This is a genomic window from Serpentinicella alkaliphila (genome assembly GCF_018141405.1).
Taxonomy (GTDB): domain Bacteria; phylum Bacillota; class Clostridia; order Peptostreptococcales; family Natronincolaceae; genus Serpentinicella; species Serpentinicella alkaliphila.
Genome location: NZ_CP058648.1, coordinates 130343 through 245685, shown reverse-complemented (window position 1 = coordinate 245685; position 115343 = coordinate 130343). Strand labels below are relative to the sequence as shown.

Genomic DNA, 115343 nt, shown 5'->3' with positions numbered 1-115343 from the left:
TATAGTTTCATTGTGAGATAAAAACCCCTCGCTTTTTCTTGGATTATAAAGAAAAGGTGAGGGACTTATCTACAATAGCATTTTTGTTTTTGCTTTAAGATTATATTTGTCAAAAGAATATGTGGAATAGACCCTTCTATGAGACGCTCGTTTATATTTAAGGTTAAGACTATTATATAATTCTTACAACAGTACCTATAGGGACAATATTATATAATTCTATTACATTGTGATTATGCATTCGAATACATCCTTTGGATGCTGCCTGGCCAATGGAAGCTGGATTGTTTGTACCGTGTATACCGTAGTGTGGAATGCTAAGCCCCATCCAACGAGAACCAAAGGGACCTCCTGGATTTAAGGCTTTATTTTTAATAGTATAGGTTCCAGTGGGTGTAGGGGTTGATGGTTTGCCAACTGCAACAGGGTATGTTTTGTGAATCTTGTTATTTAAATAAAGTGTTAGTAATCTTTTGTTTATATCAACTGAAATTCTATAGATATTATTTAGTATCCAATAGTCTGGGCTATAGTATAAATAGGTATACATTGTTAGGTCCCCCCTTAGAATAATATTGTATAGTACATAATATTACTATTAGTAATATTGTGATAGTTAGTTCTCTTATTTCATTTCATTATTTACATAAAAAAAGCTACTAGAATTTTCTAGTAGCTTCATTACTTTATGTAAAAATTAATCAAAGGCTTTATATGCCTGACTTTTAGCACCACATATTGGGCATTTATCCGGTAATCCATCTGTAGTAGTGTGACCACAAATTTCACAAACATATATTGTTGCTACATCCATATCCTTACCTTCTCTTGCAGTGTCTTGTGCTTTTTTAAATAGAGTAGCATGTACCTTTTCAGCTTCTAAAGCGTAGTGAAAAGTTCTTTCTGCTCCTTTTTCTTTTTGGTAACGTGCAGTTTCTAAATATACTGGATACATTTGTTCTATCTCATGTAATTCCCCATCTATTCCTCCCTGTAAATTTTCTACAGTGTTACCTATGCCGAAAATCGCTCCTGCAGGTACGGTGAAATCCCCTTTTTGGTCTTTGAGTACTTTGAAATGATTATCTGCATGAGCATACTCTGCATAGGCAATAGCTCTAAAAAGTCTCCCTATATTTGGCATTTTTTCTTTATCAGCTACGTCTGCCCAAATTAAATAACGCATATGGGCCATACTTTCTCCACCGTAGGCAGAGCGTAAAAAGTCTGCAGTCATTGCATTGTTTACACTCATAAATATTCCTCCTCAAAATATATTTCATAGAGATTATAAACAAATACTGGAAAACTTATTCTATTAATACACAAAAAAATGAGTATCCTGAGCACATTGTGCTCAGGATATAGGAGAACTATCTTTGGTAAGGGCTATTTTGACTATTTTTCATATTGTTTTTTACATTTTGTATTTCAGCAGAATTTACAGAACTTGAACTATTTAATCCCATACCATTTGAAAATGAAGAGTTAGAATAGTTGTTACTAGTATTCATGTTTTGTCTAACATTTTGTAGTTCTCCTTGATTTACAGAACTAGAGTTTGACAAATTAAACTGAGAGGTATTCATATTGTTATAACTGTTCGATAAACTATTGTTACTCATGTTTTCTCTCACTTTTTGTATCTCACCTTGTTTCGAAGAAGTAGAGTTACTTAGGTTTATTGAACTAAAGTCATTAGTATATTTCATTGAATTACCTCCATTAATTTTATTTGTAAGATTGAATCTTACTTTAATATTATCTGTTTTTTTAGAGTTATTATAATTTGTAAAATAATAATAAAATAGAAAATATTATTACTTTTAATCAACTATAATTTAATTTTTTCGAGAATATTTTTTAGAAATATAAAAAACACACCGAATCTAAATTGATGTGCTTTAATATAAAAGAACTTATGTATTCATATTTTAAAAGGGTTCTCTAATAATTATAGACCAACCTTTTCCTTTATATGAGTTATAACCTTGTGTGTGTGCAAAACCATATAGACTTTGAACACCAAGTTTGTTGCTTTCAATTTTATATCCTAAAGGCTCACCATTCATTGCTCGTTTTGCAGTTTCTAAAAACTTCAAATCTTCCTTTAAAATTAAAGATTTGTTATTTGAGGCAATTACGATTCCATTACTATTTATCAAATATATATCTGCATTTGAGCTAATTTTTGCTTTGTCAATTATATCGTAAATATAGTTCCAGTTAAAACGAGTAGATAAAACCCCGATCGTTCTTCCTGCGTCGTTTTTAATTGACGTAGAATAAGAAATAGTGTAATCATTTACATTATCTGAGTAATACATATCAGTAACATTTACATTGTTCTCTTGTAAAACCTTTTTAAACCAGGATTTTGTTGATACATCTTTGTTTACTAAGTTTTTATTTTTGGCTACAGCAATAATAGTACCTTCCGCATCTGAAAGTATAATATCATGATATACTTCATATATACGCCAAATTTCTGTTAATAAGGATGAAGCTTTATCAATTGATTCCTTAGTTTTATTTTCGATCGCTGCTTTAAAGGGTTCGAATGTTGACCAAGCCTGTACATCACAATTTCTTTCAAATAGATTTCTTTCAATCTTATCAATAGTATCAAAGCATAAGTCTATTGTACGTACCGCGATAACTTCGTTTGCCTTGTTTTGAATATTTTCTACTAAAGATTTATTTTGGTTGTTTGATACAGTACTTCTTTCAGCGAGTTTTTTTATTTCATCAGCTACTACTGAAAAGCCTCTTCCCATCTCTCCAGCTCTAGCTGCTTCAATAGCAGAATTTAAAGCAAGTAATTTTGTTTGAGATGCTATTTGTTCAATGCTTTCTATAACACTTTTCATCTCGTTGTTTGCTTGCTTAAGTTCTCTAATTAGAATTGATGCATTAATTTCATTTTTTTCGACATTTTTCATAAGCATTCACCCCCGTGTTATTCAATATTATATCAAATTCAGAATTTTGAAACAATACATATATGAACGTTTTATTGACTTTAAGCTCTATTATTTGTATATATCCAGATTAGTTACTATTAAACATATTTATACATAAAATGGAAATAAATAAATAAAAATTAGTTTTATTAACAAAGGTGAATTGTAATGAATTGGTAAAAGTTATATACTGGTATAAAGGATGTTACTAAGGGGGGCGAACTATGGAAGTTTTAATTCGAAGTAATGGACTGTTTGACAAAATTACTGAGTATATTAAACATAATGAGAGTGTTGCAGAAATTTTAATTTATGGATTTCTTGATAAAGCCTTACTAAAAAAACTTAATGAATTTTTTACAGATGAAAATAGAAATGTTTCATATAAGTTTATTATTCCTAAAATACAATATTATAAGTCCTCATTGATATATATGAATCAAAGTAAAATGGATAAGAGTTGTGAAGTAAGAATTAATCCGAAGTGTAACACTCAATTCATTATTATAGATAATCTTTTTTTAATAGTATCCGGCATAAAGAATAAGGAGGAGTGTTTCTCAGACAATTTAGTAATAATTAGTTATGATGATAAAGAGGCTTTAGATGTTTTAAAGCAAACTTATACGCAAGATTGGGAGTCGAGTTATAGCATTCATTTATAACACCTTAGAAGGGATGATAAAATGCAAATTATTATTGTTGGTGCTGGTAAATTAGGATATAAGCTAGCGGAATCCTTATCAAACGTAAATAACAATGTTATTATTATTGATAATGATGAATCGGCTTTAGAACGGGTGAATAACAATCTGGACGTTTTGAGTATAAAGGCAAATGGGGTGCAGTTATCGGTTTTAGAACAATTTAATATTAAAAATACCGATTTAGTTATTGCAGTTACAGATAGTGATGAAACAAATATGCTAATATGTACTATGGCGAAAAGAATGGGAGCGAAAAGAGTTATAGCCCGTATTAGAAATCCTGAATATTCGACTCAAATTGAATTTGTTAAAGAAGAAATGAAAATAGATTACGTTGCGAATCCGGATTTAGAAACAGCTAAGGAAATATTTAAATACTTACTAAAGGGCCAGGCATTACATATGGAAGAGTTTGCGAAAGGTAAAGTGAGTATGACAGATTTTAAAGCTTATTGCTATGAAGGCTTTGCCGGAAAAAAACTTAAGGAAATTAAAATGCCAGAGTCTCTATTAATTGTGGCGTTACAAAGGGATGGTGAGGTTATTATACCTCATGGGGAGACAGAGTTATCAAATCAGGATACTGTTTATGTAATAGGAAAAAAAGAAAGTATAAATACATTATTAAAAACTATGGATAAACCAACAGAGCATAAAAAGGCAAAAAAGGTTCTAATTCTTGGTGGTGGTAAAGCAGGGTTTTATTTAGCAAAAAAATTAACTAATCATGGTGTAACAGTTAAGATTGTTGAGCGAGATAAAGAAAGATGTAAGTATTTAGTAGAACAACTAAAAAATACATTGGTTATTCATGGTGATGGTACTGATGTTAACCTATTGACTGAGGAAAATATTACAGATATGGATGCCTTGGTTACATTGACAGGTTTTGATGAAGAAAATTTGCTACTAGCCTTATTAAGTAAGAGGTATGGTTTAAACAAGGTTATAGCGAAAGTAAGCAGACCTAACTATATACCAATAATAGAGAGATTAGGTATAGACGTAGCTATTAATCCCGTATTAATTACTGCTAGTGAGATTTTAAGATTCATCCAAGGTGGAAAAGTTATATCGATATCATTATTGCTAGGAGGACAAGCTGAAGTATTAGAATTAATCGCTAATGAAAGTTCAAATATTGTTGGTAAACCACTAAGTGATGTTGGTTTACCTCAAGGAATAATTATTGGGGCTGTTGTCCATAGGGGAGTAGTTACAATACCAAGCGGCAAGACTATAATATATCCAGGAGACAGAATGATTGTGTTTTGCTTGGAATCTGAAATTTCACATATAGAGAAGTATTTTTATAAGGTTAAAGGAGGACTATTACATGAATTATGGAGTAGTTATAAAGGTACTGGGAAATCTACTTCTATTTAAAGCAATAGCATTTGTTCTTCCTTTATATATAGCGATATTGGATAAAAGTCATGATAGATTAGCTTTTATATATTCCATATTAATAGTACTGGCTGTAGGAATTCCTATGTCGAGATTTCCGAAAAAGAATAATAGAATTAGAGCAAAAGATGCTTTGACCATAGTAACTTTTGGTTGGATTTTGGTATCTGTTTTTGGATCTATTCCATTTATCTTATCAGGGAGCATACCTTCTTTTATAGATGCTTTTTTTGAAACTGTATCAGGCTTGACAACAACAGGAGCAACAATAATAGATGATATAGAAGTGCTGCCGAGAGGAATCCTGTTTTGGAGGTCTTTTACCCATTGGTTAGGTGGGATGGGTATTCTAGTTTTAACACTAGCTATTTTTCCTACTATAGGGGTGGGTGGTTTTCAGATTTTTAAGGCTGAGAGTCCTGGACCAATTTCGGATAAACTGGTTCCAAGAGTTAAAGATACAGCAACTATTTTGTACACAGCATATTTGGGAATAACTATATTACAAGTAGTATTATTGTATTTTGGAGGAATGTCCTTATATGAGTCTTTAATCCACACCTTTGGAACTGTAGGAACCGGTGGATTCTCTACTAGAAATGCGAGCGTGGGGGCTTTTAACAGTAGTTATATAACTTATGTTATTGCGATATTTATGATTGCTTCAGGTGTTAATTTTGGGTTATATTATGAACTATATAAGGGTAGATGGAGAAAAGTAGTTGTAAACTCAGAATTTAAGTTATATATAGCTATTGTGCTAATTAGTATATTGTTAATAACTATTAACATGAGTGGTTCCATCTACAATTCATTTAGTGAAACCTTTGAGCATTCCTTATTTCAAGTAGCGTCAATTACGACAACTACAGGGTACACAACGGCAAATTATGATGAATGGACTAATTTTAGTAAAGGGATTTTATTCTTTTTAATGTTTGTTGGTGGTAGCGCAGGCTCTACAGCAGGGTCTATAAAAGTAATACGTTTGCTTATACTAGTAAAATTAGTAAAAAGAGAAACCTTAAAGTTACTCCATCCGAAGGCATATATTCCTGTAACTTTAAATGATAAGATGATAACGTCTGATGTAATTGCAAGTGTAATTAGTTTCTTCTTTTTATATTTAGTTATCTTTGCTGTTGGAACTTTAGTAATATCTTTAGAAGATATTGGTTTAATTAGTTCGATGAGTGCTGTAGCTGCAACCCTAGGAAATATTGGGCCTGGATTTGGTTTTGTCGGGCCTACTCACACATATAGCCAATTTACTGGAGCGAGCAAGATGTTTTTTTCACTTCTAATGTTGTTTGGTAGGTTAGAATTATTCACAATGATTATCTTTTTAGTTCCGGGCTTTTGGAAAGATTAATTAAAATTATCATTAACATCTTAAGTTATAACTTAGGGTGTTTTTTTATGACTAAAACTAATCCGTATCTTAGAATAGAAATACGAGTTATTGTTCGTAAAAAAACGATATAATGATTTATGGTTTTAAATTAACAGATTAGTTTTGTCAATTACTATAAAAAAGAAAAAGAGAAATATTAGAAATAATACAAACTATTATTTAAAATATTTTACTATTATTCGTTGACAAACGAATAAATTCTGATATAATTATTTGTAACATAAATTTAACTAAATATTCTAACAATTAAAATAAATTAGTAAACATTAAAATTATTTATAAATACGTACTATAAAAATAGTTCGAGATGCATAATCCATTTATATAATGGATTAATTTTCTCTTAGGAATAGTAAAGAAAGGGTGGAGACCATGAAAGAGTTAGGGTTACCGGTAAAACAGGGTTTATACGATCCGCAATTTGAACACGATGCTTGTGGGATTGGATTTATGGCTAATATAAAGGGGATAAAATCACACGATGTAGTTGATCAAGCTATTAAAATATTAATTAATATGACCCATCGAGGTGGTTGTGGAGCTGAGGAGCAAACCGGAGACGGAGCAGGAATCCTTATACAGGTACCCCATAAATTTTTAACTAAGGTATGTCATGTGGAGAAAATTGACTTGCCTAATGAAGGAGAATATGCTGTAGGCATGGTTTTTTTATCTCCTAACGAAAAAATTCGACAGCAAAGCGAGAAATTATTAAAAGAAATTATTGAAGATGAGGGTCAAGTTTTTTTAGGTTGGAGAACGCTACCAACGAATCCAAGTAGTTTGGGGGATTCGGCTAAGGCGAGTATGCCTCTAATTAAACAAATGTTTATTAAAAAAAGCGCAGAAATTCAAGATGAAAAAAGCTTTGAAAGAAAGCTTTATGTAATAAGAAAAAGAGCAGAAAAATTAATAAGAAATGGAAAAGCCCCTGTTGATAAATGTTTTTATATCGCAAGTTTATCCCCAAAGACTATTGTCTACAAAGGGATGTTAACACCTGAGCAGGTTAAGGACTTTTATTTAGACTTAAATGATGCTGATATGGAGTCGGCTATAGCATTAGTGCATTCGAGATTCAGTACTAATACATTCCCAAGTTGGGAAAGAGCACATCCTAATAGATACATTATTCATAACGGAGAAATTAATACGATTAGAGGAAATGTTAACTGGATGCATGCTAGAGAAGCAAATCTAAAATCTGATTTATTTGGAGAAGATTTAAATAAAGTATTTCCTATTGTAAATCAAGATGGTAGTGATTCAGCTATGCTAGATAACTGTGTTGAATTCTTGACCCTTGGTGGTCGTTCTCTACCTCATTCTATGATGATGACAGTACCTGAGCCATGGTCAAAACATGAAAGTATGAGTGACACAAAAAGAGCATTTTATGAATATCATAGCTGTTTAATGGAACCATGGGATGGACCTGCGGCAATTGGTTTTACTGATGGTACTGTTGTAGGTGCTATACTAGATAGAAATGGTCTAAGACCTGCGAGATACTATATTACTAAGGATGACATGGTAGTACTTGCATCTGAGGTTGGAGTGTTAGAAATTGCTCCGGAGAGGATAAAGGAAAAGGGTCGATTAAAGCCAGGTAGAATGTTTTTAGTTGACACAAAAGAAGGACGTATTATTTTAGATGAAGAAATTAAGGAGAAGGTTGCTAGTCAACATCCATATAGAGAATGGTTAGATCAAAACCTATTATCTTTAGATGATTTAGGTAAACAAGAAAGTGTTAAGTATGGGGTTGAAAACCTATTACAATATCAGAAATCCTTTGGATATACCTTTGAGGATTTACGAATTATTTTAGGACCTATGGCTGAAAATGGAGAAGAGGCAATTGGCTCGATGGGAACAGATACTCCATTGGCTGTATTATCTGATAGACCTCAATCTCTATTTAATTATTTTAGACAGTTATTTGCTCAAGTAACAAATCCGCCGATTGATGCATTGAGAGAAGAGATAATTACATCCACGGAGACTGTACTTGGCTCAGAGGCGAATTTACTTGATACAAAACCTGAAAATTGTTTTCAAATTAAACTTAAAACTCCAATTATTGTAGAGGAAGAGTTAGAGAAGATTCGTAATATTAATAAAGAAGGATTTAAAGCTCTTACTTTACCTATTAAATATAAAGTAAATGAAGGTTCCTTGGGACTAGAAAAGGCTCTAGATAACTTGTTTGAAAAAGTAAGTGATGCAATTAAAGAAGGATATAATATTTTTGTATTATCTGATAGAGGAATTGATAAGGAATACGCAGCAATACCTTCATTACTAGCGGTATCTGGATTGCATCATCACTTAATTCGTGAAGGGTCAAGAGCTAGTGTAGCCTTAGTCTTAGAGTCTGGAGAGCCTAGAGAAGTACATCATTTCTCATTGCTAATTGGATATGGAGTAAGTGCGGTTTGTCCGTACTTGGCAATCGAAACAATAAGAGATTGTGTTGATAAAAACATTGTAACGGGCGTGAGTACAGAGAAAGCTGTTTACAACTATGTTAAGGCAGCGACTAAAGGTGTAGTAAAAGTATTATCGAAAATGGGTATTTCAACATTCCAAAGCTACCAAGGTTCCCAAATATTCGAGGCTTTAGGATTAAAGAAAGAGTTAGTAGATAAATACTTTACATGGACACCTACTAGAATAGAAGGTATTGGTATTGAGGAGCTATCTTTAGAGACTCGTAAAAAGCATGAAAATGCCTTTGTAGATAATTCCGTATCTGATGTTTTAGAAGCCGGCGGAAATTATCAATGGCGTAAAGATGGGGAATACCATCAATATAATCCAGAAACTATATATAAATTACAATATGCTACCAGAACAGGTAATTATGAGCTATATAAAGAGTATAGTGAACTTTTAAATGACCAAACCCAGAGACTCTGTACATTGAGAGGTCTCCTTGAAATTAAAAAAGATAGGGAACCTATCCCTTTAGATGAGGTAGAGTCAGTAGAATCAATTTGTAAGAGATTCAAAACAGGTGCTATGTCTTATGGTTCGATCAGTCAAGAGGCACATGAGACTTTAGCAATTGCTATGAATCGAATTGGTGGTAAAAGTAACACTGGAGAAGGTGGCGAAGATCCGGATAGATTCTTGTTAGATGAAAATGGAGACTCCCGTTCAAGTGCTATAAAACAGGTGGCATCAGGAAGATTTGGTGTTACTAGTGAATATTTAGTAAATGCTAAAGAAATACAGATAAAAATGGCTCAAGGTGCTAAACCGGGAGAAGGTGGGCAATTACCAGGGTTAAAAGTATATCCATGGATTGCAAAGGCGAGATATTCTACACCGGGAGTAGGACTAATTTCTCCGCCACCACATCATGATATTTATTCTATAGAGGATTTAGCCCAACTAATCTTTGACTTAAAAAATGCTAACTGTGATGCAAATATTAGTGTTAAACTAGTTTCTGAAGTTGGAGTTGGTACTGTAGCCGCTGGGGTAGCAAAGGGTAGAGCTGATGTAATATTAATAAGTGGCTGTGATGGGGGTACAGGTGCATCCCCAAGAACAAGTATTCAATATGCGGGATTACCATGGGAATTAGGCTTAGCTGAAGCTCATCAAACTCTTATGTTAAATGGATTAAGAAATAGAGTTAGACTTGAAACTGACGGAAAGTTAATGACAGGAAGAGACGTAGTTGTAGCAGCTTTACTAGGGGCAGAGGAGTTTGGATTTGCAACAGCCCCACTCGTAGTTTTGGGATGTGTAATGATGAGAGTATGCCATAAGGATACTTGTGCTACTGGAATAGCTACACAAAACCCTGAACTTAGAAAAAGGTTTTGTGGCAAGCCTGAATATGTTGAGAATTTCATGAAGTTCATTGCACAGGATGTACGAGAGTGGATGGCTGGGCTTGGTTTTAGAACTATTGACGAGATGGTTGGTAGAGTAGATAGATTGGAAACTAAGAGTGCAATTGATCATTGGAAAGCTAAAGGGGTTGATTTCTCAAGTATCCTTTACAATCCTCCTGCTACAACGGAAAGACATTGTACAACTAAACAAAATCATGAAATCGAGAAGACTTTAGACTATAGACTATTGTTAGGATTAAGTAAACCTGCATTAGAATATAGAATGCCTGTTGAAGAAGAGGTAAAGATACAAAATACTGATAGAGCTACTGGGACTATATTAGGAAGTGAAATTACAAAAAGATATGGATCAAAAGGTTTGCCAGAAAATACAATAACATTCAACTTTAAGGGTTCAGCGGGTCAAAGCTTTGGTGCTTTTGTTCCAAGTGGTATGACGATGATCCTAGAAGGTGATGCAAATGATTATATCGGAAAAGGATTATCAGGGGGTAAAATAATAGTTTGTCCACCTAAATCTGCAACTTTTGCAGCAGAGGATAATGTAATCATAGGAAACGTAGCTTTTTATGGTGCTACTTCTGGAGAGGCATATATTAGAGGGGCTGCGGGTGAACGTTTCTGTGTAAGAAATAGTGGTGTAAAAGCAGTAGTTGAGTCTGTTGGAGATCATGGTTGTGAATATATGACAGGTGGCCGAGTAGTTGTACTGGGATCAACGGGTAGAAACTTTGCGGCTGGGATGTCAGGTGGTATTGCATATATCTTTGATGAAAAAGGTAACTTTGAATCCCGTTGTAATAAAGATATGGTAGATTTAGAAAAAATCGTAGATGATAAAGAATTTTACGAAGTTAAAAAAATGATTATGCGTCACATGTCATATACAGGTAGCGAAAAGGCAACTTATATAATTAAAAATTGGGAAACTTTAAGACATAAATTTGTAAGAGTAATTCCGAGAGACTATAAACGTATGCTTGAGTTATTTGAACAATCTAGTATTTCTGGAATTAGCAAGGGAGAAGCTTTAATGATAGCTTTTGATAAAAACAATAAAAAATTAGCTAGAGTAAGTGGGAATTAATAAGGAGGAGATTAGTTTATGGGAAAATCTACAGGTTTTTTAGAATATAGCAGAGAACTTCCTGCGGATCGTACTCCTTGTGAACGAATAAAGGATTGGCAGGAATTTCATCAATCTTTTCCGGAGGAAAAGTTACAAACTCAGGCGGCAAGATGTATGGATTGTGGTGTGCCATTCTGTCATGCTGGGGTATCTATGAATGGTGTAATGTCAGGCTGTCCTTTGAATAATTTAATTCCTGAATGGAATGATCTAGTTTATCGAGGACTATGGTATGAAGCATATAAAAGATTAGAGGAAACAAATTATTTTCCAGAATTCACAAGCAAAGTTTGCCCTGCACTCTGTGAAGGGTCATGTACACTGGGGCTGAATGACCCACCAGTTACTATAAAGAGTATAGAATGTCATATCATTGATAAGGCATTCGAAAATGGGTGGGTTAAGCCCCAACCCCCAAAAAAGAGGACTGATAAACGAGTGGCCGTAGTAGGCTCAGGCCCTTCTGGTTTAACTTGTGCATCATATTTAAATAAACTAGGCCATAGGGTTACTGTCTTTGAAAGAGCAGATCGAGCTGGTGGATTATTAATGTATGGTATTCCAAATATGAAGCTAGACAAAAAGACTGTTGAAAGAAGAATTGACATTTTAGAAGCAGAGGGCTTAACCTTTTTAACAAATACCGAAGTAGGTAAAGACTATGATGTAGAACAACTTAGTAAGGATTTTGATGCAATAGTATTATGTTGTGGAGCAACAAAGCCTAGGGATTTAGTTTGTGAAGGTAGGGAGAGTAAGGGCGTTCATTTTGCAATGGACTTTCTAACTGCTAGTACTAAAACAGTCTTAGATCCTAAAAATGTTACATTAGAGCTCAGTGCAAAAGATAAGGATGTTATTGTTATTGGTGGTGGAGATACAGGTACTGACTGTATAGCTACATCAATACGCCAAGGCTGTAAAAGTGTAACTCAATTAGAAATTATGCCAAAGGCAGATGTTTATAGAAGCGTTCATAATCCGTGGCCAGAATGGCCTAAAGTATTTAAAACTGACTATGGACAGGAAGAAGTTATAGAGGTTTACGGGGAGGATTCTAGACAGTACTCTACTTTGACTAAAAAGATTATTTCTGATAATAATGGCAATGTTAAAGAGGTGCACACTATTAAAGTAACCTGGGAACAAAGTGAAAAAGGATTTGCATTAAAGGAGATTCCTGGTACGGAAAAGGTGTGGCCAGCTCAGCTGGTTATATTAGCCATGGGATTTGTGGGGCCAGAAGAAAACTTAGTTGAAAAGTTTAAAATAGAAGAGTCATTAAAATATAACAATAAGCCTAGTCGTGGAAAATTTAGTACGAATAATCCTAAGGTATTTGTTGCAGGGGATATGCGTAGAGGCCAAAGCTTAGTAGTGACTGCAATGAAAGAAGGTATATCCGTAGCTAAAGAATGTGATAGATATTTAATGAGAGCAGATATGAAAAATTAAAGATTATTTTATAAGGGGGTAATTGTTATAGAGCAATTACTCTCTTTTTTTATCGAGACAATATGATATAATTTTACAATGCGTTAAAATATATAACAAAATAGAACTAATTCATTTAATGGTATATAATTAAAAGGAGCAGTTATTTTATAAGAGTAGCAAATACTGTATTGAGATTGTTTTAAAACATATATAATGCTGTGATCTTTTAAATACTATAAGTAAAGGATTTTAATAAGAAAGAGGGGGCCATTTTGGTGATTGTAATTAGTGGAATGATAGGTATAGGAAAAACTTCAGTTTCTGAGTTGTTAGCTAAAGAGTTAAATTCAAAGGCGTTTTTTGAGAATGTAGACAATAATCCGATTCTACCTCTTTTTTATACTGCAAGTCCTGAGGAAATACAAGCAAAACGTTACCCGTTTTTACTTCAATTACATTTTCTACATACTCGTTTTGAGGCGATTAAGCAAGCATATAAGGAAGACGACAATGTATTAGACAGAAGTATATATGAAGATTGGTACTTTGCAAAGGTTAATCATAATCTAGGCAGAATTAATGATTTAGAAATGGATATATATGAAAAGCTGCTATCTTCAATGATGTCAGAAATAGATGGGTTACCCTATAAAAAGGCCCCTGACTTAAACGTATATTTGAAAGCAGGTTTTGATACAGTAATGCATAGAATTAGCTTGCGTGGTAGGGATTTTGAACAGGATGAGTCTTTGATAGAATACTATCGAACATTATGGGAAGGTTATGATGATTGGCTTAAAAATCATTATAGGGCAAGTGACACTATAATTGTTGATATGGACAAGACTGATATTGTAAATAGTGAAGAGGATGCAAAAAAAGTAGTTTCCTTAATCAAGTCAAAATTGCAAGAAATTAGAAGGAGTAAAGAGATGATGGAAATACAATTTGACACAGACGATATTTCTGTATAATATTTAAATAGACATTGAAGAGTAAAAAAACAGGTGCCACTCCCAATGGCACCTGTCAATGATTATATCTGTTGAGTTAAGGATATGTTTTTCGGCTGAAAGTCTGCATAACTTTCAATTCCGTGCTCTTCAATGTCTAAACCATTAATTTCTTCTTCTGCGTGAACTCTTAAACCAACCGTAGCCTTAATTGTTTTAAATAGGATAAAGGTTGTTGTTAAAGTCCAAGCTGCTACTGCAAATACACCTATTGCTTGAACGATTAATAAATCAAATCCACCACCGTATAATAACCCACCGTCTACTGCAAATACTCCAACTAATAATGTCCCTGTTGCCCCACAAACTCCATGAACTCCTATTGCTCCAACCGGATCATCTATTTTAAGAACTTTATCAATAAATTCTATGGCATATACTATTACAACCCCAGCTATTGCTCCAATACATACTGCTCCTACAGGGCTTACTGCATGAGTTCCTGCTGTTATTGCTACTAAACCAGCTAAGGCACCGTTTAGAGTCATACTAACATCAGGTTTTTTGTATCTAATCCAAGTTATAATCATTGTTACTGTCGCTGCCATTGCTGCTGAAAGGTTTGTAGTAACAAAGATGTGAGATATGTCTACACTTGCCATTCCTGATAAAGTTGAACCAGGGTTAAATCCGAACCAACCAAACCAAAGTATGAATACCCCAAGAGCACCTAAAGTTAAACTATGACCAGGTATTGCTTGAGACTTTCCGTCGGACGAATATTTACCAATTCTAGGCCCAAGAATCCATGCGCCCATTAGAGCAGACCATCCACCTAAGGAGTGAACAACAGTTGATCCTGCAAAATCCATAAATCCTAGTTCGCTTAGCCAGCCACCACCCCAAGTCCAATGTCCTACTACAGGGTAAATAATTAAAGTTATAAAGAAACTATAGATTAAATAAGAGCTAAACTTAGTTCTTTCTGCCATCGCACCGGAAACGATAGTTGCTGCAGTAGCTGCGAAAACTGTTTGGAAGATTAAAAATGCTTCTTTTGGTACAGTTAATCCTAGATGTTCAAAAGTACCTGTTGAAAATAAATCTAAACTACCTATAAATCCACCTGCACTTACGCCAAACATAATACTAAACCCTACAACCCAATATATTAATGAACCAATGGCGAAGTCCATTAAGTTTTTCATAATAATATTCCCTGCATTCTTTGCTCGCGTAAAACCTGTTTCAACCATACAGAATCCTGCTTGCATGAAGAATACTAAAGCCGCACATAATACCACCCAAAGGGTATCTATAGCTGTAATCATTTCTAAATTTGTTTCCATAATAAAACCTCCTTTTTCAATATAAGTTAAATGTATAAAGACTATATTGCATTACCAGCTTCTTCTTGAGTACGAATACGAATAACCCTATCTATTGGATAGATAAATATTTTACCATCACCAATATGCCCAGTGTTACAAACCTTAGTCGTTTCAGAAACGATCGGTTCAATTAGTGACTCTGGAACGACAACCTCTACTTTGATCTTAGGTAAAAGATCTACACTATATTCTGTGCCCCTGTATACCTCTGTTCTTCCTTTTTGATTTCCATAACCTAATACCTGTGTTACTGTCATACCACTAACGTTGATTTTGTTTAAAGCTTCCTTTAATAATTCGAATTTGTTTTGGCGAGTGATAATTTCAATCTTCACTATTTTTTCCATATGAACACCTCCCTCAGAATTTAAATCGTTAAGAATATTACAAACATTATAACTTTATAATTTGAATAATGTTCGTGTTTTAATTTGTATTCATTATATTACGATAATTATATAATGTCAACAGTAAATTTTCAGAAAATTTAAAACTTATTCTGAAATGTGCCTGAAACCTTGAAATAATAATAAAAAAACAATGTAAGTAAATAAAATATATATATTGCATAGGTCTACTCAGTTTTTATAAAACCGAACTTTTTGTCGTTTTTGTATTAAAATATATAGATATAAGAATAATAAAGAAAAAAGACAATAAAGGTAGTATAATAAGTAGTATAGGCAAATAGATAAAGGGGAAGTGAAGAGATGAAGGCAGAAATAATAGCAATAGGTACAGAAATTATACTTGGAGATATTATTAATTCTAATGGACAATACATAGCTAAAAAATTAGCGGAATTAGGAATATCTACATTTTATCAAACTGCTGTAGGTGATAATGCAGGTAGGATAAAAGAGGTTTTAGAGATTGCAATAAATAGGTCGGATATTGTTATTACAACCGGTGGGCTAGGACCAACTAAAGATGATCTATCGAAGGAGATAGTAGCTGAATATTTTAATAGGGAACTAATACTAAATAATGATGCCTTAGAAAAGGTAAAAGCATTCTTTAAAAATATAAATAGAGATATGCCCCAATCAAATATAAAACAGGCGATGTTACCTATAGGTTCTATTATCGTTAATAATGATAATGGAACGGCTCCTGGATGTATAATTGAGGAAGGAGATAAGGTAGTTATATTGTTACCTGGGCCACCTAAGGAATTAAAGGGCATGTTTGAAACTACAGTATTTCCTTATTTGACTAAATATAGCGATGGTATTATTAAATCTAAGACATTAAAAGTCAATGGTTTAGGTGAAAGTCAGATGGAAGAAATGGTTCAAGATATTATTGAGGAGCAAAGTAATCCAACAATTGCTCCCTACGCAAAAGAAGGAGAGGTTACCCTAAGAATTACAGCTAAAGGTGCAACAAGTGCTGATGCATTAAATTTAATCAAACCTGTGGAAAATAAAGTTAGAGAAAGACTAGGTACTTACATATATGGAGAAGATGAGAGTACTATCGAAGACTCTGTAATAAAGCTATTATCTGAAAATAATTTGACTATATCTATAGCTGAATCCTGTACTGGAGGTTTATTTTCCGCTAGATTAGTAAACTGTCCAGGGGCTTCTTCAGTTTTTATGGAGGGTCTTGTAACATATAGCAATGAATCTAAAGTAAAAAGGTTAAATGTAAGTGAGGATACAATAAATAAATATGGGGCTGTTAGTGAAGAAACTGCTAAGGAAATGGCTGTAAAAGTAGCTAAACTGGCTAATACGAATATCGGGTTGTCTGTAACAGGTATTGCAGGACCTGAAGGAGGAACTGACGAGAAGCCTGTTGGTTTGGTTTATCTAGGACTATATATTGAAGGGAATGTAAAATCTAAAAGGCTTATGCTTTGGGGGGATAGACAAAAGATTCGTAATTTAACCACTTTGTTTGGATTAGGATGGCTTAGAAGAGAAGTATTAAGAAACTTTAAACAAATATAATTTATAACAAAACAAAGTAGTAGCTAGGCTGACTACTTTGTTTTTGTTATTGGTCTTAAAATAGCTCCCCCTATTCTTAGGAAATCGTACTTCGAGTTAAAAAGCCTTTCTCCAAGCTTGCCTTCAAGTCCAGAAACAAATAAATCAAGCTTTTTATTATCTAGTAATTCTATACCACGCCTTAAAGCTAAGGAGTTTTTATAACTTTCTCTTAATTTATGAGTTAGTTGTTCATAATTACCTTTTCCGCATATATCCAGTGCAGCGTATATGCCAGTTAATATGGAAGCGAATTGTCCAAAACCTAAAAAAGGCATAACAGAGCCGAAGCAGTTTCCAACGAAAAAAGTGTTGCCAATTCTAGGAGTATTACAAAGGCCTATTATATAATTTTTTACTTTAAATTGATCTGTTATTCTTAAATCTTGCTCTAAAGATGTACATACTTCCTTATAGAAATTTTCCCATAATTGATCTTCATTAATATTTTTAATACCATTGTAATCAGGATAGCCTATAACAATTTGAGCCTCTTTTTCTGATAACGGGATCAAATAACCATACCCTTTTGGAGCTAGTTTGTTATTTAACCATGCACAAACGGAGTATTTATCAAAGTCGCCCTCTATTGTTGCCCCTCTTAGGGAGACTGTTAAGCTTTCATTGAAAACCTGAATTTTTGAAGTGTAAGCTGCATCTCCAGTTGCTATAATTACATGGGTATATTCTTGAAGTAATTCCTCATAAGTGTGCTTAGAGTTAAAAATAATTTTACTCTTCAATTGTCTTGAAAACTGATTCTCTAAGGAATCACTATCACGTCCTCTGAGAGAAATAAAACCCAAATTTCCTTGAATTTTAGATTTTTCATTTTCAGAATAGATATGTAGGTTTTTTATATTACTTACAGGATGAATTATGATACCATAATTTTCTGTAAAAAAGGAGATAACATCAGTTACTGGTTTTGTTAAAATAGAAAGAAATATTTCTAAATTAACGAATCTGTCTCCAACTACTTCTCTCTTTTCAAATATAGTAGGTATTATTCCATTTTGTTCTAAGGTTATTGCGCAAGCCAATCCAGATAGACCAGCACCCATTATTGCTACTTTAATAAGAAACACCATCCTTTTGAGTTTTTTGAGTTATACTCTAAGCACGACTAGTATATATCTTTTGACATATATTGTATTTATGTCAATATGGCATTTATGGCATCACTCCCACTTATTACTTCTATGTATAGTGAGTATAGTAGTGTATCATAGTTATGAGCCTTTTAAGGTAATATTGAAGGGGGGTAGTAAGCTATAAAGGATAAAAAATTAAAATCAATACTAGCACTATTGCTAGTAGGGTTATTTATTTTCCCATATACGGCATCTGCGGCTCAAGTACATCGTGTTGCACCAGGTGAAAGTTTATTTATGATTGCTCAAAGGCATGGAGTAACAGTAAACGCCATACTGACTCAAAATAAATATTTGAGAAATCATAACACTATTTTTCCAAAACAAGTTTTAATTATTCCACAGACTCATAATAATGGAATTTACATTGTTCAGCCAGGGGATACATTATTTAAAATCTCCGAAAAACTAGGAGTTACAGTAGAAGCAATTGCCTCAGAAAATCAAATAACTAATATAAACAACCTGTTTGTTGGGCAATCATTAAAGGTACCAACAAATACTAGTCAAACAAATACAACCGTAACAAATAACACTTATACTGTTAAGGCAGGGGATTCATTATTTAAGATATCCCAACAGTTAGGCGTATCTATGGAAGCTATAGCTAAAGAAAATCAATTATCAAATTGGAATAATATTTTTGTAGGACAGAATCTAAAAATCCCAAATAATGATACTAATCAAACTCAAACAGTAAGCGATGAGTATGTTGTTAAACCAGGGGATACGCTTTTTAAGATTTCTCAAGATTTGGCTGTGCCAATGAACGATTTAGTAAAAGAGAATAACATTACTAATGTAAATCTACTCTTTGTTGGCCAAGTGTTAAATATACCAAATAAAGTAGTTTCACAGCCACCATCAAGCCCACAGCATAGTGTTTCACAACTAGCTAGAATGTATCCAGACACACTATTTATGAAAGGTACTGGTAATGGAAATAAAATTGCCTTAACCTTTGACGATGGACCTAATCCAACATACACTCCACAGCTATTGGATGTTTTAAAAAGACATAATGTTCCAGCAACTTTTTTTGTAATGGGTAGTAGGGTTGAAAGACACCCAGCAATTGCGCAACGTATAGTGAATGAAGGTCATGTGATAGCAAATCATACTTGGATTCATCCAAACTTAAGGAATGTATCACAAAGCCAACTAGTAACTGAAATGACTGAAACAGAAAATATTATTCAAAAAGTTACTGGGGTTAGAACTGCTTTAATGCGCCCCCCATATGGTGGAATAAATCAACAGGCTTTAGAGGGTTTAAGGGACTTAAATTATAAGGTTATTCATTGGTCAATTGATTCTGTAGATTGGCGAGACCAAGAGGTTGATACTATATTAATAAACTCCCTATCACCTATCCTTGGTAATGACATAATACTTTTCCATGACGCTGGTGGAGATGAGCAAACAAGAGGTGCTACTGTAGAAGGGATAGAAGAAATTATAATAACCTTAAGATCACAAGGTTATGAATTTGTAACAGTAGATAATTTACTAGGTGTAAAGGCATATAGATAAATAAAAAACTCTAATTTCAATTGAAGTTAGAGTTTTGTTTTTAGGAGAAAGTCCTGAAATTAAAATGGAAAAAAATAACACATATACTATTTGTGGTGTTATAATAATGAATGTATTAATAATTGATAAGGGAGGATTTATGTGAAACCTAAAACCCGCTCTAAGATTCGAATAGCTTTAGGCAAGACATATTATACCATAAAAAGATATGGTGAATGGTATTTCGGAAAAATTAAATATGCTAAAACACTATTAAATTATAAACTTGATTATACGGTTTTTAGTCATAAAACTCCATTGTTTAGAAGCTTAAAAGATGTTGATATGTGGTATCAATATAATAAAGTTAAAAATCTAAAAATAGCAATAAAAAATATAAATGGAATAGTACTATACCCAGGGGAGACATTTTCATATTGGAAATTGATTGGTAAACCAACTAAAAATAAAGGCTATGTTGATGGAATGGTTTTATTTTATGGATCATTTAAGCCAGGGATTGGTGGTGGTTTATGCCAACTTTCAAATTTAATTTATTGGCTTTCTTTACATACACCCCTCGAGGTTGTGGAAAGACACCGTCATAGTTATGATGTTTTTCCTGATTCCAAAAGAAGTCAACCCTTTGGGAGTGGGGCAACATGTGCATACAACTATTTAGATTTAAAAATATATAATAATACTGATCAGCCATACCAATTAAATGTATATTTAACAGATGAATATTTAGTAGGTGAGTGGACTACTATAGAAAAACCAATGTATACCTATGAAGTATACGAGAAAGAACATAAAATAACATTAGAATATTGGGGGGGATATGTAAGGCATAATACAATATATAGGAAAATATATAATGTAGATGGTCATCTTGTAAAAGATGAATATATAACTGAAAACCATGGGATTATGATGTATCAACCTTTTCTTACAACTAGCCCTGAATAATAGTATGGAGTGATAACACATGGATAAATTAAAGTCCTTTGAGCCATTAATCAATAAAGAGAGTAAGGTTTTAATTCTTGGTTCAATGCCAGGGGTAATGTCTTTGGATAAGCAGCAATACTATGGTAATCCAAGAAATCATTTTTGGAAAATAATTTATAGTTTGTTTAATGAGATAGAGGATGAACATTACGAACAGAAAAAGGCTTTTTTAATGAAAAAAGGGATTGCCCTTTGGGATGTAATTAACACCTGTTTTAGAGAAGGTAGCTTAGATTCAAATATAAAGAAGGAAGAAGTAAATGAAGTAGAAAGTTTATTAGAGTACTATCCAAACATTAGATTTATTGGATTTAATGGCACTAAAGCATATAGTACACTTAAAAAGCATATAGGTATACAGTTTTTGAATAAGGTAGAATACAAGCAGTTACCTTCGACTAGTCCAATACCCGGACGTAATATAAAAAGCTTCGATGATAAACTTCATGAATGGAGTATAATTTTAAATTACTTGTAAGAGAAACGCAAGTTAAAGGGAGGATTCTATGACTGACATTTCATTTATAGTATGGCTACAGCAATATTCAAATAGTTTTTTAGATAGTTTTTTTACTCTGGTAACTAAAATAGGTAATCCTGAGTATTACATGATTGTAGTTCCGTTATTTTATTGGTGTATTAATAAAAGAGATGCATTTAGATTTGCGATGTTCTTTTTATTTTCAATGTATATTAATTCAGCACTAAAGGCAATAACTTTTGTAGCTAGACCATCCGGTGAAGAAATTAGAATTCTTTATAATGAGTCTACTTATGGTTCTTCATCATTTCCTAGCGGTCACACCCAAGGGTCAGCCTCATTTTGGGGATATATGACTTTATATTTTAAAAATAGATTATTTACTATATGTGCATTAGCAATTATTATATTAGTTGGGGTATCAAGAATGTACTTGGGATTGCATTATCCTATGGACGTTATTGGGGGGCTAGTAATATCAATTTTACTATTAATTATATTTAATCTAAGCTACGATCTTATAGTAATAAGATTAAACAAACTCCAGCGGAGTACAAAAATGCTACTTTCTATTTTTTTACCTTTGATCTTACTGTCTATACCCGCCCATGACAAAGGATTGCTAATTGGTTTCTTTATAGGATTACTAATTGGTTATCAATTAGAAAATGAGTATGTAAAATTTAAAAATACAACAACTATTTTAAAGCAGGTTATAAAGTTTGTTATAGGAATGATAGGTTTTGTTGGATTTAGAATAGCTTTAAAACAGTTGTTTATAACCCTAGGCATAAGTGAGCTTACTATTTTGGGCAGTGATGTTTTGAGATACTGTATTATCGGATTATGGGCATCGCTATTTGCTCCATTTTTATTTGTAAGGTTAGGGCTAGCTGAAGTAGAAAGAGAGAAAGTAAAAGTTATTTAAAACTAATAAAATTTAATTTGAATTTTTTAAATCTACTAACGCTTATTGTTTCTATACATTTTAATATTCGCATACCCATTTTTAATACCCTGAGCATATATATTGAATCCATTTGCTGCTAATCCAATTATAATACCCTCTAGAATGCCTAACTTTATATTGTGTGGGTTAGTATATATTACTCCGGCTAATATGCCTAAACTTAACTTGAAGAGTGGCTCGAATCTGTCGTATTTATGATCGAAAACTCTTTTTAAAGTACTTGAAATACCAATAATTATTGAAATCAGAATAGGTATATTATATTCAATCATAGTAATACCCCCAAATTTTCATTATAGTATACACTATGTAATAATTCGTTTAAGGTTACTTATATATGAATAAAGCAAAATAAGGTGGGATTAAGTTTGAAAAAATTAATTGCATTATGTTTAATTACTCTATTTTTAATAGCTGGTTGTAAAACTAAGAATATATCATCACAAGAGATTGATAAAGAATATATTAAAAAGTTCATTAAAATTGAGATGACAAAAGATGATGTTAAAGAAATACTTGGTGAAGATTTTGCGGTAGTCCTAAGTAGTATGGACGATACAGAAGTATGGAGATATGATTTCAAAAAATCATGGGATTATGAGTTTCACCAAGAATATGATTTTGCAGATATAGAAGGGATTTTAAATAACTTATTATACGGCCATTTTTTTATTTCCTGGGACGAGGAAGAAAAAGTAGAAAGCTTCACATATTTATATTTAAATGAGAAAGAGGGAAAAATATATCAATTTAGTAACTTTCAAAATGGTTATATAAAAGATATTCCGATTACATAAGTTTAAAATTGCATATAGCTTAAATTGGGAGGAAAATATAATGAATAGGAGAATATTAAGCATTGTTATAGTTGTTATAATTATAGCTATTGCATATAAATTTCTTAGTAATGTTAAACAGGAGAGTAACCACATGATAACTGCTAAACAAGTGCAAGAAAAATTAAATAAGAATGAAAACTTTACCCTATTAGATGTAAGAACTAAAGAAGAGTATGAGCAGGGCAGAATTCCAGGAAGTGTATTACTTCCGCTAGATGAGTTAGAAAAAAAATCAGACCAATTACTAGCGGATAAAAACGAGGAAATAATAATTTATTGTAGAAGTGGTGCTAGAAGTGATACAGCTAGAAAACTTTTAGTAGATAAGGGATATAAAAAGGTTTATGATTTAGGTGGAATAATTGACTGGCCATATGAGATTGAGAAATAATCATATTTTTTATTTATTATTTACGTAAATATGAAAAAGTAATAGAATAGAGATAGACTATAGAAAAGGGGACCTGTAAATTGGCACTAGTAAAGCTATTAGCTATCTTTATTTTAATTATTGTATTGTTACGCTTTAAGATACATTTAAGCTATTCTATGATTATATCTTCTGTTATCTTAGGATTGATGTTTAGGCTAGATTTTTTTAGTATAGGTAGAATTTTTGTGACAACATCCTACGAAAGTACAACAATTAGAACTGCTGGGATTTTAACTTTGATTATGGTTTTAGAGAATATAATGAGAAATAGAAATATGCTTAGTAAAATAGTAATCTCTCTAAAGAGTTTAATAGGTGATTATAGAGTCATTATGCCTATTTTACCAGCCTTTATGGGGTTACTACCTTCAGCCGGTGGAGCCTTGTTCTCTGCTCCTTTAGTAGAGGATACTTGTGAAGATGATTCTATTTCACCTGAAAGAAAAAGTGCTATAAATTATTGGTATAGGCATATTTGGGAATGTGTGCTACCATTATATCCAGCAGTAATCATAACTACAGAAGTTTTAGGGGTACATTTAATTGATTTTATTAAGGTACTGTACTCATTTTCTATTGTAGCTGTAGTTACTGGTATACCCTTTATTACCTTAGGATTAAAGAAACCTGTAAAGACTAGTAAATCTAAAAACTTTAAAATGACTAATCATTTAATACAATTATGCATTGGTATTTCGCCAATAGTTTCTATTTTGCTCTTATTTTTTGTATTTGATATTGATTTAGTATATGGTTTGTTTATCGTAATTGTTGCTCTGTGGTTAGTATATAAATATAGCTGGGAACAAATCAAAAGTTCTTTAAAAGAATCGGTCTCATTAAAAATAATTTTGTTAGTATTAGGTGTAATGTTGTTTAAAAATATGTTAGAAGTTACTAATATAGTAACGGAGCTTCCTTTTGTCTTCGAAAGACTAGGAATACCACCTGTTTGGGTTGTAATACTGTTGCCATTTCTGGTTGGATTTTTAACAGGTATGTCCCAGGCATATGCCGCCATAACCTTTCCTATACTAGTAGGATTAAATGGTGATATAAATTTAAGACTGATGGCCCTAGGGTTTATTAGCGGATATGGGGGAATAATGATATCCCCAATGCATTTTTGCTTGGTTTTAACAGTAGACTATTTTAAAGCTAGGCTGGAAAAGGTTATCGCTATGGTACTTATACCTGTAGCAATTATGATTGGTTGGGGTTATTTACTTTATGTGCTTTAATCTTTGAATTTTTATATTGAGTCTCCTTGTGGGGCTCTTTTTGTTGCTTTTTTAAATGAAAATATTTCAACTATGTATAATTTATATTTCTTAATATAATATAATAATGCTGATAAATTCAATTATTAAGGGGTATTTAAAGTATGGATAAATATGATAAATTATTTAGAGTAATTATTCCGATATTATATTTACTATCAATAGGGTTAAGTTATTATCTTCATTGGAAAACTTTTAAAATGTATAAAGACTGGGAAAAGGAACTAAGAGAAAAAGTAGAATCTGATTATGAAAAACTAAAGCAAGAAGGTAGAGATTTATATTATTTAAATCTTACTTATTCAGAGTTAAATAAGGAGTATGTATCCTTAATAGAAGAAAGGGATAGTTACAATTTAGGTTTCTCTAAATTTTCTAAGAAGGAAAAAAAGATGTATAGAAAGTATTTAGACGAAAAAGAAACTAGGATATATGAAAAAGCAGATATAATGATTGTGTCTCCTATTGAGGCAGAAATTAGATTAATAGAAGAGATAGTAAGGTAGATAAATATAAAGAGGCTATTCTTTTTTCAAAGATCAGCCTCTCTAAATAATTATTCTTCTGGAACAAAGGCTTTATAAATTACTTGTATAGCCTTTTCAAAATCTTCATTTTCAATTCCAACTATTATATTAATTTCACTAGCACCTTGATCTATCATTCGTATATTCACATTAGCTTCGTAAAGTGCAGAAAATATTGTTGCTGCTATACCAGGACGATAAGCCATTCCGTGGCCAACTGTTGCGACTAAAGCCATATTTGGATGTACTTCTAGTAAATCAGGACAGCATTGATTTCTAATTTCCTTTACTAAAGTTTCAAGTTTGCCATTTTGTAATTGTTGATCATCAACTACAACAGAAACAGAATCAATTCCTGAAGGTATATGTTCGAAACTTACTCTGTGCTCTTCAAAAATTGATAATAGCTTTCTTACATATCCAATTTGCGCATTCATTTGATTTTTTTCAATGGCAATCACAGTAAAATCTTTTTTACCTGCTATACCAGTTATAGGTATTTTTTCAATATTAACTTCTGCATGTTTTAATATTAAAGTACCAGGGTCCGTTGGTATATTTGTATTTCTTATATTTATAGGAATACCTGCTTCTAAAACAGGGAAGATTGTTTCTTCATGAAGTACTTTTGCTCCCATATAGGATAATTCACGTAATTCCCTATATGTAATTTTATCTATAGGTTTTGGATTGTTAACAACCCCAGGATCCGCAATTAATAGTCCAGAAACATCAGTCCAATTTTCATAGACTTCAGCTTTAATAGCTCTAGCTACTACTGCCCCAGAAATATCTGAACCTCCCCTAGAAAATATTTTTACTTCTCCATTAGGAAGAGCCCCGTAAAATCCAGGAATAACAGCAAAAGGAGTATTTGATAATCTTTGCCTCATAACTTCTTTAGTTTTATCTAAATCCAGTCTTCCTTCTTCATTAAAGAAAATTATATCCTTTGCATCAATAAATTGAAAATTAATAAGCTCACTTAAAATTATTCCGTTAAGATACTCACCTCTACTTGCAACATAGTCTAAAGTTGTGCCTTTAACTATAGTAGTATATATTTCATTAAAATGAGGCGTAAGGTCTAAACCTAATTTTAAATCATTAACAATTTCTTCATATCGATTACAAATTATATCGAAAGTAGGTTTGAAATCCAAACCTTCACTATATAATTGATGACATTTGTATAGCATATCAGTAACTTTTGTATCTGAGGAGTATCTTTTACCAGGTGCGGAAGGCACTACGTATTGTCTTGATTCATCACTGAGTATAATTTCTTTTACTTTTTTAAATTGTTCGGCACTCGCTAAGGAAGTTCCGCCGAACTTAGATACTTTAATTGACATAGTAAACCCCCTATTTATAAATAATATTATAATTATAAGGTAATTGAACTAATAAAGTCAATATATTATGAATATTTATTCAGTGGGTTATCAGGAGAAATAATCCTGGTAGTTAAATAATACTTTTAGAACACTTCTACAGTAAATAAAATGTACATATAATTTTAATAAGGAAAAAATGAGTAAACTAATAAGTATTTGGGGGGATTTTTTTGCACCAAAAAGATATTAAAGCGGTAACTATATTTGAGAACCAGTTTTGGTTACAGGTTTTAGGTGACCATGCTAGATTTATTTTTGATTCCCTTGCTCCCAGTGAAATTCAGTATATTCAAAGAGCTCAATACTTTATTACTATATTTGACAGTTTATTAAACGAGTCCAGAAAACCTTTAACTGACGAGCAACTTAAGGTATTAACAAATCAAGCCTATTACTATGCCCAAGAAATAAGGGCTTTTAAGCTTGATATTATTAAAATACATCTTATCGGAGACATAAAGATTCAACTACCACCAACTTTTTTAAATCATATGGTAAATGAGGTAGAAGAATATATTCGTGTTTTAAGTTACTTACTTATGAATCAAATACCACCAAACCACCCAATTTATTTACATCTCCTCTGGTTATTAGATGCTGCTGGGCATGCAAGTGCAATATCTGGAGACTTAGATATGGTTGAAAAGCAGTTAATTAAAAAAAGCGAGAAATTTATGGAGAACTTTGAAGATTTCTATATTAAATCAGTGGAAATGGCTGGATATATGAGAACGTGTTTAGACAGATATCCTGCTCTAGACCGATTTAATAATCAAGTAGAGCTGGAAATTACATTGTTTAAAAAGTTCTTAAAGGAACTAGAAGGGCTGGAAATTTGTAATAAGGTGTTAGGTACGTTATTTCCTTTACTATTAGACCATATGTATAGAGAAGAATGCTACTATTTAATAAAGTTAGCAGAAAGCTCAAATGTTACAATGCCTGATTGTGATCCTACAAAACCAAGATCTGAATAGAAAAATAAATTGAAGCACACTTACGGTGCTTCAATTTATTTTTATAAGTTTTAAAAATTTATCTAAAATTAGATTGTACTCATCCTTATTATTACTATATGACTCAACATGACCTGAATTCGGAGCAATATAAAGCTCTTTTAATCCATTTTTTTTATTAAACAAATCTATTGTCATTTCTGTTGGCACATACTTATCGAGAGCGCCATGAATAAATAACATAGGTGTTTTTATTTTACTAATTTCATTAATTGGGGAGACTTGTTCGAAAAATACTCCCGTAACAACTTTGTTTATTAAATTACAAATATTAATTATAGGAAACTTTGGGAGCATGTAATCTTCCCAAGATCTAATTACCAGCTCGGATTTCAAATCAGAATAGGGGCAATCAACAACATAAAAAGCTGCTACATCCTCTAATGCTGCATATTGAATTACTGTGGCAGCCCCCATGGATTCTCCGTGAATACCAATTAATGCATCAGGTCCATACCTACCTTTCACCCAGTCTACGCAGGCTTTTAAATCATATTTTTCATAGTAGCCATAAGTAGTTGTTTTACCGCCACTTTTCCCATGATTTCTATGGTCGTATACAAGGACATTAAATCCCTTAATATAGTAAAGAGGCAAATATTTGATGCTACTGTACAGATTTAAAGATATTCCATGACAAATTATAACTGTTTTGTTTGAATTATTATTAAAGAATAAACCAAAAAGAGAGTAATTAAAAGGTGACTTAATAATAACTTCTTCTTTTTCAATAGAATTAAAATCCTCTTCATTAATTCTTCCTAGCTTTATTTCTCTTGCAAGTCCTTTATGATGGTCTATAGTTTTAGGATATATAATTATTGATGAAAAATATAAAGAAATAACTAATAGTATTAATAATATGGAGAAAATGATAATCAAGTTAACTACCTCCGACGTAATAAACGAAAATTAAAAAACAAAAATGACAGGAGTTCTATTAAAATAGTATAGCATATATATATTTTTAATTTGTGGCAAAAAAATACAAAAATTATGATATATTGACGATTAAAGAAAAAAACTGGGACTAAATGACTAATGATTTATTGTTTATATAATATTATTTCCGGGTATTGAATAAGTACTAGAAGCAATAAATATACGGGATAATTAATTAATTTTAACCAGAACAAGAGTTCTAAGAGTTGTATGGTATTCTATAACAAATGAGAAAGGATACGTACATATGAAAAAGAAGAAGGCGTGTTTAAATCTGCAATTAGAACAATTAAGAGAAGAATTGAATCAATTAATTGAATTAAATAATGGAATAATAACTAAACAAGTTGTAGAACTTAGTCAGAAACTTGATATCATAATAGTAGAAGCCATGAGAAATAGAATGTGTAAAAAATCCTCTAATTTTTAGATTAGAGGATTTTTTTTATTATTCAGCAGCTGGTGGTGTAAATGTTCTTTGGGCTAATTCAGCATCTAGTAAAAATAAAGCAGCATCATTGTTTCCTATTCTTTTTACCTTGTTTAATAATGCATTAAACATTGATTCTTCTTCTACTTGCTCATCAATGAACCAGTTTAAGAAGCTAACACAGGCATAGTTTTTTTCTTGAACTGCAATATCCATTAGAAGATTAATTCTGCTAGTTACAAACTTTTCATGATTTAACGCGAAAGAAAAAACCTCTTCTAATGAGCTAAATTCATTTTTAGGATCTTCAAATCCTTGGATTTCAAGACGGCTACCTGCATCATTAATAAAATTAAAAAATTTCATAGCGTGGAATCTTTCCTCATCTGCTTGTACTTTGAAAAAGTTAGCAAATCCGTCTAAATCTTGATCTAAACAGTATCCAGCCATTGCTAAGTAATAATTCGCTGAAGCAAATTCATACTTCATTTGATCATTAAACTCTTTAAGTAATTTTTCTGATAACATTAAAAAACCTCCTTTAATTTATGTAAATTAAAACCTAATACTATGGTATAATGAAGAAATACTCATGTCAACCAATTATATCCATTAATTATGTTGAAATTTGTTTTGTACTTATGGCATAATACTAGTATTATAATTAATATGTCGAATATTTATTTAGTTTTAAGGAGGTAGTATTTTTGAGATATGAAGGTGCAGTATATAGACCACCAAGTGAAGCGTATAGCTTAATTATACAAGCAACGATAGGATGTTCACATAATAAATGTACATTCTGTAATATGTATAAAGAAAAAAGGTTTAGAATGAGAAGTTTAACAGAAATTATTGAAGATTTAGAAATGGCTAGAAAATCATACAGACATATTAAAAGAATTTTTTTAGCTGATGGTGATGCATTGGCATTAAAAACTGAATATCTAAAGCAAATACTTATAAAAATTAGGGAGTTATTTCCTGAGTGTGAAAGAGTAGGTATTTACAGTGCACCTAAGGATATTTTAAGAAAAACTAAAGAGGAACTAAAGGAGCTTCATGAGCTTGGCTTAGGTATAGCTTATTTAGGTATTGAATCTGGAAGTGAACAAATATTAAAAACCATAAATAAAGGCGTTACTTCAGAGCAAATGATAGAAGCAGGAAAAAAAATGGTGGAATCAGGTATTAAACTTTCAGTAACTATAATTTCTGGTTTAGGTGGCCAAGAGCTTTGGGAAGAGCATGCGATTGAATCTGCAAGGGTAGTTAATGAAATAAATCCTCATTACTTAGGTTTATTAACACTTATGGTAGAGCCTGAGGTTGAAATGTATCAGGACATTAGAAGTGGTAAATTAAAGTTATTAACTCCAGAACAAGTAATGCTAGAAACTCAGTTGTTAATTGAAAAGCTTAATGTTAAGGGTTGTGTTTTTAGAAGTAACCATGCCTCAAACTACATTCCGTTAGAGGGAACTTTACCACAGGATAAAGAGCGTTTGTTAAACCAAATTAAAGGTGCTCTTCAAAGAGGTGGATTTAAATCTGACTACCATAGAAGATTGTAATGAAAAAATTGCTATTGACAGAATATTGTTTTTAATTTAATATATTTTATAATTAAAAGAAAATAAAGACTGTGAAGAGAAGAGTATGGATGGAAAGTAGTTTTAGCGAGTTGACGATGGTGAGAGGTCAATACGAAGTCTATCTTGAAGAACATCTCGGAGTTCCTAACCGAAATATTACAGTAGGCTTAGGCGGATTCAAACCGTTATTAATTGAACAGTATCGAGACATTTTTCTGTACTGGATGAGTGAGTATTTTACTAAACAAGGTGGTACCGCGGAAGTTAACCTTTCGCCCTTACATATGGGGCGAAGGGTTTTTTTAATTTGGAAAAAATTGCATATTTTATAATATAGGAGGAAAATATTAAATGGAGACTTTAATAATACCAAAAGACTATAAGTCGAAGCTATCTATTAAGGAAACAGAGATTGCTATTAAAAGAATTAAGGATTTTTTTGAAAGACAATTAGCAGAATCATTAAACCTAACTAGGGTATCTGCGCCACTATTTGTTATGCCTGAAACGGGAATGAATGATAACTTAAACGGTGTTGAAAGGCCTGTTGCTTTTGAAGTTAAAGGAGTAAATAATAAAGAGGTTGAGATTGTACACTCTTTAGCTAAGTGGAAGAGAATGGCCTTGTTTCGCTATGGTTTTGAGGCTGGTGAAGGATTATATACAGACATGGATGCAATAAGAAGAGATGAAGACCTAGATAATATTCATTCAATTTATGTGGATCAATGGGACTGGGAAAAAATAATTACAAAAGAAGATAGAAACGAAGAAACATTAAAGGATATAGTAAATAGAATCTATAAAGTTTTTTTAGTAACTGAGGCTTATATGGACTCTCTTTACGATGGATATGAAAAATTTCTACCGAAGGATATTTTCTTTATAACTACTCAAGAGCTTGAGGACTTATATCCAAATCTTACATCTAAAGAACGTGAAAATGCGATAGCTAAGGAAAAAGGTGCAGTATTTATAATGAAAATCGGAGGTAAATTAAACTCTGGTGAAAAACACGATGGTAGAGCTCCAGATTATGATGATTGGACATTAAACGGTGATATTATTCTTTGGTTCCCAGTATTAGATATGGCATTGGAATTATCATCTATGGGTATTCGTGTCGATGAAGATGCTTTAGAAAAACAGTTAAAAGAAGCTAATTGTGAAGATAGAATGAATTTATTATTTCATCAATTAATTTTAGATAAGAAGCTGCCTTATACAGTTGGTGGCGGAATAGGACAATCAAGGATTTGTATGTTTTTCTTAAGAAAGGCTCATATTGGAGAAGTTCAATCCTCTATTTGGCCAGAAGAAATGATACAAAGATGTGAAGAAGCTAATATATTTTTATTATAATAAAAATGAGAAAGGACATTTAATGACCTTTCTCATTTTTGTCAATTTTAAAGGGTTTTTAAAAATCATTGGAGAATAAAATAGACATAATAAATAACGAAATTTAATTATAACTAAGGAGGTAATTTATTTGGATCAGAAAATTAAATCGCTAGAATTTATGTCAACAGATAGAAAAATTGCATACGCAAAAATATTAGCTCTAATGCTATCTTTAAATTTAATTGAGGATAAAGTAATCGCCTTTTATAGATTGCTAAGTCAAATTAGATTGAATACAGAAAGACGTATGATACTACTAAACTATATTAATAATCCAAAGGATGAGATGGCAAATCTCTGTATGGATATATTAAAGGACTTAAGTGAACAAGAGAAAAATATAGTTAGATTTTCTTTAATGAAGGATTTAGTGATTCTTACTAGAGCAGGAGAGGTAGCTTCCTTAGGAGAAAAGAAGCTATTTAACAAAATCAAAGAATTATTTTTAGTACCAGATGAGTATATTGGATATTTTGAAGAGGAATATGAGCAGGATCAAATGTTTTTAAATGGTAACTTAGAGGATACGGATATTTTAAGATGTGCACAGGAGCAAATAGCCCTGACATCTTCTATAGGAATTCCAGCAACCTATTTATATTATAAAGGATACTTAAAGGAAGTGTTATATTATAAAAAAAGTAGTGATATTATGCTAAGGCTACAGAGGATGGGTTTAATAAAAAGAAAACGAAAGAAAGTTAAATTAACGGATTTAGTAATAGCAGTATCCTTAGGTGTTTTATCTTATGGTGTAGCAAATTTAATGATCAATAAAAAAATAGATACAGAAAATGAGTTAAATGAAATGATTTTTGACCGAGCACAGAAGTTACATAATAGGGCCATTTCATATTTAACTAGGGATATAGAGTATATAAAAAGCCATTTGGATTCTGCAAAGGACAGTGAAGAAAAATTACTTACTAATGTGAGTTTGTTAGAAAAGTCGTTAGATAAGTTTAAGAATTCTAAAGTAGTACTACTTTAATGGTAGGTGATATTATTGATTTCGTGTAAAAGATATAAAGCCTTTTTAGCTATATTTTCACTGCTCATTATATTCCAGTTGTTTGTAGGATGCACCTATGGGTATAAAGAATCTCAAGTCCCTATTATGGAAGAAGAAATTGTTGAACTTGAACCTGTATATGTTAGTATATCTGCCGTAGGGGATGTGATGATGCACAATCCACAGATAAAAGCATATTATCAAAATGACAACTATGACTTTACACATAATTTTGGAAAAATAGCACCCTATATTAGACAGTCACATATATCTATAGCAAATTTAGAGACAACATTTGGTGGAAAAGCCCGAGGTTATTCGGGTTATCCGATGTTTAATTCTCCAGATGAACTTGCAGACGCCTTAGTTTGGGCTGGATTTAATGTCATATCTACAGTTAATAATCATACAATGGATACAGGGATAAAAGGTTTACACAGAACTTTAGAAGTTTTGGATTCCAAAGAATTATCTGTAGTAGGTACAAAAAGTAAAGTTGAAGAAGACAGCTTTACTATTAAGGACGTAAACGGAATCAAAGTGGGGATTACAGCATACACCTATGAAACTCCTAGATTTGGTACGTTTAAGACTCTAAATGGTATAAAGGTTCCAAAGGAGGCTGAGGATCTTATAGATAGCTTTTCATATGAATTCTTTGAGGAAGACTTATTAAAGATTAAAGATAGAATTGATTTAATGAGAGATAAGGGGGCGGAAATTATTGTTTTCTGTGTACACTGGGGACAGGAGTACCAAAGGACACCAAATAGTTATCAAACCCAAATGGCCAAAAAATTATCAGACTATGGTGTAAATGTCATATTTGGGAGCCACCCCCACGTTTTGCAGCCAATAGAAATTATTGAGTCAGAAGAAAGCCAAACAAAGACATTGGTTGCATATTCACTAGGTAACTTTATATCTAATCAACGTTTCGAGACTGTAAATAATCGTTATACTGAAGATGGTATGATTTTAACAGTTGAGTTTAAAAAAGATTTAAATAATAACGAAATATCTTTAAATAATGTAATGTATATGCCTACCTGGGTACACCGCTACAGAGAAGCTGGGAGACTTAGATATGAGGTTTTACCCGTTTTAGAATTTATAGACAGTGAGGAGAATAATTCCTTTAACCTCCCTAAAGAAACTCTATGGAGAATTAAAAATTCTAAAGACAATACATTGGAATTAGTGGACTTGGATGGAGAGTACATAAGAGAACAGCAGATTATTAGGCAGGCGAACTGATAAAAGTTTTGAGAAAAAAAGGAAAAAAATGATTTGTGTTGAAATAGTAAATAGTGGTATTTTAAAAAGTTGTCTTTGTATTAAATAATTTACTTAAATATGGCTGATTTTTTAAACGATAGGGGGAAACAAAGGTGAAAATAGGTATACCACAAAGTTTATTATATGCATACTATTTTCCTTTCTGGAAGACTTATTTTGAAGAATTGGGACATGAAGTTGTAGTAACACCAATGACTACTAAAGGGATTATAGATAGAGGGGTTAAGGCATCGGTGCCTGAAATTTGTGTACCAATTAAGATATATCTAGGGCATGTAATAACATTATTAGAAGAAGTTGACTATATATTTGTACCTAGGTTCGTATCTATTAGAAAAGGGCAGTTTTTTTGCCCTAAATTTATGGGTTTACCGGATATGGTTCGATACACATTTAAAGGTATTGAAGAAAAATTGATATCACCAATGATAAAAACAAATAGTGATAACATTGGGAATACATTTAGTGATTATAAGTTCATGGAAAAAATGTTTGGTATTTCAAGTCAAAAAAATATAAAGGCATTAGAGAAGGCAAATGAAGTATGGTTAAGATTTAGAGAATATTCTAAAAAGGGATATACGATAACTGAGGCTATGAAAATAGTATTGGATGGTTACGGTGAAAGTAGCTTTAGCACTAATTCAGACTCTAATAGTTCTGTTACAATTGGTCTTATCGGATATGTCTATAATATTTATGACTCCTTCATAAGTATGGATATACTTAATCGTCTAAGAGAAATGGGAGTAAAAGTAAAAACCTTTGAAATGCTTGAGGAAGATAGTTTAGAAAAAGAACTACAACGAATGAATAATAAAACAATGTTTTGGACCTTTAGTGATAAACTATTAGCTGCGGGATATTCTTTCTATAATAATCCTGAGGTAGATGGACTAATCCATGTTACGGCCTTTGGTTGTGGGCCTGATTCAATGCTTGGAAAGCTACTAGATATGGATACTGTTGAATACAATAAACCATTTATGACAGTCCGTGTAGATGAACATACTGGAGAAAATCATCTACAAACTAGAATTGAGGCTTTTATAGATATGCTTAAAAGAAGAAAAATGAATATGAAGAGAGGTGCCTGAATTATGAAGGTGTCTTTTCCTTATATGGGAACAACAGTTATTTATAAAAAGCTTTTAGAGCAACTAGGGCATGATGTTATAATGCCCCCTATTCCAAGTCAAAAAACAATAAATCTTGGTGTTAAATATAGTCCGGAATTTGCTTGCTTTCCACTAAAAGTTATTATGGGAAGCTACATGGAGGCTATCGAAAAAGGAGCAGAGGTTATTATAACTTCTGGTGGGCATGGCCCATGTAGAGCAGGATTTTATGAACAGGTCCATAGTAGAATATTAAAGCAAGAGGGACATAATGTTGAATTCATTGTTTTTAACTCGATGTTTAGGGATTTTAAAAATTTCTATAAAAATCTAATGAGGATTAAAGCTGATAATTCTTGGATAAAGGTTGCTAAATCACTTATGCTTGTATACGATATGATGAAAAAGCTTGATGTACTAGAAAAAGAAGTTCAAGTAATACGTGCATATGAGATTAAAAAAGGTGAAACTACAAGAATTTGGGAGAATATTCAAAGAATATTTGATCAAGCAAATAATAAAAAACAAATAAGAGAAGCCTTTGAAAAGGGTAAGGAACTTCTTTCTAAAGTTAGAAAGCATGATGTTAAGCCTCAAAATAGATTAAGAGTTGGTATTGTTGGAGAAATATACGTTGTTATGGAGCCTTCCATTAATATGAAGATGGAAGAATTGCTTGGGTCATTAGGTGTTGAGGTTGAGCGATCCCAATATTTATCCCAGTGGGTAGATTATAATGTATTACCTGATTTTATGAATTATACCCATGAAAAAGAAGTACTCAAAAAAGGAGAAAAGTACTTACCTATAGAAATAGGAGGACACGCTAAACAAACCTTAGGACAAATTGTTGATTTTAGTAAGCGAGGTTTTGATGGAGTTGTTCATTTGATGCCCTTTGGTTGTTTACCAGAGTTGGTCTCTCAAAGTATTATTCCTAGAATAACTGAGGATTTAGGAATTCCCGTATTAACCTTATCAATTGATGAGCAAACAGGTGTTGCAAATAATCTTACAAGAGTTGAAGCTTTTTTAGATTTAATTCGAGGAAAACATTCAAAAAAAATATCATAAGGGGATGAAATAAATGCAAGAGGTGTATTTAGGGATCGATGTTGGGTCTGTAAGTACTAACATTGTGGCGATTAACAGGAGTGGAGAGGTTTTATACAGTAAATATATAAGAACAAATGGGCAACCCTTAGATTCAGTGAAAAATGGATTAAAGGAATTAAACAGTGAAATTGGTAATGAAATAGTAGTAAAGGGTATTGGAACAACTGGGAGTGGAAGACAGTTAATAGGGGTTATGGTTGGGGCTGACGTAGTAAAAAATGAAATTACTGCCCATGCTACAGCGACTATTCATGAGGTCCCTAATGTTAAAACAATTTTTGAGATAGGCGGCCAAGATTCAAAAATTATTATTATAGAAGATCAAATGGTCGTTGATTTTGCAATGAATACAGTATGCGCTGCTGGGACGGGTTCATTTTTAGATCATCAGTCTGAGCGGTTAGGAATACCTATTGAAGAATTCGGGGATATGGCATTAACAGCCCAGAGGGATGTCCGTATAGCTGGAAGATGTACTGTTTTTGCAGAATCTGACATGATTGCAAAGCAACAATTTGGATTCTCAAAAGCGGAAATAATCAAAGGCTTAAGTGAAGCCTTAGTTCGTAATTACATTAATAACTTAGGTAGGGGAAAGAAAATTGAGCCACCATTTGTATTTCAAGGTGGTGTAGCTGCTAATAAAGGCATAAGAAGTGCTTTTGAAAAAGAAATTAATAATGAAGTTATTATACCGAAACATTTTAATATAATGGGGGCAATTGGAGCAGCCCTTTTAGCTATGGATCATATGATTGAGACTGGGGAACAGACTAAATTTAGAGGGTTCCAAGCAGCCGATTTTGAATTTGTACCTTCTACATTTAATTGCGAAGACTGCTCAAATGGTTGTGAAGTAATTAAGGTTGAGTTAAATAAAGAAGTTGTGGCTATGTGGGGCGATAGGTGTAGTAAATGGACAAATAGTCTATAATGAAAACGGCTAGAAATAGTCGTTTTTTGTTTTTAGGTTTATTTAAAAAACAAAAAAGGCTCCTGGAATAACCAGTGCCTTAATATTACCCAGTATGTACTACTGTGGTCAAAGATTCTATATTTAAACAGATGCTACGTATTTTTCAAGTCGTTCTAAGAGTTCAACATATTTATTTTCAGTTTCATCACTTTTTAATCTATCTTTACTTTTTTCGAAGTCTTCATCTACTGTTTTTTTAGCTTCTTCATTAAGATTACTTTCTGCAAAAGTGAAAATAGCATTATCTTCTTTATCGATATGACGGTAAAGTAAATCTGTGTAGCATATAGCATTTGAAATTATATCTATTTTTGCATCTTCATCACCATTTTTTGATTTTTCTAAAGATTCCTCTAGGGTTTTGATAAATAATCTGCCTAAATCATGTTCCGCTAGCATTCCGAATATGGGACCTTGTTGAATTGTAGGACCAAGCTCTGTCGACATAGAAGCAAAGTAAATGTCCTCTTCTTTACCATGATGAAATTTGTCAGCATAGTTTCTAATGAAGTCAATTGCATCATAGAAGCCCTCATAATATACTTCCTGATTAAAAAACACCTGACGACATAATTTTCTTACAACTACTAACATGCGTTTAATATTTTTATGTTCTGCTACTAAAACATCTGTTGCTTTCATTAATACCCCTCCTAAATTTATGTATGATTTATTTAGTATTAGTATAAACTCATAGTTAGGTTTTAAGCAGTGATATTCGTCAAAAAAAGTATAAATATTTAAATAAATTTTGTTTTTTCAAAACATAATATATAATTAAGTTAATAGTAAATATTAAAAACAGTTCATTACTGTTTAAAGGGTGTGAAAAGATGAGAGTTGGAGGTTATGCAAATAGTTGTGGAATAACCTTTTATAATAAAGTATTTAAGGTAAGCTCATGCTTAAAAAATGGTGTAGTGCTAGATGACATAAAGTGGATTTTTCCTACTAAATGGTTTGTAAAGCTAGAGCGAGTACCTTTTTTAGGTGGACTGGTTGTATTGTATTATCAATGGAAAATATTTAGTACAAGAACTAAATTTATATATACATTTTTAATATTACTTATGATATTGGATGAGATTATGAAGTTTGCTTATATAATCCCTAACTATTATAATTATCTATTTGGTATCACCGCTTTAGGTATTATTCTTAATTTAAAGATAATTATGCGTATTTTTAGATTTCATGGAGCTGAACATAAGGTTATTAACTGTTATAGTGAGCATGGCTATATTAATTATGAATTAGTAAAAAAGGCATCTAGGTTTAATAAACGATGTGGATCAAATTTAGTTTTAATATTTTTGTTGTTATATTTAATTATGTGTGCCATAGGCCATGATTCCTTAATAGCCATTTTGTTTATAATGCTACTTAGTATACAAATAATGAAAGTTATAAATAAAAAAGATACTTCCTTTGATAAATATATAAACTTACTTCAATATATAACAGTTCAGGAGCCAAAGGATGAAGAAATCTACTTAGCCACCAATGCTTTTAATAAGTTAATTAAAGCTACTTATATATATGAAGTTGAATGTTATAGAAAAGATAACAAGGACAAGCTAAGTACAATATAATAGAATTTTTACGATATTTTTTTGGAACATCTTTTTGAGTTGTTCATAATATGGAGTAAGAGTGAATTCTATTAAAATTGTATATAGGGGGTTTAAATTATGAGTGAAGCAGCTAGAAATGATTTGTTAAGCAACTTTTTTGGTGGAATCGGTAAAGGAAATAATAGTTGGCTTATCTGCCTAGTTCTTATCCTGTGCTTAAGTGGTGGTTCAGGTTGTGGAATTGGTGGAATATTTGGAGACCAAAATCTAATTCTAATTTTAATTGTATTCTTAGTTTTATTCGGATCTGGCGGATTCTTTAGATTCTAATTAACTAATAGGAAGAGGGACTGTCATTTTGACAGTCTTTTTATTTATGAAAATTATAACAATTTTATCAAAAACTAGCTTCAGTGTATTATATTACAATGATTAAAATGAATTACTCAACACATAATATAAGTGTAGTCAACAGGCTACAAAATTACAAAGGAAGGAGTGACGAAAAGTGCCAAGCAATAATAACTCTGGAAGTGGAAGAAATTCAATCGTAGTTCCTGCAGCTCGTCAAGCTCTAAACCAAATGAAAACTGAAATCGCTAGTGAATTAGGTTTATCAAATTATGAGCAAATCGACAAAGGAAATTTAACAGCAAGACAAAATGGTTACGTTGGTGGATATATGACTAAGAGATTAGTTGAGCAAGCTGAAAGAAGCATGGGTGGACAACAATAATTTAAAACACAAACAATAAAAGCGAAGCGAATTGCTTCGCTTTTATTTGTCTATAATTATAAAGGTTAAGCATATGTAAATCTTTTATTATTGCAAAAGAAAATGTCTTAGAGTAAACTAGTTATGTAGCATAATTATTATGCTCTTAGAATGAGGTGAATTATTTTGAGAATTAAAAACAATAAACTATTAAAAAAGATGGACTTTTATTTAATATTAGATATATTAGTCATATGCTTAATAGGAGTGCTTGTCGTTGCTAGTGCAACACATACTCACCCACTAGGTAGTGCTGGTTTTATTAGGACGCAGATTGCATCTATAATTATTGGCTTTGTTGCAATAGTATTTATTTTATTATTTGACTATAATATATTATCCAAATTTTATTTACCAATATATATTTTTAGTAATGCACTATTAGTTGGAGTTTTGGTTTTTGGTCGTGGGGCTGATGAATGGGGAGCAAATCGTTGGATTAAAATTGGTGGATTTCAGTTCCAACCCGCAGACTTTGTGAAAATTGGTATTATTATATGTCTAGCTAAAATACTAAGTGAGAATAAAAATACTGTTAACAAACCTAAGACCCTGTTGCAAATAATAGGCTTTCTTATTGTTCCAATGGCTTTAATAGCTGTCCAGCCTGACTTGGGAACAACAATGGCTTTTGCAGTTTTTGGATTTGGTATGCTATTTATAGCAGGTTTAAAATATAAATATATTATAATAACAGGAGTAGCTGGTATTTTAAGTTTTCCGTTAATGTGGTTAGGTGTTTTAAAGGATTATCAAAAGGAGAGAATACTAACCTTTATAAATCCAGAACTAGACCCTACTGGAAAAGGATATCAAATTATACAGTCTAAGCTTGCTGTAGGCTCTGGTAAGCTATTTGGTAGAGGGTTATTTCAGGGTACTCAGAACAGACTTGGCTTCCTTCCTGAAAGGCATAATGATTTTATCTTTTCTGTTATGGCAGAGGAGCTAGGTTTTTTAGGGGTGTCTACGCTGGTTGTATTATATTTTATACTACTTTATAAATGCGCAAAAATTGCTAGGGATGCCAAAGATGATTTTGGGGCTTTCTTAGCAACAGGTGTTACTTTTATGTTAGCATTTCATATCTTTGCTAATATTGCTATGACTATTGGTTTAATGCCGGTAACTGGTAAACCATTGCCATTTGTAAGCTATGGTGGTACATTCATGCTTTCAAATATGATGGCAATTGGATTAGTTCTCAACGTAAATATGAGAAGAGACAAAATTAACTTCTAAAAATATATAAAGGTGGTGGTGAAAATGGACTCAAGTCCCGATAGGTATTTAAAAAGAAATTGGTACATTTTTATAGGGAGAGAGTTTTTTTCATCACCAATATGTAAAAACTCTCTTTACTAAGAGTATGAGAGGGTGATTTGATGCTACACAAAATATTAGAACTAATCGAGGCTAAAAAATTTGCTGCATTAAAAGAAGAGCTTAAGGAAATGAGAGCTGTAGATATTGCAGAAATATTTGAAGAATTAGATGTAAAGTATTGCATTATTATATTTAGATTATTACCAAAGGATTTTGCAGCAGATGTTTTTGCATATCTATCTTCCCAGCAAAGAAAGGATATCGTTGCTGCTATACATGAAAAGCATTTAAATGATATTATTGATGAATTATATTTTGATGATATGATAGACTTTCTTGAGGAAATGCCTGCTAATGTAGTTAAAAGAATTTTATTAACTGCTTCCGATGAAGAAAGAAAATTAATTAATCAGTTTCTAAATTACCCAGAAAACTCTGCGGGTAGCTTGATGACAATTGAATATGTAGACTTAAAAAAGGAAATGACTATTAAACAGGCACTAGATCACATAAAGAAAACCGGGGTAGATAAGGAAACTATATACACTAGTTATGTTTTAGATGAGAAGAGAAAATTAGAAGGAATTATATCATTAAGAAAGCTAGTTTTATTAGATGAAAATTTGTTAATTTCAGATGTTATGAACGATGATTTTATCACAACTACTACGTTTGCAGATCAAGAGGAAGTAGTTGTATTATTTAAAAAGTATGACTTATTAACGGTACCAGTAGTAGATAAAGAGGGAAGATTAGTAGGAATTATTACAATTGACGATATCGTTGATGTTATTGATCAAGAAAACACTGAAGACTTCCAAAAAATGGCTGCAATGACGCCTATGGATGAGGAGTATTTAAATAGTAGTGTATTTTCATTGGCTAGAAGAAGGATTGTATGGCTTTTAATATTAATGATTACTGCAACTTTTACTGAAATGATTATTGGTAGGTATGAAGAGATACTAACAGCAGTAGCTGTCTTAGCTGCATCCATACCGATGCTTATGGATACTGCAGGTAATGCTGGTTCTCAGTCTTCAACCCTTATAATAAGGGGTATTGCTCTTGGGGAAGTTCAACTTACAGATTATTTGAAAGTATTCTTTAAAGAATTTAGAGTTAGTTTAATTGTTGGTGCTTCCTTGGCAATAGTAAATATAACTCGTATGCTTGTACTTGGTAATCCATTGAATGTATCATTTACTGTTTCGATTACCTTACTATTAACCATAATGATGGCCAAGATGGTTGGAGGTACCCTTCCAATTATTGCAAAAAAATTAAAATTAGACCCTGCAATTATGGCAGGTCCACTAATTACTACAATAGTGGATGTAATGGCTTTACTTGTATATTTCAATATTGCTGGTGCATTAATAGGTTTTTAGTATTATATAATCTACGTGTTACACGTAGATTTTCTACTTTTTTGGGATAAAATTTATCCTTTTGATAAAAATAATGTTAATTGAAATTAATTTCTAAGGAGGATAAAAATGAGTAGAACTAAAAATATTTCTATTTTTCTTATAACTATAATACTATTCTCTGTTTTTGGCTATATGGGAGCAGAGCTAGTACATGGACAAACTCTTTCTTGGGGGTCCCAGGGAGAGGATGTTACGCTTATGCAAACTAGACTTAGAAATTGGGGCTTCTATGATGGACCGATCAGTGGTATTTTTGGTCAACAAACCTATGATGCGGTTGTTAGATTTCAAAGGGCAAATGGATTAGCTGCAGATGGTATTGTGGGCCCTCAGACTAGGGTAGCAATTGGATTACCAACTCGTACAGGTGGCACAACTACACCTGCCAGTAGAGGTGTATCACGAAGTGATGATGTCCATTTACTAGCTAGAACTATCCACTCTGAGTCAAGAGGGGAACCCTATGAAGGACAAGTTGCAGTGGGAGCTGTTATATTAAACAGGGTTAGAAGTCCTCAGTTTCCAAATACACTAGCAGGGGTAGTTTATCAACCATGTGCCTTTGAACCAGTTAAAAACGGTGCTATAAATCAAGAACCAGGAGAAAGTGCATATAGGGCTGCAAGAGATGCTTTAAATGGATGGGATCCGACTGGAGGAGCATTATACTTCTGGAATCCTGCAACAGCAACAAGTCCATGGATATGGACAAGAAGAATTACATTGAGAATCGGCCGTCACGTATTTGGAGTGTAAAGGAGTGAGTAAATAATGAACTGGAGAAGATATACACTACCTATAGCCCTAGGACTTGCTTTACTAGTATCCATTGGCTGGGGAGCACATCAGTATAATCAAAAAATTGACTATCATACATATTTAGATTTACAATTTCAAAGACAATTTTATGAGTTAATAGGGCATGTTAAAAATGCTCAAGTTGATTTGGCTAAGGCAATGGTTGCGGGATCAACTACTGATACAGCCAAGTATTTGAATGACACAGTTTACCAAAGCTATATGGCGCAAAATAAATTGACCCAGCTTCCATTAGACCATTTAGCCATTAGGAGAGTTGAAAAGTTTTTAAGTCAATTGGGTGATTACTCCACTGCAATGGTGAATAAAAGTTTAGATGGCGTTGTTTTAACTGATGATGAAATGGGAACTTTAACAGATCTACATAGTTATGTAAATCTATTAGCTCAAGAGCTTATTGTACTTCAACAACAAATTGTAAAAGATGGTGTAAACTTTGGGGATCTAAGAAGAAATGCGAATAGAAATTTACAAGCTTTAAATAAAAGAATGGAAACTTTTAATGGATTAATAAATATGGAAGAGAGAATGCAGGAATATCCTGAGTTAATTTATGACGGACCATTTTCTGAACATATGACAGATAGAAAATCTAGGCTTACTGGAAAGGAGATTGATGAAAAGCAAGCAATAGATGTTCTTCGTAATACAATAAAAGAAGATTTGACTAATATAGAAATAGCAGGTGATGTACAAAACACAGTATTTACTGGTTATTATATCAGAGCGCAAAAACCAGGAAATAGAAATGGTGATAATATTTCTGCTGTTGTTACTAGACAAGGTGGAAAACTATTATGGTATATTAACCCTAGAATAATAAATCAGAGTCGTCTAGATAAAGATGAAGCAATTGAAATAGCTCAACAGTTTTTAAACGATACAGGCTATGAACATATGGTACCAACATATACTATTGCATATGAGGGACAAATACTTATAAACTTTGCATATAAGCAGGATAATGTTATTGTATATCCAGATTTAATAAAAGTTAAGGTTGCTTTAGATAACGGAGAAATAATCGGATATGAAGCTCATGGTTTTTTAATGAGTCACCATGAAAGAGATATACCAGACCCAGAAATATCTGAAGAACAAGCAATGGAAAGATTATCTAGTGCTGTTGAAGTAGAAAATGTTAGACTAGTAATAATTCCTACTGCCGGTGATCATGAATTACTTTGCTATGAATTTAGGGTTACCTTTGGTGAAGATAGATTCCTGATTTACATTGATGCAAAAACAGGGGATGAGAGAAAAATACTTTTAATGGTAGAACAGGAAGATGGAACATTAGTAATTTAGAATAAATAATAAAAATAAAAATCTACTTCCTATGAGTAGGTTTTTATTTTTACCTCTGATTTTAGTACTTGAAGGTTAAACAGTGATTTTGTACAATAGAAAGAAATACTTTTGAGGGGAAATGAGAATATGAAATTTGTTACATATATTCATAATGGTATTGAAGAGATAGGGGTATTAAATTCTGAAGAGAATATTGTACTTAATTTAAACCAAGTATTAGGATTCGGTTCTTTTACAACAATGAATGAATTTATTAGTATTTGTAATGATGAGTTGATAAATAAAATTCATAATATTATTCATAGTGATAATATAGAAGGAATTAGTACAGATAGTGTAAAGCTTTGTGCACCAATAACGGTACCAATAAGAAGTGTTATTTGTTTAGGGCTAAATTATCATGCTCATGTTATTGAGCTTAAGGATAGTCTAGGAAATGAAAGAAAGGTACCAGATTACCCTGTATATTTTAGTAAAGTGGCTAATCGAATTATTGGGTCCAATGAATATATAAATAGCCATAAGGAAATTACCGATGAAGTAGATTACGAGGTGGAGCTTGCAGTAATAATAGGAAAAGAAGGTATTAATATTGAAAAAGATAAGGTAGAGGAGTACATTTTTGGTTACTCAATTTTAAACGATATAACAGCTAGAGATTTACAAAAAAAACATACACAGTGGACTAGAGGAAAGGGCTTAGATACTTTTACTGCTATGGGGCCTGCAATTGTACATAAAAGTCAACTACCATTGCCATTGAGCTTAGATTTATATTCTAAGGTAAATGGAGAAATGAGACAGAATTCAAATACTAAATATATGATGTTTGATATTCCTTATATTATAAGTGATATTTCTAAAGGCTTAACATTAAAACCTGGAGATATTATAGCTACTGGTACTCCAGCTGGGGTGGGCAAGGGTTTTAATCCACCTAAATTATTAAAAATCGGGGATATAGTGGAATGTCATATAGATAAAATTGGTACTTTGATTAATATTGTTAAATAAATTCTTTTTAAAATTAATATGGGCTTAACAAAATATGTAAAAAAATCCTCTATAATATAAGATAATACCTTAGATGGGGTGATTTCTATGGAAATATTCATTGGTGATATATCAAAACCAATACGTACTCTATTCATTAGTAGTATTGGTAAGGATGCAAATGAGCTGTTTGAAATGAATAAAAATCTAGAAGGTATAGTTACAATAGACAAGGACTTTAAACCTCAAGGATTAATTACACGTACACAATTTTATCAAAAATTAGGAACAAGATATGGATATGACCTTTACATGCAGCGTCCAATCAATCTACTAATGGATGAGCAACCTTTAATTGTAGACAACTTTAAGTCAATTTTAGAGGTAAGTAATTTGGCAATGAGTAGAAAACAGGAAAAGCTTTATGATTATATAATTGTTACAAGAGATGATATATATTCAGGTGTTGTTAGTATTAAAGATTTATTATTAAAAATTACTGAAATACAAGTATCAATTGCTAGGTTTGAAAATCCTCTTACGGGACTACCGGGTAATATAGTTATAAAGGAAAAGCTTACGGAAATATTAAAAAGCGAAGAGTTTTCTGTACTTTATTTTGATTTGGATAATTTTAAGGCATTTAACGATGTTTATGGATTTAAAGACGGCGATGAGGTTATTCGTAATACAGCACATTTAATAACCTCTGCTATACAAAAGATTGGAAATGGAAATGCCTTTGCAGGCCATATAGGTGGAGATGATTTTATTTCAATTTTAAAATGCCATGAAGTTGATTCTATATGTATGGATATAATCGAACAGTTCCATGCTATAATAAATATATTTTACAAGGAAGAACATCTAAAAAGTGGATATATAATTTCAAAAAACCGAAAGGGAACAAAACAAAAGTTTCCACTGCTATCTTTATCAATAGCAGTGGTTACAAATAAATCTAAAGAGTTTTATTCTGTTGATGAAATTATTAAAGAAGCTGTGACTACTAAGGAAAAATGCAAATCCATAATCGGAAGCTGCTACTGTATAGATGGCATTTTTTAATGTTTAGTGTAATATTTATTATAGCCTATGAAATTAGGCTTTTTTGGATGTATCTAACTTTTTAGATAGCACTATCGTAAAATTCCTTTGGATTTGGCCCATATTTGTTATCGTCTGGTTCACTATCCATAATATCTAATATAAATATCCAAATAATGCCTATTATAGGGATTAATAGAACTAATAGCATCCATCCACTTTTACCTACATCATGAAGCCTTCTAATAGATACCGCAAGACTTGGAAGAAATAATATAATGCTGTATAAAGCTATTATTGGTCCAAACTTATCCATAGGGGTACCAAACAAATTAAAATCTACTATAGATAGGGCTAAACGTATTAAAGCATCGATTAATACAAACATCCAATACTCTTTTCTTCTTGCTCTTCCTTCGAAATCGGAATATTTTTTTAGAACCTCAAAATACCAATACATCCACTTCCCTCCTCCTAATAAATATATTCAACAATCACTTATAAAAAACCTCTACATATTCTATGTCAATAACAATTTAAAGTGTCAATGGTTAATGTCTAAAATAGTTGTTTTTTTGTAGAAAAACTGTTTCCCAAAATACACTTTTAGAATAAGTATATAGAAAGGGATTTTTGTTGGGAGGAATAGCCATGAGTTTTGTTGAGAAATTTTCAGAAGCAGTTTCAGAATCTGTAAAGATGATTTCAAGCAAGTCATCAAATATGGTAGAGATAAGTAAAATGAATTTAAGTATACGTAAAAGAGAAAAAGAAATCGAAAGCCTATTTATGGAAATTGGTGAATTCATTTATAATCAGATGAGAGGCAGGGGAAATATATCTATTGAAGATATACAAGGATTACTAAATAGAATAGACTATTTAAAGAATGATGTAGACACTTTAGAGAAACTCGTATTTAAAATGCAAGATTTTCGAACCTGTGATTATTGTAAAGAAGTATTTGAGAGAGATGTTTCCTATTGTCCTATATGTGGAAAGTATATAAAAAATAATTAAATTTATTAAAAAATTTAGGACCTGTGAGAATTGTCACATACCTATATATGTTTTCACAGTATAATTAACTTAAGATAAATAGATAAGGAGAGTGCTTATTATGGCAATTAGAAAAATAATCGAAATAGATGAAAATAAATGTGACGGATGTGGACTTTGCGTACCAGGATGTGAAGAGGGTGCTATTCAAATTATTGAAGGAAAAGCTAAACTAGTAAGTGATATTTATTGTGACGGGTTAGGTGCCTGCTTAGGTCACTGCCCACAAGGAGCATTAAATATTGTTGAAAGGGAAGCAGATGAATTTGATGAAGTAGCTGTTGAGAAATTATTAGCTAGTCAGGGTAAAACATTTAAACCACAGCATGAGACTCAAAAAAATACTCCACAAGTACCTCATACACCACATCATCACGGACATGGTTGTCCAGGTAGTAGAATGATGAATTTTAATGAGGAACCAAAAAATACAGAAAAAGTATCTATAGGTTCAGAGGATATTGAAGTAAGTATTAAACCTCAATTAAGACAATGGCCTGTGCAGTTAAACTTGGTGCCAGTAAACGCACCTTATTTCGAAAATGCCGATCTATTAGTTACGGCAGACTGTGTGCCTTTTGCATATCCAAATTACCATATAGATTTATTAAAAGGAAAAGCGCTGGCAATTGGTTGTCCAAAGCTTGATGATGTAAATCACTATATTGAAAAGCTAACACAAATAATAAAAAACAATAATTTAAAATCTATTACAGTAGCATATATGGAAGTGCCATGTTGTATGGGAATTGTAATGGCAGTTGATCAAGCTGTAGCAAATGCCAAATCAGATGTAAAGGTTAACAAAGTAAAAATAGGGATAAAAGGTCAAAGAATAGGATAATATTATAGTAAAACCCTTAATATATATTAAGGGTTTTATTTTATAGATAAAAACAAATTTGGATGATATAATTTTAATATAATATTGCTAATTTGTAGAAGTAGGTGAGTATTGTGGAAAATACTTTAAATGAGTCACCAATAGGGGTCTTTGACTCTGGACTTGGTGGAATCAGTGTTTTAGCCCAGTTAGTTGCATGTATGCCTGAAGAAAAGTACATATATTATGGTGATTCAGCTAATGCCCCCTATGGTGTTAGAAGTACAGATGAGGTAAAGGACTTAACTTTTAAAGTAGTTGATAACTTAATAAAATATAATATTAAGGCCCTAGTTGTGGCCTGTAATACTGCAACAAGTGCTGCAATAAATGAATTAAGAAATTTGTACGATATTCCAATAATTGGTATGGAGCCTGCGTTAAAGCCTGCGGTTGAAAAATATCAGTCTAAGGATATTATTGTTATGGCAACACCAGTTACCCTAAGAGAAAAAAAGTTCAATAATTTAATACAACAGTTTAATAGACCAGAAAACATAATTAAACTTCCTTGTCCAGGATTAGTAGAATTGATAGAAGCTAGTGGTGGGCAAAGCGAGGAGATTAAAAATTATTTAAAAAATCAATTTGCACCCTTTAATTTAGCTAATGTAGGTGCAATAGTATTGGGCTGTACTCATTATATATTCATAAAGGATTCGATACGGGAATTAGTAGGAGATAGTATTGAGTTAATAGATGGAAATAGAGGTACAACAAACCACCTATATAAATTATTAGAGGAACAACATAGTAAGAATAAAGCTAAAGTGAATACAGAGATAAAAATTGTGAACTCAAGCAAAGATTTAAGAATGCTAGACTTAAGTAAGGAACTATTAGAGAAGCAGCTAAATCTTTTAGGTTGGAGCGGGTCAATAAAATATGTATAAAAAAAACTGACTTCTGATGTGGATATTGTAGCTATAACATAAACAGACTATTACTAAATATATTAGGAGGTAAAAACAGTTTGGAAAAATAGCATTAAATAGTATTAAAACACAATAAAAAGTATTTTATTCATCTTTAAATATGCTATTATTAGATATAAGGAGATGATTTTATGTCTGATAAAATAATGACTCAGAAAGAAGCTTGTGAATATTTAAATGTTTCAAGAACCACAATTCTTAGGTGGGAAGATTAGGGTGTTTTTAGCCCTATAAGAACAGCTGGAAAACATAGAAGATATAAAATAGAAGACTTGGATAGGATGTTAAATAAGAAATACACACATCATACGCTTAAGAATTGCTTAATATATGCTAGAGTTTCAACAAAAAAACAGCAAGAATCAGGAAATCTAGACAGGCAAATAAACAGGTTGATGGAGTATGCAGTATTAAATAAATTCCACATATCAAACATTTATAAAGAAGTAGCTAGTGGAATTAATGAAAACAGGAAAGAATTAATAAAGTTACTTGAAGATATTAAAAGTTCAGAAATTAATTATTTAATAATAGAGTATAAAGATAGACTTGCGAGACTTGGTTATAGATATATATAAGAATATTGCAAATCTCACAGTGTCGAGGTGTTGTTATGATTCATGCAGAAGCAACTTTATATCCACTAAAGACATCAAATGCAAGTCAAGTAATAAATAGATCAATTGATGCTTTAAAGCAAGAAAAAATAGAATATTCCGTTGGACCAATGGCTACACATATTCATGGTAATGAAGATGATGTATGGAATAGTCTGAAAAATCTATTTGATCAACCTAAACAATCAGGTGGGGAAGTAAGCTTAGTGGTTACTATTACTAATGCAGCAGATTAATTATATAATTATAAATTAGAAGATGTCTACTATAGGCATCTTTTTTAGATGTTAAATCATTTTTTTGTAACCTATGAATAAGAGAGAATTACGATGTTAGGCGAAGAATATTAATAAAAAGTTTAGTTTTTGTGCCTATAGTCTTATTGTAAAAATGGGGTATATTATTGTATTATATACAATATATAGTATTGAGTAATAAATTGAACACACAATAGGGGGAAGATTATGGGAGTTACTAAGGTACAGAAAAGAAATGGGGAAATAGTAGAGTTTAATGCCATGAAAATTAAGGATGCTATTTTTGCTGCTGCTAAATCTGTTGGTGGAACAGATGAAATGAGAGCTGTAAAGCTATCTAAAATAGTAGTTGATATCATTAGTGAAAGCTACAGTGCAAGTATCCCATCAGTAGAGGATATACAAGATATAGTAGAGAAGGTTTTAATAGAAGAAGGTCATGCTAAAACAGCTAAGGCGTACATATTATATAGACAAAAGCACGAAGAGATAAGAGAAATAAAGAATTTATTTATGGATGCAGAAAAAATGATAGAGGAATATGTTAGTTTAGAGGATTGGCGTGTAAATGAAAATGCAAATATGGGCTTTTCCTTACAAGGGCTAAACAATCATATAGTTGAAAGCATTACATCAAAATATTGGTTAAATAAAATATATAATAAGAATTTAAGAGACGCCCATATAAGAGGGGATTTACATATACACGATTTAGGGCTTTTAGCACCGTACTGTTGTGGATGGGATTTAGAAGCATTTTTAAGAAGTGGATTTAAAGGGGCAAAGGGAAAGATAGAATCAAAGCCACCTAAACATTTCGAATCTGCCTTAGGCCAACTAGTAAACCTATTATATACACTTCAGGGTGAGTCTGCTGGAGCACAGGCTGTTTCAAGTATTGATACATATTTAGCACCGTTTATTTACTATGATGGATTAACTTATGAACAGGTTAAAAAGGCATTACAAAGATTTGTATTTAATTTAAATGTTCCAACGAGAGTTGGATTCCAAACGCCGTTTACAAATATAACTTTAGATATAACTCCACATCAACTGCTTAAAAATGTCCCAGCAATAATTGGTGGTAAACATATGGATAAGACTTATGGAGAGTTCCAAAAGGAAATGGATTTATTTAATATGGCATTTTGTGAAGTTATGATGGAGGGTGACGGGGCAGGTAGAGCATTTAGCTTCCCAATACCAACAGTAAATATTACTGATGATTTCCCATGGCAATCAGATGTTGTAAATTCAGTAATGGAAATGACAAGAAAATTCGGTACTCCATACTTTGCAAACTTCTTGAATTCTGATTTATCTCCAGAGGATATAAGAAGTATGTGTTGTAGACTACGTCTTGATAATAGAGAGCTTCGTAAAAGAGGTGGAGGACTATTTGGGGCTAATCCGCTAACTGGTTCTATTAACGTTGTTACTTTAAATATGCCTAGAATAGGATATATCTCTAATTCAGTAGAGGAATTTAAAAAGAGAGTTAGAGAGCTTATGGAGCTAGCAAAGGAAATTTGTGAAGCTAAAAGAGAAGTATTAGAAAGATATATGGATGTAGGGCTATACCCTTACTCTCGTTTTTATTTACAGGATGTAAAGGATGCTACAGGAGAATACTTTAAAAATCATTTCTCTACAATTGGACTTAATGGTATGAATGAGGCGTGTCTTAACCTATTAGGGCAAGATATTACAACTGAGGAAGGTAATGCTTTCGCAGTTGAAATAATGGAGTTTATGAATAGAGTAATACAAATTTTCCAAGAAGAGACAGGAAGTCTTTGGAATTTAGAGGCATCACCGGCAGAAGGTACTGCATATAGATTTGCTAGGTTAGATAAAAAAATGTATCCAAAAATTATTGCCCAGGGAACAGATGAGCCATATTATACAAATTCAACTCAGCTTCCAGTTGGCCATACAGAGGATATATTTGAAGCTATAGCTCTTCAAGAGAACCTTCAAACCTTATACACGGGTGGAACTGTACTTCACGGATTTATAGGTGAAGAAATAGATAGTGTAGAGACTTGCAAAATGTTAATTAAAAATGTAATGAAAAACAGTAAAATACCATACGTAACAATTACTCCTACATTCTCTATTTGCGTAGATCATGGATATATAAAAGGTGAGCAATTTAGTTGTCCTACATGTGGAAAAGAAACAGAAGTATGGACTAGAGTAGTAGGATTCCATAGACCTGTTCAATCCTGGAATAGAGGTAAAAGAGAAGAATTTAAAGATAGAAAGGAATTTTCTGCTCAAAAGAGCCTAAGTCATCTAGAAAACTTAGAAAACCATGAAGAAGCAGCTATATAATTAAAGTTAGGTGGATTATATGAATATACTTGGACAACAAAAATCATCCTTTATTGATTACCCAAATAAAATTTCAACTGTATATTTTACAGGTGGATGCAATTTTAAATGTCCATACTGTCATAATAAGGATCTTGTTAATAGTATAGGAACAAAGTTTTCTGAAGATGAAATATTTTCATTCTTACTAAAAAGAAAAAAGTTTATAGACGCTGTTTGTATTTCCGGTGGAGAACCAACTTTACAGAAAGACCTATATAAATTCATATCTAAGCTAAAGAGTGAAGGATTCTTTGTAAAGCTAGATACAAATGGATATAGTCCTGATATACTAGAATCTTTAATTAAAGATGAAATGCTTGATTACATTGCTATGGATATAAAGGGGCCTTTATATGCATATGAAAAAATAGCAGGGGTCAAGATAGATGTAAATTTAATTAAAAAAAGTATAGATATCATTAAAGGTTCTAATATTGATTATGAGTTTAGAACAACTATATGTAGAGAGCTTATTACTATAAAGGATATAGTAGATATTGCAAATATGCTAAAGGGTAGTAAAAGCTATTTTCTACAAAACTTTAGGGATGGTGACACAGTTTTATATGGTAAGAACTGTTTAACACCATATGATAAAGAAGAGCTAGAAGAGTTAGAAGCTATATTGAAGGATTATTTTGAATTGTTTCGTATTAAATAAATATAATTTTGAGAGTAATAATTTTGATAGTACTTTAAAGAATTAGGTATATGTCTTAACATGTCCTAATTCTTTTTTATAATTATCTATAATAAAAGGATATAGGAGAGTATTGTAGAAATAACTAATATAAAAAGTATATTATTATAGGGAGGAATTTAAAATGCAATTTATGATAACTGGTTACGATGGTACAGATGAGAACGCTCTTGACAGGAGACTAGCAGTTAGGGAAGAGCATTTAAAACTAGCAAAAGAGATGTTTCAACAGAAAAAATGCCTATATGGTGGTGCTATTCTTGATGAAAATGAGAAAATGATAGGATCATGTGTAATTGTTGATTTTGAATCTAGGGCAGCTTTAGATGAGTATTTAAAAGTTGAACCATATGTAATAGGAAATGTATGGCAAAAAATAGAGGTTAAACCTTATAAGGTTGCACCATTGTTTATGGGGCTATATAAATAATATGAAAAGACAAGAATAGGTGTTGAATTCAATGCCTATTTTTTAAAAATAGTTAACATTTCAAATCACTATTTAAGATAATCTTGAAGTCTTTTTTGTAATTCTGGATCATCTTGAAAGAAGTGTATTAATAGATCAATCTTTTTTAATGTATCAAAGTCTATGGAATGCTCAAGTGCTTCAGTTTGAGATAGCAAATTCATATTTGTATTTAATAACATTAAAAAATCTTTAATTGTATTATGTCTATATAACAGAAATTCCCCAACTGATTTACCTTTTTCAGTTAATCGGATAATACCATATTTCTCATAATTTAGTAGACCGAGATGAGTAAGTTTTTGTACCATTTTAGAGGCGGAAGAAGCTTTAACGTTAAGTTCCTTAGATAAGGTGTTAATTCTAGTATAGTTATCCTCTAGGCATTGTCTATAAATCATTTCCATATAATCTTCCATACTATCAGTTAATTGTTTATTATCCCTTTTTTGAAGCTCATATCCTCTAACAGTTGTGTATTTCTCTTTATTTTTCATATATATCACAACCTTATATTTTATTGTATTTTAATAACTTTAGTACGTTCATACCATTATATGCGGAACACTTTATATATATTTTCATATATTGGTCATGGGAAGATGTTTTTCACGTGACTAAAATAATTAAATAAAATTAAAAATACAAAAAATGAGTAAGTAAACTTTATTAAATTAGTTGATAGAGAAAAGTAGATGGTTTTTACAAATATTTAATAAGGTATGAAAGTAATAGATCTATAAAGAGGTGATTAAAAGTATGGATAAGTTCAAAGCAGCTTATATGGCAATAGGAGTTAGTATGTTTTTAGTTATATTTAAGGTTTCAATAGGAATTTTAACTAATTCTATAAGTATAATATCCGATGCCATGCATTCATCTATGGATGTTATAGCATCTACGCTGACTTTAATTGCTATGAAGCTTGCAAAAACACCAGAGGACAAATGTCATAACTATGGGCATGGTAAATATGAGGATTTAGCGGCTGCAACCCAGAGTATACTAATTTTTATAGTCTCAGTAACAATAATTACTCAGGCGGCTTCTAGAATAATTAACCAAAATCTTATTACAGACACTCTACCAGGTATTTTTGTGATGCTAGTCTCCATTACATTACACTCAGTAACTGTATTTATTATGTTAAAGTCTGCAAAAAAAGAAGGCTCCATAGCCCTTAGAGCCAATGCACTACATCTACTTTCTGATGTAATAACTTCTATTGGAGTTATAGTGGGATTAATAATTATAAACTTTACTGGTCTTAAGATTATTGACCCAATAGCTGCAATAGTTGTTGCATTGATAATAATAAAGACCGGCTATGACATTGGAAAAGAATCAATCGCTCAGTTATTAGATAAAAGTCTTAGTACAGAGGAGACAAAATTAATAGGAGAAATAATTGAGAAACATAGTCCGCCTGTGTTAGAGTATCATCATCTTAGAACACGACGGGTAGGTCAAGCTAAACAAGTAGATTTCCACTTGATTTTTCCTACTAGTTATAGTTTATTAGAGGCTCACAATATATCAAATAGCATAGAGTTAGATATTCATCAAAATATTCCAGCTGTCAGAACTACTATTCACTTAGAGCCGGAATCACATTATCATCCATATAAGTATTAGAATATTATATTTACTTAATGACTAAAGATAATTGTAGATATAGCCTCTGTATTTGAAATGAGTATAGAGGTTTATATTTTTGTATAGACTATATATGAAAATACTAGGGACTTATAGAAGATTAAAGTCTAAATATCAAACTGCTATTCTTTTGCTAATCTAATGTTGACAAAAGGTGAAAAAGTATGATTAAATAAAAATAGATTTATTGAAAAATCAATAGTTTTGCTTAGTCATGAATAGTCGTGATTAAGCCCAGACAGTTCGTGACCATCCTGTCTATAAACAAAACTAGGATAAGAACTACGAGTTCGTGTAGTCTTTTTTTGTTTATGGGCATATGCCCTTTTTTTGTTGCCAAAAACATAGGATCGAGGAGAAATAATGTTGAAAAAAATTGGTTTAACAACAACTGTACCTGTGGAAGTCCTTGTTACGGCTGGCTATTCACCGGTAGATTTAAATAATATATTTATAACTTCAGAAGATTATTTAAAATATATAGATATAGCTGAAAGAGATGGATTCCCCAAAAGTTTATGTGCCTGGATTAAAGGAATTTATGGTGCATGTTTAGAGAATGATATAAAAGAAATAGTTGGAGTAGTTGAAGGTGATTGTTCAAATACAAGGGCACTTATCGAAGTGTTACAGCTAAAAGGTATAAAAGTGTATCCTTTCTCATTTCCACATAGTCATAATTTAAAAGATGTAGAGATTGAAATAAGAAAATTTATGAATATATTTAATGTTACTGAAGAAAGCGTTGAGCAAACAAGACAGAGACTAAATAAATTGAGAGAGCTAGCAAAGGAAATAGATGAACTTACTTATTTAGAAAATAAGGTTAATGGCTTTGAAAATCATATATATCAGATAAGCCTTAGTGATTTTAATGGAAATGTAGATAATTTTGAGAACTCCCTTAAAGATGCTATATCAGAGATCAAACAAAGGAAGCCAATAAATAGAAAAGTAAGACTTGGATATATAGGAGTGCCACCTATGACAGGGGATATATATGAGTTCGTTGAAAGTCTAGATGCTCATTTTGTATATAATGAGGTGCAACGAGAATTTGCTTTCCCAAGGGCGATTACTGCAAAAAATATATTTGAGCAATATTATGATTACACATATCCATATAATACTACATTTAGAATAAACGAACTAAAGAAGCAAATAGAGGAAAGAAAAATAGATGCAATTATACACTATACCCAAGCTTTTTGTTATAGAGCTGTTGAGGATATAGTGTTAAAGAAACAGTTAGATATTCCTATTTTAAATATTGAAGGGGATAAACTAAATGTACTAGATGCAAGAACAAAGCTTAGATTAGAAGCCTTTATTGATATGTTATCAGACTTAAAGGAGGCTAATTAATAATGAGAATCTTAGGCATAGATTTAGGTAGTAGAGAAGTTAAAATTGTAGTAATGGAAAAGGATAAGATAGTTATTAAGAAAAAAATAAGTACAATGAAGTTTTATAGGGACTACTGTAGTTTCGATGGCAAGGTTATTGTTGATCTAGGAAAATTAGACATTGGTGAAATTGATAGAGCAGTATCTACAGGCTATGGAAAAAATAATACTAATCTTAAGCTCTTTACTCAAATAAATGAAATAAAGGCTCATGTTTATGGAGCAATGTATCAAACTGGTTTGAAGGATTTTATACTCTTAGATGTTGGTGGACAGGATGTTAAAGTTATAAAAGTAGAAAAGGGCATCACTACAGATTTAGAGCTAAATGAAAAATGTGCTGCATCCTGTGGCAGGTATTTAGAAAACATGGCCAATGTACTTGAAGTATCCTTAGATGAAATGAGTAAGCATTATAAAGATCCGGTAGAGTTAAATTCAACTTGTGCGGTATTTTCTGAGTCAGAGTTGATTGGAAGTATTGCAGAGGGTGTGTCTGTAGAAAAATTATATGCAGGAGTAAATTACTCTTTATATAAAAGGCTCCGGCCACTTTTAAGTAAGTTTAAAGGGAAGCAATTAATTCTAGCTGGTGGAGTAGCTAATAACCTAGCTATAAGAGAATATTTACAGAATGATTATTCAGAAATAATATCGATAGAGGAACCCCAGTTTAATGGTGCAATAGGCTGCTGTTATTATGGGAGTCGATTTTTAAGAGAGGACTAGGAGGAAAGAAATGTTTATATTAAAGACAGAACACCATTTTGATAGTGCCCATTTTCTTCATAATTACGAAGGTAAATGTAGCAATATTCATGGACATAGATGGAACGTAGTTATAGAAGTACAGTCGGAAGCATTGGTAGCAGGTGGTCAATTAGATGGAATGGTTGTAGATTTTGGGGATTTAAAAAGGGATGTAAAGGAAATGGTAGACTATTTTGACCATGCATTAATAATTCAAAGTGGAACTATGAGGGAAGAGACTCTACTTTGTCTTAAGGAAGATGGTTTTACGATAATCGAGGTTGATTTTAGGCCTACAGCAGAAAATTTTTCATTGTTTTTCTATAACTCAATGAAGGACAAAGGCTATAATGTAAAAAGGTCTACTGTTTATGAAACTCCTACTAATAGCGCCACTTATGAAGAAAGTAGAGGTAATTAAAATGAGTTTCAATGTAGTAGAGAAATTTGTAAGTATTAATGGAGAAGGTCGTCGTTGTGGCCAACTTGCAGTATTTATAAGATTTGCTGGTTGTAATTTAAACTGTAGCTATTGTGATACAGCTTGGGCAAATGAAGAGGATGTTTCTTATGAAATAATGTCTATTGAAGAAATATATAAATATATTAAATCTTCAGGAGTTAATAATATAACTTTAACTGGTGGTGAACCACTTTTACAAGAAGGAATAGTAAATTTACTAAAAACACTTTCTAGTGATACAGAGCTTTATATAGAAATTGAAACTAATGGTAGTGTATTAATAGACAAATTTGTTAGTATTAAAAACTGCCCAAGTTTTACTATGGACTATAAGCTCCCTTCGAGTGGGATGGAAAATAAAATGGCTTTGGAGAATTTTAAATATATAAGTAAAAACGATACAATTAAATTTGTTTCTGGAAGTATTGAGGACTTAAACAGGGTAAAGGAGCTAATTGAGGAGTACGATTTAGTAAATAAAACAAATGTCTATATAAGCTCTGTATTTGGAAAAATTGCATTAGATGAAATAGTGGAATTTATGAAAAATAACAATATGAATGGAGTTACATTACAAGTACAGCTTCATAAGATTATCTGGGATCCAGACAAAAGGAGTGTATAGTTATGTCAATTGATTTAAAAGCAATTGAACAACATATAAGAGGTATTTTAATAGCCATAGGAGATAATCCTGACCGGGAAGGTTTAAAAGATACACCAAAAAGGGCAGCTAAAATGTTTGAAGAAGTGTTTAAAGGTATGTGCTATACAAACGATGAAATAGCCCAAATGCATGATACTACATTTGAGGAAGACATATATATACAGGATAATTTTAACGATATAGTGTTTATGAAGGATATAGAAATATTTAGCCATTGTGAGCATCACTTAGCACTTATGTATAACATGAAGGTTGCAATAGCATATATTCCTAACAAAAAGATTATTGGTTTAAGTAAAATGGCAAGGATAGCGGATTTAGTAGGCCGAAGGTTACAATTACAGGAAAGGATTGGTAGTGACATCGCAGAAATCCTACAAAAAATAACGGAATCAGAGGATGTAGCTGTTATTATTCAAGGGGAGCATGGATGTATGACTACTAGAGGAATAGAAAAGCCGGGAAGTAAAACGATAACAATTACAACTAGGGGAAGATTTAATAGTGATCCAGTTTTAAATAATAAGCTTATGATTCTATATACTAAATAAATTAAGGCGGTGAGGGTATGAATAAGGATAAAGCTATAGTTGTGTTTAGTGGTGGACAAGATAGTACAACTTGTTTGTTCTGGGCAAAGAAAAGATATAAAGAGGTTATTGCAGTATCTTTTGACTATAATCAAAAACATAAATTAGAATTGGCATGTGCAAAAGATATATGTAAAAAGCATAATATTGAACATCACATTTTAGATTTGAATTTATTAAATCAGCTGGCACCAAATTCCCTAACTAGACAGGATATAAGTGTGGATAAAAATGCACCTACAGAGGGATTACCTAATTCCTTTGTTGATGGGAGAAATCTTCTATTTTTAACTTTTGTTGGAATATTTGCAAAACAAAGAGATATAAATGCTATCGTTACTGGAGTATCCCAAAGTGATTTTAGCGGTTATCCAGACTGCAGAGATGTGTTTATTAAATCTCTGAATGTGACACTTAACCTTGCAATGGCATATGAGTTTGAAATATTAACACCATTAATGTGGATAAATAAGGAAGAAACATGGAAATTAGCTGATGACTTAGGTGTATTAGATATCGTAAAAGAAGAGACCTTAACCTGCTATAATGGTATAAAGGGTAACGGTTGTGGAGAGTGTCCAGCCTGTAAATTAAGAAAAAATGGATATGTAGACTTTAAGAACAAGTATAAGTAGATACTAGCGCTAATTGTTTAAATGACGATTGGCGTTATCTTTTTATAAAGAGGAAAACAAAGGTAACGTAAAAAATATTATATTTATACTAATTATAAGTAAGATATAAATTTGTCACTAGAAATCTATAAATCAGAAATTAAAGATGGGGGAGAGCATAAAGAATGTTAAAAAGAATTCTCATAGTAATAGTTTGTATACTAGTAGGGTCTATAGGAAACTTTACATACGCAGCAGAAAATATAAATCCTAAGTTTAAAAGTCTTGATAGCATTGAGCGATATATAGTGTCACAATTGAGTGAACGAAATCCGATTAGTGAATTTGATATTATTAGCAGTGATCTAATTTCACAAATTATAGCAGGTGAAAAAGCAGAGTTATTACTAGATACTGTCAATCGTGCAATAGCTAAAAGCCCGTACAATTTATACAGTTATTCAACATTAGAATATGGTTTAGATGGATTTACTGATAGAATAACAGTTAAATATACCATTGGATACATGACAACACCTGAACAGGAAAGAGATCTTGCTGAAGCAGTAAAGAGAGTGTTAAAGGAAATCATAACTGATAACATGAGTGATATTGAAAAAATTAAAGCGGTAAATAATTTTATTGTATTGAATACAGAGTATAATTTGGATTATGCAGGAAATCCATATAGTCCTCACACTGTAATGTTTAAAGGTCAGGGAGTATGTCAAGGGTATCTCTGTTGGCCCACTTAATGTTTGAAGAGCTAGGTATTGATAATATGCTAATTTTAGGTAGTGGGCTAAATGAATCACATCTTTGGAATTTAGTTAAAATATCAGATGAATGGTATCATTTAGATATAACGTGGAATGACCCACTTCCAGATGTAAAGGGCAGAGTTATATATAAGTATTTCCTTAAAGACGATAATTTTATGAGGAATACCCATACTTGGAATGCTGCAGATTATCCTAAGGCTAAGAACTCAAGTTATACACATTTAACAGAATTTAAAAGTAATAAATTAACACCAATCCATAAAATAACCTATGCACCAGATGATACTTATTCAAATTGGGCAAAGATAGAAATAGAGAAAGCTATAACATATGAACTAGTTACACAGAAGATACTAAGTAATTTTACAGCAGACATTACTCGGGAAGAATTTGCAGAGCTATCTTTACAATTGTATAGGATTCTAGGTGGAAAAATTGAAATTAAGGCTAATTCAAACATATTTAAGGATACTCAAAACCTTGCAATTTTGCAAGCATATTCAGTGGGTATAGTAAATGGGATAGGTGACGGTAAGTTTGATCCTAAGGGTAAGATTACAAGGCAACAGATGGCTTGTATGTTAGAAAGAGTACTAACTTCTTTAGAGATTTATCCAGTAGTTACGAAGGAGTATAGATATTTTAGTGATGAGGATGAAATAGCAGACGATGCTAAAAGCTCAGTACAGCTAATGAATAAACTCGGAGTGATTAGTGGAGTAGGCAAAAATATAATTAACCCTAGAGGAAATACATCTAGAGAGCAGGCAATAGCTATGTTAGTAAGATTGTTGGAGCATAATCAGGTTAGTTTTTAAGGACATGTGACTTATGCCTGTCTCTTTTTTTATGTTAATTATGTAGTATTGACTATATGTAGAAGAAGGTATATATTAAATACATAGATAGTTATCTATATTTAAATTTAACTACTTGTTTTACTGGTAATTACTTCTTGGCGGCTAAAGACTGGAATAAAATAAGGCTTAAAAACCTGTGTTTTTTTAATAATAAATGAAACAAAATATTAATAAGAGTATATTAATAAAAAATGACTATTTTTTGAAAATGTTATGTGATAGTAAAATGAATAATTAATTAAGCCTTTGTTGTATTTAGGAAGAGAGGTTATAAATAATGAATAATATTTTTGATGTCAACAAATTAAACCTAACTAAATATTTATTTTTCACTGGAAAAGGTGGAGTAGGCAAAACATCTACGGCATGTGCTACTGCAGTAGCTTTAGCTGACCAAGGAAAAAAAATAATGCTAATTAGTACCGATCCAGCTTCCAACCTACAAGATGTTTTTAATACAAAGCTAAATAATAAAGGAGTTGCCATAAAAGAGGTTCCTGGCTTGGTAGTAGCGAATTTCGATCCAGAGGAAGCTGCTGCGGAGTATAGAGAAAGTGTGATTGGACCATATAGAGGGAAATTGCCAGATGTAGTGTTAAAAAACATGGAAGAACAGCTTTCGGGATCATGTACTGTTGAAATTGCAGCATTTAATGAATTCTCAACCTTTATTACAGATGAAAGCACTGCTATCGAGTATGATCATATTATATTTGATACAGCCCCAACAGGACATACACTAAGAATGCTTCAACTACCTTCAGCATGGAATAACTTTATTAATGAAAATACTCATGGTTCATCCTGCTTAGGTCAACTATCTGGGCTTGAAGATAAAAAAAATATATATAAAAACGCGGTTGAAAACTTATCAGATTCTGAAAAAACCACATTAATTCTTGTATCTAGACCAGAGATATCTCCATTAAAAGAAGCTGAGAGAGCTTCAAAAGAACTTCAGGACATAGGAGTAAATAATCAAGTTTTAATTATTAATGGTGTTCTTGAGGGCCAGGATGATTATCTGTCGACTGCTATTTTTGAAAAACAACATAATGCATTAAGGGATATACCAGAGGCAATTAAGCACCTGGAAACTTTCTATATTCCATTAAGACCTTATAATGTGACAGGAGTAGAAAATGTAAGAGCATTTTTAAATGATAAAACTATCAAAAATACTTCTGAAATTCTAAATTTAGATGTAATACCTAAAGTAAAAGATATAATAGAAGATTTAAATGAGAGTGGAAAAAAAGTAATTTTTACAATGGGTAAAGGTGGGGTTGGTAAAACTACTATAGCAGCGGCTATAGCCCTAGGGCTAGCCAAAAAAGGCAAAAAGGTACATTTAACAACTACAGATCCAGCTGCTCATATACAGTTTGTCTTAGATGAGAGCTACGGAATTACTATTAGTCGAATTGATGAAAAACAAGAGTTTGAAAAGTACAAAGAAGAAGTTTTAATTAAGGCTAGAAAAACTCTTGGTGAACATGACCTAGCTTATATAGAAGAAGATTTAAAATCCCCGTGTACTCAGGAGATTGCTGTATTTAGAGCTTTTGCTAAAATAGTAGAAAGGTCAGAGAATGAAGTTGTAGTAATTGATACGGCACCAACAGGGCATACTTTATTGCTTTTAGATGCAACTCAAAGTTATCATAAAGAAATTGAGCGCTCCCAAGGAGATATACCTGAGTCTGTTAAGAAGCTTTTACCTAGATTGAGAAATGAAAATGAAACAGAGGTTATAATTATAACATTAGCTGAAACAACACCTGTTTATGAAGCATTAAGACTACAAGCTGATTTGAGTCGTGCTCATATTAATAATAAATGGTGGGTGATTAATTCAAGTTTTTATGCAGTAGATACTACAAATACTATTTTAAAAGCAAAGGCAAGCAATGAAATTCAATGGATTAATAAAGTAAATGAAATATCAAATGGTAATTTTGCTATTGTAAAATGGATGCCTGGAGAAGTAAAGCTTTCGAAAATAGAAGACATTATAAACTAAATGGAAAAACTTACATTTAGTGGAACACTGTAAAATAGATGCAGCGAGTACCTGTTTTATAGTGTTTTTTAGTTAGTAGAAGCACATAGGAAATATAGATTTAGACAAACTAAATAATGCTATTGTTTAAAGATAAACTATTTAACGAGATAGGGAGGATATTCAAATGGGTAACAAAATTATTGAAGGATTGTCGGCTATGACTTCGTCATATGAAGAAGTTACTTCAGATATATTAGTTATGGATTTTACAGTTGTAACCGCATGCCTCGTCTGAAAGCCAGATGATAGAAAGAGTGAATGGGTGCTAGTAGACACGGGACTAGAAAATTCAGCAAATCTTATAATAGAGACTGCTGAAAACGATTAGGAAAAAATAGTCGACCTCAAGCAATTATTCTTACCCATGGCTATTTCGATCATGTTGGTTCAGTTATTAAACTCTGTATTTTATGGGATGTTCCAGTGTATATCCACAAGTTAGAAATGCCATATGTTACAGGTAAGAGAGACTATCCATTAGCAGACCCTACTGTTGATGAGGGCATGGTTGCAAAGTTATCTCCAACCTTCCCACATAGGAGTATAGATATTGGTTTCCAAGCGGTACCTCTACCAGATGATGGCAGTATTCCGGGGATGCCAGGTTGGAAATGGGTGCACACACCTGGGCATACTGTAGGGCATATTTCTTTATTCCGTGAGAAAGATGGTGTTCTTATTGTAGTAGATGCTTTTACAACCACAAAACAGGAGTCTCTATTATCGGTTATACTGCATAGAGAACAGATAAGTGGGCCTCCAAAGTACTTAACTACAGATTGGAATTCAGCAGAATTCTCAATTGAACTCTAAAGAAATTAAAGCCTTCCTTAGTAATACCAAGCCATGTAAAACCAATGAAAGGTGAAGAACTAACACGTCATTTAGATTTGCTGGTCAACCACTTTAATGAAATTGCAAAACCTGAGCAAGGGCGTTTTATAAAATAAATAGCTATAAAGATGCAAAAAATAGTAATGTACATAACTGACACATTACTATTTTTATTTTATTTAATATAATGATAATTTCTATCATAGAAGCTTATTTTGATAGAAATTAAGTAAAAGCAGTATATCGAAGTTTTACTAATATTTTCTTTAAAATAAATTATCCATTAATATACAACAGAAGCCTTTTCTTAACAAATTACTATGTTTGTTTAGCAAATTTATGTTTGTGGTATATTAGATAAATTAAAAAAATTTTTAAATATATAGCATAAATACTAAAATTATGCTAGTATTATAACGTACTACTGAAAATGATAATCATTACGAATTAACCCTGTTGATATGTAATTTATTTGTTTTGTATATTAATGTATGAGAGGAAGATAGTATTGCAGAAATACACATGGCTTAATCCAGTCGTTGAGAAAATCGTTGAAGAGGAATACAACTCGGTAATAGAGTTTATTGAGAATAAAGGTTATAGAATTGTTTACTGTAGTAATCAAGCAGATAAAGTGCAGGAAGATTATCTGAAACATGTGTTGAACACAAAAAATAAGCCAGTATTAGACGCTAGGTGTCCTGCTGTAGTTGAATTAATAAAAAACAAATATCCTCTAGCAAATGATAATATTGCACCTATTTATCCAATACTAATCTCCTGTGCTAAAGAGCTGTATGATATTTATATTAAAGAAAATGAGCAAAACTGTACTTTAACGATTGTCACTCCATGTAGTCAGCTGGTGGACTGTGGAAACATTGTTTTTAGTAATCCCAGAATCGAATTTATTACGTGGAATTTATTTAAGAAGCAGATAGATTATAACAAAAAAAATAATAAATTATCCGCATCCCCTATTCCCCTTGGTTTTTTCGATAGCCTGAATATGAAGATTGAAAAAGTAAGTGGAGAAGCGGAGATAGAAGATATACTTGATAATATTTTTTTAAAAAAATGTAGTAAAGAAGTAGAACTTTGTGAGTTGCTTTTTTGTAAAGATGGTTGCCATAATGGTGATGGTGTATAGATGCGAGGTGAGAAGAGTTGAAAAAAATTAAGGGGCTTTACATTCCGGCTATTATGATTTTGTTTTGGATTATAGGGTCAAACTTTCAAGTATTGAATCCATATATTATCCCAACGCCTATAAGAACACTGCAAGTTGCAATGAAGGTTTTACAAAATGGAATGTTACTTAGACATATACTAGCAAGTTTAAACAGAGTGTTTTTAGGTTTTCTAATAGCCTTCTGTTTAGCATTTCCTTCAGGAATAGCACTTGGAATGAGAAATAGACTGATTGACTATTTTAATCCTACTCTCGAATTTATAAGACATGTACCACCACTTGCTACTGTTCCTATGCTTATACTCTGGTTTGGTATAGGAGAAAAATCAAAAATTGTTATTATTGTGCTAGCTTCGTTTTTCCCTATTTTCTTAAACACATTAAATGGTGTTTTAAATTGTGATAAAAAGTTACTAGAAGTAGGGGATTCCTTTGGATTAACAGGCTTTGAAAAGTTTTGTAAAATTATTTTTCCAGCTACATTACCATATATTTTTATTGGTATAAGGCTAGGTCTTGGGTATAGTTGGAGAGCTTTAATTGGAGCGGAGCTAGTTGCTGCTTCTTCTGGTATTGGATATATGATCTTAGATGCTCAGCAATTATCGAGAACAGATGTAGTTTTAGTTGGAATATTTACTATCGGAATATTAGGTTCTTTAATAGACCTTATAGTAATTAAAATAACTGAATCTTTTACCCTATTAAAGGAAGGTGGAAAAAGTCATGGCTGGAATTAAGCTATCAAACTTAAGTAAACAATTCTCAATAGGGGCTGAAACTATACACGCATTAAAAAATATAGATTTACATATTCTTGATGGTAGCTTTACTACAATTGTTGGTAAAAGCGGTTGTGGAAAAACAACTCTGCTAAGGTTATTGAGTGGACTAGAAAAACAATCAGCGGGGGAAATAGAATTTACATTTACTAATAACGATAATAGGGCCGAAAAAAGGCCAGTCGGAATAGTTTTTCAAGAGTCTAGATTATTTCCTTGGCTAACGGTTAAGGAAAACATGGCTTTTCCATTGTTTAAGCTTAAGAATAAATTAGAGATTGAAAAAACCGTAGACAAATATTTGCACATTATGGGATTGAAGAAATTTAAAGACGCATATCCATCTCAAATTTCTGGTGGGATGGCTCAAAGGACAGCTGTTGGGCGTACTTTGTGTTATAATCCGGATATTATATTAATGGATGAGCCTTTTGCTGCATTAGATTATTTTACCCGAAAAAATCTCCAGGAGGAAATGGTTAATATATTTCTTGCACAACATAAAACAATAGTTTTTGTTACTCATAACGTGGAGGAAGCAGTTTACTTAGGGGAAAAAGTTATAGTCTTCAATGAAGGGGAGGTGGTTATGGAGCGTTCTGTACCTTTATCTTATCCAAGACAGAGTGGCGTAGAATTTATTAACATACAGGAGGAAATTCTTAATGCTATTACTGGAAAACAAACACAAAGTCTTTATACATTATAATTTTGGGAGGTATTTAAATGAATATTATAAGAAAAAATAAAAAAGTGTTTAGCATTATACTAGCAAGTATTATGGTATCATTGATTTTAAGTGGTTGTAGTAATAAACAACAAACAACCACCCAAAATAATGAACAAGTTAATCAAATAAACTTAACTTACGTGAAGGCCCCACTTAATGTACCTTCGATAATACAAAAGAATCAACAATTATTTGATAATGAATTCAATAAAGATAATATTAAAGTTAACCTACTAGAAATTACATCTGGCCCAGATCAAACTCAAGCATTAGCAGCAGGTGAGTTAGATTTTCTAAATGCCGTTGGTGGAACTTCTGTAATCTTAGCAGCGGCTAATGGAGTAGATCTAAAAATATTGAGTATTTACAGTAGAGCCCCTAAGGCATTTATGATTTTGACAAATTCAGATGAAATCAAAAATCCCGCAGACTTAAAAGGAAAGAAAGTAGGCGGTCCAAAAGGGACTGTTTTACATCAACTCTTAATAACTGCCTTAGATGTAAATAATTTAAGTCAGGATGAGGTAGAATACATAGCTATGGATATTCCTAGTGCTTTAGCAGCATTAACGAATGGTAGTATCGATGCAGCCCTTTTAGCTGGGCCAGCTGCCTTAAATGCGATAAAGGCCGGTGCAAAAACTGTTACAACTGGCGAAGGATTAGTAGAAGGAACAATTGTAGTTTCAGTTAGAGGCGAGTTTTTAAACAAATACCCTGACTTGGTCAAGAGATTTTCTAAAATACATCAAGAAAGTCTAGAATTTATTCACAATAATTTAGATGAAGCGTATAGAATAACTGCAGAAGAAACAGGATTGACTATTGATGATGTAAAAATGATGTATGAATGGTATGATTTTGATCCAACTATAAAACCATCAGATATTGAAGAATTAAAAACAACACAGAATTTCCTAAAATCTAATGGCATGTTAGACAATACTATTAATATAGAAGATTTAATAGTTAATATAAAGTAAAAAATTAATGTTAAAAAATTGCTTAATAATGTAGATAAAAAACTTTAAACTTTTCGAATTATCATAGTAAAAATAAGGATAGGTAAATTTTCCTATCCTTATTTTTATTGGGAGAAAACTATGTAAAAGATATAAAGGTGATTATAAATAAAAAAATTGCGGTATATATTAGACTAATGAGATATACATAATAATTAAAGAAAACATGCGCTTAGTAGAAAAAAAGTATAAAACTGCAGAAAAATCAATAGCATCTCATAAGGTACAAATACATATAGGAGGTATTGGTAATATGGAAAACGCAATGTTTTGTTATCAATGTGAGCAAACACTTGGTGGAAAGGGCTGAACTAGAAGTGGTGTATGTGGTAAAACTCCAGAAATAGCAAATTTACAAGATTTACTAATCTATCAATTAAAGGGTATTTCTTGCTACGCTAAAGAACTCATTTTTAATAAACAATTAATTGATAAAGAAGTTGTTGAATTCGTAGAAAATTCTCTATTTACGACTCTTACAAATGTAAACTTTGATGTTGAATCACATCTAAATTTACTAGAGGAATCGCAAAAAATAAAGCAAAAGCTTAGAGACCAAGCACCTGAAGGACATTATCCAGAGTGCGCCACATATAACCTAAGTGGAACAAAGGATGAAATGCTAAGGGATGCCGTGAAGGCAGGAATTATGTATGATCAAAGTTTAGATGCTGATATAAGGTCTTTGAGATCCACCATATTATTTGGTCTAAAGGGTATAAGTGCCTATGGTCATCAGGCAAGATTTATAAATTATAATAGCAATTTAGTTGATAATTTCTACTTCTTAGGGTTAGAAGCAACAACAAATGATGCTTTAACTGTAGAGGATTTGATTAAGATAACAATGAGAACTGGAGAGATGAGTGTAGAAGTGATGAAAACACTAGACGATGCAAATACCACTACTTATAGTCATCCATCCCCACAAAAAGTAAATGTAAATATAAAAAAAGGGCCATTTATTATAATATCAGGTCATGATCTAAGGGATTTAGAAATGTTACTTGAGCAAACAGAGGGCAAAGGTATAAATATCTATACTCATGGAGAAATGCTCCCTGCCCATGGATATCCATCACTTAATAAGTATAAACATCTTGTAGGGAACTTTGGTACTGCTTGGCAGAATCAACAAAAGGAGTTTGACAATATACCAGGATGTATATTAATGACTACAAATTGTTTAATGAAACCTAGGGACACTTATAAAGATAGGATATTTACTACAAATGTTGTAGGTTGGGACGGAGTAAGGCATGTGAATCTTAAGGAAGATGGAACTAAGGATTTTAGTGAAATAATAAATAAGTCTTTAGAGCTAGGAGGATATAAAGAGGACGTAGAGGAAAAGGAAATATTAGTAGGTTTTGGCCATAACTCCACTTTGTCGCGGGCAGGAGCTATCGTAGAGGCGGTGAAAGAAGGGAAATTAAGACACTTTTTCCTAATTGGTGGATGTGATGGAGCGAAGCCAGGTAGAAACTATTATACTGAATTTGCAGAAAAAATACCTCAAGACTGTGTGATTTTAACACTGGCCTGTGGTAAATATAGATTTAATAATTTAGATTTTGGGACAGTAGCGGGATTACCTAGGTTATTAGATATTGGTCAATGTAATGATGCGTATTCTGCAGTTAAGATTGCAACAACATTAGCTGATGCTTTTGAAACAGATGTTAATTCTTTACCTCTTACAATTGTACTATCCTGGTATGAACAAAAGGCGGTTGCAGACTTACTAGCCCTACTATCACTAGGCATAAAAGATATGTATATAGGACCTAGCCTTCCGGCATTTTTATCTCCTAATGTACTACAGTATTTAGTTGACATTTTTAATATCACACCAATTAGTACAGCCGATGAGGATTTAAGGAATTCATTAAAACAGGTAAACTAATTTGGGTTAACTGTAGGAAAAAAATATTAGATATTTTTAAATAAATGATTAATGAGTATTGTAAGAGTTCTTGAAAAAGTCTAGATACATATAAAAGCTTTATAAAAAATTGTTCAGGAGGGATTGTATATGTTCAATGCTATAGATATTATGACAACTCCAGTTATTAGCGCTAGATCTGATAATACTCTTCAAGAGGTAGTACAAATATTGGCAGAAAAAAGAATAAGTGGGCTTCCTGTTGTCGACTCTGAGAACAAATTAGTAGGTGTGATATCAGAAAAAGATATTGTTGATTATTCAAGCCAGTTGCATTCGATACGGTTGATAAACTCCTCTGCCTGGATATCACCTCATTTAGATATTTCAATGATTGCATCATATAAAAAGGGAGTTGAGCTACTTGCTTCAACAATTGTTGAGAAAGTTATGACAAAAAATGTAGTGAGCGCAAAAGAGAACACTTCAGGTGAGGAAATAGTGAGATTGATGAAGAAAAAAAACGTAAATCGTGTACCAATCACAGATGATGATGGAATTCTTATTGGTATAATAACTAGGGCAGATCTTATAAATTACTTTGCATCAATGGAAAGCGCTACTTCATATTAATGAATTAACATACCTTAAATATTAAATATTTATATAATTGAAATTTTTTATGGGGGTTTCATTCGGAGTTTTTTCTGATTTGAGGCCCCCTTCCCATTCATGGATAGCTTGTAATTAGATATATGCATGTGTAGCATACGTGGTATAATATACCTAATAAAAAATAAGATAAGTATAACAATATTAATAAACTAGAATTTAAAAATATTTACTATCAAAACTCCACAATTTATTGAAAGGAATGAAATAATGAAAAGGGTCATTTTTCTTGTTGACATGAATGCATTTTTTATATCTTGTGAAATGACAAGATATCCTGAGCTAGTTGGTGTACCTGCAGCAGTGGCGGGGGATCCAAAGAAACGCACAGGGATTATTTTGGCTGCAAATTATGAAGCAAGAAAATTCGGAGTGAAAACTGCTATGACTCTTCACGAAGCCCTTAAGTGTTGTCCACACATGAAGTTAGTTCATCCTGATCATAAGTTCTATTCACAAAAATCCAATGAGGTTTTTGAGATTCTATCTGACTATACTCCAGTTTTAGAGAAGAATAGCATTGATGAGGCCTGGTTAGACATGACGGGCTGCGAAGGATTATTTGGAAAACCATTGCAATCAGCTGAAAGAATTATGAATCACTTGAAAAAAGAAGTGGGGTTGCCATGTTCTATTGGGATCTCTGAAAATAAATTTCTATCCAAAATGGCAGCAGAAATGAAAAAGCCCTTAGGAATTACTGAACTTTGGGTTAAAGACATTGAAACAAAACTGTGGCCACTTCCTGTCAGAGAGATTTACGGAATTGGCAAACAGACAGCAGTAAAGCTTAACAACATGGGAATTGAGACAATTGGGGATTTAATAAAACTAGATCAATCTTTTATAATAAAGCATTTTGGAAAATTAGGGTTAGAAATCTATCAAAAAGCTAAAGGGGTAGATTTTGAACCTGTAAAACCTATTTCAGAAACTAATATGAAATCCATAGGTAAATCTATTACGTTAGCTCAGGATATTAGTGAAATTGATATAGCTAAACATGTTCTGAAGAAACTAGCTGAAGAGGTGGGAATGACCGCAAGAAAATATGATAAAAAGGGATCTACGATTCAAATAACAATTAAGTATTCAAATTTTGAAACAATAACACGACAGATTACAGTATCACCCACAAACTTAACTAAACAAATAGCTTCTTATGGAATTAGGTTACTAGAAAAGAATTGGGGATCTAAGTTACCAATTCGACTTTTAGGTATAAGCCTAAGCGGATTTGCAGAGGATGAAAAGCTGGAACAAATTTCTTTATTTGACCTTTGCAAGGAAAAAAAATTATTGAAAAAAGAAGAAAAACTTGAGAAAACTATAGACTCTATTAGGAATAAATATGGTAATTCAAAAATTAGTAGAGCTATATTTATAAAAGACAAATGAAACCTTAAGTTAAAATATATCAGCTTTTAACCGTGTCAACGGACTTTAGCTGTTTTTTTCATTTATACCTATGAAAATAAGAGTTCTACATAAAATAGAATTCGCAGAGTTATACTATTAATGAGACGATAGGATTTATATAGGTTGACAAGAAACTTTACTAGAAATACAAGGAAAGATATTATATAAATTTGAGACTAAGGGGTGGGCAAATGAGTAATACAGCAATAGCTTTAATTTTTAAATTTGGTATGACTTTAATTGCAGCATGGATAACTTTAGGACTTATGAACGGTAACCCCTTATTATGGATTGCAATTATAGCCCTGGTGGGAACCGCAGCAAATTATATATTTGGAGATTTAGTTGTATTACCTAATCAAAGTAATCTAGTGGCATCCCTAGGTGATGGGATTCTAGCGGCAGTGCTTGCTTATATTGTAGCTATGTTCATAAGTAACTTTAATACTACTTTTAGTGCATTGGCTATTTATGCAGCAATTGTGGCAGTGTCAGAATTTTATTTTCATATATTCATACAGAATGATGATAAAGTTACACCAAAGTAATAATCAGTATCTGAACTAAACCATTATTATCGTAGTTTTTCAAAAAAACTTAAAAGAAAGTTTAAAAAGGGTTCTACTTTGATAATGTATTTACTACAAAACATTTATCAAAGGAGGAACCCTTTATTGTGTAAATGTATTTATTTGAGGATGAAATTTTTAATAAAGCTCATTTAAAGGAAATTTAAATGTTAATGTAGTATTATATAATGACTTATACTAATTTAGTTAAAAACTAGATTAGACATAGAATCGGATATTATTAACATATTAGTTAATTTAAAAAGGGATATCAAGAGATGTCGTTTAAAACAGCAAGAGTAATTATGAGAGATGATAATGGATATAACTAAAAAGATAACAAGTGGAATACTATTTCAGGCTTTAGAATCTTTGTATTATACGGTTATTACTATGATCAGCTCACTGGACATTACAATCGATATTTTTTTCAAGAAAAGTTAAAACGCCTTGACGTTGAAAGAAATTTGCCAATATCGATTGTAATGGTTGATGTAAATGAACTAAAGCTTACAAATGATGCATTTGGTAATGAAGTTGGAGATATGCTACTGAAAAGTATTTCAGAACAATTAAAGTTAGGATGCACAAATGATGACATCATTGCTAGAGTTGGTGGAGATGAATTTGTTATATTGCTCCCTAAAACATCATACACAGATACTGAGCGTATTGTAAATAGGATTTATAAAGCTATTGAACAACAGAAAATAAATCAAGTTGTTGTTTCTATTTCTATGGGATGTTAAACCAAAACAACGGCAGAGCAGAATATAAAACGCTTTTATACTCTTTATAACTCTTAAAGTTAGGATAACGAAAATGCACGCTACTTAGCAAGATTTAAAAAATATCTCTATACCATCTTCTTGAAAGAATAAGTGTGGAAATTTTACATATTTTTAAATTTTACAGAAGGTTTATTTAATACTTTAAAAAAATTAATAGTCAGTCAGTAATAAAAGTATTATATGTAAAGAGGTTGATATATATGTATATTAAAAAATTTAAAATATTTAAATGATATTAAACAAAAATACGGAGAATAGAAAAACCTTCGTTGAAAAAACAAAATTCAATAAATTCTGTAGATTTTACAAAGAGAATGAACATTGTGCTAAAAAATGTACTGCTAAAAAATGTACTGAATGTACTGTTAGTTTATTAGACTTCTCAGAAAAGATGAGAATATGGGAAACTGGAATATAGATAACATTACCATACTAGTATCAATAACTTGGATTATAAATGAAAATCCTTAAATCGCTGAATATAATATGTAAAGATATAAGTCAAGTGAAAGAGCCAGGAGTCGTACTATCAAGGGAGTAATGTAAAAATATGAAAAAACGTCAAAGATTGATAGGAAATATAAAGATTGAGAGGAAAAATATATGAATAAAAATAAACATATTATACCGATCTTATTTACTTTACTATTACTACTATTTCCTCTGATATTGTGGCATTTAGGCGAAACACAGGAGCTAAATGTAGTAATTATAGATAAGACTGTGCCGGATAATACCTATCGAGAACACAAAGCCTTAGTTTGGTTGCTAAGTAATCAGAAAATTACAAAGCCTAAATCTGGTGAATTTTATCAAAAACATGAAGACTATTATGGTTATTTTCCGGATCAGGAACAGGAGAACAGAATTAGAAAGCTTCAAATTGAAGATCAAAAGTTTGATCTTATATACGTAGCCGACACTTACGGAGTCTATGAGGAAGACATTGAGGGACAAAATATAGCTGGAAAGCGATCTGAGCTAATTTACGGTGGAATCAACATGAATGAAGTTGAAATTCTGAGAAGAGCAGCCTACAAGGGAACCATTGTAGTTGCAGAATTCAATACATTTGGAAGTCCAACTGGTACTGAGGCTAAGGAAGCTCTTTATGACTTGTTGGGTTTAAGGTGGACGGGTTGGATTGGACGATATTTCCAGGATTTATCCCCTGACGGGGAAGTCCCTGACTGGGCTGTGTCAAATTATGAGTCTCAGCAAGGTAGACCTTGGTCCTATTATAGTGGCGGATTTATATTCGTAAGTAGTGATGATAAGGTAGTCGTAATAAAAGAAGAAGATAACGAAAAACAAGGGGTGGATTTTTGCTGGACAACAGAGGGAGAAGATTTTATTGGTAAATCTGGAAGTTATCCTTATCACTATTGGTTTGATATTATCGAACCAGCGGGTACTAGTACAGTATTAGCAGAATACGATCTAAGTCTCACAGAATCAGGCAAGAAAAAACTGGAGGCTGAAGGGATACCTCAAGTATTTCCTGCAGTGATTCAAAATAATACAGGCTTATATTCCACCTACTATTTTGCTGGAGATTATGCAGACAATGAAAATACACCCGCTTTTTACAAAGTTGCAGGTTTGACAACATTTATGGAAAAAACTATTCTAGGTAAGACAGATGCTTTTTTTTGGAAGGCATATGTGCCATTAGTTAAAAAAATAATTGCTGAGGCTAGTCTAGGCCCTAGTGAAAGAGATATACCAAAAGGTTTTATATTGCCTAGTGAGAGGGAAAAAGATGAGCAAGAAGGAACAAAGCTAGTATCTAGAACCCATGGAGAACATCTACAAATCTTTAATAATGGGCAATGGCAAGATTTTTTTGTCAAAGGTGTGAACTTAGGCATCGCACTTCCTGGTAGATGGTTCACAAATTTTCCTAAACAAGAGTCTCTATATTTGGAATGGTTCGAAGATATTGGGAAGATGAATGTCAATACCATACGTGTATATACTTTGATGGATCCTTCTTTTTACAGGGCACTACTTAGATATAACGTACAGCATGCAGAATCGCCTATTTGGCTTTTGCAAGAAATTTGGCCAGAAGAGCATCCACCAGGGAATGACTATCTAAGAGAAGCTTACACTAAAGAATTTTTTAAAGAAATCGAGCATACGATTGACGCAGTACACGGAAATATACAAATTCCTCATCGTAGTGATAGAGCATATGGTCGGTATGATGCAGATGTATCCCCATATATTTTAGGATTTTTGGTGGGACGTGAGCTAGAGCCAGAAGAAGTGATTGCCACTGATGAAAACAATAATGTAACAGCTTTTGAGGGTAAATACCTTGTTATTTCTGAAGGAAGCCCGACGGAGGTGTGGTTGGCTAAAAGTTGTGAACATGTCTTAGCATACCAGGATGAGGTCTATGGTTGGCAGCATCCTGTGGCATTTGTCAGCTGGCCGACACTAGATGTTATGGAACATGATGGGGAGTGGAATGAAGCCGGGGATAAACAACTGGAGTATAACGATAGAGTATCCATCGACATAAGACATTTTTTTATGGGAGCAAGAATGAAAGCAGGCTTTTTTGGAGCCTACCATATTTATCCGAATTATCCGGATTTTATGAACAATACCTTGGGCTACTCTAATTATACTGATGATAAAGGTGTGTTTCGTTATGGTGGGTATTTAAGGCATTTCATGGAGCATCATGCGGGATATCCTGCGTTAGTAGCTGAATTTGGGTTAGCTACTGGTATGGGTAATGCTCATGAAAACCCAGATGGTTATAATCATGGGGGAATGACAGAAGAGGAACAGGGTTATGGTGTTGTTAGAATGATGGAAGCGATTCATCGTGAAGGATATGCTGGCGGCGTCATATTTGAATGGATGGATGAATGGGCTAAGAAAACCTGGACGACAGAAGCTTTTATGGTACCTTATGAACACAATGTTTTTTGGCACAATACTATTGATCCTGAGCAAAATTACGGAATTTTGGCTATGGAAGCCATCAGACCAGAAAAACCGCAAGCAGTTTTGCGAGGCAATAGAATACTGCAGCGATTAGAACTATCAGGGAACGAGTCCTACCTATACTTAAGTTTGTACACTGATGGGCCATTAGACCTAGAGAAGCAACAGTTACTTATTGGTTTGGATACATATGACGCAAAAAAAGGAATACGTAAATATAGAGAAAACATTGACCTCAGAGCTCCTTCTGGCTTGGAGTTTCTGGTGACCTTAGCAGGCAAAAAAGGCAGTTTAGAAGTTATTCCAGAATATAACATAGAACGGTACAACTTTGCCTCAGTTCCGAATAGTCAAGGACCCTTTGAAACTATGAACCCAATTATCAATAGCCAACGAGTGACGAAAGATGGAAGGAAGATTGATCAGATTCGAGAAGAAGCAAGTCTATTGAGGCAGGGACCATGGTTTGGTCAGTCAAATCATTGGTATCAAGAGGAGAATGTTATTTACATTCGAATACCATGGGGGAGATTGAACGTTACTGATCCTACTACTTACCAGGTACTAGACGATCCCCGTGAATTTTTTGATTACCCACCTAGAGATACTTTTAAAACAGCAGTTACAGAAGGATTCCGTGTTACAACACTCCTATTGAATAAGGAAGATGATCTGGTTGATATGCTACCCAGTACATTCGATGTTGAACCGGAGCCGTTCAAATGGGAAAGTTGGAGTGAGCCTAGGTATAAAAAACGTTTGAAAGAAAGCTATTATATTTTACAACGTTATTTTGAAAATATGAAAAGAATTAGAAAGGAGTAGGAATGTGGATAAGAATCTTATATGGATAGCACTCATCAGTATTTACTTACTACTTCTTATTAATGGGCTCATTTTTTGGGTAACCATTCTTATAAAAAGAAAGGAAGTACAGCGGGAAAAGGCTTATAAAAAAATGTATGACTCATTAGAACCAGACGTAATAAATTATTTGAAACTACAGGATTTGGAGCATAATGACCTTCTATATGACGGCAGTGAATTAAAAACCGATGTGATAATAAATTTAATTAATACAAATGCCCAGTCCACTTTGATCACTGCTCGTCAAGCATTTGAGGATTTAGGGTATGTTGATGGGGTAATTGAAAAAGCGGAGAAAAAGCTAACACTGAACAAAATTAAACAATTGGGAGTAATGGGTTCACCGAAAGCTTTTCCAATACTTAGAAAAGGAACGGTAAAGGATGATTTTGAAGTTGTCTACCAAAGCTGCTATGCCCTTTCCTTACTTCCGATGGGGGAGCAAGAGGCCGAAGAGTATATAACAGTGTTGCAACATACCAATATTTTACGTGATCGAATGATTGAGATGATAAAAAACCTTTCATTAAGTATAGAAGTTTACTGGAGATTATTATTATCACAAAAGACTGAGCTGGGAAAAGTTGTATTGCTCAGGGCATTGGAGGATCGATTTCATAAAGCAGATCCCAAAATAATGGATGCCGTGGCAGATTTCTTGAAAGATCCTCAAAGTTCAAAAGAGATTCGAATTGCGTCAGTAGTAGCATTGGCAGCTACGCAAAATGAGAATTATGAGCAAATACTACTGAATCATTATCGACGTGAGGAGGCTTGGGAAGTACGAGCCGCTGTTGCAAAGGTACTTAATAAATACACGGAGCATATTTCAAGAGATAAAATCAATATTTTAAAAGAGATGATGTACGATAGTAACTGGTGGGTACGGTTTAATGCAGCGGAAGTATTGGCCCGTAAAGGACTAGCTGGCATTGATGCCCTAGTGGATATTTCACTAAACTCTGAAGATAAAGAGGCCTCGGACTTAGCTTTTTACATACTAGATGCCAATTCTGCTGTCAATGAAAGTTTGGGGATATTCGAGGAGGGAAATAATGACTAATATTCTACAACAAGTAATCTACATCTATACATACTTCCTATTTGGCTACTTTGTAGTGGTAAACACCATGTATGTTAGTTTGATTGCACTTTCCTGGAGTAGGTTGAATGAGTTTATAAAAATTGTCAGGGCAGATCAGACTGCATTTAGTGGTTACACAAAGCCTGTCTCATTGTTGGTACCAGCCTATAATGAGGTGACAACCATAGTAGACAATATTCAATCGTTGCTGGATTTGGATTATCCCCAGTTTGAAGTGGTGGTTATAAATGACGGATCAAAAGATGATACATTAAAAGAAGTAATTCGTCACTTTGGGCTACGAAAGATTAACTTTGAAGTAAATTCAAATATACCCTGTGAAGAAATTCGAGGAATCTATTCATCTTTTCAAAGACCAGAGCTAGTGGTCATAGATAAAGCTAATGGAGGAAAAGCAGATGCCTTAAATGCTGGAATCAATGTTTCGCGTTACCCCCTGTTTTGCGCTGTAGATGCTGACAGTATCATTGAAAAAGATGCTTTATTCCGTTTAGTAAAGTCTTTTTTGAAATATTCTGATACCATTGCAGTGGGTGGGATAGTTCGCATTGCCAATGGGTGTCATATCCATGAGGGATCAGTGAGAGCGGTAGGTATTCCAAAAAAATTAATCGAAAAGTTTCAAATCATAGAGTATTTCCGTGCATTTCTAACAAGCCGAGTTGGCTGGCAAAGAGTTAACGCATTGCTGATTATCTCCGGAGCCTTTGGTCTTTTTAGTAAAAATGCTGTGGTTGAAGTGGGAGGATATCGAAAAACCATAGGGGAAGACATGGAACTCACAGTGAGGATGCATGAACATTTTCGTAGATTAAAGAAAGCCTATCGAATTGATTTTGTTTCGGATGCTGTCTGCTGGACTCAGGCTCCGGATAACTTAAAAGATTTAAGGGGACAGCGTATTCGTTGGCATCGGGGACTGGCAGATGCTCTGCTAAAGAACATAAAAATGCTGTTTAATCCTAGATATGGAACTGTAGGAATGCTGGCCATGCCGTATTTTTTCTTTGTAGAACTATTAGGTCCAGTAATTGAACTCATTGGCTATGTGATTATGGCCATAGGGTTTTTCCATGGGTCTACATCTTTAGACATGATTTATATTTTTCTGATGGCGTATTTATTTGGAATCTTTTTTTCTTTTTCTGGCATTTTTATGGAAGAGCTGGCTTACCGAAGATACAATGGAATTGGGGATATAGTAGTCTTATTTGGGGTTAGCCTGATAGAACAGTTTATTTACAGGCAGCTAACAGTAGTCTGGCGTGTAAGCGCTTTTTTCAACTACAAAAAAAGTAGCAAGCGTTGGGGAACTATTGATAGAAAACACTTTAATAATAAAAATATATAAACAAAAAATATTAGAATGATAAATTAAAGTACTTAATGAAGAGAGGATGTCGTATAATGTTACTTCGTGAATTATTAGAAGAATTAGTGTTGGCAGAAGAACTGGGCAGTCAGACCTATGAAAAGATTGCTGAGGTTAACGAGGGTGATATAGCTAAAACTACACTGATTTTTGCAAAGGAAGAAAAAAAACATACCAAGGTAATTCAATATCTTTCAGAGGTAATTGAAGGATTGGAAAATCCAGTGCCAGAGGAGGTAGTGTTGCTGCTAAAGAAGAACAGTGGGAAAGGGGAAGACCCTACTTTTGAATTAGAAGGAGCCTCCCGAAAACAACTATTTCAATATGCTTTACAAATCGAAAAAAATAGTATCGAGCTTTATGAAGAAATAGCTCGTCACTATGAACCTGATACAGTTGAGATGAAGGAATTTATTAAACTAGCTAAGGGAGAACGTGCACATATGTATTACATTCTAAAGATACTTCATGACTTAAAGTGAATTATATAAATAGAAACTTGATGAGTTTTGGTATTATCGGGTATCCTGGTAATGAGATTAATGTTTCTTTCATTAGCTTTAAGTATATTTTCTAGGGAAAACAATGCGCTATCGGCAATGTAATAGAAGGTATCAGGGTTTATTTTTAGGTAGTTTTAAAAGGTCTTCTACATCATCTAACTGTTCTTTATTGTAAGTTTTATCGTCCATGTTTTCTGATAAGACTTTAGCATAAACTAAAACTCCATTAGCAGCTAACAAGTATCATCTGTGCCAGTACACTGTAAGGAATCTCAAGAGGACGCCCAAAGTCACTAGCCATATGATTATCGATAATTTGTGGCAAACCCATTTGTTCCAATAAACCGACTAAAAAAGTGGCTTTATCATCAGTATAAGTTTTTATATTTTTAAGATTAATAGACATTTAAGGACCTCCAATGCGTTTATACTACTAGTATTCGACATTAAATTGTAAACTCATTTTTTGCCAATTTTTATTATGATTTAAGCGGAATCTGAGTAATATTGTATTTTTAATAGACTTTTTATTTATTGGGTTGATCATGAGTACTTTTGGTTTTATGCCAGAGCTTGGACATAAGATGGCTGCATATACAGAATTAGTTATATCTATGCTTGGTTTCTATGGTTCAGCTGCAATAATGCTAAATGCTCAATTTAGAAGAGTTTTCTTGCCTGTTGGAAAGCCTTTAGGCATATTTTACAAAAATAGAGATACATATACAAAGGCCGTTGCATAGTTAAACTAAATGAGGGGTTATAAGATACAGGGGTAGATATTCTGAGAAATATCTACCCCTATCTAATTATTGGGATTGTATGAGGACATTCTAAAGGCAATTTAGTTGAGTTTGCAAATATTTACAAGATATGGTATACTTTAAAAGTTAGTTGAGTTAATTAAACAAAAGTTATTGAAAGTAGGATAGTTTTATTACTTTTTGAATAGATATAAACTGCCTAAATGAACTTTTATTGTTGAAGATATAAGGATATCGATGCCTTCCTTATTAATAGAAAGATTTCCATTATAATATATTTTTTTATTTAAGCAAGGAAAAATAAAATTATTAATTATATAAAATGTGAATTTATGAATAACGGGTTATTGCTAACATATAATATTATGTTAGCTTTTTTTGTAGGCATAATCATTCTAAAAACTTAACACTGAAATATTTTATGAGGAGGTGTCTTTATGACACAAAATATATTATTAACACTTATTGGGCTTTTTTTAATAACAGTAATCACAAATATTTTCGCAACATTAAAGAGTATACTACTTGCTAAGAAGATTATGAACCCAGTGTACTTCTTAGTGTTCGCAGATGCAATGATATTTGCAGCAGTTTTTAGCAAAGTTGCTAATTCAGATGGGATAAATTTTGCTATAGCCTATGCTTTAGGAAAAACTTTAGGAGTATTTATAGGAAACAAAATTGAGGAACAGCTTGGACTGGGCATATTAGAGGTAGATTTATTTTTAAGTAATAAAACAAAAATGATAGAAGTAGCAGAAAAACTTAGAGATGAAGGTTACACAGTAAATAATTATTTAGCAAGAGGAAATAATGGAGATAGAAGATATAAAATAGAGGTTGTTATAAGAAGAAAAGAGTTTAAAATACTAGAAGGTATTATGGATGAGTGCGGTGTTACTAACCCAACTTTAAAGATTAAAAATATAAATAAAGTAGAGGGTAAAATGACTATTACGAGAGCGAAAGTAGTTTAATGATATTATTAATATCATTCATAGAAAACTAAAAAATATGTTTACTGATGTATAAGAATAATCAAATCATGCAAAAGTGGATGATGGCTTATATGTAAAAATAAATAATTAATGGCACTGAAATAGGAATACGCAATTTTTGCATATTCCTATCTTAATTAATTTTATAACTTCATTCGAAATCGGTATGAGTAGTCTAAATTAATTAGTTATAGAAAAGAAAAAGTTACTATATAGATTTTTTAAAAAATAACTATATATTTAAGTTAGGTAATTCAAGTTATATTGTATGATTGTAAATATATAGTGTAATAATATTATTATATTTTCAAAAAAATATAAATAATATTAAGGAGAGAGTTAGTATGCAGAGAACCGAAACTATGGATGGTAATCAGGCTGCTGCTTACGCATCTTATGCACTGACTGAGGTCGCGGCAATATATCCGATAACACCATCAACATCAATGGCAGAAGGGGTTGACGAGTGGTCAGCTCATGGAATGAAAAATATCTTTGATCAACCGGTAAAGGTTGTACAGATGCAATCAGAAGCAGGGGCTGTGTCATCAATGAGAGGAGCTCTTCAATCTGGTGCTTTGGCTGCAACATACACATCAGCTCAGGGACTACTTATGATGATCCCAAGTCTTTATAAAATGGCTGGAGAACTTTTACCAGGCGTTCTACATGTTGCTGCAAGATCTGTAGCAACTCATGCATTATCTATTTATGGAGACCATCAAGATGTTATGGCATGCCGCCAAACAGGTGTTGCGTTACTTGCATCTTCAAACGTTCAAGAAGTAATGGATCTAGGAGTGATATCCCATCTATCCGCTATTAGTTCCAGAGTTCCATTTATACACTTTTTCGATGGGTTTAGGACTTCTCATGAATATCAAAAGATAGGTGTTTTAGATTATGATACGATTAAAAGTTTGGTTGATTATAAGGCTATAGAAGAATTTAGAAATAGGGCTTTAAGTCCTGAACATCCTGTGGCTAGAGGGACAACACAAAATCCAGATATATATTTCCAACAAAGAGAAGGAACTAATCCATTCTACAATGCTATACCAGGTATTGTACAGGACTACATGGATAAAGTAGGTAAAGCTACTGGAAGAAATTACAAATTGTTTGAATACTACGGGGCAGAGGATGCCGAACATGTTATTATTGCAATGGGATCAGCTAGTGATACTATATATGAAACTGTAGACTATTTAAATAGCAAGGGAGGAAAGGTGGGAACTATAAGAGTAAGATTATATAGACCGTTTTCTGAAACCCATTTCCTTAACGCTATTCCTAAAACTGTTAAGAGAATAGCTGTATTAGATAGAACTAAAGAATCTGGATCCTTAGCGGAACCGTTATATTTAGACGTACTTAAAGCTTTTAAAGACTATACAGGAAATGCTCCTTTAATTATCGGAGGAAGATACGGTCTTTCATCTAAAGACACAAGGCCTTCACAAATACTATCTGTATTTAATAATCTTAAAGCGGATAAACCTAAAGACGGATTCACTATTGGTATCGTAGATGATGTAACTCATACATCTTTACCTGAAGAAGGTATAATAGATACTACACCTGAGGGCACTATTAGCTGTAGAATTTGGGGTCTTGGTTCTGACGGAACTATTGGAGCTAACAAGACTGCAATTAAGATTTTAGGAGACAATACAGACAAAGAAGTACAAGCATATTTTTCTTACGATAGTAAGAAATCCGGTGGGACAACTATTTCCCATTTAAGATTTGGTCCTAAACCTCTTAGATCACCTTATCTTGTATATAACGCAGACTATGTAGCTTGTCACAATAGTTCATTCATTTATCAATATGATATATTAAAAGGATTAAAAAAGAATGGTACCTTTGTACTTACGTGTACTTGGAGCAAAGATGAACTAGAAGAAAAGCTACCTACTACAATAAAAAAATATATAGCGCAAAACGATATTCAATTTTATACAATCAATGCTATGGCAATTGCTTCAGAGCTTGGCTTAGGAAATAGAATTAATATGATAATGCAAGCAACCTTCTTTAAATTAGCTAATATTATCCCAGTAGAGGATGCATTGAATTATCTTAAAGAATCTATTGAGAAGATGTATGGTAAAAAAGGTCAAACTATTGTTGATATGAATGCAAAAGCTATCGACAAATCAATAGAAAACCTTGTGAAAATTGAAGTGCCTTCTTCTTGGAAGGATGCTAAAGAAGAAAACTTACCGGTAAAAGATGAACCAGATTATGTTAAGAATATTCAAAGGCCAATGGCAAGACATGAGGGTGATGAATTACCTGTTAGTACATTTATAGGTATGGAGGATGGTACTTTCCCACTAGGAACTACTTCCTACGAAAAACGTGGTATAGCTCCAATGATACCAGAATGGCAGATTGATAAATGTATACAATGTGGCAGATGTTCATATATTTGTCCTCATGCAACCATTAGACCTTTCCTATTGAATGAAGAGGAATATGCTAAAAAACCTGATACATTCAAAACTAAGAAGGCTGTTGGAAAAGAAATAGAACATTTACATTACCGTATACAAGTTGCTCCATTAGATTGTACAGGATGTGCTAACTGTGCAGATATATGTCCAGCAAAAGGTAAAGCCTTAATAATGAAACCTAATGAGCAAGAAATTGAAAAAGAGTCCGAAAACTGGGAATTTGCAACAACAGTTACGGATAAGGGTCACTTAGTAGATATTAGCACTGTTAAAGGTAGTCAATTTGTAAGACCCCTATTAGAATTCAATGGAGCTTGTCCTGGTTGCGGAGAAACACCATATATTAAGCTACTTACTCAATTATTCGGAGATAGAATGATGATATCTAATGCAACAGGCTGTTCTTCGATTTGGGGAGCATATGCACCATCCGTAGCTTATACTACTAACGAAGAAGGTAAGGGTCCTGCATGGATTAACCCATTATTTGAAGATGCGGCAGAATTTGGATATGGTATGTACCTTGGTGCAACTCAAATAAGAGAAAAGCTACGTCAATTGATGGAGGAAGCATTAAGTGGTTCAATAGAATCAACTGTAAAAGAAGCATTTAAAGAGTGGATAGACAATATGTACGATGGAGAAGGATCAAAACGTGCTACTAAGAAAATACTTAAGGCATTAGAAAACTACGATTACAAAGGCAATAGTAGTATAGAGGAAATCGTTAGTAAGAAAGACTATCTAATAAAATCATCTTTCTGGGCAATTGGAGGAGATGGATGGTCATATGATATTGACTTTGGTGGAGTAGATCACGTCCTCGCTATGGGAGAAGACGTAAATATATTTGTAATGGATACTGAAATCTATTCAAATACCGGTGGACAAAGCTCTAAATCAACTCCAGTAGCCTCTGTAGCAAAACTAGCTGCAGGTGGAAGAAGAGTTAGAAAGAAAGATTTAGGCCTTATTGCAATGACATATGGTCATGTTTATGTAGCTCAAATCGCTATGGGAGCTGATATGAATCAGACAATTAAAGCTATTAGAGAGGCTGAAAGTTACAAAGGCCCATCTTTAATAATTGCATATTCACCTTGTGTAAGTCATGGTATTAAGACAGGTATGGGAACTAGTATTATGGAATCACAAAGGGCAGTAGAGGCTGGATATTGGCATCTATATAGATTCAATCCTGAACTAAGAGACGAAGGAAAAAATCCATTTGTTCTTGATTCTAAAGAACCTAGTGGCAGTTTTAAAGATTTCATTAACGGAGAGATAAGATACTCACAACTTAAAAACGTATTCCCAGAAATTGCAGATAAAATGTACGATACTGCTGAACAACATGCAATTGAAAGATATAGAAGATATAAGAACTTAGCAGAAAATGGATTGTTTTAGTTAATAATAGGGAGGGCATTAGCTCTCCCTTAATTATTTTTTTATTCTATAGGAAATTATAAAATTAAAAATCTGTGGATAACATATGGTATGATTGAGATATGAATAGAAAAAAGATAACAGTTAAAGAGATATTGGTAGATAGATATGAGGACTTTAAAAACACATACTGGTCTAGAGTTCCTAAGGTTATGAGAGAACATATAGATGATCTAGTAAATAAGGCTATAAATTGTAGCGATGTTAAAAATGGATATGCCGAATATATATGTGAGGATTGTTTTAGTGTAACGAAAGTACCATTTACATGTAAAAGCAAGTTTTGCAATAAATGCGGAAGAGTATATACACTAAAATGGGCTGAAAAGCAGCAACAGAACATGTTAAGGGTAGGGCATAGACATAGTGTATTTACAATGCCTAAGGAACTGAGAAACTTCTTTTATGCAAGGAGAGAATTATTAAAAGAATTGCAGGATGCAGTATACAACGTAATTTCATATTGGTATAAAAATAATAGGAAATGTGATTATGAAGTAGGTATAATAGCTGTAGTGCACACCTTTGGAAGAGATTTGAAATGGAACCCACATATACATGCATTAGTAACAGAGGGAGCAATAGATAGAAATAATAATTGGTGGAAGAGTGTTGAATATATACCATATCCATTTTTGAAGAAAGCATGGCAGAAGGTGCTACTAGAAATAATTAAGAAATATTTTAATAGTTATGAAACCAGGCAAAATAATAAGTGAGATGTATAAAAGATATCCAAATGGGTTTTATGTTAATGCAAAGAGAAAACTGAATGATACAAGACAAGCAGTAAAGTACATAGGAAGATATCTTGCTAGAGCAAATATAGCAGAATATAGAATAGAGGAATATGATGGAGAAAAGGTTACGTTTTGGTATGAAGATCATAACGATGGAAAAAAAGTAAAGATAACTATGGATGTGTTAGAATTTATAGGAAAAATAACACAACATATAGTACCTAAAGGATTCAAGACAGTAAGAAGATATGGACTGTATTCAAGGAGAAGAAATAAGATATCCAAGGATATAGTGCATCTATATAATTTTATGAAGGAAAAGTCTATAGAAAAATTGCTTAGGGATAAGAGAAAAAGTTTTGAAAAGAAAAAGACCTGGAAAGAGAGGATTATAGAGAATTTCGGAAGAAATCCACTTTTATGTGTAAAATGTACCACTGAAAAAATTTTATGGAGAATATGGCATAAAGACTATGGGGTGATATATGATATAAGAGAATCTAGGGATATGGAGGAAATATTATATGAGCCCATTAGTAGAGCGCCATTACAAAGAAAAGTTGTACAAATATCATTGTTTGAAGTGTAAGTATTTGGAGTGGGCTCCCGCAGATATTGTGGATGAGTTTGCAGATTTGGATACCTACTGTGACGAAGAGTACGACGAAGAACAAAATAAAAATAGAAAAGGTATGCCGATTATGGTATGCCCTAATTGTAATGAGGATTTTTATTATTTTGGTGAACAAAAAGAAGAAAAACACTCATACCTAGAAGAAGATGATGAGTGTATTCCTTTTTAAACACAGTCCCCGTCAGGGGATTTTTTTATTCTATAGGAAATTATAAAATTAAAAATCTGTGGATAACATATGGTATGATTGAGATATGAATAGAAAAAAGATAACAGTTAAAGAGATATTGGTAGATAGATATGAGGACTTTAAAAGCACATACTGGTCTAGAGTTCCTAAGGTTATGAGAGAACATATAGATGATCTAGTAAATAAGGCTATAAATTGTAGCGATGTTAAAAATGGATATGCCGAATATATATGTGAGGATTGCTTTAGTGTAACGAAAGTACCATTTACATGTAAAAGCAAGTTTTGCAATAAATGTGGAAGAGTATATACACTTAAATGGGCTGAAAAGCAGCAACAGAACATGTTAAGGGTAGGGCATAGACATAGTGTATTTACAATGCCTAAGGAACTGAGAAACTTCTTTTATGCAAGGAGAGAATTATTAAAAGAATTGCAGGATGCAGTATACAACGTAATTTCATATTGGTATAAAAATAATAGGAAATGTGATTATGAAGTAGGTATAACCTGACTTCAGAACATAAATTAATAACAAATAATGAGTAAACGTCTAAATTTTAACATTGCTCATTATTTTTTTTATTCATTAACGCTCACGACTTGGCGTGGTGTAAAATATGATGTATAATGTAGTTAGAAGGTTTTTATGGAGGAATAGCATGTATATTAGTAAATCTAAAAGACCAAATGGTAAATATTTTATATCAATTGCTAAGGGGATTAGAGATCCTAAGACTAAGAAATCAAAAAAAATTCAGATTAAAGGTTTTGGTACTCATGATTTAGATTCTAAATCAGGTAAGAAAGCCCTTGCTCAAGCTGAAGCAGAGCTAAAAGAAATGATTAGACTAGATGAAGCTTCTCGAGGGTTTGAAAACTTTGAAGATTTTATTGTATCCTTGTCAAAAGATAAGCTTTCTCTTAATCATAAAAACTTAGGTTATCTTCCATATCTAAAAATCTTTAACCAATTGAAATTGCGGAACTTTTTTTCTAAGATGGTGAGAGATACTAAACTAGATTATTCCTTTAGTGACTTGATGTTCTATCAGGTACTTGGTAGATTATTTAATCCTTCGAGTAAGCTTGAAGTGGCTTCTAGAAAAGAAGATTTCCTATATGATTTTAGTTTTGTGAATAGCGATAACATTTATTCTTCCCTGGATGTTTTTTCTGGCTTTAATAAACATAAATCTAAAGAATTAACAGATGGAGTTCAAATCAAAAAACATGGAAGACCTTTTAGATACCGTTGATTCAGAGGCTAAAAAATATTAGAATATAACATTAAAAACACTTCTGATGAATTGGAACAAAATATAGCTACCTATGATAAAAATTTTGAAATGAATGAAAATAAACTTTTCAAACATTTAAATGATCATATAGAAAAGATTATTCCAGATAGAAATATGTCATTAGCATTTTATGACTGTACAACCTATTACTTTGAGTCTTTTGATGAAGACGGATTTAGAGAAAGAGGTATGAGTAAGGATAATAAAAGAAATGAAACACAAGTTGTTATGGGCTTACTAATAGACACCAATGGGATACCTATTTCTTATAGGCTTTTTAAAGGCAACAAACATGAATTACATACCATGGAAGAAGTCATTGACGATATATTAAATAATTACACCATAAAAGAAATCATAATAGTGGCTGATAGGGGCTTAAATTTAAGGGCTAACTTAGAGATGATTCGAGGTAAAGGGCTTAGTTACATTGTAGGTTCTAAGGGCAGTGCAGTGCCTAAAGATCTAAAAGAGAAGAAATATAATTCATCTTGGAACATAACTTCTAATGCAGAAGCTAAATATAAAAGCGGATATATAACCAGTAAGAGAAAGGTGAGTCAGAATGATGAAACCTATGACGAATTAATCATAAAAAAATATTCAGATATCTACAAAGAACGTGAGATGTATAAACAAGATAAAATGATTGAAAGAGCTAAAAAAAATATAAAGGATTTTACAATTAATGCAACAACCAAATCTAAAAGCAAGTATTATAAAGCAGTTGAAAACCCTAAAGAAAAAATAAATATTGAAATTGATGAGGAAATAATTAAACAAGAGCAAGAAAATTTCGGATATTTTTACATTGTTACAAATAAAGTGGATATGAACCCAGCAGATATAATGGTAGCTTATAAATCTCTATATAAAATTGAAGAATCCTTTAGAATATTAAAAACAAATTTAAAAACAAGACCAGTATATCACTTTAAAGAACGAAGAATTAGGTCGCATTTTTTAATTTGTTATTTAGCCTTAGTAATGCAAAGAATATTAGAGTATAAGTTAGCAGTGAATAAAGTTGAATTATCTACCTATGAAATAATCAATGGACTAGAAGGATTTATAATAGATGAAATTGATTACAAAGTAGACAAATTATATATAATGTCAGACAAATTACTTAATAGTAAAATAAACAAAGACATATTTAAGATTGAAAAGAATGTTCTGCTAAGTAATGAAATCCCCAATATAATTAAAAAGATGTAGTGAACGTAAAACAACAATAAAAAGTGCTGAAACTTCTATAGACAGACGATTACAGCACTTTTTCTTATGAATGATGTTCCAAAGTCAGGAATTATTAAAAGAATTGCAGGATGCAGTATACAACGTAATTTCATATTGGTATAAAAATAATAGGAAATGTGATTATGAAGTAGGTATAATAGCTGTAGTGCACACCTTTGGAAGAGATTTGAAATGGAACCCACATATACATGCATTAGTAACAGAGGGAGCAATATATAGAAATAATAATTGGTGGAAGAGTGTTGAATATATACCATATCCATTTTTGAAGAAAGCATGGCAGAAGGTGCTACTAGAAATAATTAAGAAATATTTTAATAGTTATGAAACCAGGCAGCTAATAAGTGAGATGTATAAAAGATATCCAAATGGGTTTTATGTTAATGCAAAGAGAAAACTGAATGATACAAGACAAGCAGTAAAGTACATAGGAAGATATCTTGCTAGAGCAGGTATAGCAGAATATAGAATAGAGGAATATGATGGAGAAAAGGTTACGTTTTGGTATGAAGATCATAACGATGGAAAAAAAGTAAAGATAACTATGGATGTGTTAGAATTTATAGGAAAAATAACACAACATATAGTACCTAAAGGATTCAAGACAGTAAGAAGATATGGACTGTATTCAAGGAGAAGAAATAAGATATCCAAGGTATAGTTCATCTATATAATTTTATGAAGGAAAAGTCTATAGAAAAATTGCTTAGGGATAAGAGAAAAAGTTTTGAAAAGAAAAAGACCTGGAAAGAGAGGATTATAGAGAATTTTGGAAGAAATCCACTTTTATGTGTAAAATGTACCACTGAAAAAATTTTATGGAGAATATGGCATAAAGACTATGGGGTGATATATGATATAAGAGAATCTAGGGATATGGAGGAAATATTATATGAGCCCATTAGTAGAGCGCCATTACAAAGAAAAGTTGTACAAATATCAATGTTTGAAGTGTAAGTATTTGGAGTGGGCTCCCGCAGATATTGTGGATGAGTTTGCAGATTTGGATACCTACTGTGACGAAGAGTACGACGAAGAACAAAATAAAAATAGAAAAGGTATGTCGATTATGGTATGCCCTAATTGTAATGAGGATTTTTATTATTTTGGTGAACAAAAAGAAGAAAAACACTCATACCTAGAAGAAGATGATGAGTGTATTCCTTTTTAAACACGGTCCCCGTCAGGGGATTTTTTTATTCTATAGGAAATTATAAAATTAAAAATCTGTGGATAACATATGGTATGATTGAGATATGAATAGAAAAAAGATAACAGTTAAAGAGATATTGGTAGATAGATATGAGGACTTTAAAAACACATACTGGTCTAGAGTTCCTAAGGTTATGAGAGAACATATAGATGATCTAGTAAATAAGGCTATAAATTGTAGCGATGTTAAAAATGGATATGCCGAATATATATGTGAGGATTGTTTTAGTGTAACGAAAGTACCATTTACATGTAAAAGCAAGTTTTGCAATAAATGCGGAAGAGTATATACACTAAAATGGGCTGAAAAGCAAAGAACAGAACATGTTAAGGGTAGGGCATAGACATAGTGTATTTACAATGCCTAAGGAACTGAGAAACTTCTTTTATGCAAGGAGAGAATTATTAAAAGAATTGCAGGATGCAGTATACAACGTAATTTCATATTGGTATAAAAATAATAGGAAATGTGATTATGAAGTAGGTATAATAGCTGTAGTGCACACCTTTGGAAGAGATTTGAAATGGAACCCACATATACATGCATTAGTAACAGAGGGAGCAATAGATAGAAATAATAATTGGTGGAAGAGTGTTGAATATATACCATATCCATTTTTGAAGAAAGCATGGCAGAAGGTGCTACTAGAAATAATTAAGAAATATTTTAATAGTTATGAAACCAGGCAGCTAATAAGTGAGATGTATAAAAGATATCCAAATGGGTTTTATGTTAATGCAAAGAGAAAACTGAATGATACAAGACAAGCAGTAAAGTACATAGGAAGATATCTTGCTAGAGCAAATATAGCAGAATATAGAATAGAGGAATATGATGGAGAAAAGGTTACGTTTTGGTATGAAGATCATAACGATGGAAAAAAAGTAAAGATAACTATGGATGTGTTAGAATTTATAGGAAAAATAACACAACATATAGTACCTAAAGGATTCAAGACAGTAAGAAGATATGGACTGTATTCAAGGAGAAGAAATAAGATATCCAAGGATATAGTGCATCTATATAATTTTATGAAGGAAAAGTCTATAGAAAAATTGCTTAGGGATAAGAGAAAAAGTTTTGAAAAGAAAAAGACCTGGAAAGAGAGGATTATAGAGAATTTCGGAAGAAATCCACTTTTATGTGTAAAATGTACCACTGAAAAAATTTTATGGAGAATATGGCATAAAGACTATGGGGTGATATATGATATAAGAGAATCTAGGGATATGGAGGAAATATTATATGAGCCCATTAGTAGAGCGCCATTACAAAGAAAAGTTGTACAAATATCATTGTTTGAAGTGTAAGTATTTGGAGTGGGCTCCCGCAGATATTGTGGATGAGTTTGCAGATTTGGATACCTACTGTGACGAAGAGTACGACGAAGAACAAAATAAAAATAGAAAAGGTATGCCGATTATGGTATGCCCTAATTGTAATGAGGATTTTTATTATTTTGGTGAACAAAAAGAAGAAAAACACTCATACCTAGAAGAAGATGATGAGTGTATTCCTTTTTAAACACAGTCCCCGTCAGGGGATTTTTTTATGATATTAGATCATAAATAATATGTAGAAAAGTTAAAAATATAGATCATAAAGTAAGAAAACAGGATAAGGTATCCTGTTTTCTTACTTAAAGATTATTTTTGATTAGTGTCAACATATTCTTTCGCATTTCTAACTTGAATTTCATCAGGGATATTTACTTGGGATACGGCTTTCATTTCACTTGTATTTGCCCATGCCGCAGTATCATGATTTTCAATAGGCATCGCTTGATGTTTTTCTTTATAATTATTATTTGCCATAGCTTTATTCCTCCACTTTATTATTTAATGCTCTTAGTTATTTTTTGTTTTATTACCCTAGTTTTATTCCTGGCAATAATTATTTTATTTTTAGATAAGAGGCATCAAGTTTAAAGAGAATGATGTAGAATAGGTGTGGAACATTTTCTCTATAGCTAATTAAAATTTTACTACTCATTGTAAATATATTACTATTTGATTGAGTTTAACGAAATAAGTTTCAAAATATTTTAATTGATAGAAACTTGATGTGTTAAAGAATATGTACACATTATTTAAAGATGCAGGAGAAATGTAAAAAGCATTTGGAATGAGCAAATTAAGATTTATTGTATATGTGTGTAGCGTTTATTTTTAGGTTATTTTTAGTTACATTACCTAAGGATTTCTTTAGAATGTGTAAGGAAGATAAAGTTTTAGATATTTTGTTTCAAATATTACAAATATTGTATATTAGTATTTGTTGTTATATAATAATCTAAAAATCAGTTGAAGGAAGTGTTGGTGTGAAAACTGAAAAAACCATTGAACAGAAAATGAAGGAAGCTGAAGAAAAAAGTAAGAATTATTTTAGAGAAGGCCTTAATTGTGCTGAATGTGTTATGCGTAGTTTTATGGATATGCATGACATTAATTTACCAGATGAGATAATTGCGCTTTCTACTGGATTCGGTGGTGGTTTGGGTCATACAAAAAATACTTGTGGTGCTATTACAGGTGCTGTTCTTGCACTCGGTACAATAAAAGGTAGGAGCAATCCCTTTGCACTAGAAACTCCATCTGAACGTGTTAAAGAATTAAAGGGTGTATATGAAGATTTCGGAAAAATGGTTATTGAGATAGAGAATGAATATGGTACTCTTATATGTAGCGAGTTGTCCGATCCCTATGGGGATTTTGAAGGGAAGATACGGAAGAAAAACTGCCAGCAGATTATAGGATACTGTGCAGCCATGTGTACAAAGTATGCTGTTGAGTAATTTTACTGCAGTTATTGCATTTCATTATATTATATATAAGCGTGAATTTAACTAATTATAATATACTTATTAAAATATCTATCAGTATCCTTATGCTATGTCCAAATACCATTAGAAGTAAGGTTTTTTTCTAGGTTAAGTTGCAGTGTAGAGTAAGATTAAGAAAAAGGGATAATCTTTTCCAACGATTAATCAAATCGTTTTGATACAGTCCCTTTTATATTATTCCAGAGCTCTTTTAGCAAACTCAGTATTTACTATATCACTATGAGGTACTCTTTGATTTAATTCACCAGCCTTCGGCCGTTAGGATTGGATTTGGTGCATATGCTTAAATTTCTTTATAAACTACATTAGCTAAAATTTCTAAATCAGCATCTGGAAGTGAGGAGCTAATGATTTAGCAACTTTTTTTGCACTGCGCTCTTCTATCCAAAGTATTGCTTTATAGATCATTTGTAAAGTTTTGAAATATTTCAGTAGAATATACTCTATAAGGAATATATCCACATTCTGCTCCAACTGAAGCTACCACATAACCTTTTCCTTATTTTTCAAGAACTGATGCAGTGGTGAGAATGGGGTAGTGTATTCGTCTGCTTTGTACCACTCAATGTAAGGTCGTATAAAGGCAAGTGTATCCTAGGACCTTTGTAAAAGTCTAAATATAATTAATGTACTATCTAAGCATTAACTTAAACTATATTACTTATGCAGATCTAACTATTCTTCCTTTTCCAAAAGGAATACATAAAGGGGTACCAAATAAAGGATCAGTTGTTATCTCACACTCCATATTAAATACCTGTCGAACAACATCACTTTTAATAATTTCTTCTGGTTTGCCTTGTGCATATATCCTACCATCTTTAATGGCGACAAGATTATGAGAATACCTACAGGCCAGATTTAAGTCATGTAGAACCATAATAATTGTCCGTTGCTCTTTTTCATTAAGTTCAAATAATAAGTCTAATATTTCAATTTGGTGGGTCATATCTAAATATGTAGTAGGCTCATCTAATAGAATTATCTCGGTATTTTGTGCTAGGGTCATGGCAATCCAAGCTCGTTGGCGTTGTCCTCCTGACAGTTCATCGATAGATCTGTGCCTTAGATTTGATAGTTTAGTAACAGAAAGTGCATTTTCGACTTTTTCTTCATCTTCTTTTGTCCATTGCTTTAGCCATGATTGATGAGGATAGCGACCTTGCTTCACCAATTGATAAACGGTTAAACCTTCAGGAGCCGTAGGTGATTGAGGCAAAATGGCTAACTTTTTTGCTATATCTTTAGAAGCTAAAGTGGCAACTTCCTTTCCGTTAAGCATTACAGCCCCAGTCTTTGGCTTCAATAAACGGGCAATTGAACGTAAAAGTGTTGACTTTCCGCATCCATTTCCACCAATAAAAACTGTAATTTCTCCTTTGGGAATCTTTAAGTTTAAATCTTTTATAATCAAAGTATCATTGTATCCTAGTGATAAAGATTTTGTGGCAATTGAATTACTCATCGAAAGTTCCTCCAATAAAATTTATTAAAACTATAAAAATATCTTGCAATTATATTAATGTAAACCTATAATGATTTAAGATAATGATAATTAATTTCATTATACAATTAATATTAAAGAGGAGCAATGTTTTATGAAAAAATTAATCGCTATTTTATGTATTTTTATGCTAGCACTTGGACTAGTAGCTTGCTCACAACCGACAGATACAGCCAATGGAACTAAAGGCGGCTCAGAGGTTGCTGAAGCAATCACTATAGCTGGTGTGTTAGGAGATGTAGAGTTAGAAGGACCTGCTCAAAGAGTTGTTGCTTTAGAATGGACTTATGCTGAGAATTTGTTAGCTGTAGGTGTACAACCTATAGGTGTTACAGATATTCAAAACTATAATAATTGGGTTCAAATTGAAGAAAAGTTTGATGATAATGTTGTTGATGTAGGAACTCGCCAAGAACCTAGTTTAGAAAAAATTGCAGAACTTCAACCGGATTTAATAATTGCAATTAAATTCCGTCATGAAGCAATTAAATCTCAACTTGAATCAATTGCACCAACAGTTTTCTTTGACCCGTATCCAACTGATGAAAACTTCAATCAGTATGATGAGATGGAATCAACCTTCAGAGAAATTGCAAAGGCAGTAGGAAAGAGTAGCGAAGCAGAACAAGTACTTGCAGAATTAGAGGATACATATGTAGAAGCAAAGGCAGCTATTGATAGTGCTAGTTTGACAACGAAGGATGTTATATTAACTCAGGCCTTTAGCGCAAATCAAGCACCTCAAATTCGTTTATTTACGCCAAATGCTCTTGCATCTGTTATTCTTGAAAAAATTGGATTAAATAATGTGCATACTTCTGAGGTATTAGAAATATATGGATTCAGTACAGTGAACGTAGAGGCATTAACAATATATGAAGAGGCAAATTATCTATATGTGGTTCAGGACAACGACAACATATATGAAAATCAATTAAAGGATAATAAGGTTTGGAATGGATTAGAATTCGTTAAGGAAAATCGTACTTTCCCATTGGGTGGAGATGCTTGGCTATTTGGTGGACCGCTATCAGCTAAAGTAGTAGTTGATCGAATTGTTAACATCCTGGTAACTAATTAAACATGGATACTTTACGTAAGAAGTCCCTTATATCTTTTTCAGGGGGCTTCTTATTACTAATCATAGTTAGTTTGGTCCACCTAACTCAAGGTCAAGCAGGATACTCTGTGCAGCAGCTTTTTACTGAAGTATGGATTGAAGGAAGAGTACAGGATATAGTACTTGGTATGCGTTTGCCGCGACTAGCTATAGGTATAATAGCTGGTGGTGCATTAGCAGTAGCAGGTGGTATTCTTCAAACCTTAACCCATAACCCGCTTGCCTCTGCCAGTACCCTTGGAATAAATGCCGGTGCATTTTTTGCAGTTGTTGTGTCTATGGTTTTTTTTCCAACTGCACTTGGTCAATACTCTTTTATTGTAGCGGTAATAGGGGCAGTTTTCGCAACCTTACTTGTTTTAAGTCTTGCAGGTAGAGAGCTGAATCCTGTACGAGTTGCTTTAACAGGAATGATTATTTCACTACTATTTTCATCTATAACTGGGGCGTTACAATTATTGTACGAAAATGAAACCAGTGGTTTGTTTTTATGGGGCTCTGGTACTCTAGTACAACTTAATTGGTCAGGAGTTAAGTTTGCATTCCCATTGGTTTTCATAGCTCTAGTAACATCAATCATGTCAGGAAAGGCATTAGATACCTTCTCTTTAGGAGAAGAGTTAGCAACCTCATTAGGGCAATCTGTTGTTAAAGTTAAGTTGATTGCATGGACCCTTTCAATCATTTTATCGGCCATCACTGTAAGTGTTGTAGGGGCTATAGGATTCATTGGATTAATGGCACCACATATTGTTAGACTAATAGGAATTAAAGGCCATAGGAAATTATTAAGCCATTCGTTTCTATGGGGGAGTGTTTTGTTGATTTCTGCGGATGTAATAGCACGCTTTATTCAACCGACTCAGGAGATTCCCGTAGGAGCGATGACAGCTTTAATTGGTGGACCGTGGTTGATGTATCTAGCATATCGCACAGCAAAAACACAAAAGCGAGGGGATAGAAGTTTAGGGGGGACTAAAAAGCCTATTTCTCTTAGGTGGCTTGTCCCTGTTATCATATCTTTAATTATAGGTGCTATGTATATATCATTTTCATATAACGGAACAACCTGGACACCTGTATCTCAATGGACATCAATGATTATTTGGAATTTCCGTATACCTCGAGTTCTCATTACTTTTATCATTGGAGCAATGTTAGCAATAAGTGGTGTTTTATTGCAAGGAGTATTACGAAATCCTTTAGCAGATTCAAGTATTTTAGGAATTACTTCAATGTCAGGAGCCGGAGCGATGATTTTTCTAGTAATTTTACCATCGATACCAGTAACCTGGATGCCTATAGGTGCTATGTTAGGGGCTATAATAGCTATGCTTATTATTTTTCTTACTTCATGGAAAACTGGATTTCAACCAATTTTACTGGCATTAATTGGGATTTCAGTTTCAGCTTTTGGGTCTGCAATCATTCAGATATTAGTGGTGAAATCCAGGTTGGTTGTAGCTGCCGCTCTTGTATGGTTATCTGGAAGTACTTATGCCAAAGGGTGGAATGACTTGTATCTTGCATCAATTTTATTTATACTTCTAGTACCAGTAGCTATTTACTTTACTCGCCACCTTAATACATTAGCCTTTGGAGATGAAATTGCTACTAGTCATGGTTTGAATGTATCACATACTCGTGCTTGGTCATTAATTATTGGAGTAGTATTGAGTGCATCTGCTGTCTCTATTGTAGGTACTATTGGTTTTATTGGACTACTGGCACCTCACATTGCCAGGAGATTAGTCGGTTACTTCCACTTTCCATTAATGATAGTAAGTATGATGTTAGGAGGATTGTTACTTAGCTTAGCTGACTTTATTGGTAGAGTGATAATAGCACCGAAGGAAATTCCATCAGGTTTGGTAGTGGCTTTAATAGGAGCACCTTATTTACTTTATTTGTTGAGAAAAATAAAGTAATATTAAAGAAATAAAAAAGTATGAAGAGTAGAGTTTACCCCTATATCTTCTTTAAAATAGAAATAGGTCAATGATATTATACCTTCAAAGTAGATAAAGTAATTTAATTAAAATTATTGATCTATTAGGAAGGTATTTTTTCATGTTAAGAAAGTCGAAGGTCAGTAAAGAGGTGAAGATACAAACTTGTGAAGATTACCATATTGAAAAGAAAGGTATCGAAAGGCTCGATCAAGAAGTTGGTTGAAATGCAGATGTACTAGGATGACAGTGTGTGGTATAAAATTACAATTATCCAAAAGAAAAAAGTGTGTAAGGAATTTAGAATAATGGACAAAACGTTCCCATGGTCATGACTCAAAAATGTTATAATTAAATAAAAAAGCTTAAAAAAAGAAAAGAAGGTTTAATAATGGTGTATAAAAATAAGATACTCAATTTCATACTAAACAGTACCTTTGAAACAATTCTGGATCAAATCGATGAAATTCATCCCGTTGACTTTTTAGAAGCTCTTGCAGAATTTGAAGAAGACCCTCTACTCATACTTACGAAATTACCTGATGAATATGTGGGGCTTTTACTTGACTATGCTGAAGACGATGAAAAATTTAAACTGCTTTCACTTTTTTCTGAAAAAAGAAAAGGTCAAATCATTTCAGAGATGTCATCTGATGAACTTGTAGATTTACTTGGCAGTCTTGATGAAGACGATAAAATCAATATTATCAACAATATGAACGTTGATGATGTTCAAGAGGTGAAAGAGCTCCTCTCCTACGATCCTGAATCAGCAGGAGGGATAATGGCTACTGAGTTTATTGCCATTAAGGAATCACTTACTGTTAGTCAAACCATAGAGTATTTACGAACTATGGCACCCGGTTCAGAAACACCATATTACATCTATGTGGTTGATGCGTTTGATGTATTAAAGGGAGTTGTTCCATTAAGAGAGATTATAATTTCTAATCCCAATACACTAGTGAAAGAAATTATGATAGAAAAGATAATAAGTGCACCCGTTGACATGGATCAAGAAGAGGTCAGTAACATTTTTGAAAAATACGGCTTTATGGCAGTGCCTGTAATTGATCATAAAGGCGTGATATTAGGTATTGTAACCGTTGACGATGTGATGGAAATCATGAAAGAAGAATACACAGAAGATATGTTCAGACTTGCTGGTCTTGATGAAGAGGAAAAAATCTCTGGATCTGTTTCAAGCGCTATTAAATCCCGGTTACCATGGTTACTTGTCAACCTTGTCACAGCTATACTTGCAGCTGCAACCGTAAGGCTATTTGAAAATACCATTGCGCAAATAGTTGCTCTAGCGACATTTATGCCTATTGTGGCTGGGATGGGAGGAAATGCTGGGACACAGACACTTACATTGATTATCAGAGGTATTGCGTTAGGAGAATTAAGCTATGAGAACCAAAAGGAAATATTATATAAAGAAATTTTTATTGGCTTAATCAATGGATTCTGCCTTGGTCTGGTGGTTGCTTGTCTAGGGTATTTTTGGGTGGGAAGCATTGCTTTTGGATTTGTCATTGGTTTAGCGATGTTTTTAAATCTGATTGTTGCTACTGTGTCCGGTTACTATGTTCCTGTTATATTAAAAAAAATAGGCATTGACCCAGCATTAGCATCAGCTGTATTTGTTACAACGGTCACAGATGTTTTAGGCTTTTTCTTTTTCTTAGGGCTTGCTACCATTATGATTACTTTTTTAATTTAATCAAGCTAAATTTGGGCACCTGTTAATACTGCTTATCAGTCTTAATGGGTGCCTTTATATTAAATACATCGTCTCTGGATATCTATCTCTTTTATCCAAGCGCCATTAGACCAATATATTTCTGCTACATTAACTAATGCTTCTAAAGCAGCATATGGGAAATGAGGAGCTAGGGGCTGAGCAAACTCTTCAGTACTATGCTCTTCTACCCTAAACATACTTTATATATAGCGTTTGTGAAGCTTCGAATGATTTCTGGGTTTTGGATACTTTGTGGATAATTGCTAACAAATTTTCTACTACTATTGATCACTTAGTAAAGCTTAATAATCCTAGCAATTCAAACGTCATACATGTAGGTTAAGTATTAAATGTACCTGCAAAAACAACGAATTTTGCTCCACCTGTGTCTTCAAACACTGAACATATCGTTAAAGCTGGTTAGACCCTATGGATGATATCGACTTAATATAAAGTTGAAATGACGAAAGTTATTAATGCGAATAACTTTAGTAACCCAAATGTATTGCATGTAGGGTAAAAGTTGATTATTCATGGAAAACCTCAAGAGAATACAAAGATTATGCATACGGTTACTGTAGTTGAGAGTCTATGGTTGATATCACAAAAATATAATGTTTAAGTGGATCATATTATTAAGACAAATAATACAAATAATCCAAATATGCTGTATGTAGGTCAGGAACTGATTTTTAAGCAACGAGGTATAATATGCTAGGAAAAGTATATAGGCAATTAATTAAGAATTTTCACGTTAAGATATTAAATCTAGCTACTTATAAGAACCAAGCATATGTAATGTAGAATAATTTATGATTAAGTTTAAAACAGGAATAGGGATATGGTTACACATATCCCTATTCCTGTTTTTGATTTATCTTATTCAATAGCTTTTTTAGCAAACTCAGTATTTACTATAGTACTATGTGGTACTCTCTTATCTAATTCACGAGCTTCTGTCATAATATCTTGAAGTCTATTTAATCCTTCTACAGTTAGAACTGGGTTAGGTTCCCATGCTCCAAATGATCTATATCTTTCTACCACGTTAGTTAAAATTCCTAGATCAGCATCTTGAAAGTGAGGAGCTAAGGATTTACCAACTTCCTATGCACTATGATCTTCTACCCAAAGCATTGCTTTATAAATAGCATTTGTAAAGCTTTGAATTATTTCTGGATTTTGCTCTATATAGCTTTTTCTACCTGAGTAAACTGTATAAGGAATATATCCAACTGCTGCTCCAACAGAAGCTACAACAAAGCCTTTACCTTCTTTTTCAAGAACTGATGCTGTAGACTCAAAAAATGTCGTATAATTATCCACTTTGTACCACCCGCAATATACCAGTAATTATATTATCTAAAATGATGATCACTATCTGTAAGCTAAGAATAAATAGGTGAAAAGTGTACTAGTTCCTATTTATTATTTAATGTTTTAAGGGCTTTACATTTACAGTCAATCCTAAATGATAGGTTTAAGAGATTTTGCTTGAGAGGGGAATTAGTAGAGTCGAGTAGGTTAAAAACGTACTCGTTACGTAGATGTGAAAAAACTCACATAGAGAAAGCTAAAAGTAAGTAAATCAATTCTCCTATAGACATAACTAAATATTGACAAAATTTGTGTAGACTGATAAATTATACCCATACCCCTTTGGGTATAATTTTCTTTAGGAGGATAAAATTATGCGTCAATGTATTGATACTAAAAAAGTTCAATCTAGGATTAAAAAAATTGAAGGGCAGCTAAGAGCTATTTCAGAAATGGTAGACAAAGATATTCCTTGTGAAGATATTTTAATACAAAGAAATGCAGCTAAAAGTGCGCTTCATAAAGTTGGTCAGGTAGTTTTAGAAGGTCATTTGCAACACTGTGTACGAGATGGTATAGAGCATGGAGATGCAGACAGAACAATCGCTGAGTTTGCCAAAGCCGTAGAGCATTTTTCTAGGATGGGGTAGGTGACAAAATGAATAGGATATTAGACTTATTTAAAGATGAAGAAAAACGTACACCATTATTTCTAATAATATCTTTTACATCATTGCTGATTAGCTTTTTTCGTGTAGGGAATTTTATTTTTGATGGAGCCTGGATAGCAATTATTCTTTGCGGTACTCCTATTATTAAGGGCGCTATTGAGGGGCTTATACATGAATTCGATATTAAGGCAGATGTTTTGGTGTCTATTGCACTTGTTGCCGCAGTTTTTATTGGTGAAATATTCGCTGCAGGTGAAGTTGCTTTTATAATGGCACTTGGTGCATTATTGGAGGAACGTACAGTTGCAAAAGCACGTGCCGGAATTGAGAAACTTGTAAATCTTACACCTCGTACTGTCCGAGTTATTCAAAATGGAGCAGAAAGTATTATACCTGCAGAACAAGTTCAGGTTGGAGATATACTACGGGTACTTGCCGGTGAAACAGTAGGTGTGGATGGTTTCATTATTTCTGGGCAAACATCTATTGACCAATCTGTGATGACAGGAGAATCTTTGCCTGTAGATAAAGGAATTGGAAGCGAAGTTTTCAGTGGAACTGTGAATCAATTTGGAACCTTTGATATGGAAGCCTCCAAAGTGGGAGAAAACAGTTCGTTACAAAGAATGATTAAACTAGTAGAATCTGCTGATGCAAGTAAGGCTAAAATAGTTAGGCTAGCGGATAGATGGGCTACATGGATTGTTGTAATTGCATTAATTTCTGCAGTTGGCACATGGATTATTTCACGGGAAGTTATTCGCGCTGTTACAATTCTTATAGTATTCTGCCCCTGTGCTTTAGTGTTAGCAACGCCTACGGCTATTATAGCTGGTATTGGCAATGCAACAAAATATGGTATTCTTGTTAGGCAAGGAGATGCTCTTGAAAGACTATCAAAGATAAGCAAGATTGTATTTGACAAAACCGGTACCATTACATACGGAAAGCCTGTAGTTGTAGGAGTTCAAAGCTTTAATGATTATATTAGTTCAGAGAAATTATTAGAACTGATAGCTTCTGCTGAACTGCGCTCTGAGCATCCATTGGGTAAAGCAATAGTTTCTCATTTTAGAAATACATCAAATACAGCTCTTCAGGAACCACAAGATTTCACTATGCTTATAGGTCGTGGGGTTAAAGCAGCTGTTTCAAAGGATGTAGTTCTTGCAGGAACTGTTGAACTGCTTCATGAAAACGCTATTGTAATACCAGAAGATATATTGAAAAAAGCTTATACATATAGAAATGACGGTTGTACTATTATCTATGTATCTGTTAATAACTCTGCTATTGGCTTTGTGTCTTTATCTGATACATTACGTAAGGATACCGAAGAAATGGTTAGAAAGCTTCAAGGACTCAATGTAGAAAGCATATTGCTGACAGGAGATAACCCGCAAGCAGCTTCATATATTGCTAAAGCTGCCGGAATTAGAAATATTCACTCGGAATGCTTACCAGAAGATAAGTTGTTAGCAATAGAAGAGTATCAGAAGAATGAGCTGATTTGTATGGTAGGTGATGGAATTAATGATGCGCCTGCTCTAAAAAAAGCCTATGTAGGTGTCGCAATGGGTAGTATAGGTAGTGATATTGTAGTTGATGCAGCGGACATTGTACTAGTCAGTGACGACATAAAATATATCCCTCACTTAATAAGTTTATCTCAGAAAACTATGACAACAATAAGAAGAAATATTGTATTGTCTTTAGTTCTGAATTTTGTAGCAATTATATTAGCAATGTCAGGTGTTTTAGGACCAGTTCTTGGTGCATTGGTACACAATGTGGGTTCAGTTGTTGTAATTATTAACTCTTCATTTCTCTTAAATTTCACGAGTGATCATAACTATCCTCAAGTGAATTCTTATACTGAAGCCTATTCAAGTGTTGATATTTAATAAAACCATTGAGTTATACTTTGGCGGGAATTTCCTGATAAAGTATATTATCAAAATTAGGTGGATAAATGCATCATAAACAATTTATATGACCATTAATATATAGTTAAAAAGGGGATATCCAAATGATTGAAGCTAAAAATCTCATAAAGACCTATGGAGAAGGAAACACAGAAGTAAATGCTTTAAATGGTATTAATTTAAGTGTAAAAAAAGGAGAATTTGTGTCTATACAAGGACCCTCTGGTTGTGGAAAATCTACACTCTTAAATATAATAAGTTGCCTTGAAAAGCCAACAAATGGGAAAATCATAATAGATAACATAGATATAGCAGATCAAGACGATGATAAGCTGGCTGAAATCAGGCGAGATAAAATAGGTTTTATATTTCAAAGTTATAACTTAATACCAACCATGAGTGCCCTTGAGAATGTAATGCTTCCTATGATGTTTGCTGGGAAAGACGATAAAATAATGACTGCTCGAGCAACCATGTTACTTGAAATGGTAGGTATGCAAAATAGAATGAATCATAAGCCAGCGGAGCTAAGTGGTGGCGAGCAACAAAGAGTGGCTGTTGCTAGAGCACTAATTAATGATCCACTACTTATTATTGGCGATGAACCAACGGGTAATCTTGATAGTAAGACTGGCAGTGCGGTGATGGAAATGTTGGTAAAACTCAACAAAGAGGGTCGAACAATCCTTATTGTTACTCATGATTCTGTGGTTGCAAATATGGCTGATAGAGTGATGCATATAAAAGATGGACAGTTTATTGATAATCAATCAGGGCAGGAGGCGTAGAGATGACAGGGAAAAACAGGATTAAAATTGCTTTAAAGAATCTGAGGGAGTATAAGCTGCGTTCTTTTTTAACCCTTATGAGTATTGCGGTGGGTATTGCCACTTTAGTATCCCTAATTATTATTAGCCAAAGTATGGAGCGTGCTGTAGGCGAAAGACTTGGTGGAACAGTAGATGTTATCAGGGTACTTCCAGGACACGTAGTCCCAGGCAGAGACTTTGTTCCCTATGGATCTTTTACAGAAGAGTCTGCAAATGAAGTGGAGAAAATTAGAGGTGTAGAAGCAACTTCTACCTGGATGGTTGAAATTGCCATAGCAGAATATGAAGGGAAGTCTGCTCCTGTTGAGGTAATGGGAGGTAACCCATCTGACATCCGAGAATTTTTAGGAGGGAGTGTTGAGCTTAAGGAGGGAAGATTAATTAAAGAGGGGGCTAATCCAGAAGCAATACTTAGCACCTCTACACTTGAACATATAAATAGATGGCTTAATGCTGATCTGAAAGTTAACGATGTATTAAATATAAATGGGGTTGAGGTCACTATTGTTGGAGTTATGGCTTATGATCTTGCTGGAGTAGAGGTTAGCCATCGATTATTGATGAACAAAGAGATTGTAAAAGAAATTACAGATTCGGAGAATGTCATGCTTATGTTAGCGAAAGTTAATGATTTAAACCGAGTCTATGAAATTAAAGAAGAAATTGAAGACATATTAGATCAAGTACATGGCGTAAGCGGATTAACTACGGCTGTTGCAGCACAAAGTGTAGTAGATCAGGTAGGTATGGTAACACTTATAATCCAAGCTGTTGTTATTAGTATTGCTCTTATTGCGCTAATTGTGGGATGCTTGGGAATTATTAATGTTATGCTGATGTCTGTTATGGAAAGAACACGAGAAATAGGAATTATGAAGGCAATAGGAGCAAAAAACAAAGATATTCTGGCTCTTTTCTTGGTAGAAGCAAGCACTATCAGCTTGATTGGGGGGATACTCGGTGTTTTAAGCGGTGTGGCTATTAGCTTTATTGCCAATTCAGTAATTTCTAGATTTATTATAGTAAACATGTCGCTTATCATTTCCCCTAAAGTCTTGTTTGGAGGCATAGTAGTAGCTGTTGTAACAGGAATTATTGGAGGACTGTACCCTGCTAGAAGGGCAGCTAAAATGAGACCTGTTGAAGCTTTGAGGCATGAGTAATCGTTTAGGTAATAAAAATAATTTGTGCTTAAGCAAAAAAACGTAATAGGAGTATGGATACCTATCCTATGGTAATGTAAAATAATCTGTGCCTAAGTAAAAAAACAGCAATAAAGATATGTAAGCATATCACCATTGCTGTTTTTGATTTATCTTATTCCATAACTTTTTTAGCAAACTCTGTATTTACTATAGCACTATGTGGTACTATCTTATCTAATTCATCAGCTTCTGTCATAATATCTTGAAGTCTATTTAAACCTGCTACAGTTAGAACTGGGTTAGGTGCCCATGCTTCAATTGATCTATATCTTTCTACCACGTTAGTTAAAATTACTAGGTCAGCATCTGGAAAGTGAGGAGCTAAGGATTTAGCAACTTCCTCTGCACTATGATCTTCTACCCAAAGCATTGCTTTATAAATAGTATTTGTAAAGCTTTGAAATATTTCTGGATTTTGCTCTATATAGCTTTTTCTATCTGAGTAAACTGTATAAGGAATATATCCACCCTCTGCTCCAACAGAAGCTACAACAAAGCCTTTGTCTTCTTTTTCAAGAACTGATGCAGTAGGCTCAAATAATGTCGTATAATTATCCACTTTGTACCACGCATATTTATAAAATAAAACTCATATTTCTATTGAATCTATAACTCATAAACATAAATTAAATTAATTAGTCTATAGATGACATATCATTAATGGGTTTACAGAAAAGTAGATAGTATATATAATCTCGGGAAATAAATATACTACATAATTGTGATTGTTAAAGAAATTATGATGCTAGGTGAAATTATTGAATTCTATAGGTTTTAAAAAAGAAGAAACTCAGTATTTATTAAGCTTAGTTTTAGCCAGATACCATTAAATCAAAACAAATAAACAAAACATAGACGATGATATAATAAATGAATCTATTAAAATTGAATTGCCTATAATAATGTTGCTTGAATCAATACATAGAGTGTTAGAGGATGAATAATTCTTTTTAAAAAAAATATTGGGGTAAATTACCCCAATATCTTTTATTAGTTATTTATACTTTTTTATATCAGTTTGAGCAAGTTCATCATTTGCTGTATTTTGTTTATTCATTTCCTCATTTGATTTTTTTATTAATAAAACGCTACCTATACAAAATCCAATAAAAACTAGTAAAACCGCAATTACATCTAATTGTTGTTCCATCGACAATGCCTCCCTATATTAAGCTTTTAGTTTAGTTAAACTGTATACTTAATAATAAAGGAGCTTTATACCTACTCGAATTTTGTCTTGGCAAAAGTAACCTTTGCAATATGATAAACAATCTTGAAATGTGCAAACATAAATATGTTCCATATCTATAATCTAGAATCAAATTATAGATACAAGCTAATATTAGAACAAATAAGTTCACAATTCCATATAGCATATTTAGGCTAATTTTATTTCGATGTAGCTCTTGTAAATTTAGAATTTCTAATTGGTACTGCATAGCAAAAAAGTAAGGTAATGTTGTATCGTCTATATTATTGTTAGTTGTATACAAGTTATCTATTGTGAAATAGTTTAATAAGAGTATAACAAGAACAATATAAATAAATATACTCGTCTGTCTTTTATGAAATAAATAAGTCATATGAGTGCATACCCCTATCGTAAAATACAAAAATTAAATACATGAGTATATAATACCATATAATCTAAAACAGTGTAACACAAACTTATTGTCAAAAAATTTCTTCTCCAAAATCATATGACAAATTAATAGGTAATACAGCTATTATATAAACTATCTAAATATCTCACATTACGCTGAAGCAGATATAAATTTTGAAAGATTTTAATTAGTTTATTAAAAGTAGGTTCTACTCCGTATAAAGATATTTTCAGATATTCCTAAACATCGAAGTACTGTCTTAATACTATTATTTATTGGGCGTGTAAAATCCCGCTGAGTTTGGGCTCCAGCGTGATAAACAATGGTTTGGACACTATAAAAGATTTGATAAATAGCTACTAATGTAGGACGTGTCATTTTAACTTTCCCTGGACCAATGATTACTTCTTCATTTTTAGCCATCTCACGCCGAACCACATATTCTGCAACTGACAATGACATAACAGCAAATTAAAAGTAGTACATCAATGCTTCAATTCTCTTTGGAGAATTTAAATACAAAAGAGTTAACCAGTGGGGGTGATTTCAACAGTTGGAACTTTTTCTCTATTTGTCCTTGTGTTTTATACTCTTTGAGAATTATTTCAGCCTCGATTTCCAGATCATTGCTACAAAGCACAAACATTGATTGACTTAAAAGATTTTTTTCTAAGGCTTCGTTATCCATTTGACTGTTGATTTGCTCAGAATAGCAAAGCTCAAATACTTCTGCACTAGCTTTATTAGAAGGTCTTCCGGGTTTTCGATTTGTACTTTCATTAATATTAACAGTTACTATATGATACTTAATTTTCTTTAGTGCTATTGACGAAGTCTTTACAATCTCAAGTTCAGCGTTTTCATAGCATGCGAACGTGCGTTTTGAATACTGTTTCGTCAATTTATCAAGCTCTTCGCTTTCTGAGAATACTTGCTTTGAAATACTTTTTTCCTTCTTTTTACGAAGTTCTTCTGAATAGCAAGTACAATACTTTAAAGGGTACATCCGTATAGTCTCCTGTAGCTTCCGTTAGACGATATTTTTCGGATTTTTTATCTGTTGACTCTACAGGAATCACATATTTCTAAAGTCTAAAACAGCTCTTTCAATCAGAGCTTTAGTAGCTTTGGTATTATCGGATATCCTGGTAATGAGATTAATGTTTCTTTTATTAGCTTTAAGTATATTTTCTAGGGAAAACAATGCGCTATCGGCAATGTAATAGAAGGTATCAGGGTTTATTTTTAGGTAGTTTTAGAAGGTCTTCTACATCATCTAACTGTTCTTTATTGTAAGTTTTATCGTCCATGTTTTCTGATAAGACTTTAGCATAAACTAAAACTCCATTAGCAGCTCCTAATGAAACCTTTAATTGTTTCTTATCTTGACGTTTTTGTTTACTATACCCATAGTCAATCTAATCTGAATGACACCAGCATCTTCGCCATCTACCTCATAGGTGCCCCACTCTGGGTCCAGCATCATGTAAAAGATCAAGAAAACCACCAATCGGTCATCATTAATTTGAGAAAGTGTTACTGGATAGTTGAAAATAGATTCTAAGTCTTTGTACTCATAATATTCATTAAGTCTTGAAAGAGGGTGATGATCATCACATAGGTTAACAAGTATCATCTGGCCAGTACACTGTAAGGAATCTCAAGAGGACGCCCAAAGTCACTAGCCATATGATTATCGATAATTTGTGGCAAGCCCATTTATTCCAATAAACCGACTAAAAAAGTGGCTTTATCATCAGTATAAGTTTTTATATTTTTAAGATTAATAGACATTTAAGGACCTCTAATACGTTTATACTACTAGTATTCGACATTAAATTGGAAACTCATTTTGACTGAAAAAAATATTTAATTTTTATTATGATTTAAGCGGAATCTGAGATGCAAAAAAACAGAGAAATAAATAAGAAGAAAAAAACCTACCGAATTCTAGAGTTATTAAAAACTCTTAATACGAAAGGTTCTATTATTTTTTGAGGATTTCGATTGAAATTTTTAATTTTGCGATAGCCCCTTTTTAGTTTTTCAGTGGTCTCTCATATCCCTATTGCTGTTTTAATTTTTATTATTTCATAGCTTTTTTAGCAAACTCAGTATTTACAATAGCACTATGGGTTACTCTTTTCTCTAATACACCACTGTCATAATATCTTGAAGTCTAGTTAATTCTTCTTCAGTAAGAACTGGTTTTGGTGCCCATGCTCTAATTGGTCTATATCTTTCTACTACGTTAGTCAAAATTCCTAGGTATGCATCTGGGAAGTGTGGTAGCTAAGGATTTAGCAATCTCTTCTGCACTAAGCTCTTCTACCAAAAGCATTGCTTTATAAATAGCATTTGTAAAGCTTTGAATAATTTCAGAATTTTTTCTAAATAGCTTTTTCTTGTAGGGAGTCATCCACTTTGTACAACTAAAATAAACAAATAGTATTACGCAATTTATATTACTATCTTTTTATTTCTCTTTTATTAAAGTATTAGCATTTTCAGCAATTGACTGACTTGTAGCAGTGATTTCTTGTAAACTAGCAGATATATTGTTAATTGCATCACTAATAATATCCATTCTAGCACCAACAGTTTCTGATTGTGTAATGATGTTTAAAATGGAATTAATTACATCTCGCTCATCTGTTTTAGTGGATTCTGCTACAGCTTTTGAATTCTCAGCTAACTTCTTAACTTCTTCGGCCACTACTGCAAATCCCCTACCTGATTCTCCTGCTCTTGCAGATTCAATGGCAGCATTTAGCGCCAATAAATTAGTTTGTTCTGAGATGCTTACTATTTCCTCTGTAGCCTTCGAAAACTTATCAATCTTTTCTCTAATGGATCCTATTTTAATATTTAGATCTTTTGATGTACTTAAAGTACTATATACCTCAGTAGTGATATTTTCAACACTTGCTATTACTTCCTCACTACCTGAATTAACTTCATTTATAGAATTTAGTATAGTATTAACAACAATATTTAAATGCTTTATTTCCGACATTCTTTCTTCATTCATATAACTAACCTGATCTAACACTTCTTCTAGTTCCTTATGTTTCTCGGTAATTATATTATGTTCTATTTCAAGTTCTCTTCTATTATAGTGCATACAATTTTCTAAGTGATTTGCACCATTATGTATCGCTTTAATCATAGTAGCACAATCACCATAACCACAAGCAAAACAATTTATGTTTTCGTCCTTTTCATTATCTTTGTGTAATTTTTCTAGTATTTGCTTATACTCAGCAACTGTTGGATCTAACCACTTACCTATTTCTTGAGATTTATCACTGTAACTTCTTATAAAATGATTAATATTTAGCTTAGAATCAAATAACTTGTACATATCATCTATATTTTTACTTAAAGGGAGTTTTCCTTTTTTATTAAGTCTATTTTTTTTCATGTCATTAAACACTTCGTCAATATCGTCTAATTGCAAGTTCTTAGAAGTTCCAGTACCAATGTTACACCCAAAAGGACAGTTTAGAATATCTACAAGAAGGGGTAACGATTTATTATTATCAATTCGATTTTTATATTCTTCTAGATAGTGATATACATGGTTTTGTCCTTCAATTTGTCTAATCCAAGCTCCTTTAATCCTAGCTTCAACATTCTCTCTTAAGCCACCGGGTCTACTGTATAAGCTACCAATTGAAGACTGCATATGGTCAAAATCTATTGAAGGAAAGCTATGAAGTTGTATATTATTATTTCTCAAATGTTCTTGGATTTTTTTAAATGTAACATTGTATTTAATCATTGAACTAGTATTAATATCTTTAATCTCATTGCCTTTAGCGATACATGGAGATAAAAAAGCTAGTTCATCATCAGTGCCAACATATTTTTTTAGATAGATTGCAGTATTAATCATTGGAGAATGTATTGGGGATAATTTGCTTATAAGTTCGGGTCTATATTTTTCTATGTAGCTAACTATTGACGGACAGGGCTGGGCTATTACAGATGTCAGTTTATCTTCTTTTATTTTCTTCAGGTATGCCCAGGTGGTAATGTCAGCACCCAGTGACACATCGTAAACTAACCTAACACCTATACTTTTTAAGTACCCAAATAATTTATTGTAATACTTGAAGTTAACTCTCACGGCAGGAGCGACTAACATAGATATTTTTTTACCATTCTTTAAGTCTTCAAAAAACTGTTTAGTATCATCAATATATTCTCTAGCGTCATGATCACAAGCATTTATACAATGACCACATTGAATGCACTTATTTGTATCTATTTTTACTATGTTTACACCGTCCTTAAACTCAGCGATATTTGCGCCTTTTATTGGACAACCATTGATACATTTATTGCATCCAACACAGTTTTCTTCTTGTGTGTTTATAAGATTTACACTTGACATAAAATCCCCTCCATTTTTTAGTAGTAGTTTTTTAAAATTTAGCTGGGACGCTTTCGATGTATGAAGAGTTATCTTCTGTAAATTAAGGAAATTTTACAAAATATTTATAGTATTATTCATGAGTTATGCAGTTCGTGTAAATAAATGTAAATAAGACTGATGTATCGTATATTATAATATACTAAAAAATATTTTTGTTTTATATGTCTTGAAATAGCAAAAAAGACTTGACTTTTTAAACCCGCCCCAATAATCAAAGTGAATGGTATTAATAGCCATTACTCTTGATGAATGGGTGATAAATATGACTCTTGGGAAACCGAAATATAGAAATTTACAACAAGGAAATGGGGGCGGAACGCCAGTTTTAAAAGCAATTTGGGATAAATTTGATTTTTCACTTCTGCTTACGCAATCGGGTATTGTAAAACGTAATGGTGTACCCACTTGGCTTATTGCTTTTGCTTATGTGGTAGGACTTATTGCTAATAAAAATTCTGTCTCACGTATTTCTGATTATGCTACTAAGGATAGCTTATTACAACAGATGTTTCGGAATCTTAAAATGGCTCAATATACCTTTAGCCGCTTTTTTACAACTGATTATAATTGGGGTTTATTTAGTTTTAAAAGAGTACAAAGACTACAACAAGAAGAAGAAACTGCATTTACTGAAGGAGATGTTATTGTACTTGATGATACAAAGGTGGCTCATGCCCATGGAAAGAAAATCCCTTTCCTTTGTTGGTTATATGATAGCTCCATTAAAATAAATATCTGGTGTATGAATATAGTTGCTACAACTGTTGTATTAAAGAACGGACTTAAATATCCATTGTTTTGGCGTATTTGGCGTAAGGTAGAAAATAGCGATGAAAAACAGACAAAAATAGATCTTTCAAAAGAAATGCTAATGGATATTCGCCGGATTTACACAGGGGTACTATGGGTTGCCATGGACCGTGGTTTTTATGCAAAGACTTTTTTAATTGGCTCACAGATCATCAATATGATTGGGTTACTAAGGCAAAACGTAATCTGACACTTTATCGAAAAGAAATTGAGAATATTACAGGCCGAGAACGCTTTATCCCTGTAAAGCCTTCAATGCTTATTAAAGAAGTTTTTTTCAAACTTCTTATTAGTGGTCTAAAGATAAAGTAAGTGCTATATCCATACCTAATATTTATATCAAGTTACCCTACCGTTTAGTTGGAAAGCAGGGTAAAGTAGTAACTAAGTATCGTTATACGCCTATTGCGAGTTGTAGCTACAAGACTCAAAGAAGATACTGAAATGATGAAGGATGAATTTGAGAAAAACAAAGAGGTTGCGGCTACATATCGTGGGGCTTACCTTTTGATTAGTAATAGGGTCGATAATCCTGAAGAAGCTTTAGATGCATATATTAAGCGTTGGAGCATTGAGGTTTTTTTTTTTAGAACTGCAAAACAAGAACTGGGGTTGAATTCTTGCCACTCAACGTCGGAAAGTCATCATTACGCCCATATTGAGCTCATTTTTACAAAGAGAAACTTTACTTGTCTATGCAAGATGGGAACTCAATAATAAAGGCGCTGAAGAAGGCTTCACCCACGGCGAAATGGTCCGAAACTTTTTCAACGCCACATACCGTATCGTTATAAAAGCACAGCAATGCTTTCAAACTATACAAGTACATTTTGACACAGAAGTTAGGCAATTTGCAAGACTTATTGATAAATTTTGGCCGAAGAATTTATTGTTAGGTTGGTTTACTGTGCAAAATTCCCAGTATATGGAGTCAACTGCATAACTCATGTATTATTTTATAACTTTACTAATTTATACAATCAAAAAAGTCTAAATACTTACTCCATAATTTGAATAATAGTTAACAAATAGAATACAGCAGTGTCTTAGTGATACAAAAATGAAAAAGAACAAACCTACTATCGGTAGCTAATGATAGTAGGTTTATTCTAGCGTAAAATTACTTTTATGTAAAGTTTATTTTGTTAAATATGGTTAATATTCCTATACTTATTTGGTAATATTTTTCCAAAACATGTTGAATATATAACTTAATTCGGAGTGTGTTATAGAGTTATCATATAGACATAAAGCTAAGTTCCCATAAAGTAGGTGAAAAAAGTATTTTAGTAACTTATCAGAATTTTTTTCTTTAATTACCTGGCACTAAATTCTTTTTTTCAATATATACATAAAGTGCTCTGTAGATAGGTTACGTATTGTCATCATCTTTATTTTAACTAGATCTTTAATTACCAAGTTTGGAAATAGACTTGTGTGAAGCC

At 32.5% G+C, this 115343-nt stretch carries 111 protein-coding genes, 6 pseudogenes and 1 other annotated feature (1 of these 118 cut by a window edge); of the genes and pseudogenes, 90 read left to right on the top strand and 27 right to left on the bottom strand.

The genetic code is table 11. From position 1 onward, the window contains the following. Positions 1-172 precede the first annotated feature (172 nt). The 4 genes from HZR23_RS01410 to HZR23_RS01395 all read right to left on the bottom strand — a co-directional run bounded on the left by HZR23_RS01410 (position 173) and on the right by HZR23_RS01395 (position 2942). Positions 173-550 (bottom strand): L,D-transpeptidase, encoded by a 378-nt coding sequence (locus tag HZR23_RS01410; protein WP_132847814.1) that lies wholly within the window; start codon positions 548-550, stop codon positions 173-175. Between the two features lie 147 nt (positions 551-697). Further along, the gene (locus HZR23_RS01405) at positions 698-1255 is read right to left on the bottom strand and encodes a rubrerythrin family protein (RefSeq protein ID WP_132847813.1); all 558 of its coding nucleotides are present in this window, start codon (positions 1253-1255) and stop codon (positions 698-700) included. A gap of 118 nt (positions 1256-1373) precedes the next feature. Further along, a complete protein-coding gene (locus HZR23_RS01400) occupies positions 1374-1712 on the bottom strand; it encodes a hypothetical protein (RefSeq protein WP_207667843.1) in 339 nt (112 codons plus the stop codon). A 222-nt stretch (positions 1713-1934) separates the two neighbouring features. Further along, positions 1935-2942 (bottom strand): methyl-accepting chemotaxis protein, encoded by a 1008-nt coding sequence (locus HZR23_RS01395; RefSeq protein WP_132847812.1) that lies wholly within the window; start codon positions 2940-2942, stop codon positions 1935-1937. Between the two features lie 245 nt (positions 2943-3187). Here HZR23_RS01395 and HZR23_RS01390 point away from each other — a divergent pair, with 245 nt between their 5' ends. The 6 genes from HZR23_RS01390 (at position 3188) to HZR23_RS01365 (ending at position 13903) form a co-directional block, all read left to right on the top strand. After that, positions 3188-3628, top strand: coding sequence for a hypothetical protein (locus HZR23_RS01390; protein ID WP_132847811.1), 441 nt, complete (start codon positions 3188-3190; stop codon positions 3626-3628). A 21-nt stretch (positions 3629-3649) separates the two neighbouring features. Continuing rightward, positions 3650-5056 (top strand): Trk system potassium transporter TrkA, encoded by a 1407-nt coding sequence (gene trkA / locus HZR23_RS01385; RefSeq protein WP_132847810.1) that lies wholly within the window; start codon positions 3650-3652, stop codon positions 5054-5056. Then, positions 5007-6449 (top strand): TrkH family potassium uptake protein, encoded by a 1443-nt coding sequence (locus HZR23_RS01380; RefSeq protein ID WP_132847809.1) that lies wholly within the window; start codon positions 5007-5009, stop codon positions 6447-6449. The genes trkA and HZR23_RS01380 overlap by 50 nt, the downstream gene beginning before the upstream one ends. A 414-nt stretch (positions 6450-6863) precedes the next feature. Then, positions 6864-11450 (top strand): glutamate synthase large subunit, encoded by a 4587-nt coding sequence (gltB, locus tag HZR23_RS01375; RefSeq protein ID WP_132847808.1) that lies wholly within the window; start codon positions 6864-6866, stop codon positions 11448-11450. An 18-nt stretch (positions 11451-11468) separates the two neighbouring features. After that, complete coding sequence (locus HZR23_RS01370; protein ID WP_132847807.1) at positions 11469-12947, top strand: glutamate synthase subunit beta; 1479 nt, start codon at positions 11469-11471, stop codon at positions 12945-12947. Between the two features lie 257 nt (positions 12948-13204). After that, complete coding sequence (locus tag HZR23_RS01365; protein WP_330571387.1) at positions 13205-13903, top strand: deoxynucleoside kinase; 699 nt, start codon at positions 13205-13207, stop codon at positions 13901-13903. Positions 13904-13965: 62 nt separating this feature from the next. On the opposite strand, the gene HZR23_RS01360 is transcribed toward HZR23_RS01365, so the two are convergent. Next, complete coding sequence (locus HZR23_RS01360) at positions 13966-15231, bottom strand: ammonium transporter (protein ID WP_132847805.1); 1266 nt, start codon at positions 15229-15231, stop codon at positions 13966-13968. A gap of 41 nt (positions 15232-15272) precedes the next feature. Then, positions 15273-15620, bottom strand: a complete 348-nt coding sequence (locus HZR23_RS01355) for a P-II family nitrogen regulator (RefSeq protein WP_132847804.1) — start codon at positions 15618-15620, stop codon at positions 15273-15275. 363 nt (positions 15621-15983) lie between these two features. Between HZR23_RS01355 and HZR23_RS01350 the strand changes: the two genes are divergently transcribed. Further along, on the top strand, positions 15984-17231 hold the full coding sequence (locus HZR23_RS01350; RefSeq protein WP_132847803.1) for a competence/damage-inducible protein A: 1248 nt from the start codon (positions 15984-15986) through the stop codon (positions 17229-17231). Between the two features lie 32 nt (positions 17232-17263). Here HZR23_RS01350 and HZR23_RS01345 read toward each other — a convergent pair whose 3' ends face one another. Then, positions 17264-18361 (bottom strand): NAD(P)-binding protein, encoded by a 1098-nt coding sequence (locus tag HZR23_RS01345; RefSeq protein ID WP_243098171.1) that lies wholly within the window; start codon positions 18359-18361, stop codon positions 17264-17266. A 219-nt stretch (positions 18362-18580) separates the two neighbouring features. Here HZR23_RS01345 and HZR23_RS01340 point away from each other — a divergent pair, with 219 nt between their 5' ends. The 4 genes from HZR23_RS01340 (at position 18581) to HZR23_RS01325 (ending at position 22356) form a co-directional block, all read left to right on the top strand. Then, the gene (locus tag HZR23_RS01340) at positions 18581-19957 is read left to right on the top strand and encodes a LysM peptidoglycan-binding domain-containing protein (protein WP_165913626.1); all 1377 of its coding nucleotides are present in this window, start codon (positions 18581-18583) and stop codon (positions 19955-19957) included. 141 nt (positions 19958-20098) lie between these two features. Next, a complete protein-coding gene (locus HZR23_RS01335; protein ID WP_132847801.1) occupies positions 20099-20905 on the top strand; it encodes a VanW family protein in 807 nt (268 codons plus the stop codon). A gap of 19 nt (positions 20906-20924) precedes the next feature. Next, entirely contained in the window at positions 20925-21425 is a 501-nt protein-coding gene (locus tag HZR23_RS01330) for a DNA-deoxyinosine glycosylase (RefSeq protein WP_132847800.1), read from the top strand. Positions 21426-21453: 28 nt separating this feature from the next. Continuing rightward, positions 21454-22356 carry a phosphatase PAP2 family protein gene (locus tag HZR23_RS01325; protein ID WP_132847799.1) on the top strand — a complete coding sequence of 301 codons (903 nt, stop codon included), beginning with the start codon at positions 21454-21456 and terminating at the stop codon, positions 22354-22356. Positions 22357-22391: 35 nt separating this feature from the next. Here HZR23_RS01325 and HZR23_RS01320 read toward each other — a convergent pair whose 3' ends face one another. Beyond that, complete coding sequence (locus tag HZR23_RS01320; RefSeq protein WP_132847798.1) at positions 22392-22670, bottom strand: hypothetical protein; 279 nt, start codon at positions 22668-22670, stop codon at positions 22392-22394. Positions 22671-22766: 96 nt separating this feature from the next. Here HZR23_RS01320 and HZR23_RS01315 point away from each other — a divergent pair, with 96 nt between their 5' ends. The 4 genes from HZR23_RS01315 to HZR23_RS01300 all read left to right on the top strand — a co-directional run bounded on the left by HZR23_RS01315 (position 22767) and on the right by HZR23_RS01300 (position 25456). Then, positions 22767-23195, top strand: a complete 429-nt coding sequence (locus HZR23_RS01315) for a hypothetical protein (protein WP_132847797.1) — start codon at positions 22767-22769, stop codon at positions 23193-23195. Positions 23196-23235: 40 nt separating this feature from the next. Continuing rightward, positions 23236-23628, top strand: a complete 393-nt coding sequence (locus tag HZR23_RS01310) for a rhodanese-like domain-containing protein (RefSeq protein WP_132847796.1) — start codon at positions 23236-23238, stop codon at positions 23626-23628. Between the two features lie 80 nt (positions 23629-23708). Next, positions 23709-24911 carry a DUF401 family protein gene (locus HZR23_RS01305; protein ID WP_165913625.1) on the top strand — a complete coding sequence of 401 codons (1203 nt, stop codon included), beginning with the start codon at positions 23709-23711 and terminating at the stop codon, positions 24909-24911. Positions 24912-25054: 143 nt separating this feature from the next. Beyond that, complete coding sequence (locus tag HZR23_RS01300) at positions 25055-25456, top strand: hypothetical protein (RefSeq protein WP_132847794.1); 402 nt, start codon at positions 25055-25057, stop codon at positions 25454-25456. Positions 25457-25506: 50 nt separating this feature from the next. Here the strand turns inward: HZR23_RS01300 and HZR23_RS01295 are convergent, their stop codons facing one another. Continuing rightward, the gene (locus HZR23_RS01295) at positions 25507-26832 is read right to left on the bottom strand and encodes an aspartate kinase (RefSeq protein WP_132847793.1); all 1326 of its coding nucleotides are present in this window, start codon (positions 26830-26832) and stop codon (positions 25507-25509) included. A 212-nt stretch (positions 26833-27044) separates the two neighbouring features. On the opposite strand from HZR23_RS01295, the gene HZR23_RS01290 reads away from it, so the two are divergent. After that, the gene (locus HZR23_RS01290; RefSeq protein ID WP_132847792.1) at positions 27045-27851 is read left to right on the top strand and encodes a DUF2935 domain-containing protein; all 807 of its coding nucleotides are present in this window, start codon (positions 27045-27047) and stop codon (positions 27849-27851) included. A 30-nt stretch (positions 27852-27881) separates the two neighbouring features. Here HZR23_RS01290 and HZR23_RS01285 read toward each other — a convergent pair whose 3' ends face one another. Further along, complete coding sequence (locus HZR23_RS01285; RefSeq protein ID WP_243098170.1) at positions 27882-28772, bottom strand: alpha/beta hydrolase; 891 nt, start codon at positions 28770-28772, stop codon at positions 27882-27884. Between the two features lie 307 nt (positions 28773-29079). Here HZR23_RS01285 and HZR23_RS01280 point away from each other — a divergent pair, with 307 nt between their 5' ends. Continuing rightward, complete coding sequence (locus tag HZR23_RS01280) at positions 29080-29262, top strand: aspartyl-phosphate phosphatase Spo0E family protein (protein ID WP_132847790.1); 183 nt, start codon at positions 29080-29082, stop codon at positions 29260-29262. A gap of 18 nt (positions 29263-29280) precedes the next feature. Here the strand turns inward: HZR23_RS01280 and HZR23_RS01275 are convergent, their stop codons facing one another. Next, positions 29281-29790, bottom strand: coding sequence for a ferritin (locus HZR23_RS01275; RefSeq protein WP_132847789.1), 510 nt, complete (start codon positions 29788-29790; stop codon positions 29281-29283). 179 nt (positions 29791-29969) lie between these two features. Between HZR23_RS01275 and HZR23_RS01270 the strand changes: the two genes are divergently transcribed. From HZR23_RS01270 to HZR23_RS01240, 7 genes are all read left to right on the top strand, one after another. Next, positions 29970-30836 carry a radical SAM protein gene (locus HZR23_RS01270; protein WP_132847788.1) on the top strand — a complete coding sequence of 289 codons (867 nt, stop codon included), beginning with the start codon at positions 29970-29972 and terminating at the stop codon, positions 30834-30836. 62 nt (positions 30837-30898) lie between these two features. After that, positions 30899-31140, top strand: a binding site (T-box leader). Between the two features lie 68 nt (positions 31141-31208). After that, positions 31209-32219, top strand: coding sequence for an aspartate--ammonia ligase (gene asnA / locus HZR23_RS01265; RefSeq protein WP_132847786.1), 1011 nt, complete (start codon positions 31209-31211; stop codon positions 32217-32219). Between the two features lie 130 nt (positions 32220-32349). After that, positions 32350-33252: a hypothetical protein gene (locus HZR23_RS01260; protein ID WP_132847785.1), complete on the top strand. Its 903-nt coding sequence runs from the start codon at positions 32350-32352 to the stop codon at positions 33250-33252. Positions 33253-33267: 15 nt separating this feature from the next. Next, positions 33268-34530: a CapA family protein gene (locus tag HZR23_RS01255; protein WP_132847784.1), complete on the top strand. Its 1263-nt coding sequence runs from the start codon at positions 33268-33270 to the stop codon at positions 34528-34530. Positions 34531-34664: 134 nt separating this feature from the next. Beyond that, a complete protein-coding gene (locus tag HZR23_RS01250) occupies positions 34665-35669 on the top strand; it encodes an acyl-CoA dehydratase activase-related protein (protein WP_132847783.1) in 1005 nt (334 codons plus the stop codon). Positions 35670-35672: 3 nt separating this feature from the next. Further along, a complete protein-coding gene (locus tag HZR23_RS01245; protein WP_132847782.1) occupies positions 35673-36764 on the top strand; it encodes an acyl-CoA dehydratase activase-related protein in 1092 nt (363 codons plus the stop codon). 13 nt (positions 36765-36777) lie between these two features. Next, on the top strand, positions 36778-37740 hold the full coding sequence (locus tag HZR23_RS01240) for an acyl-CoA dehydratase activase (RefSeq protein WP_132847781.1): 963 nt from the start codon (positions 36778-36780) through the stop codon (positions 37738-37740). A 123-nt stretch (positions 37741-37863) separates the two neighbouring features. Here the strand turns inward: HZR23_RS01240 and HZR23_RS01235 are convergent, their stop codons facing one another. Further along, on the bottom strand, positions 37864-38424 hold the full coding sequence (locus HZR23_RS01235; RefSeq protein WP_132847780.1) for a hemerythrin domain-containing protein: 561 nt from the start codon (positions 38422-38424) through the stop codon (positions 37864-37866). Between the two features lie 191 nt (positions 38425-38615). Between HZR23_RS01235 and HZR23_RS01230 the strand changes: the two genes are divergently transcribed. The 9 genes from HZR23_RS01230 to HZR23_RS01190 all read left to right on the top strand — a co-directional run bounded on the left by HZR23_RS01230 (position 38616) and on the right by HZR23_RS01190 (position 47081). Next, on the top strand, positions 38616-39374 hold the full coding sequence (locus HZR23_RS01230) for a DUF1385 domain-containing protein (RefSeq protein WP_132847779.1): 759 nt from the start codon (positions 38616-38618) through the stop codon (positions 39372-39374). A 99-nt stretch (positions 39375-39473) separates the two neighbouring features. Beyond that, positions 39474-39686 (top strand): hypothetical protein, encoded by a 213-nt coding sequence (locus HZR23_RS01225; protein ID WP_132847778.1) that lies wholly within the window; start codon positions 39474-39476, stop codon positions 39684-39686. A 178-nt stretch (positions 39687-39864) separates the two neighbouring features. Further along, entirely contained in the window at positions 39865-40092 is a 228-nt protein-coding gene (locus HZR23_RS01220) for an alpha/beta-type small acid-soluble spore protein (RefSeq protein WP_132847777.1), read from the top strand. Positions 40093-40257: 165 nt separating this feature from the next. After that, positions 40258-41373: a rod shape-determining protein RodA gene (gene rodA / locus HZR23_RS01215; protein ID WP_207667841.1), complete on the top strand. Its 1116-nt coding sequence runs from the start codon at positions 40258-40260 to the stop codon at positions 41371-41373. Between the two features lie 143 nt (positions 41374-41516). After that, positions 41517-42848 carry a magnesium transporter gene (mgtE, locus tag HZR23_RS01210; RefSeq protein WP_132847776.1) on the top strand — a complete coding sequence of 444 codons (1332 nt, stop codon included), beginning with the start codon at positions 41517-41519 and terminating at the stop codon, positions 42846-42848. Positions 42849-42956: 108 nt separating this feature from the next. Then, complete coding sequence (sleB, locus tag HZR23_RS01205; RefSeq protein WP_132847775.1) at positions 42957-43646, top strand: spore cortex-lytic enzyme; 690 nt, start codon at positions 42957-42959, stop codon at positions 43644-43646. 15 nt (positions 43647-43661) lie between these two features. After that, complete coding sequence (gene ypeB, locus HZR23_RS01200) at positions 43662-45017, top strand: germination protein YpeB (RefSeq protein ID WP_132847774.1); 1356 nt, start codon at positions 43662-43664, stop codon at positions 45015-45017. A gap of 129 nt (positions 45018-45146) precedes the next feature. Continuing rightward, positions 45147-46034 (top strand): fumarylacetoacetate hydrolase family protein, encoded by an 888-nt coding sequence (locus tag HZR23_RS01195; protein WP_132847773.1) that lies wholly within the window; start codon positions 45147-45149, stop codon positions 46032-46034. 87 nt (positions 46035-46121) lie between these two features. After that, positions 46122-47081 (top strand): GGDEF domain-containing protein, encoded by a 960-nt coding sequence (locus tag HZR23_RS01190; protein ID WP_132847772.1) that lies wholly within the window; start codon positions 46122-46124, stop codon positions 47079-47081. A 61-nt stretch (positions 47082-47142) separates the two neighbouring features. On the opposite strand, the gene HZR23_RS01185 is transcribed toward HZR23_RS01190, so the two are convergent. Beyond that, positions 47143-47520 (bottom strand): DUF805 domain-containing protein, encoded by a 378-nt coding sequence (locus HZR23_RS01185; protein WP_132847771.1) that lies wholly within the window; start codon positions 47518-47520, stop codon positions 47143-47145. Positions 47521-47711: 191 nt separating this feature from the next. Between HZR23_RS01185 and HZR23_RS01180 the strand changes: the two genes are divergently transcribed. The 9 genes from HZR23_RS01180 (at position 47712) to HZR23_RS01140 (ending at position 54323) form a co-directional block, all read left to right on the top strand. Beyond that, positions 47712-48080: a hypothetical protein gene (locus tag HZR23_RS01180; protein WP_132847770.1), complete on the top strand. Its 369-nt coding sequence runs from the start codon at positions 47712-47714 to the stop codon at positions 48078-48080. 100 nt (positions 48081-48180) lie between these two features. Beyond that, entirely contained in the window at positions 48181-48963 is a 783-nt protein-coding gene (locus HZR23_RS01175; RefSeq protein ID WP_132847769.1) for an ATP-binding protein, read from the top strand. A 113-nt stretch (positions 48964-49076) separates the two neighbouring features. Then, positions 49077-49895: a glutamate racemase gene (gene murI, locus HZR23_RS01170; protein ID WP_243098169.1), complete on the top strand. Its 819-nt coding sequence runs from the start codon at positions 49077-49079 to the stop codon at positions 49893-49895. Positions 49896-50068: 173 nt separating this feature from the next. Beyond that, positions 50069-50152, top strand: coding sequence for an excisionase family DNA-binding protein (locus HZR23_RS17945; RefSeq protein ID WP_132847819.1), 84 nt, complete (start codon positions 50069-50071; stop codon positions 50150-50152). A 15-nt stretch (positions 50153-50167) separates the two neighbouring features. Then, positions 50168-50515: an IS607 family transposase gene (locus HZR23_RS01160; RefSeq protein WP_132847768.1), complete on the top strand. Its 348-nt coding sequence runs from the start codon at positions 50168-50170 to the stop codon at positions 50513-50515. 35 nt (positions 50516-50550) lie between these two features. Further along, positions 50551-50790, top strand: a complete 240-nt coding sequence (locus tag HZR23_RS01155; protein WP_132847767.1) for a YkoF family thiamine/hydroxymethylpyrimidine-binding protein — start codon at positions 50551-50553, stop codon at positions 50788-50790. A gap of 228 nt (positions 50791-51018) precedes the next feature. Beyond that, positions 51019-53151: a ribonucleoside triphosphate reductase gene (locus HZR23_RS01150; protein ID WP_132847766.1), complete on the top strand. Its 2133-nt coding sequence runs from the start codon at positions 51019-51021 to the stop codon at positions 53149-53151. Positions 53152-53170: 19 nt separating this feature from the next. Next, positions 53171-53854 carry an anaerobic ribonucleoside-triphosphate reductase activating protein gene (locus HZR23_RS01145; protein WP_132847765.1) on the top strand — a complete coding sequence of 228 codons (684 nt, stop codon included), beginning with the start codon at positions 53171-53173 and terminating at the stop codon, positions 53852-53854. Between the two features lie 163 nt (positions 53855-54017). Then, on the top strand, positions 54018-54323 hold the full coding sequence (locus tag HZR23_RS01140; protein ID WP_132847764.1) for a YciI family protein: 306 nt from the start codon (positions 54018-54020) through the stop codon (positions 54321-54323). Positions 54324-54391: 68 nt separating this feature from the next. Here the strand turns inward: HZR23_RS01140 and HZR23_RS01135 are convergent, their stop codons facing one another. After that, positions 54392-54859 (bottom strand): metal-dependent transcriptional regulator, encoded by a 468-nt coding sequence (locus tag HZR23_RS01135; protein WP_132847763.1) that lies wholly within the window; start codon positions 54857-54859, stop codon positions 54392-54394. A 262-nt stretch (positions 54860-55121) separates the two neighbouring features. Between HZR23_RS01135 and HZR23_RS01130 the strand changes: the two genes are divergently transcribed. From HZR23_RS01130 to HZR23_RS01015, 25 genes and pseudogenes are all read left to right on the top strand, one after another. Beyond that, on the top strand, positions 55122-55997 hold the full coding sequence (locus tag HZR23_RS01130; RefSeq protein WP_132847762.1) for a cation diffusion facilitator family transporter: 876 nt from the start codon (positions 55122-55124) through the stop codon (positions 55995-55997). Positions 55998-56381: 384 nt separating this feature from the next. Further along, positions 56382-57383 carry a 2-hydroxyacyl-CoA dehydratase family protein gene (locus HZR23_RS01125; protein ID WP_330571386.1) on the top strand — a complete coding sequence of 334 codons (1002 nt, stop codon included), beginning with the start codon at positions 56382-56384 and terminating at the stop codon, positions 57381-57383. A gap of 2 nt (positions 57384-57385) precedes the next feature. Next, the gene (locus tag HZR23_RS01120) at positions 57386-58153 is read left to right on the top strand and encodes an acyl-CoA dehydratase activase (RefSeq protein ID WP_132847761.1); all 768 of its coding nucleotides are present in this window, start codon (positions 57386-57388) and stop codon (positions 58151-58153) included. 10 nt (positions 58154-58163) lie between these two features. After that, a complete protein-coding gene (gene queD, locus HZR23_RS01115) occupies positions 58164-58595 on the top strand; it encodes a 6-carboxytetrahydropterin synthase QueD (protein WP_132847760.1) in 432 nt (143 codons plus the stop codon). Between the two features lies 1 nt (position 58596). After that, entirely contained in the window at positions 58597-59262 is a 666-nt protein-coding gene (queE, locus tag HZR23_RS01110; RefSeq protein WP_132847759.1) for a putative 7-carboxy-7-deazaguanine synthase QueE, read from the top strand. A 2-nt stretch (positions 59263-59264) separates the two neighbouring features. Further along, a complete protein-coding gene (gene folE, locus HZR23_RS01105; RefSeq protein WP_132847758.1) occupies positions 59265-59855 on the top strand; it encodes a GTP cyclohydrolase I FolE in 591 nt (196 codons plus the stop codon). Positions 59856-59872: 17 nt separating this feature from the next. Then, positions 59873-60529, top strand: a complete 657-nt coding sequence (queC, locus tag HZR23_RS01100) for a 7-cyano-7-deazaguanine synthase QueC (protein WP_132847757.1) — start codon at positions 59873-59875, stop codon at positions 60527-60529. 164 nt (positions 60530-60693) lie between these two features. Beyond that, a complete protein-coding gene (locus tag HZR23_RS01095; protein ID WP_132847756.1) occupies positions 60694-61263 on the top strand; it encodes a transglutaminase-like domain-containing protein in 570 nt (189 codons plus the stop codon). Then, positions 61233-62108, top strand: coding sequence for an S-layer homology domain-containing protein (locus HZR23_RS01090; RefSeq protein ID WP_132847755.1), 876 nt, complete (start codon positions 61233-61235; stop codon positions 62106-62108). The genes HZR23_RS01095 and HZR23_RS01090 overlap by 31 nt, the downstream gene beginning before the upstream one ends. Before the next feature lie 319 nt (positions 62109-62427). Beyond that, complete coding sequence (arsA, locus tag HZR23_RS01085) at positions 62428-64173, top strand: arsenical pump-driving ATPase (RefSeq protein ID WP_132847754.1); 1746 nt, start codon at positions 62428-62430, stop codon at positions 64171-64173. A 387-nt stretch (positions 64174-64560) separates the two neighbouring features. After that, a pseudogene (locus tag HZR23_RS17670) lies at positions 64561-65028 on the top strand (MBL fold metallo-hydrolase); the annotation flags it as partial. 529 nt (positions 65029-65557) lie between these two features. Further along, positions 65558-66199, top strand: coding sequence for a hypothetical protein (locus tag HZR23_RS01075; protein ID WP_132847753.1), 642 nt, complete (start codon positions 65558-65560; stop codon positions 66197-66199). Between the two features lie 17 nt (positions 66200-66216). Then, positions 66217-66981, top strand: coding sequence for an ABC transporter permease (locus HZR23_RS01070; protein ID WP_243098168.1), 765 nt, complete (start codon positions 66217-66219; stop codon positions 66979-66981). Beyond that, positions 66968-67732 (top strand): ABC transporter ATP-binding protein, encoded by a 765-nt coding sequence (locus HZR23_RS01065; protein WP_132847752.1) that lies wholly within the window; start codon positions 66968-66970, stop codon positions 67730-67732. Before HZR23_RS01070 ends, HZR23_RS01065 begins: the two co-directional genes overlap by 14 nt. A gap of 17 nt (positions 67733-67749) precedes the next feature. Beyond that, positions 67750-68736, top strand: coding sequence for an ABC transporter substrate-binding protein (locus HZR23_RS01060; RefSeq protein ID WP_132847751.1), 987 nt, complete (start codon positions 67750-67752; stop codon positions 68734-68736). A 205-nt stretch (positions 68737-68941) separates the two neighbouring features. Beyond that, positions 68942-69085 carry a hypothetical protein gene (locus HZR23_RS17665; protein WP_330571385.1) on the top strand — a complete coding sequence of 48 codons (144 nt, stop codon included), beginning with the start codon at positions 68942-68944 and terminating at the stop codon, positions 69083-69085. A gap of 12 nt (positions 69086-69097) precedes the next feature. Continuing rightward, positions 69098-70681, top strand: a pseudogene (hcp, locus tag HZR23_RS01055) (hydroxylamine reductase); the annotation flags it as partial. Positions 70682-70810: 129 nt separating this feature from the next. After that, a complete protein-coding gene (locus HZR23_RS01050) occupies positions 70811-71293 on the top strand; it encodes a CBS domain-containing protein (protein WP_132847750.1) in 483 nt (160 codons plus the stop codon). A gap of 249 nt (positions 71294-71542) precedes the next feature. Continuing rightward, positions 71543-72730: a DNA polymerase IV gene (gene dinB, locus HZR23_RS01045; RefSeq protein ID WP_132847749.1), complete on the top strand. Its 1188-nt coding sequence runs from the start codon at positions 71543-71545 to the stop codon at positions 72728-72730. A gap of 212 nt (positions 72731-72942) precedes the next feature. Further along, complete coding sequence (locus HZR23_RS01040; RefSeq protein ID WP_132847748.1) at positions 72943-73299, top strand: DUF2512 family protein; 357 nt, start codon at positions 72943-72945, stop codon at positions 73297-73299. A gap of 374 nt (positions 73300-73673) precedes the next feature. Beyond that, positions 73674-74069 carry a GGDEF domain-containing protein gene (locus HZR23_RS01035; RefSeq protein WP_132847747.1) on the top strand — a complete coding sequence of 132 codons (396 nt, stop codon included), beginning with the start codon at positions 73674-73676 and terminating at the stop codon, positions 74067-74069. 645 nt (positions 74070-74714) lie between these two features. Then, complete coding sequence (locus HZR23_RS01030) at positions 74715-77900, top strand: hypothetical protein (protein WP_213050302.1); 3186 nt, start codon at positions 74715-74717, stop codon at positions 77898-77900. A 4-nt stretch (positions 77901-77904) separates the two neighbouring features. After that, complete coding sequence (locus HZR23_RS01025) at positions 77905-79005, top strand: HEAT repeat domain-containing protein (RefSeq protein ID WP_132847745.1); 1101 nt, start codon at positions 77905-77907, stop codon at positions 79003-79005. After that, positions 78998-80398, top strand: a complete 1401-nt coding sequence (locus HZR23_RS01020; protein WP_132847744.1) for a glycosyltransferase family 2 protein — start codon at positions 78998-79000, stop codon at positions 80396-80398. Before HZR23_RS01025 ends, HZR23_RS01020 begins: the two co-directional genes overlap by 8 nt. 56 nt (positions 80399-80454) lie before the next feature. After that, on the top strand, positions 80455-80901 hold the full coding sequence (locus HZR23_RS01015) for a ferritin family protein (RefSeq protein ID WP_132847743.1): 447 nt from the start codon (positions 80455-80457) through the stop codon (positions 80899-80901). A gap of 247 nt (positions 80902-81148) precedes the next feature. Here the strand turns inward: HZR23_RS01015 and HZR23_RS01010 are convergent, their stop codons facing one another. Continuing rightward, the gene (locus HZR23_RS01010) at positions 81149-81328 is read right to left on the bottom strand and encodes a hypothetical protein (RefSeq protein WP_132847742.1); all 180 of its coding nucleotides are present in this window, start codon (positions 81326-81328) and stop codon (positions 81149-81151) included. A 139-nt stretch (positions 81329-81467) separates the two neighbouring features. On the opposite strand from HZR23_RS01010, the gene HZR23_RS01005 reads away from it, so the two are divergent. The 12 genes and pseudogenes from HZR23_RS01005 to HZR23_RS00940 all read left to right on the top strand — a co-directional run bounded on the left by HZR23_RS01005 (position 81468) and on the right by HZR23_RS00940 (position 93457). Further along, positions 81468-81665 carry a hypothetical protein gene (locus HZR23_RS01005; protein ID WP_132847741.1) on the top strand — a complete coding sequence of 66 codons (198 nt, stop codon included), beginning with the start codon at positions 81468-81470 and terminating at the stop codon, positions 81663-81665. A 458-nt stretch (positions 81666-82123) separates the two neighbouring features. After that, complete coding sequence (locus HZR23_RS01000) at positions 82124-82663, top strand: DUF5698 domain-containing protein (protein WP_132847740.1); 540 nt, start codon at positions 82124-82126, stop codon at positions 82661-82663. Positions 82664-83028: 365 nt separating this feature from the next. Further along, entirely contained in the window at positions 83029-86556 is a 3528-nt protein-coding gene (nifJ, locus tag HZR23_RS00995; protein WP_132847739.1) for a pyruvate:ferredoxin (flavodoxin) oxidoreductase, read from the top strand. Positions 86557-86657: 101 nt separating this feature from the next. After that, a pseudogene (locus HZR23_RS18165) lies at positions 86658-87924 on the top strand (IS91 family transposase). Positions 87925-87928: 4 nt separating this feature from the next. Beyond that, complete coding sequence (locus tag HZR23_RS00980) at positions 87929-88138, top strand: hypothetical protein (RefSeq protein ID WP_213050207.1); 210 nt, start codon at positions 87929-87931, stop codon at positions 88136-88138. 85 nt (positions 88139-88223) lie between these two features. Further along, positions 88224-88667: pseudogene (locus tag HZR23_RS00975) on the top strand (transposase zinc-binding domain-containing protein); the annotation flags it as partial. Positions 88668-88821: 154 nt separating this feature from the next. After that, positions 88822-89418, top strand: coding sequence for a hypothetical protein (locus tag HZR23_RS16735; RefSeq protein WP_249536721.1), 597 nt, complete (start codon positions 88822-88824; stop codon positions 89416-89418). 51 nt (positions 89419-89469) lie between these two features. Further along, positions 89470-90678 carry an IS1634 family transposase gene (locus tag HZR23_RS00970; protein ID WP_249536720.1) on the top strand — a complete coding sequence of 403 codons (1209 nt, stop codon included), beginning with the start codon at positions 89470-89472 and terminating at the stop codon, positions 90676-90678. A 76-nt stretch (positions 90679-90754) separates the two neighbouring features. Beyond that, positions 90755-91677, top strand: a pseudogene (locus HZR23_RS00965) (IS91 family transposase); the annotation flags it as partial. 4 nt (positions 91678-91681) lie between these two features. Continuing rightward, positions 91682-91891, top strand: a complete 210-nt coding sequence (locus tag HZR23_RS00955; RefSeq protein ID WP_213050296.1) for a hypothetical protein — start codon at positions 91682-91684, stop codon at positions 91889-91891. An 85-nt stretch (positions 91892-91976) separates the two neighbouring features. Then, a pseudogene (locus HZR23_RS00945) lies at positions 91977-93243 on the top strand (IS91 family transposase). A gap of 4 nt (positions 93244-93247) precedes the next feature. Further along, the gene (locus tag HZR23_RS00940) at positions 93248-93457 is read left to right on the top strand and encodes a hypothetical protein (protein ID WP_213050207.1); all 210 of its coding nucleotides are present in this window, start codon (positions 93248-93250) and stop codon (positions 93455-93457) included. Positions 93458-93579: 122 nt separating this feature from the next. Here HZR23_RS00940 and HZR23_RS00935 read toward each other — a convergent pair whose 3' ends face one another. Continuing rightward, complete coding sequence (locus HZR23_RS00935; protein ID WP_132849513.1) at positions 93580-93747, bottom strand: CDIF630_02480 family spore surface protein; 168 nt, start codon at positions 93745-93747, stop codon at positions 93580-93582. A gap of 506 nt (positions 93748-94253) precedes the next feature. Between HZR23_RS00935 and HZR23_RS00930 the strand changes: the two genes are divergently transcribed. After that, a complete protein-coding gene (locus HZR23_RS00930; protein WP_243098278.1) occupies positions 94254-94727 on the top strand; it encodes a C-GCAxxG-C-C family protein in 474 nt (157 codons plus the stop codon). Positions 94728-95436: 709 nt separating this feature from the next. Here the strand turns inward: HZR23_RS00930 and HZR23_RS00925 are convergent. Then, positions 95437-96240, bottom strand: coding sequence for an ABC transporter ATP-binding protein (locus HZR23_RS00925; RefSeq protein WP_132849514.1), 804 nt, complete (start codon positions 96238-96240; stop codon positions 95437-95439). Between the two features lie 133 nt (positions 96241-96373). On the opposite strand from HZR23_RS00925, the gene HZR23_RS00920 reads away from it, so the two are divergent. From HZR23_RS00920 to mgtE (HZR23_RS00910), 3 genes are all read left to right on the top strand, one after another. Then, positions 96374-97360 (top strand): ABC transporter substrate-binding protein, encoded by a 987-nt coding sequence (locus HZR23_RS00920; protein WP_132849515.1) that lies wholly within the window; start codon positions 96374-96376, stop codon positions 97358-97360. A gap of 2 nt (positions 97361-97362) precedes the next feature. Continuing rightward, complete coding sequence (locus HZR23_RS00915; RefSeq protein ID WP_132849516.1) at positions 97363-99327, top strand: iron ABC transporter permease; 1965 nt, start codon at positions 97363-97365, stop codon at positions 99325-99327. A gap of 412 nt (positions 99328-99739) precedes the next feature. Continuing rightward, on the top strand, positions 99740-101074 hold the full coding sequence (mgtE, locus tag HZR23_RS00910; protein WP_132849517.1) for a magnesium transporter: 1335 nt from the start codon (positions 99740-99742) through the stop codon (positions 101072-101074). A gap of 59 nt (positions 101075-101133) precedes the next feature. On the opposite strand, the gene HZR23_RS00905 is transcribed toward mgtE (HZR23_RS00910), so the two are convergent. The 3 genes from HZR23_RS00905 to HZR23_RS00890 all read right to left on the bottom strand — a co-directional run bounded on the left by HZR23_RS00905 (position 101134) and on the right by HZR23_RS00890 (position 102421). Continuing rightward, positions 101134-101292 carry a hypothetical protein gene (locus HZR23_RS00905; RefSeq protein WP_165913765.1) on the bottom strand — a complete coding sequence of 53 codons (159 nt, stop codon included), beginning with the start codon at positions 101290-101292 and terminating at the stop codon, positions 101134-101136. A gap of 682 nt (positions 101293-101974) precedes the next feature. Beyond that, on the bottom strand, positions 101975-102142 hold the full coding sequence (locus HZR23_RS00895) for a hypothetical protein (RefSeq protein ID WP_207667927.1): 168 nt from the start codon (positions 102140-102142) through the stop codon (positions 101975-101977). A gap of 60 nt (positions 102143-102202) precedes the next feature. Next, a complete protein-coding gene (locus tag HZR23_RS00890) occupies positions 102203-102421 on the bottom strand; it encodes a substrate-binding domain-containing protein (protein WP_207667928.1) in 219 nt (72 codons plus the stop codon). Between the two features lie 365 nt (positions 102422-102786). Between HZR23_RS00890 and HZR23_RS00885 the strand changes: the two genes are divergently transcribed. The 4 genes from HZR23_RS00885 to HZR23_RS00870 all read left to right on the top strand — a co-directional run bounded on the left by HZR23_RS00885 (position 102787) and on the right by HZR23_RS00870 (position 107001). Continuing rightward, a complete protein-coding gene (locus HZR23_RS00885) occupies positions 102787-103062 on the top strand; it encodes a metal-sensing transcriptional repressor (protein WP_132849518.1) in 276 nt (91 codons plus the stop codon). 8 nt (positions 103063-103070) lie between these two features. Further along, positions 103071-104987, top strand: coding sequence for a heavy metal translocating P-type ATPase (locus HZR23_RS00880; RefSeq protein WP_132849519.1), 1917 nt, complete (start codon positions 103071-103073; stop codon positions 104985-104987). 125 nt (positions 104988-105112) lie between these two features. Then, a complete protein-coding gene (locus HZR23_RS00875) occupies positions 105113-105796 on the top strand; it encodes an ABC transporter ATP-binding protein (RefSeq protein WP_132849520.1) in 684 nt (227 codons plus the stop codon). Between the two features lie 2 nt (positions 105797-105798). Then, a complete protein-coding gene (locus tag HZR23_RS00870; RefSeq protein ID WP_132849521.1) occupies positions 105799-107001 on the top strand; it encodes an ABC transporter permease in 1203 nt (400 codons plus the stop codon). 154 nt (positions 107002-107155) lie between these two features. Here HZR23_RS00870 and HZR23_RS00865 read toward each other — a convergent pair whose 3' ends face one another. The 6 genes from HZR23_RS00865 to HZR23_RS00840 all read right to left on the bottom strand — a co-directional run bounded on the left by HZR23_RS00865 (position 107156) and on the right by HZR23_RS00840 (position 113046). Continuing rightward, positions 107156-107602: an ABC transporter substrate-binding protein gene (locus HZR23_RS00865; RefSeq protein ID WP_207667929.1), complete on the bottom strand. Its 447-nt coding sequence runs from the start codon at positions 107600-107602 to the stop codon at positions 107156-107158. 435 nt (positions 107603-108037) lie between these two features. Next, entirely contained in the window at positions 108038-108193 is a 156-nt protein-coding gene (locus tag HZR23_RS00860) for a hypothetical protein (protein ID WP_165913767.1), read from the bottom strand. A gap of 947 nt (positions 108194-109140) precedes the next feature. Next, on the bottom strand, positions 109141-109653 hold the full coding sequence (locus HZR23_RS00855; protein ID WP_132849523.1) for a hypothetical protein: 513 nt from the start codon (positions 109651-109653) through the stop codon (positions 109141-109143). 363 nt (positions 109654-110016) lie between these two features. Continuing rightward, positions 110017-110283, bottom strand: a complete 267-nt coding sequence (locus tag HZR23_RS00850; protein ID WP_132849524.1) for a hypothetical protein — start codon at positions 110281-110283, stop codon at positions 110017-110019. 615 nt (positions 110284-110898) lie between these two features. Beyond that, positions 110899-111066, bottom strand: coding sequence for a hypothetical protein (locus HZR23_RS00845; RefSeq protein WP_165913769.1), 168 nt, complete (start codon positions 111064-111066; stop codon positions 110899-110901). Positions 111067-111123: 57 nt separating this feature from the next. Next, a complete protein-coding gene (locus HZR23_RS00840; RefSeq protein ID WP_132849525.1) occupies positions 111124-113046 on the bottom strand; it encodes a [Fe-Fe] hydrogenase large subunit C-terminal domain-containing protein in 1923 nt (640 codons plus the stop codon). Between the two features lie 262 nt (positions 113047-113308). On the opposite strand from HZR23_RS00840, the gene HZR23_RS00835 reads away from it, so the two are divergent. The 3 genes from HZR23_RS00835 (at position 113309) to HZR23_RS16725 (ending at position 114841) form a co-directional block, all read left to right on the top strand. Beyond that, entirely contained in the window at positions 113309-114088 is a 780-nt protein-coding gene (locus HZR23_RS00835; RefSeq protein WP_213050292.1) for a hypothetical protein, read from the top strand. Positions 114089-114342: 254 nt separating this feature from the next. Next, positions 114343-114615: a hypothetical protein gene (locus HZR23_RS16730; protein ID WP_249536718.1), complete on the top strand. Its 273-nt coding sequence runs from the start codon at positions 114343-114345 to the stop codon at positions 114613-114615. Next, on the top strand, positions 114557-114841 hold the full coding sequence (locus tag HZR23_RS16725; RefSeq protein WP_249536717.1) for a hypothetical protein: 285 nt from the start codon (positions 114557-114559) through the stop codon (positions 114839-114841). The genes HZR23_RS16730 and HZR23_RS16725 overlap by 59 nt, the downstream gene beginning before the upstream one ends. A 383-nt stretch (positions 114842-115224) precedes the next feature. Here HZR23_RS16725 and HZR23_RS00825 read toward each other — a convergent pair whose 3' ends face one another. Further along, positions 115225-115343, bottom strand: partial view of a hypothetical protein gene (locus tag HZR23_RS00825; protein WP_165913628.1) — the 3' portion only. It continues 52 nt past the right edge of the window; only the last 119 of its 171 coding nucleotides appear in the window; its start codon lies off the right edge, out of view; its stop codon occupies positions 115225-115227.

Excerpts from the sequence above, each read along its gene's own strand:
- HZR23_RS01410 (WP_132847814.1), bottom strand. The coding sequence starts at position 550 with ATGTATACCTATTTATACTATAGCCCAGACTATTGGATACTAAATAAT.
- HZR23_RS01405 (WP_132847813.1), bottom strand. The coding sequence starts at position 1,255 with ATGAGTGTAAACAATGCAATGACTGCAGACTTTTTACGCTCTGCCTAC.
- HZR23_RS01400 (WP_207667843.1), bottom strand. The coding sequence starts at position 1,712 with ATGAAATATACTAATGACTTTAGTTCAATAAACCTAAGTAACTCTACT.
- HZR23_RS01395 (WP_132847812.1), bottom strand. The coding sequence starts at position 2,942 with ATGAAAAATGTCGAAAAAAATGAAATTAATGCATCAATTCTAATTAGA.
- HZR23_RS01390 (WP_132847811.1), top strand. The coding sequence starts at position 3,188 with ATGGAAGTTTTAATTCGAAGTAATGGACTGTTTGACAAAATTACTGAG.
- trkA (WP_132847810.1), top strand. The coding sequence starts at position 3,650 with ATGCAAATTATTATTGTTGGTGCTGGTAAATTAGGATATAAGCTAGCG.
- HZR23_RS01380 (WP_132847809.1), top strand. The coding sequence starts at position 5,007 with ATGAATTATGGAGTAGTTATAAAGGTACTGGGAAATCTACTTCTATTT.
- gltB (WP_132847808.1), top strand. The coding sequence starts at position 6,864 with ATGAAAGAGTTAGGGTTACCGGTAAAACAGGGTTTATACGATCCGCAA.
- HZR23_RS01370 (WP_132847807.1), top strand. The coding sequence starts at position 11,469 with ATGGGAAAATCTACAGGTTTTTTAGAATATAGCAGAGAACTTCCTGCG.
- HZR23_RS01360 (WP_132847805.1), bottom strand. The coding sequence starts at position 15,231 with ATGGAAACAAATTTAGAAATGATTACAGCTATAGATACCCTTTGGGTG.
- HZR23_RS01355 (WP_132847804.1), bottom strand. The coding sequence starts at position 15,620 with ATGGAAAAAATAGTGAAGATTGAAATTATCACTCGCCAAAACAAATTC.
- HZR23_RS01350 (WP_132847803.1), top strand. The coding sequence starts at position 15,984 with ATGAAGGCAGAAATAATAGCAATAGGTACAGAAATTATACTTGGAGAT.
- HZR23_RS01345 (WP_243098171.1), bottom strand. The coding sequence starts at position 18,361 with ATGGTGTTTCTTATTAAAGTAGCAATAATGGGTGCTGGTCTATCTGGA.
- HZR23_RS01330 (WP_132847800.1), top strand. The coding sequence starts at position 20,925 with ATGGATAAATTAAAGTCCTTTGAGCCATTAATCAATAAAGAGAGTAAG.
- HZR23_RS01325 (WP_132847799.1), top strand. The coding sequence starts at position 21,454 with ATGACTGACATTTCATTTATAGTATGGCTACAGCAATATTCAAATAGT.
- HZR23_RS01320 (WP_132847798.1), bottom strand. The coding sequence starts at position 22,670 with ATGATTGAATATAATATACCTATTCTGATTTCAATAATTATTGGTATT.
- HZR23_RS01310 (WP_132847796.1), top strand. The coding sequence starts at position 23,236 with ATGAATAGGAGAATATTAAGCATTGTTATAGTTGTTATAATTATAGCT.
- HZR23_RS01300 (WP_132847794.1), top strand. The coding sequence starts at position 25,055 with ATGGATAAATATGATAAATTATTTAGAGTAATTATTCCGATATTATAT.
- HZR23_RS01295 (WP_132847793.1), bottom strand. The coding sequence starts at position 26,832 with ATGTCAATTAAAGTATCTAAGTTCGGCGGAACTTCCTTAGCGAGTGCC.
- HZR23_RS01280 (WP_132847790.1), top strand. The coding sequence starts at position 29,080 with ATGAAAAAGAAGAAGGCGTGTTTAAATCTGCAATTAGAACAATTAAGA.
- HZR23_RS01275 (WP_132847789.1), bottom strand. The coding sequence starts at position 29,790 with ATGTTATCAGAAAAATTACTTAAAGAGTTTAATGATCAAATGAAGTAT.
- asnA (WP_132847786.1), top strand. The coding sequence starts at position 31,209 with ATGGAGACTTTAATAATACCAAAAGACTATAAGTCGAAGCTATCTATT.
- HZR23_RS01245 (WP_132847782.1), top strand. The coding sequence starts at position 35,673 with ATGAAGGTGTCTTTTCCTTATATGGGAACAACAGTTATTTATAAAAAG.
- HZR23_RS01240 (WP_132847781.1), top strand. The coding sequence starts at position 36,778 with ATGCAAGAGGTGTATTTAGGGATCGATGTTGGGTCTGTAAGTACTAAC.
- HZR23_RS01235 (WP_132847780.1), bottom strand. The coding sequence starts at position 38,424 with ATGAAAGCAACAGATGTTTTAGTAGCAGAACATAAAAATATTAAACGC.
- HZR23_RS01230 (WP_132847779.1), top strand. The coding sequence starts at position 38,616 with ATGAGAGTTGGAGGTTATGCAAATAGTTGTGGAATAACCTTTTATAAT.
- HZR23_RS01225 (WP_132847778.1), top strand. The coding sequence starts at position 39,474 with ATGAGTGAAGCAGCTAGAAATGATTTGTTAAGCAACTTTTTTGGTGGA.
- mgtE (WP_132847776.1), top strand. The coding sequence starts at position 41,517 with ATGCTACACAAAATATTAGAACTAATCGAGGCTAAAAAATTTGCTGCA.
- sleB (WP_132847775.1), top strand. The coding sequence starts at position 42,957 with ATGAGTAGAACTAAAAATATTTCTATTTTTCTTATAACTATAATACTA.
- ypeB (WP_132847774.1), top strand. The coding sequence starts at position 43,662 with ATGAACTGGAGAAGATATACACTACCTATAGCCCTAGGACTTGCTTTA.
- HZR23_RS01195 (WP_132847773.1), top strand. The coding sequence starts at position 45,147 with ATGAAATTTGTTACATATATTCATAATGGTATTGAAGAGATAGGGGTA.
- HZR23_RS01190 (WP_132847772.1), top strand. The coding sequence starts at position 46,122 with ATGGAAATATTCATTGGTGATATATCAAAACCAATACGTACTCTATTC.
- HZR23_RS01185 (WP_132847771.1), bottom strand. The coding sequence starts at position 47,520 with ATGTATTGGTATTTTGAGGTTCTAAAAAAATATTCCGATTTCGAAGGA.
- HZR23_RS01180 (WP_132847770.1), top strand. The coding sequence starts at position 47,712 with ATGAGTTTTGTTGAGAAATTTTCAGAAGCAGTTTCAGAATCTGTAAAG.
- HZR23_RS01175 (WP_132847769.1), top strand. The coding sequence starts at position 48,181 with ATGGCAATTAGAAAAATAATCGAAATAGATGAAAATAAATGTGACGGA.
- HZR23_RS17945 (WP_132847819.1), top strand. The coding sequence starts at position 50,069 with ATGTCTGATAAAATAATGACTCAGAAAGAAGCTTGTGAATATTTAAAT.
- HZR23_RS01155 (WP_132847767.1), top strand. The coding sequence starts at position 50,551 with ATGATTCATGCAGAAGCAACTTTATATCCACTAAAGACATCAAATGCA.
- HZR23_RS01150 (WP_132847766.1), top strand. The coding sequence starts at position 51,019 with ATGGGAGTTACTAAGGTACAGAAAAGAAATGGGGAAATAGTAGAGTTT.
- HZR23_RS01145 (WP_132847765.1), top strand. The coding sequence starts at position 53,171 with ATGAATATACTTGGACAACAAAAATCATCCTTTATTGATTACCCAAAT.
- HZR23_RS01140 (WP_132847764.1), top strand. The coding sequence starts at position 54,018 with ATGCAATTTATGATAACTGGTTACGATGGTACAGATGAGAACGCTCTT.
- HZR23_RS01135 (WP_132847763.1), bottom strand. The coding sequence starts at position 54,859 with ATGAAAAATAAAGAGAAATACACAACTGTTAGAGGATATGAGCTTCAA.
- HZR23_RS01130 (WP_132847762.1), top strand. The coding sequence starts at position 55,122 with ATGGATAAGTTCAAAGCAGCTTATATGGCAATAGGAGTTAGTATGTTT.
- HZR23_RS01125 (WP_330571386.1), top strand. The coding sequence starts at position 56,382 with ATGTTGAAAAAAATTGGTTTAACAACAACTGTACCTGTGGAAGTCCTT.
- HZR23_RS01120 (WP_132847761.1), top strand. The coding sequence starts at position 57,386 with ATGAGAATCTTAGGCATAGATTTAGGTAGTAGAGAAGTTAAAATTGTA.
- queD (WP_132847760.1), top strand. The coding sequence starts at position 58,164 with ATGTTTATATTAAAGACAGAACACCATTTTGATAGTGCCCATTTTCTT.
- queE (WP_132847759.1), top strand. The coding sequence starts at position 58,597 with ATGAGTTTCAATGTAGTAGAGAAATTTGTAAGTATTAATGGAGAAGGT.
- folE (WP_132847758.1), top strand. The coding sequence starts at position 59,265 with ATGTCAATTGATTTAAAAGCAATTGAACAACATATAAGAGGTATTTTA.
- queC (WP_132847757.1), top strand. The coding sequence starts at position 59,873 with ATGAATAAGGATAAAGCTATAGTTGTGTTTAGTGGTGGACAAGATAGT.
- HZR23_RS01095 (WP_132847756.1), top strand. The coding sequence starts at position 60,694 with ATGTTAAAAAGAATTCTCATAGTAATAGTTTGTATACTAGTAGGGTCT.
- HZR23_RS01090 (WP_132847755.1), top strand. The coding sequence starts at position 61,233 with ATGTCAAGGGTATCTCTGTTGGCCCACTTAATGTTTGAAGAGCTAGGT.
- arsA (WP_132847754.1), top strand. The coding sequence starts at position 62,428 with ATGAATAATATTTTTGATGTCAACAAATTAAACCTAACTAAATATTTA.
- HZR23_RS01065 (WP_132847752.1), top strand. The coding sequence starts at position 66,968 with ATGGCTGGAATTAAGCTATCAAACTTAAGTAAACAATTCTCAATAGGG.
- HZR23_RS01060 (WP_132847751.1), top strand. The coding sequence starts at position 67,750 with ATGAATATTATAAGAAAAAATAAAAAAGTGTTTAGCATTATACTAGCA.
- HZR23_RS17665 (WP_330571385.1), top strand. The coding sequence starts at position 68,942 with ATGCGCTTAGTAGAAAAAAAGTATAAAACTGCAGAAAAATCAATAGCA.
- HZR23_RS01050 (WP_132847750.1), top strand. The coding sequence starts at position 70,811 with ATGTTCAATGCTATAGATATTATGACAACTCCAGTTATTAGCGCTAGA.
- dinB (WP_132847749.1), top strand. The coding sequence starts at position 71,543 with ATGAAAAGGGTCATTTTTCTTGTTGACATGAATGCATTTTTTATATCT.
- HZR23_RS01040 (WP_132847748.1), top strand. The coding sequence starts at position 72,943 with ATGAGTAATACAGCAATAGCTTTAATTTTTAAATTTGGTATGACTTTA.
- HZR23_RS01030 (WP_213050302.1), top strand. The coding sequence starts at position 74,715 with ATGAATAAAAATAAACATATTATACCGATCTTATTTACTTTACTATTA.
- HZR23_RS01020 (WP_132847744.1), top strand. The coding sequence starts at position 78,998 with ATGACTAATATTCTACAACAAGTAATCTACATCTATACATACTTCCTA.
- HZR23_RS01015 (WP_132847743.1), top strand. The coding sequence starts at position 80,455 with ATGTTACTTCGTGAATTATTAGAAGAATTAGTGTTGGCAGAAGAACTG.
- HZR23_RS01010 (WP_132847742.1), bottom strand. The coding sequence starts at position 81,328 with ATGTCTATTAATCTTAAAAATATAAAAACTTATACTGATGATAAAGCC.
- HZR23_RS01005 (WP_132847741.1), top strand. The coding sequence starts at position 81,468 with ATGAGTACTTTTGGTTTTATGCCAGAGCTTGGACATAAGATGGCTGCA.
- HZR23_RS01000 (WP_132847740.1), top strand. The coding sequence starts at position 82,124 with ATGACACAAAATATATTATTAACACTTATTGGGCTTTTTTTAATAACA.
- nifJ (WP_132847739.1), top strand. The coding sequence starts at position 83,029 with ATGCAGAGAACCGAAACTATGGATGGTAATCAGGCTGCTGCTTACGCA.
- HZR23_RS16735 (WP_249536721.1), top strand. The coding sequence starts at position 88,822 with ATGTATATTAGTAAATCTAAAAGACCAAATGGTAAATATTTTATATCA.
- HZR23_RS00935 (WP_132849513.1), bottom strand. The coding sequence starts at position 93,747 with ATGGCAAATAATAATTATAAAGAAAAACATCAAGCGATGCCTATTGAA.
- HZR23_RS00925 (WP_132849514.1), bottom strand. The coding sequence starts at position 96,240 with ATGAGTAATTCAATTGCCACAAAATCTTTATCACTAGGATACAATGAT.
- HZR23_RS00920 (WP_132849515.1), top strand. The coding sequence starts at position 96,374 with ATGAAAAAATTAATCGCTATTTTATGTATTTTTATGCTAGCACTTGGA.
- HZR23_RS00915 (WP_132849516.1), top strand. The coding sequence starts at position 97,363 with ATGGATACTTTACGTAAGAAGTCCCTTATATCTTTTTCAGGGGGCTTC.
- mgtE (WP_132849517.1), top strand. The coding sequence starts at position 99,740 with ATGGTGTATAAAAATAAGATACTCAATTTCATACTAAACAGTACCTTT.
- HZR23_RS00905 (WP_165913765.1), bottom strand. The coding sequence starts at position 101,292 with ATGTTTAGGGTAGAAGAGCATAGTACTGAAGAGTTTGCTCAGCCCCTA.
- HZR23_RS00885 (WP_132849518.1), top strand. The coding sequence starts at position 102,787 with ATGCGTCAATGTATTGATACTAAAAAAGTTCAATCTAGGATTAAAAAA.
- HZR23_RS00880 (WP_132849519.1), top strand. The coding sequence starts at position 103,071 with ATGAATAGGATATTAGACTTATTTAAAGATGAAGAAAAACGTACACCA.
- HZR23_RS00875 (WP_132849520.1), top strand. The coding sequence starts at position 105,113 with ATGATTGAAGCTAAAAATCTCATAAAGACCTATGGAGAAGGAAACACA.
- HZR23_RS00870 (WP_132849521.1), top strand. The coding sequence starts at position 105,799 with ATGACAGGGAAAAACAGGATTAAAATTGCTTTAAAGAATCTGAGGGAG.
- HZR23_RS00860 (WP_165913767.1), bottom strand. The coding sequence starts at position 108,193 with ATGGAACAACAATTAGATGTAATTGCGGTTTTACTAGTTTTTATTGGA.
- HZR23_RS00855 (WP_132849523.1), bottom strand. The coding sequence starts at position 109,653 with ATGTACCCTTTAAAGTATTGTACTTGCTATTCAGAAGAACTTCGTAAA.
- HZR23_RS00850 (WP_132849524.1), bottom strand. The coding sequence starts at position 110,283 with ATGATACTTGTTAACCTATGTGATGATCATCACCCTCTTTCAAGACTT.
- HZR23_RS00845 (WP_165913769.1), bottom strand. The coding sequence starts at position 111,066 with ATGACTCCCTACAAGAAAAAGCTATTTAGAAAAAATTCTGAAATTATT.
- HZR23_RS00840 (WP_132849525.1), bottom strand. The coding sequence starts at position 113,046 with ATGTCAAGTGTAAATCTTATAAACACACAAGAAGAAAACTGTGTTGGA.
- HZR23_RS00835 (WP_213050292.1), top strand. The coding sequence starts at position 113,309 with ATGGTATTAATAGCCATTACTCTTGATGAATGGGTGATAAATATGACT.
- HZR23_RS16730 (WP_249536718.1), top strand. The coding sequence starts at position 114,343 with ATGATGAAGGATGAATTTGAGAAAAACAAAGAGGTTGCGGCTACATAT.